A 95,629-nucleotide genomic window follows, 5' to 3' on the forward strand; every position below is an offset into this window, starting at 1 on the left:
AGATGAGCCAGCATCGCCCGTGTGTGCACCAGGTCGAATGAATTCCCGGGGAAATCCTCGACGGTCAGGTCCATGGCGGCCACTTCGAGGGGCGCGGCGCGTTCGGCGTCGATGTGGCGCGGGTCGATGTCGGCGGCCACGACCCGCCCGGACGGGCAGCGCTCGGCCAGCCAGTACGCGATCGACCCGGCCCCGGCGCCCATGTCGAGGCACTCCCAGTCCGGCGCGGGACACAGACTGTCGAGCGCCTCGTGGGCGACCGGGTCGAGCATGCGTTCCAGGGCCTGGAGGCGACCGAGTTCCGTGGGGATCTCCTTGCTCAGGATCCCGTTGCTGTAGGCGTCGGTCAAGGTCACGCTGTTACCCGTTCTCATGATTCGGGGGCCCGGTACGGTGATGGGCGCCGTGATGCACGACGGCGCACAACCGGGATATTACCTGCCCCTTGAGTGACCGCGCTTTTGGCGCGGGCGAACTGCCATACTCCTCAAGGCGAACCGGAAAAATCCCACGCGTTAGTCGGATTAAAATTTCAGGAGATCAGGAGAGCGGTGTGGTGAATCGGAGTTCCGCGCAGCGCGCACTGTCGGTCGGCGATCTTGACTTCGACGCCGCCTACCGTGGGAAACCGATGACGGCGGACTCCGAGCTCTCCCTCGGAGCGGTCCCGTGGGACATCGGTGGCCCCCAGCCGGTCCTGGTCGAGCTGGAGGAGTCCGGCGGCTTCGAGGGCCACGTCCTGGACGTCGGATGCGGCACCGGTGACAACGCGGTCTTCCTCGCCGAACGCGGCCACCGTGTCACGGGCGTCGACGGATCCCCGCACGCGATCGCGCAGGCCCGGCAGCGTGCCGGGGAGGCCGGCGCCGACGTGGAGTTCCTGGTCGGCGACGCCACCCGGCTCGACGACGTCCCGCACCCGTTCGACACCGTCCTCAGCAGCGCGCTCTACCACTGCCTGCCGGAGGACACCCGCGACGACCACGTCGCCGCCCTGCACCGGGTCTGCCGACCGGGCGCCCGGATGCACCTGTTCACCTTCGGCGTCGACCTCCCCGACAGCTACCCCATGCCCACCCACATCGACCAGCGTGAACTGCGCCTGCGGCTGGGCGAGTCGTGGACCATCGACCACATCGAGCCGGTCCGTTACGCGACCTCGTTCACCCCCGACGCCCTGCGCGAGGTGAGCACGCGGCTGCTCGACCTGGCCGGCGGCGACTCCGAGCGGGCCCGCCGTGTCGACCACCAGGTCGACGCGGCGGGCCGCATCGCGCTGCGCATGTGGTACGTCCGGGCCGTCCGCACATGAAGTGCCACGGTCCCGCCCCGGGCGGCCGACCGGGCGCCCACCCGAGCGGCGGCACGCCTCAACCGCCCCCGTTGAACGGTCAGTTATCAGTAGACAGTGCGGCCCCCTCCTCGAAAGAGGGAGGCCCCCACTCGGCCAGAGAGTGCCTTTGCGATGACCATTGACAGTCCGGTGTCAGCCTACGGCCGTGCCGCGGCCCGCCTGTTCGACCAGCTCGGCAAGGTCTACGAGGACACCTATGGGCAACTGCCCGAACAACTCGCGGCCATCCACTGGCTGTTGGACCGCCTGCCCCCGCAGGCCAAGGTGCTGGACATCGGTTCGGGCACCGGCCGCCCCACCGCCCAGCTGCTGGCCGACGCCGGGCACCGGGTGACCGGCTGCGACGTCTCGCACACCATGGTGACGCTGGCCAGAACAGGTGTTCCGCAGGCCCGCTTCGCCTGGGTCGACGTCCGGGACCTGCCGGAGGCGCCGGGCACCTGGGACGCCATCACCGCGTTCTTCCCCCTGCTCCAGATGTCCCGGGCCGAGATCGTCGACACACTCGGCCGGATCGGCCGCTGGCTGGTCCCCGGCGGCCTGTTCGTCATGTCCACCGTGCCGTTCGACGCCGAGCACGCGGAACTCACGTGGATGGGCCACACCAGCCGCGCGTCCAGCTTCGCCGCCGAGGTCTACCCGCGGCTGGTGCGCGACGCCGGGCTCAGCATCCTGCGCCAGCACGAGAGCGTCTTCCACCCCGACTACCCCGGCATGGGCGCGGAGCAGCACCTGTTCATCTTCGCGACCAAGCCGGGTGACCCCTCCCGCGCCGCACCCGCCGCCGTGCCCTCCCACCACCGCGGCCCCCTGGAGCCCAACGCGCGGCACTGGGCGGCGATGGAGGCACGCTTCGACCGGCAGGACGTGCCGCTGATCGTGGACAGCCTCTCCGTCAACACCCGCGTCCTCGCCCTCGGCGGACGTACCGTCGCCGTCGCCCGTGACCTCGCCGACCGCCTCGGCACCGCCGACGCCGGACCGGACGGCCTCCAGGAGGAGGACGACGGCCGCATGCTGGGCGCGCTCGGCGTGACCCTGCTGCCCGGCGCCGCCGACCGGCTGCCTCCGGTGGACCGTTCCTTCGACGCGGTGGTCGCCGCGTGGACGCTTCAGCGCACCGACGAACCCGACTTCGCGGTGGCCGAGATGGCCCGCGTCGTGGACCCCGGCCACCCGGAGGCCAAGGTCGTCCTGGTGCAGGACGCCCCCGACAACGAGATCATCGGCCTGTGGAACGGAGTCCGCGCCCCGCTGACCGGGGCGCCCGCGGACCCGCAGGGCCAACTGCTGCTCCGCGCCGCGCACGTGCTGTCCGCCCACGGCTTCGACGACATCGCCGTGACCCGCCTCCCCATCGACGTGGTGTTCCCCGAGGCGGGTCCTGAGGCCCGGGCCAGGGCGGCGGCCCGGGCGCTGACCGCGCTGTGGAACGTGGGCCACCCGCAGCCGGTCCAGCTGCACCACGCGCTGCTGTCCGCGCTGCGCGGCCACTTCTGCGCGGGCACCGATCGCATCACCAACGACGCGGTGATGCTGCTCGCCCGGCCCCGGAGGTGAACGGCGCGGCGGCGCGGGTCAGGCCTGCGGGCGGGTGCCGTCGATGGCGATGCGGCGGCCGTAGCGCGAGTGCGGGTAATAGTCCCAGATCGCGTGGTGCTGGACGCAGCGGTTGTCCCAGAACACCAGCGTCCCCGGCTGCCAGCGCACCCGGCAGTGCAGCAGCGGGGTGCGCTCGATGTGGTCGTACAGCATCGCCAGCACCGCGTCGCTCTCCGTGCGGGACAACTGTGCGATGTGCGACGTGTAGGGCTGGTTGACGAACAGCAGCTTGCGGCCGGTGTCGGGGTGGCGCACCACGACCGGGTGCTCGTTGCAGGGCACCTCGTAGTTCTCCGGCGGGGTCTGGCCGGCGTTCCGCCACGGCAGCGCGCCGTCGTGGACGGCGGTCAGGCCCTCCAGGAACGTCTTCATCGCCGGGGAGAGCATGTCGTAGGCCAGGTGCATGTTGGCGAACATGGTGTCGCCGCCGCTGCCCGCCTCCGGGACGCGTGTGATGTGGAGCATCGACCCCAACGACGGTTCGGTGTCCGCGGTTCCGTCGGCGTGCCATCCGTTGCCCGCGATCGCACGTGACTCTTTCCCCGCGCTGATCTCCAGGATGTACGGGTCGGAGCCGTCGACGGGGGCCGCGACGAGATGCAGCGGCCCGAAGAGTGCCGCGAAGCGCTTGTGGTCCTCGTCCGTCAGCGCCTGGTCACGGAAGACCAGCACGTGGTGGGCCAGGAACGCCTGCCGAACCTCGTCGACCTGATCAGGCGTCAGCTCCTTGGTGAGGTCCAGGCCCGACACCTCGGCGCCGATGACCGGGGTGAGCGGATCCACCCGGATGGCCGAGCAGTGCACCGGCGGCCGGGTGGTGACACGTTCGAGGGCGTCGAGTGCGAACTGTTCCACGGGGGTTTCTCCTTGGGGTGTGCGGGGTCGGTGTGTGGCGGGCGGGTGAAAGACGGTTCACCGGGCGTCGGTGCGTGGCGTGTGCCCGTTGATCGCCTCGGTCACGTACTTGATCTCCGGCGGCCGCACGATGTCGTAGTGGCCGGTGTCCAACTGCCGCAGGGTGAACTGCGCGGGGATCAATGCCCTCCAGACGGCGGCCTGTTCGTCCGCCGGAGCCGTCGTGGGCAGTCCCGGAGTCGGCCGGGTGGCGAGCCAGAGCGTGACCGGGGTACGGGCGAGGCCCGGCAGGCGGTGACCGACCATGCTGCGCAGGTTCGACCGGCAGCAGCGGGTCAGGCGGTCCGCGTACCGGCGTGCCTGGTCGCCGACCGCCTGATCACCGTCCTGGCGGGCGAGTTCGTGGGCGAACACCGCGCGGATCTGCTCCTCGCCGTAGTCCCGGAAGACCTCTCCCGCGCCGGGCGGCGGCGGGTCGACCAGGTACACGTGGGAGACGTCCCGCCCCTCCTCCTCCGCCACGGCGGCCATCGACAGCGCCACCCAGCCCCCGTACGACCACCCGGCCAGACGGCGCCGCCAAGTACCCGACGGGAACCGGGACTCCAACGCGGCGTCGTAGTGCGCCGCCCGCTCGGTGAGCGTCCACGACGACGCGGGCGCGTCGGGATCGCGCAGGGCGGGATCGGCGACCAGGCACACGGTGAGACGCGGATCGAGGTCCGCGACCAGCGGCCGGTACGCCTGCACGTCACCGCCCACCGGGTGGACCAGGCACAACACCTCACGGCCGGTGCCCTCCTGCCAGACCTCCAGACGCACATCGTCCGGTTCGCGAGCCGGTGCGTCGGCGGCCACGCCGAGGTGGCCGAGGATCTCGTCGAGGCTGACCCGGTGGCTGAACCGGGACAACTCCAGCTCGACGCCGTAGCGTTGGTGGACCTCGGTGATCAGCTCCAGGAACGTCAACGAGTCGGCGCCCAGGTCGTACAGCGACGCCGTGGGATCGAGCGAGTCCGTGCCGAGCGCGCGGCACAGGAAGTCGGCGAGCTCCCGGGCGGTCGGCAGGGCATCGGGCGTTCCCTCCGGCACGGTCTCCGCGCGGGCCTGCGGCGCGTGCTCGGTGGACGTGGTGCCGCCGGCCGCATCGGTGGGGTCGTCCGCCGCGATCGGGGCGGACGCCGCGCCGCTGTCCAGGGGCTCGTAGAACGACCGCGCCGCGTCGAGTGGCGTCGTGGAGACCATCAGATGCGGCAGTTGCAGCCGCAACGCGTCCGCGAACACCTGCCTGCCCTCGTCCGCGCCGATGCCGACCGCCAGATGGGAACGGTGACGGCTGTCGTGGTGCAGGGCGTGCGTCGCCATGCCGACGTCACGCCACACGTCCCAGTCGACGGCGATACGCAGCGTCGTGTCGTCCGCTCCGGCGTGGTGCGCGGCGAAGCCGTCCAGCAGCCCGTTGGCCGCCGCGTAGTCGAACTGGCCGACGCCGCCGAACCACGAGGCCATCGACGAGCAGTAGACGGCGACCGCCGGGCGGTGCTCCGCGACGAGCGCCTCGGTCAGGACCGCCCCGCGTAGCTTCACATCCGCCGCCCGTCGCATCGCGTCCGCGTCACGTCGTACGAGCAGGGCACCCGACGCGACGCCCGCCGCGTGCACGATGCCGTCGAGGCGCGCGCCGTCCGCCGCCAGTTGTTCCCGTAGGCGTTCGCGTACGCGGTCTGTCGGCTCCTCGGCCAGGTCGGCCGCGAACAACTCGACGCGGTCCGCCCAACGAGCCAATGTCCGCGGCACGTTGGGGTGGCGGGCGAGCAGGACGACACGGCAGTCGGTGGTGGCCAGCAGGTGCGCGGCGACACTCGCCCCGATCCCACCGGTGCCGCCGAGGACGAGCCAACGTGTGGGTTCCCCGCCGGTGTGCGGTGCGTCGCCGGTGTGTGGCGCCTGCCGCGCGAGTGTGGACGGGGCCGGGACCGGCTGGGGCGACGGTTGCCACCAGTAGCCCGAGCGCAGCGCGAGCCGCCCGGGCGACTCCGCCGCGTCGGCGCGCGTCAACACGGCAGCCAATGACGTGGACCACGACGCCGGGTCGGGACCGGGCAGGTCGAGCCAGCGCGTGGACAGGCCGGTCTCCTGACGCGGCACCTGCGACGCACCGGCCAGCAAACCGAGTTCGGGGCGCCGCACCGGGCCGTCGACCGGCTGGGCGCCGTGCGAGAGCCACCACACGCGCACCTTCCCCGCGATGACGCCCTCGTTCTCGGCCAGGGCACGCACCAGCGCGGCGGGCGTGTCGAGACAGGCCCAGCGGGCCCGCTCCACGGACGCCGCGCCGACCTCGCCGGTCACCGAAAGCGGCAGCGCGTGCAGCCAGTCCAGCCCTTCCCCCGTCTCCGGCGCCAGCGCGCGCAGCAGCAGACCGAGCGAGTCCGGGTCGGCGGGGTCGACGGTGTAACCGCCGTCGTCGCGCGGACCGAAGGCGTCACCGGCACTGACCAGGACCACCCGTCGGTACGCCGACGACACCGCCCGCCAGCCGTCCGCCCCGCCGGGCCCGGCCGTCAGGATCACCAGCACGCGCGGGCAGACGCCCCCCACCGTGGGAGGCAGGGCCCGGGTCAGCCGCGCCCATACCGGCTGGTGCAACCACAGTTCCCGGGGCAGCCGCGGGGTCTTCCGGGCCGTCGCCGGGGCATCCTGCCGGGTCGCCGGGATCGCTTTCTGGGCCGCTTCCCGGACACCTTCTGCTTCGAGGCCGCGTTCGGCCCGGGGGAAGTCGTGGACGGAGCGGTCGAAGGCGGGCGGTGGGAAGTCCCACGGTGCCTGGGCGGGACCGGGAGTCCACCGGACCGGCCGCCCGGCCGCCCACGCGCTCGCCAGCCGCTCCGGTGCCTCGTCGGCGCCGAGCGGCTCCGCCTCCACCGGCTCCACCCGTGCGCCGGACACCGTTCGCAGCCAGGCGATCGCCGTGCCGACGTCGCGGCAGGCCGTCGCCGCGCGCCACGGGTGGGCCGGGCGTCCCGCCTGGAGGTGGCGCACGACCCGGCCGTACATTTCGGGCCGGGCGGACAGGTAGTCCGCGATGTTGAGCGCGTCGGCGCGCAGTCCGGCGGCACTGCGACCGGACAGGACGAGGCAGTGGACAGGAGCGGGTTCGGACGGTGCGGGTTTCTCGTCGGCCTGTTCGAGGACGAGGTGGGCGTTGGTGCCGCCGATGCCGAAGCTGCTGACGGCCGCCACGCGGGGCCGCCCGGACGGCCAGGGAACGGCGTCGGCCGGCACGTGGAACGGGGCCGGGTCGTCCCCGATGTGCGGATTGAAGCGGCGGAAGCCGACGTTCGGAGGAATCAGGCCGTGGCTGACCGCGAGCGTGGCGCGGACCAGCCCGACCACACCGGCGGCGGCGCCGAGGTGTCCGATCTGGCTCTTGACGGACGACAACGCGCAACGTCCGGACTCGGCCAGTCCGAACGCCTGCCGCAGCGCGTCCACTTCGACCGGATCGCCGAGCCGGGTCGCGGTGCCGTGGGCCTCCACGTAGCCCAGGTCGGCGCTGTCGTGGCCGCTGCGGCGCAGGGCGGTCCGGATCACGTCGCGTTGTCCGGCGAGGGACGGCGCGCTGTAACTCAGCTTGTCCGAACCATCGTTGTTCACCGCCGAGCCGGTGATCACCGCGTACACCGTGTCGCCGTCGCCCCGGGCACGAGAGAGCGGCTTGAGGACCACGACGCCCACACCGCTGGCCCCGATGGTGCCGCCCGCGTCGTCGCTGAAGGGCCTGCACCGGCCGTCGGGGGAGAAGATGTGCTGCGGGCGGTAGGCGTAGCCGTCGGTGAGCTGGGTGTCGACCAGGACCCCGCCGACGAGCATCGCGTCGGCGTCGCCCTGCCGCAGCAGCCCGGCGGCGACGTGCACGCCGACCAGCGAACTGGCGCAGGCGGCCTGCACGGTGAGCGCGGGACCGGTCAGCCCCAGGTGGTAGGCGGCCTTGGTGGCGAGGAAGTCCTTGTCGTGGTGCAGGGCCATCTGGAAGGAGTCGGGCAGCGCGTCCGGATCGCCGTCACGCAGCATTGATGGGAAATAGGTGTTCTCCCCGCAACTGGCGACCAGGCCCACCCGGTGTGCCGCGGGGTCGGCGATGCCCGCGTGGGCGAGCGCCTCGACACAGCTCATCAACAGGTGTCGTTGCTGCGGGTCCATCAGCCTGGCCTCCTGGCGGCTGATGCCGAAGTGGCCGGGGTCGAAGGCGAGCAGCCCGTCCATCTGGCTGCGGGCGCCCACCCTGCCGTCCGCGGTCTCGAAGTGCTCGACGCCCTCCGTGCCCGTTTCGACCATGCGCCAGAACGCGGCAAGGTCCGGGGCGCCGGGCAGTCGCACCGCCATGCCGACGACGGCGATCGGCTCGTCGGGAAGGGAGCCAACGGGATTTTTGGGTGCGGGAGTTGCGCGTTGAGGAGCCGTTGCCGGGACGAGCGCGGACGCGCGGTCGTCGAGGAACCTGCTGAGCGCGCGGATCGTGACGTGCTCGAACAGATCGGGTACGCCGAAGTCGAGATCAGGTTCCGCCGCGCAGCGGAGCTGAAAGCGCATCAGGTCCAGACTCGTGGTCCCCGTGTCGAAGAACCGTTCCTCAGGCTCAGCCTGACACCCCGTCGCGGCCTCGAACAGGTCGGTCAGCCGCCGCTCGCGGTCCGACAGCACGCGGTCGTCGTCCCGGCCCCCGCCGCTGTCGTCCGTGCTCGACCGCCACACCGCCCGGCGGTCCAGCTTGCCACTGGGCGTACGCGGCAGTTCGCGCAGACGCCGGAAGCGCCGGACGCGCATGTGGGGCGGGAGCAGCGTGGCGAGATGGTCGCCGAGGTCCGCGGGTGGCCGGTCCCCGTCCCGCCACTGGAGACATCCCACCAACTGCCCGTCGTGGAGCAGGACGACGGCCCGCGTGATCCGCGGATGACGCAGCAACGCGGTCTCGATCTGGCCGAGTTCCACGCGGTGGCCGCTGACCTTGACCTGTTCGTCGTCGCGTCCGGCGTAGTGCAGCAGGCCGTCGGGGCCGAAGCGCGCCAGGTCACCGGTGCGGTAGAACGTGCCTGCTTCGGCGCGGGTGGTGAAGCGGTCCGTGTCGAGCTGCTCGTCGCCGAGGTAACAGGGCCCGGCCATCGGGCCGCCGATCAGCAGGTGCCCGGTGCGTCCCGGAGGCAGGGGCAGGCCGCTGTCGTCGACCACGAGCAGGTGGGCGGCGGCCACCGGCCTGCCGATGGCGGGGCGGTCCGGCCAGTGGGCGGGGTCGCCGTCCAGGCACAGGGCGCTGACCACGTGTGTCTCGGTCGGCCCGTAGTGGTTGAACAGCCGGGCGCCGGGCAACCCGGCGAACCAGCGCCGGATCGCGTCGGTGCACACCAACTGCTCGCCCGCGGTGACGACTTCGCGCAGACGCGACGGGTAGCGGTCCAGCAGGACGGCGTGTTCCGCGAGCAGGCTGAGTGCCACGTAGGGCATGAAGATCCGCTCGACGGCCGCGTTCTCCAGCTGCTCCAGCAACGCGGGCATGTCCTGGCGCCAACCGTGCCGGATCAGGTGCAGTGTGCCGCCGCCGCAGAGCGTGCCGAAGATCTCCTGGAACGAGACGTCGAACGACAGCATCGAGAACTGCTGGGTGACCGCCGGGTGCCCGAGACCGCCGTCCGCAGCCTGCCACGACAGCAGGTTGCACAACGTGGCGTCCGGAACCCGCACGCCCTTGGGCGTGCCCGTGGAGCCGGAGGTGAACAGCACGTACAGCGGTCGCGTGCCGTGATGGGGCCGCAGGGGTGCCGGTGCGGGCGGGGACTGGCGGAGGACGACCGGGTGCCGGGGCACGTCCGCGTCGGCGACCTCCTCCGGCGTGTCCTGCTCGCCGGGTGCCGTCAGGACGCACAGCGGCTCGACACGGGCGACGATCTGCCGTAGCAACGCGGGCGGGTAGGCCGGGTCGAGGGGGACCGCGGTGAGGTTCAGACGGGCCAGCGCGAGCAGCGCCACCACGTGCTCGATCGACGGGGGCAGGTGCAACGCGACACACGCGGGGGCGTCGGCATCGGGCAGGATGTGACGTTCCGTCAGTTCGATTGCCAACGCGGCTGCCTGGGCGTCGAGTTCACGGTAGCTGAGCGTACGGCCGTCGCAGGTCACCGCCGGGGCGTGCGGGGTGCGCCGCGCCTGGCGGTCGAATCCCTCGGCCACCGTGGTGAAGCCGGGCGCGGCCGGTGCGCCGAGGCCGGGGTCGGCAAGCGCACGCCGGTAGGGCACAACGAGGTCGGCCGGGCTCTCCGTGCCGCCCGCCGTCAGCAGGTCCACGCCCCGCGCGAACAGCATGGCCAGGGCCTCGATGTCGGCCGTGTCGAAGTGGTCCTCGTCGTACTCCCACAGGCAGTCGAGTCCGTCGCCCTGTTCCACGACGGACAGCGTCAGCGGGCACTTCGCCCGCGCGGGCTGGAGGAACATGGGGCGGCACTCGACGCCGCGTGGCGCCAGCGAACCGAAGTCCGTGTTCTCCAGCACGAACATGAAGTCGAAGGGCGCGGCGCCACCACGCGGCTGCCAGCTCCGCAGCACGTCGGCGAGCAGCACGTCCTGCCGGTCGAGAACGGCCTGCGCGGCCGAGGCGACAGACCGCAGCTGGTCGGCGAGCCGGGCGCTCGGGTCCAGGGCGACGGGCACGAGCACGGTGCCCGCGAACATGCCCACGCTGGACTCGAACTCGGGCAGCGGCCGACCGGTCACCGGCGCGGCCACGACCGGCGCGGTCTGCCCGGTGACGCCGTACACACCCCACGCGTACGCGCTCAGCAGGACCTGGAAGCGGGTCAGGCCGAGCTCGGCGCCGAGCCGGTCCACGGCGGTGCGGCGCACGAGGTCGAGCGAGGTGCGCACCAGCCGCGCCGGAGCGCGCCCTGACGTACCCCGTGCGGCCTCCAGCGGAGGGGAGACCGGCTCCAGGCCGCCGTAGTACGCGCCCAACTCCTCGTTCAGCGCCCGGTATTCGTCGTGTGCGCGCCACTTGTCCTGCCACACCGCGAGGTCGAGCGGCGTGGCGACGGACCGCGCGTCGTCGGCGGGCTCGCCGCCCGCACGCTCGGTGCCGTCCAGCGCCGCGTCGTACAGGCACGTGAGGTCGCGGAACAGGACGTTGAGGGACCAGCCGTCCACCGCGATGTGGTGCAGGAGCAGCAGGAGCGTGCCGCCGTCCGGAGCCGGCAGCCATCCGGCTCTCAGCATGCGGGGATCGGTGAGGTCGAACGGCAGCCGTGACAGCTGTCGCATCCCGGCCTGCGCGTCGAGCCGGTCCGCGTCCTCGATCGGATGCCACGGGTCGTACGGCGCCGCCACCCGCTGCCCGAGTCCGCCCGGTGTGGCCTCGAACGCGGTGCGCAGGGCGACGTGGCGTTCGACGAGCCGTCGCAGCGCGTGGCGCAGCGCCGCGAGGTCCACCGTGCCGCTCAGACGGAACGCGAGGGGCACGTCGTAGGCGTGGGATTCGGGGTCGCGTTGCTGGATGAGCCAGAGCCGTTGCTGCTCCGAGGTGGCCGGGGCACTGTCGCGGCCGGTCGGCGACACGGGCAAGGGAGGGCGGACTCGGTGCTCCGCGGCCCGGCCCGCCTCGACGGCCTCGGCCAGAACGGCGAGGTCGCCGCCGAGCACCACCGCCTGCGGCACGTCGCAGCCGTAGCGTCTTCGCACCTCGAAGCGGAGCCTGAGCGCCTTGAGGGAATCGCCGCCCAGGGGGATCCACCGGTCGCGCAACCGCGGACCGTCGGTGCCGAGGACGCCGGCCGCGAGGTCCAGGATCTCACCTTGCCACGGCGTCACGTGGGAGTCCGCCTCACCGCCCGGACGCCACGGCTCGACGGACCGCTCCAGCAGCGCGTCCCCGTCCACCTTCCCGTTGCCCGTCAACGGCAGGGCGTCCACCACGTGGAGATGGTGCGGCCGCATGTAGGCGGGCAGACCCGTGGCCAGGTGCCGGTCGACGTCGTCGTAGGACAGCTCGCCGCGCGGGACCAGGTAGGCCAGCAGTTCGTTGGCGCCGTCGGCGTCGCGACGGGTGCGCACGTAGGCCTGCCGGATCGCCGGGTGGGAGGTCAGGCAGCGTTCGACCTCGCCCGGCTCGATGCGGAAGCCGCGCACCTTGACCTGGCGGTCGGCCCGGCCCACGTAGGTGATCAGGCCATCGCTGTCCCGGCGCACCAGATCACCGGTGCGGTACCAGCGCGTGCGGCCGTCGTCATGCCACGGCAGGGTGACGAAGCGCCGCGCGGTCTCCTCCGGCAGATTGCGGTACCCGGCGGCCAGGCCCTCGCCGGACAGGTACAGCTCCGCGACCTCGCCCGGTCCGGCGGGACGCGTGCCGTCGGCGACGACGAGGGCTCCTGTGCCGGGCAGCGCTGTTCCCAGGGGCACGACGTCGGCGTCGAAGTCGCGCGGTATCGGATGGCAGAGCGCGAACGTCGTGGACTCCGTCGGCCCGTAGACGTTGAAGAGCCGGGTCGCGGAGGTGGCCGCGTTGTGCCGGTACCACCGGCCGATCAGCGCCGCGTTGAGCTGCTCACCCCCGACGAGCACCTGCCGCACCGGGGCGAAGCAGTCCGGCACCTTGTCCGTCACCGCGTTGAACAGCGCGACCGTGAGGAACATGGTGTCGACGGCTTCGCGCCGCAGCGCCGCCGCGAGCGCGTCCGGCGTCTGGACGTCCTGGTCGGAGAGGATCACACAGGTGCCGCCGGTCAGCAGCGGCACCCACACCTCGAAACTGAGGGCGTCGAAGGCCGGGTTGGACAGACACGCGTAGCGGGCACCCTCCGCCAGATCGACGTAGCCCTCGCGGGCCAGCCGCAGCACCCCCGTGTCCAGCACCTCAACGCCCTTGGGACGACCGGTACTTCCGGAGGTGTAGAAGAGGAAGGAGAGGGTGGGATCAGCGCCCGCGCGGTCCTGTTCCGCCACGGCACCCGTCGGCGTGTCCGCGCACGGCTCGGCCGCCCCTCTTCTCCCGGCGGCCGACCGCGGTCGGCCGGAATCGAGCAGCGCGGACGACGGGACGGCGACAACGCCATCGGGCAGCGCCTCCGGGAGGCCGCCGTCGTCGTGCACGACGACGGCGGCGCCCGCGTCGCGGAGGATGTGTTCGCGCCGCTCGGGCGGGCTCTGCGCGTCGAGGGGCACGACGACGGCACCCGCCCGCAGCACTCCGAGCATGACGCAGACCAGCCGCCAGGAACGCGGCAGGCACACGGCGACGGCCTGCCCGGGCCGCACACCCCGCCGCCGGAGGGAGTCCGCGACACACGCGCTCAGCCGCTCCAGTCCCGCACGATCGACGACGTGCCCACCGTCGACCACGGCGGCCGTGCGCGGGACGCGTCGCGCGTCGGCGAGCACGGCGCGGACCAGCGCCGACGCCGGGGGAGTGGAGGCGGCCGGGAACGCCGCCGTCGCACCCGGGGTCATCGCGCCTCCCCGGCCCGCGCCGCGGTCCGAGGTCGTACGGGCTGGGGGAGGGGTGGCGTCGCGCACTGGTCGAGTTCCCGTTCGATGGTGGCGGCCACCAGGGCCGCCTGGTCGTTCTCCAACATCTCCCAGTGGTCGCAGTCCACCGGTTCCACGCGGTAGGGGCCGCCCGCGCGCTCGCGCCAGAAGGCCCGCACGGCGTCGAGGGAGGCGTCGTCCGCCTCACCGCCGGTCGCCTGCATCAACACCAGCCGTGCTCCCGAGCGTTGGGGCATGTGGTCGCGCGCGGTGAGGCGGTTGTGGTTGTAGATCCGGTGGTATCGCTCGATCTGCTCGTCGTCGATGCCCGGGTACATGCCGTTGAAGCGGACGAGCTTGTCACGGAACTCGGCCATGTCGACCGGTGTGATGGCGGCCCGTTCGGCCTCGTCGTCGGTGGCCTGGGTGTCGAGCAGGACCACACTCACCTCGGTCCTGCCCGCGGCGGCCAGGCGGCGTCCCATCGCGTGCGCGACGAGCCCGCCGTAGGACAGCCCGGTCAGCACGAGCGGGCCGTCGCCCAGGGGACCCAGCAGCCGCAGGTACGCCTCCGCCATGGCTTCCACGCTGTCCAGAGGCGTCTCACCGGGATCGATTCCCGGTGACTGGACGCCGTACAGCCCGATGGTGTCGGGCAGGGCCTTGGCGAGGGTGAGGTAGCAGAAGGCGGTGCCGCCGGCGGGGTGCACGCACACCACGTTCCGGCCGTCGGCGCTCTCGTGGAACGCGATGAGGTTGTTCCCCGTACGGCCCGACGCGCCGCGCCTGATGAGGCCGCCGAGGTCCTCGATGGTCGGGTGGAGCATGACGTCGCGCACGGCGATCGTCTCGCCCATCGCCTCCCGCACCTCGTGCGCCATCTTGATCGCCGAGAGCGAGGTGCCGCCGAGGTCGAAGAAGCTGTCGCGGACGCCGATGTCGTCGGTCAGCAGGATGCCCCGCCATACCTGATAGAGCGTCAACTCCGTGCGGTCGCGTGGACTGGCCACGTTCACCTGGGAGTCGGCGGCCGAACGCGCCAGCTCCAGCAGCGCCGTACGGTCCAGCTTGCCGCTGCGGTTGAGCGGCAGGGCGGGCAGCTGGACGAAGCGCGAGGGAACCATGTAGTCGGGCAGTCTCGCCGCCAGCGCCGCACGCCACTCGTGCTGGGCGCGTACCGGCGCGTCACCGGTTCCCACCCCCGCCACGAGGCGCGGCTCGCCCCCGGTGGCGCGATCCGTGAGCACGGCCGCCTCCCGGACGCCGTCGAGGGCCAGCACGGCGGCCTCCACCTCGGCCGGCTCGATGCGGAATCCGCGCAGCTTGACCTGGTCGTCCGAACGCCCCAGGTACTCGGCGTTGCCGTCGGGCAGGCGACGCGCCAGGTCACCGGTGCGGTACAGACGTCCGCCCGGCACGAACGGATCGGCGACGAAGCGCTCGGCCGTCAGATCGGGGCGGTGCAGATAGCCGCGGGCGAGACTCCCGCCCCCGAGGTACACCTCCCCGGCCACACCGGGCGGCACCGGACGCATCCGGTCGTCCAGCACGTACAGGCGCGTGCCGGGCAGCGGGCGCCCGATGGGGCACTGCCGCTCCAACGGCTGGGGATCGTAGTAGGCCGTCGCGTACAACGTCGCCTCCGTCGGCCCGTATCCGTAGCACACACGCAACCCCGGCAGATGGCATGTCATGCGGTACAACGCCATCTCCGGCAGCGACTCCACCCCGGTCAGCAGCCGCCGCAGGGCCAGACCCTCCAGGCGGCGCGCCGGGTCCTCGTCGATCCACTTGACGTACGCCGGTGGCAGGAACGCCTGCGCGACGCGGCGCTCCCGCATCCACGTCATCAACGCCTCGGGGTCGCCCCGCAGTTCGTCAGGGACGAGGTGCAGCACACCGCCGGTGGTGAGCGGCATCAGCACCTCGTGCACCGTGGCGTCGAAACCGATGCCCGACCACGCCGCCGACGCCTCGCCCGGCTCGGCCCCCATCCTGGCCAGCCAGGTGTCGAAGAGGTTGAGCACACTGGCGTGCGTGACGGCGACCCCCTTGGGGCGGCCGGTCGAGCCGGAGGTGTAGATGACGTAGGCGAGCCGGGCGGGATCGCACGGCAGGCCGGGGGCGTCGTCCCGGGTCGCCTCGGCCTCGATCGCGCGCAGGGCATGCCACGGGGTGGTAGGTGTGTCCGCCGCGTGGGAACCGGGGGTGGTCGTGTTCGCGTCGGTCAGGACGAGCAGGGGCGCGGCGTCCTCCACCATCATCGCCAGCCGGGCCGTGGGCTGTCCGAGATCGAGCGGGAGCCAGGCGGCACCGGCCTTGAGGACGCCGAGCACGCCCACCACGAACTCCGCGGTCCGGCCCGCGTGCAGACCGATCACCGTGTCGGCGCCCGCACCCCGGGCGACGAGCGCGTGGGCGAGGCGGTTGGCGCGCCGGTCCAACTGCGCGTAGGTCAGCCGGACGGTGTCCCGCCCGTCACCGCAGACGAGGGCGGGCGCGTCGGGGCGCAGCCGTACCTGCGTCTCGAACCGCTGGACGAGACTCGCCGCGGCAGCGGCTTCCTCGTGCGCACGCGGCGTGTCACGCTCCGTTCCCGCACGCGCCGCGTCACGGTCCATTCCCGCACCCATCGCGTCACGGTCCGATACCGCACGCGTCGCGTCCCAGTCGGCCATCAGCAGCCGGGTCTCCTCCGCGTCCATCAGGGGGAGATCGGCGACACAGGTGTCGGGCTGCTCGGCCATCCCCCTCAGCACGTGCTCGAGGTGGCGCACGTACCGTTCGACCGTGCCGCGGTCGAACAACGCCCGCGCGTAGTCGATCTGGCCGACCACACAGCCGTCCGTCTCGGTCAGCGACAGCGCGAGGTCGAACTTGGCGGCGGCGTCGGGGATGTCCAGCGGTTCCACCTCGACGCCCGGCAGCGTGAGCATGCCCTCGCGCGACGGCACCCAGGCGCACATGGTCTGGAACACCGGGGTGTGGGCCGGGCTGCGGGGCGGGTTGACGAGTTCCACGACCCGCTCGAAGGGCAGGTCCTGGTGGTCGAGCGCCTCCCGCAGCGCTCCGCGCACGCGCTTCACCGCGCTCCCGGCGGTGGGTTCGCCGGACAGGTCGACGCGCAGGGCCAGGGAGTTGACGAAGAAGCCGATCAGCCCCTTCACCTCGCGCCGACGGCGGTTGGCGCTCGGCGTGCCCACCACGACGTCCTTCTGGCCGGTCAGCCGGGACAGCAGGACGGCCCAGCCGGTGACCATGGCGACGAAGAGCGTTCCCCCCGACGCGCGCGCCGCGGACTTGAGCGCCGAGGTCAGCTCCGCGTCGAGCCGGAACGCGACCCGTCCGCCGCGATGGTCCTGCTCGGGCGGGCGCGGCCGGTCGGTGGGCAGCGCGAGCAGGGCGGGCGCACCGGAAAGCCGTTCACGCCAGTAGGAGGCCGACGCGGTCGACTCCGCGTCCACGCAGGTCAGTTGACCCGCGTCCGCACGTGCTGGTCGACCCGCGAAGCCGGACCCGCCCCCCGGCGCGTCGTCGTCACCTCCCGGCCCCCCTTCGGCCCGCGTACGCTGCGCCCGGGCGTAGTCGGCGTACTGGAAGGCCAGCGGCGGCAGTGGGTCGGGTCGTGCTTCGGCCAACGAGGCGTAGAAGAAACCGAGTTCGCGCAGCAGCACGTCCATCGACCAGCCGTCGAAGACGGAGTGGTGGATCGTCAGGAGCAGGACGTGGTGTTCCTCGCCGATGACGACGAGGCGACCGCGCGCCAGGGGCCCGTGGCGAAGGTCGAAGGGCGTGGCCAGCTCCGCCCGCCGGAGCTCGGCCAGTCGCTCGTCGGCGTCCGGGCGGCCGGTCAGGTCCTCCTCGTCGAGGGCGTATCCGGTCATCGGCGGGTCGATGAGCTGGACCACCTCGCCCCCGGACTCCGCCAGCCGGGTGCGCAGCGTCTCGTGCCGCCGCACCAGGCCGTCGAGCGCCTGCCGGAGCAGGTGCCGCTCGAGCGGACCGCGCAGCCGGAAGACCATGGCTTCGTTGTAAGCCGCCACGGCGCCGGGCATCTGCGCCAGGAACCACATGCGTTGCTGCGGGAACGAGGACGGCGCCACGCGTTCCGCGACCGGGGAGGTGGAAAGGGGATCGGCGATGGGCTGGGACGGCAAGCTCGGTTCTTCCCCTCGACGGAGGGACGGGCGCCGGTGCGTGGCGTGCCGCACGGTGTGACGGCAGCATGGAGTGCCGAGGGCATGCCGACAACGGACAACGTTGCCAGCACGGTTCACCGGTGCGGGGACCGAAGGCCGCGCGGGGGCGCCAACCTCCTCATGGGCAGCAGGGCGTGACGGAACGGAAGCGCGCCTGACCTGTGAAGACGCTGGGGGTGCGGGCAGGGCGCACGGCGATAATTGATCAGGTCCCGGTATCTGTCAATGGCTGCCCGGAATGCGACAGGCGGCCACTGTTCCTTGCCTTTTTGTCTCTTGACGCGGCGGTCGGCGCGGTGGGTAGTCTGCTCTTTCCGTTTGCCTTGACTGCTGCTCCGGCAGCGGCTGTTCAGTGTCCTCGTGGGATATCGAAGGCGCGGCTCGACGGCCTCGCGGACTTCGGGAACGGCGTTCGGCGCGGGTCTCGCGCTCGGGGCCGAGCGAACCGGCCCGCCGCCCTGGTATGGTCGCTGAACAGCCGCAAATCCCCCGGGCGTTGGGGGCGTTGAAGAGGTGCGCGCGGTGCCGTGGATCGGCCTCCCGCTGCCAGTCGATTCCTGTCGAGCTGCCCGGGCGATTACCGATCACCGATTATCGCGTGGGCCTGCCGAACGACTCGGCCACACCGCTCGGTGAACCCGGATCGATCAACCGGTGACATTCCCGGTGTGCGATGGGAAATCCACTCGTGTGGCTCGTGCGGCTCGTACGATGGGAAATTCACGTGTGCGGCACGCGGATGGAAGTCGGCGGCACGGGCGGGTGATGGGGGCTGGGCGTTGCCCGACCCCCTGTCGTTCACGACGGCCGGCCGCCGAACTGCCAGTCGTGCACCTCGATATCGGCGTACCGCTCCGAGGTGAGGACGGCGCGCGCCGCCTCCGCGTCCGGCGCGCGCAACAGCGCCGCCGTCCCCAGCCACTTGGCGCCGTCGTCGGAGAGCAGCGGCCCGTACGCGATCACCTCGTCGATGTCCTTCGGCAGGCCGAGGTCGACAGCCGGGCCGGAACCGAGGCCGAGCACCAGATAGCGGTTGCCCCCGGTACGGCCGCCGGGGAAGTCCCACATGGTCCTGCCCAGCGCGTTACGCCACCGTCGCACCATGACGTCGCGATACACACCTGCCTGGTAGGTGGGCTCGTCGAACGCGAACGCCCGGGCGGCAGCAGGGCCGGGGAGGTCCACTATGTGCACGCTGCCGGTCGGCTCGTCATCGGCGGAGAGCGTCGGGCCGCGCGCGATCAACTCCGCCGCGTACCCGTCCATGTAGGACCAGTGCTCCTCCAGCATCTCGTCGCGCAACGCGAGTGAACCGGGCCGGTCCCTGTGGTAGCAGAAGAATTCCATGCCCACATCCTTCACGAACGGGCTCCGTACCGCTCTCCTGTTTCCGCTCGGCCTGCATGGCACTCGCCCGCCGTCGCACGTCCGACACGACTCGCCGTGGCGACTGGGCAGTTCTGCCCAATGCCGATGCCGCCCCGACGACAGACACGACCCACGCAACTACCCTTCGTTGCACGGCAGATGACGGCCCAACGGGCTCGTTCACGGGACCGATGAAGATCTCCTGGCGACGGACGACGAGGGAACGCGATGCACCACGAGACGACGGCCGACACGGTCACCGGCACCGCCACGCACGGCCGTCCCACGCCGACCGCGGGCACGTCGGCGGGCACGTCGGCGGGTCGGGCACTGTCGGGGCGTTGGCGGTCCACGGTCGTGCCGGCCGTGGCCCTCTGCGTGGCGGTGGGCGCTCTGGCCGGATGCGGGGGCGGCAAGGGGGCCTCAAGCCCGCGGACCGCGGACGTCGGGCAGGCGCTCACCGTGAACGCGCACAACCTGGACGGTGATTCCTCGGGCGACGTCCAGGTGAAGGTCACCGTGGCCAGTCTCGCGCCCGGCCCCGGAGGTACCACCGCACTCCTGCGACTGGTCAACACCAGCAAGCACACGACCACCCTCACGCAGAACTCGTTCGTCTCCGTGGACGACTCGGGCGACTGGCATCTGACCGAGGGCTACACCACCACGGACACCACTCACGCCCCGACGAACGGCTATCTGGAGCCCGGGCAGACGCTCACGCTGGACGCGCTGTTCCCCGGGGGCGTCACGAAGATCCTCTACAACGAGGGCGGTTTCGTCACCGGAGGCAACGGCGCACCCGCCAAGTACACCTCCGAGATCCAGGACACCTGGACGGCCCGGAACTGACCGGGCGGCAGAACGCCCGAGCAGCAGAACGGTAGAAGTCGCGCGGCCCGCCGCGCAAGCCCTCGGAACGCGCCAGATCGGGCAGTGCCGTTGCACACGGACGGCATGCGCCGACCCCCGTTCATCTCGCGACATCCGGTCAGGGCCTCTGACCTGGGCATAGTTGGTGCCTCCTTCATCGGCTCTCATTCTCCTCAACCTCCCGCGTTCCTCTGTGCCATTGCACAGCCCGATTCCCTGTGCCACGCTGCCCGGGTCGTCGGCTGTCCCTGGCTTCGAGGAGGCCCGAGTTGAGTGCGACATCTGAACGCCCCTGGCGTGGTGTGTACGTCGCGACGCCACTGCCACTGCGCGACGACCTGACCGTGGACGAGAACGCGTACGCCGAGCACGTGCGCTTCCTGGCCGATCGCGGGTGCTCCGGAGTGTGTCCCAACGGCTCGCTGGGGGAGTACCAGACGCTCACCGCCGACGAGCGGGCCCGTACGGTGCGCGTCGCCGTGGACGCGGCGCCCCCGGGCTTCGGCGTGATGCCCGGAGTGGCCGCCTACGGGGCACGGGAGAGCCGACGGTGGGCCGAGCAGGCCGCCGAGGCCGGAGCCGCTTCGGTGCTCCTGCTGCCGCCGAACGCCTACGCGGCCGACCGGGAAACCGTCGTGGCGCACTACCGCGAGGTGGCGAAGGCCGGCCTGCCGGTCGTCGCGTACAACAACCCCCACGACACCAAGGTCGACCTCACGCCACCGCTGCTGGCCGAGCTGTATGGCGAGGGGCTGATCGTCGCGGTGAAGGAGTTCAGCGGCGACGTGCGCCGGGCGTACGAACTACGCGAACTCGCCCCGGAACTGGACCTGTTGGCCGGGGCCGACGACGTGGTGCTGGAGCTGGCGATCGCGGGTGCGGTCGGCTGGATCTCGGGATACCCCAACGCGTTCCCGGAAAGCTGCCTGGAACTGTTCCGGCTCGCGACCTCGGGGGACGTCGAGGCCGCACTGCCGCTCTACCGGGATCTGCACCCGTTGCTGCGATGGGATTCCAAGGTCGAGTTCGTCCAGGCGATCAAACTCTCCATGGACCTCGTGGGACTCCGCGGAGGGCCGTGCCGACCGCCGCGCCTCCCCCTGCGTCCCGAGACCGCGGACCGCATCGCGCGGGCGACCGAGGCCGCCGTCGCCCAGGGGTACAAGTGAGGTCACGGCGTACCTTCCACACCGTCGAATCCCACACCGAGGGCATGCCGACCCGGGTCGTGGTCGGCGGAGTCGGGGTGCTGCCCGGAGCCACGATGGCCGAGCGCCGCACCTGGTTCATGGAGCACAGCGACCACCTGCGCACCCTCCTGATGCACGAGCCACGGGGCCACTCGGCCATGAGCGGCGCCGTACTCCAGCCGCCCACCACGCCGGACGCCGACTGGGGCGTGCTGTTCATCGAGGTCTCCGGCGTCCTGCCGATGTGCGGCCACGGCACGATCGGGGTGGCAACGGTGCTGGTCGAGACCGGCATGGTCGAGGTGCGCGAGCCGGTCACCGTCGTCCGGCTCGACACCCCCGCCGGACTCGTCGAGGCGCGGGTCGCCGTCGAGGACGGCGCGGCCCGCACGGTCACCTTGCGCAACGTGCCGTCCTTCGCGCACGCGCTGGACCGCACGGTGAAGGTGCCGGGCCTCGGCGAGGTGCGGTACGACCTGGCCTACGGCGGCAACTTCTACGCCATCGTGGACACGGCGGAACACGGCCTGCCGTTCGACCGCCGGTCGCAGGGGCGGCTGCTGTCGGCCGGGCTCGGCATCATGGAGGCGATCAACGACTCGGCCGAACCGGTGCACCCAAACCGCCCCGACATCCGCGGATGCCATCACGTCTACCTCGCCGCCCCCGGCTCCACCGCCCGCCACTCACGCCACGCGATGGCGATCCACCCCGGCTGGTTCGACCGCTCACCCTGCGGTACGGGGACCAGCGCACGCATGGCGCAACTGCACGCCCGCGGTGAACTGCCGCTGGAGACCGACTTCGTGAACGAGTCGTTCATCGGCACGCGCTTCGTCGGCCGACTGGTCGGCGAGACCACGGTGGCCGGGCGGCCCGCGGTGTCGCCCACCATCACCGGGCGCGCCTGGATCACCGGGACGGCGCAGTTCACCCTGGACCCCGACGACCCGTTCCCGGCGGGCTTCGTCCTCTAGCGACAGAAGACCCGCGCATAGCGACAGAAGATCCGCGCAGCGCGAAGCGAAGGAACGGAAGCCCCGCGCAGGCCGAAACGAAAGAACAGCACATCGCGAACAGGAGCCGCATGCAGCACGAAACAGCCGAGGCAGGGCGCCCCCGTGCCGAAGCGACCGGGCCACGCGTGCCGACCGCACGTAAGAAGGGCATTCTGCGCGACCGGGTGAGGAACGCGTTGCGGGCCGCCGTCGTCTCCGGCGAACTCGCCCCCGGCACCGTCTACTCGGCCCCGGCGCTGGCCGAGCGGTTCGGGGTGTCGGCGACGCCGGTGCGCGAGGCCATGATCGACCTGATCGCGGAAGGCCTGGCCGTCGTCCAGCCCAACAAGGGCTACCTGGTCACCGAGGTCTCGCCCAAGGCGCTGGACGAGGTCTCCGAGCTGAGGCTGCTGCTGGAGCCGCCCTCGGTGCGATCGGCCGTGCCACGGGTGCCGGAGGCGGACCTCCCCAGGTTGCGGCGGCTCGCCCAGGACATCGTGACCGCCGCCGAACTGGGTGACCTGGTCGGCTACATCGAGGCGGACCGTGTCTTCCACCTGACCCTGCTGGGCTACGCCGACAACGGCCGACTGCTGGACGTGGTCTCGGGGCTGCGGGCGCAGACGCGGCTGCTGGGCCTGGCGCCGCTGGTCGAGTCGGGCCGCCTGGTGGAGTCGGCCAACGAGCACCACCACCTGCTGGACTTCGTGGAGTCGAGGGACGCGGTGGCGGCGGAACTGCTGATGCATCGTCACATCGGTCACGTGCGCACGCTGTGGGCGGCGGGTTCGTGACGCGGTCCGGGTCAACGCCAGTGCTACGTACGGGCGTTACGGTGGACGTGGTGGTCATCGGCGCCGGTGCGGTCGGGGCGGCCGTCGCCTTCTTCGCCTCGCGGGAAGGGCTGCGGGTGGCGGTGGTGGACCGTGGTCCGATCGCCGGGGGCACGTCGAGCGCGGGAGAGGGCAACATCCTGGTCTCCGACAAGGAGCCGGGCCCGGAACTCGATCTCGCGCTGCTGGCCCAGCGGGTGTGGCGCGAGGACCTCGCCGAGCACGCCGCGCTCTGGGAGTTCGAGGCCAAGGGCGGCCTCGTCGTCGGCGCGACGCCACCGGCCGTGGCGGCGCTGGCCGGACTCACCCGGCGCCAGCGCGCCCACGGCGTCGAGGTCACCGACGTGACGGCAGGGGAGCTGCCCGCCCATGAGCCGTACCTGGCACTCGAGTTGGCGGGCGGCGCCCACTACCCGCAGGACGCCCAGGTACAGCCGATGCTCGTAGTCGCCCACCTGCTGCGGCTGAGCCGCAGCAGCGGTGCGACGGTGACGACCGGAGCCGAGGTCACGGGATTCCTGCGCCACGGGGACACCGTCACCGGTGTGCGGACGACCCGGGGCGACATCGGCGCGGCCATGGTGGTCAACGCGGCAGGCCCCTGGGCCGGCGCCGTCTCCGAACTCGCCGGAGCGCCCGTGCCCGTCCTGCCCCGCAGGGGTGTCGTGCTGGTCACGCAGCCGTTGCCACCGCTGGTGCGGCACAAGGTCTACGCGGCGGAGTACGTCGGTGACGTGGCCAGCTCCGACGCGGCGCTCCAGACCTCGCCGGTCGTCGAGTCCACCCCCGCCGGCACCGTGCTGATCGGCTCGTCCAGGGAACGCGTGGGATTCGACCGTACGATCCCGCCCGAGGTCCCTGCCACGCTGGCGCGCAAGGCCGTCGCGCTCTTCCCGCGTCTGGCCTCGGCGTTGGCCCTGCGCACCTACTTCGGCTTCCGCCCGTACTGCCCCGACCACCTCCCCGTGATCGGACCCGACCCGCGTGCCCCCGGTCTGTGGCACGCCTGCGGGCACGAAGGCGCGGGGATCGGGCTGTCGGTGGCCACCGGCAAGCTGCTCGCGCAGGGGATGACCGGCCGCGACACCGAACTCGACCTCACGCCTTTCGCCCCTGACCGCTTCGCCACCGCGCCACCCGTCCCATGACGCGCCCGATGCGATGGCGACCGGCCGGGAGAGCGACGCGCCGTAACGGCGAGCCGATGCCATGGCGACCCGCCGGGACAGCGACAGGACACGGCCGGGACAGCGACAGGACACGATCGAGGAGGAGCACCGTGCCCCACGAGCCGGACGACCGGACCGACGCCGAGGTGTGCCGCGTGCACTTCGGCGGCAGGACCCTCACCGCACAGCCGGGCCTCAGCGTCGCCGCCGCGCTGGTGCGCGAGGGCATCACGTCATGGCGCAGCACACGCAGGGCGGGCGGGCCTCGCGGGCTGTTCTGCGGGATCGGCGTCTGCTACGACTGCCTGATCACCGTCGACGGCCACCCGGACCAGCGCGCCTGCCTCGTGGCGGTGCGCGATGGCATGCGGCTGGAGGACGGCCGGTGTCCGGAGGACGACAGAGGGACGGGGCCGGATGATGGCGTTCGGCCGGACGCCGCCGTGGGCTCGCGGGAGACGGGTCACGGCGGAGGGAGCGGCGATGCGGTCAAGTGACGTTCTCACCGCGGACGTTGCCGTTGTCGGCGCCGGTCCCGCCGGGCTCGCCGCGGCGGGCGAGGCCGCCGCCGCGGGGCTCGACGTCGTGGTCGTGGATGCCGGGGCCCGCCCCGGCGGCCAGTACTGGCGTCACGGGCCCGGTGCCGAGGGACCCGCACCGGGAACGCACGGGCGGGGCACGTTCAGCACGTTGCGCGCGGGCCTCGGACGCCACGGCGTGCGGTTGGTGTGCGGCCACCAGGTGTGGCAGGCCGGTCGTCACGACGACGGGTTCGTCCTGCGGCTGCGCCCGGTGCATGACTTCCCACACGACGACGCCGTCGAGCGCGTCAGCGCGCGCCGCCTCATCGTGTGCACGGGCGGGTACGACCGCCAGTTGCCGGTGCCGGGATGGGATCTGCCGGGGGTGATGGCGGCGGGCGGTGCGCAGGCGCTGCTCAAGGAGTACGGTACGGTACCCGGACAACGCGTGGTGGTCGCGGGCACCGGGCCGTTCCTGGTCGCCGTCGCGGCAGGATTGGCCGAAGCGGGCGCGCGTGTGGTCGCCGTCTGCGAGGCGAACGCCCCCGTACGCGGATGGCTGCGACGGCCGCTCGCGGCACTGGGCGAACCCGCCAAGGCGGTCGAAGCCGTCCGATACGCGGCCGCGCTGGCCCGCCACCGCGTCCCGTACCGCACCAGGACGGCCGTCACCCGGGTGCACGGCGACGACAGCGTACGGGCCGTCGATCTCACCGCACTCGACCACGACGGCCGCCCCCGGGAAGCGACACGCACCACGGTGCCGGCCGACCTGGTCGCCCTCGGGTGGGGTTTCACGCCGTCGCTGGACCTCCTGCTGACGCTCGGTGCTGCCACGAGGCTGGACGGCGACGGCTCGCTGGTCGTCCGCGTGGACGACGGGCAACGCACCACCGTGCCGGGTCTGTACGCGGCGGGGGAGACCACCGGGATCGCGGGCGCGACGCAGGCGGTGCGCGAGGGACTGCTGAGCGGGCTCGCGGTGACCGCGGACCTGGGCCGTGCCGGGCGGACAGGTGACGGCGTCGACGCTGGGCCGTCGCGTTCCCGCCGGGCGGCGCGGCTGCGCTCCGGGGTGCGTCGCGGACGCCGCTTCGCCGAGGCCCTGCACGCCGCCTGCCCGGTCCCCGCCGGATGGACCGCCTGGCTGGCGGGGGACACCGTGGTGTGCCGGTGCGAGGAGGTGCCGTTCGCGGCCGTCTGCCACGCGGTGCGGGAACTCGGCGCCGAGGACCCGCGCACCGTCAAGATGCTGGCCCGGCCCGGGATGGGAATGTGCCAGGGGCGGGTGTGCGGATTCGCCACCGCGCTGATCACGCGGCACCTCACCGGACACCCCTCCACCGCCGAGGCGCTGTCGGCCTTCGGCAAGCGCCCGCTCGCCGCGCCGGTGACCCTCGCCGAACTCGCCGCGTCGGACGACCGCACCGCGCCGCGGACGGCCCCCTGGTCCTGACCGCCCGCCGATCCACTCGAACCGTTCCAGCCCGTGTCGGCTCCCCACGAGTCGGCGGTGGCGACGCGGAACGCCACGTGCCCGCGCGTTCGACGGGCGGCCGTCCGGCACCGAGAATGGTGGGACGGAGCGACGGCCGTCCCCCAGAGGCCCGTCCCCCAGAGGTGGTGACCGATGCCGACGTGGCGACTGCGCGAGTTCCACGACGACGACCTGGACCAGGCCATCCAGATGTGGGACCAGGACCGTCAGGCGGACGAGACGGTGCCCGTCTTCCCCGTCTCCGAGGTCATGGCCGCGGCCCGGAGCGGCGAACCCGCCGTAGTCGCCGTCGTGGGCGACGAGCTGGTCGGCATGGCGGTGGCCCAGAGCAAGGGTGAGCGGGGCTGGATCACGTTGGTGGCGCTCGCGGCGATGTGGCGCAACCGTGGCATCGGCAGCCAGCTGATCGCCGAGGTCGAACGGCGCCTGCGGGGCAACGGGGTCCGCCGCATCAGCGCGCTCCTCGCCCCCGGCGCGACCGGCGCCAAGGCCCTGGAGAACTCCGGCTACCGCGCACGCGACGGCCTGCTCTTCTACGAGAAGGCCGAACACCTCGGCGCCAGCGACGCCGGCCTGCTGGCGGAGATCGGCGGCAGGGTGCTCCCGCGCGGACTGTGGAGCGCGCTGGCCGGGATGGAACGCGAGAAGGACGCCATCGAACGCCGGATCGTCCTTCCGCTGGCGGAACCCGCGCTGGCCGACCGCTACGGGCTCACCCCGCCCAAGGCGGTGATCCTCTTCGGTCCGCCGGGTACCGGCAAGACCAGCTTCGCCAAGGCCGTCGCCTCTCGGCTCGGCTGGCCCTTCGTGGAGCTGTTCCCCTCCCGGCTGGCCGCGGACACCGGGGGCGGCCTCGCCGCGTCGCTGCGGGACGCGTTCACCGACCTGGCCAACCTGGAGTCGGTGCTGCTCTTCATCGACGAGGTCGAGGAGATCGCGGGCGTGCGCTCCGGGCAGGCCGTCGACCCCGGGCACGGTGTCACCAACGAACTGCTCAAGCTGATCCCCGGATTCCGCGACCACGACGACCGGCTGCTGATCTGTGCGACGAACTCCGTGCGGTCGCTGGATCCGGCGTTCCTGCGGCCCGGCAGGTTCGACTACGTGATCCCGGTCGGCCCGCCCGACCGGGTCGCGCGTGAGGCGATCTGGCGGCGCTACCTCGGCCCGGCCGCAGACGACGTGGAGGTGGCGCGCCTGGTCGCCGCGAGCGAGATGTTCACGCCTGCCGACATCGAGTTCGCGGCCCGCAAGGGCGCCCACACCGCGTTCGAACGCGAGGTGGTGGAGCGCCGGGGCACGCCGGCCTCCACCGACGACTACCTGGCCGCCATCGCCGACACCCGTCCCACCCTGACCGCCCAGGCGATCACGGAGTTCCGCGAGGACATCGACCAGTACGAACGCCTCTGACCGCGGCGGCCCGCCGGGCGACCCGGGTCCGGGCCGAGCCGTCGCGCCTGGACCGTCCCCGGATCAACCATCGGCGGCGAGGCGGTTCAGCCACTCCGTCAGCAGATGCCGCTCGGCGGCGCTGAGGCTTGTCTGCTCCGGCAGCGCGGCGCGCAGGGCGCGGGCGGCGCCGGCCGGACCCGAGTCCTCCACGGCCGGCCGCCGGTTGGTGACAGCGGCGACCATGGATTCGCGAAGGGTGGTCAACAGGGCCGGATCACGCCGCTCCCGGGGCAGGGACAGCCAGGTGAGCACCGCGCCGCGCGCCGTGGCGTTGATGATCTGGGCGGCGAGTTCCTCGTCGACGCGGAGCCATCCACCGGCGGCGAGGCGCCGGATGCGGCCCCTGAGGATCTCCATGCCGGCCTTGAAGGCGGCCGAGCCGGTCCGGGTGGGCTCGGTGTACATCAGCGTGAACAACGCGGGATTGGCCAGACCGAACTCGATCGCGACGTCCCAGCCCGCCCTGAGGTCCTCGATGGGGTCCTCGGGTTCGGGATCGACGTGCTTGGTGGCGAGGAACGCGGCGAAGCCGTGCTCGACCACGGCGTTGAGCAGGCCGTCTTTGTCGCCGAAGAGCCGGTAGATGGCCGGCGGTTGCAGGCCCGCCGCGTCGGCGACCGCGCGGGTGGTGACCGCGTCGCGACCACCGCGCGTCAGCAGACCGATGGCGGCCTCGACGACCCGCTGCCGGGTCTGCTCCCGGCCCGAAGACGCGGCGGCGGACGGAGAGGCGCTGGGCGCAGGGGCGCTGGGTGTGGAGGCGGTGGCGTCGTCCCCGCTGCGTGAACGTGCTGGCATGAATCAATGCTATCGCGTTCTTGATTCCGTCGTTAATATCAGTGGTACCGTGAAAATGTTTCCAACGGAACCACGTTATCGCGACAATGGAGCGCATCATGATCATCGTTACCGGAGCCACCGGACAGCTGGGGCGTCGGGTCGTCGAGCGGTTGCTCACCCGCGTGCCGGCGGACCGGGTCGGCGTCAGCGTCCGGGACCCGCAGAAGGCGCAGGGCCTGGCCGACCAGGGGGTGCGGGTGCGTCGAGGCAGCTTCACCGACCCCGCCGGCCTCGCACACGCCTTCGAGGGCGCCTCGCAGGTACTCGTCGTCTCCGTCGACGTCATGGGCGACGAGTGCGTGCGGCAGCACCGCACGGCGATCGACGCGGCCGTCGCGGCGGGTGCCCGCCGCATCCTCTACACCAGCCAGATGGGAGCCGGCGCGACGTCGCACTTCCAGGCCTGCCGTGACCACGCCGCCACAGAGGAGGCGCTGCGCGCCAGCGGTGTGCCGTTCACCGCGCTGCGCAACGGCTTCTACGCCACCAGCGCGGCGCACTTCCTCGGCCACGCGGTGGAGTCGGGCAGGCTCGCGCTGCCCGCCGACGGGCCGGTCGCCTGGACCGCGCACGCCGACCTCGCCGAGGCGACGGCCGCCATCCTGGCCGATGAGGGCCGTTTCGAGGGACCCACACCGCCGCTGACGGGAGGTGGGACGCTGGACTTCGAGGAGATCGCCGCGATCGCGGCGAAGCTGACGGGCCGGACCATCACGAGGGTCACGGTCCCTGACGACCAGTACCGGGAGCAGATGATCGGGCAGGGCGTTCCCGCCGAATTGTCGGATCAGCTGCTCGGCATCTTTTCCGCGAGCCGCGCCGGCGAGTTCGCCACCGTCGACCCGACCCTCGCCACCCTGCTCGGCCGTGAGCCCGTCAGTACGGAGGCGGTGCTGCGCGAGCACCTGTCCGCCGGCTGACCCACGAAGACCGGGCCGCCCCAGGGTGCGGGGCGGACCACCCGCCCGCTCCCTCGGGTCGGCGGCACGTCCAGGGGCGGGAGGCGGTCAGGGAAGGTACCGCTCCAGCGCGGCCGCGCCCTTCTCCTCGATCAGCCGTCGTGCCTGCTCGATCCGCTCGGGTGTGACGTCCCGACCGGACGCCATCACCAGGTCCTCCGGGTCGAAGGGCCGTTCCGCGCCCGTGCGGAAGCGGGCCGGCCCGCCCCTGGCTGTGGACGTCTCCTCGTCCGCTGAATCCGTCATGTCGATCACCTGAATTCGGCCGGGGCCATCACCGGGATGGCGGTGTCCCTCCACGCTAGTCCCGGACTCCGTGAGCCGCACAGGAAGGTTCGCGGGCGGTCACGACCCGGCGGGCGAGGTGCGGCCGACCAGCTCCAGCAACTTCCGCAGCACCTCGTCGGCGATGTCCGCCAGGGACCGTTCCTCGCCCTCGCCGATCCACAGGGTGAACGCCGTGCCGAACACGGTCATGCCCGTCTTCGCCGCCAGCGTCGCGGACAGCTCGTCGACGCCGCGCGCCCGCAGGGATCCCGCGATGGCGGCGGCGAGGCTGCCGAGTTTGTGCGACTCGCGCTCCTGGAGCGCGGGATTGCGGTCGATCACCGACTGCCGGGTGCGCGAGTGCGGACGGCGTTCGTCGGTGAAGAACGCCGAGGCGGACCGCAGGGCACAGGCCACGACGTCGATCGGGGAGGCGTCGGCCGGAGCGGACTCCACGCCGGTGAGAAACGCCTCCCGCAGGACGTGCTGGCCGTGGAAGAGGACCTCGCGCTTGTCGGTGAAGTGCCGGAAGAACGTGCGCTCGGTCAGTCCCACGGACCGCGCGATCTCCGTAGCGGTCGTCTGTTCGTAGCCACGGGTGGCGAACAGCTCGAGTGCCGCCCTTTGCAGCCGCTCCGGAGTCCCCGGTTCCCAACGCACCATGCCGACGAGTGTAGTGATGACAGGGACTGACGTGTAGGCGTAGGGTAGGCCTCAAGGTTGATGTCAGTGACAGACATCAGCCGTTAGTGATCGCTTCGAACGGGCGCCTGCGTGCGCGGCGCCGAAAAGAGGTCTTGTCATGCGTGTATTCGTCACCGGAGCCTCCGGCTGGATCGGCACCGCGGTCGTCGGCGAGCTGCTCGCCGCGGGACACGAGGTCACCGGGCTGGCCAGGTCGCAGGCGTCCGCGGACGCGCTCCAGGCCAGGGGGGTCCGGGTGCGCCGCGGCGACCTCGACGACCTGGACGGCATCCGGGCCGGCGCCGAGGAGGCGGAGGCCGTCGTCCACCTCGCCAACAAGCACGACTTCGCGAACCAGGCCGTGAGCAACGCGGCCGAACGCGCCGCCGTCCAGACCATCGGCGACGCCCTCGAGGGCTCCGGCCGCCCCTTCCTGCTCGCGTCCGGCGTCGCCGGGCTCGCCCAGGGCAGGCCCTGTACCGAGGCCGACCCGTCCCCGTTCCACGGCCCGCAGTCCCCGCGCGGCGGCAGCGAGAACCTCGCGCTGGAGTTCGCCGACCGGGGCGTGCGCCCGGTGAGCCTGCGGTTCGCGCCGACCGTGCACGGCACCGGTGACCACGGCTTCATCGCGGTCATCGCCGAGGCGGCCCGCCGCAGGGGCGTCTCCGGCTACCCCGGTGACGGGACCAACCGCTGGGCCGCCGTGCACCGGACCGACGCCGCCCGCATGGTCGCCCTCGGCCTGGAGAAGGCGCCCGCCGGGGCCCGGCTGCACGCCGTCGCGGAAGAGGGCGTCACCACCCGCGACATCGCCGAGGCGATCGGCCGCGCCTTCGACCTGCCGGTGACCTCGGTCGACCCCGCCGACGCCGAGGACCACTTCGGATGGATCAGCGCCTTCTTCACCATGGACCTCGCGGCGACCTCGATCGAGACGCAGCGGCTCCTCGGCTGGACCCCGACCGGCCCGGGCCTCATCGAGGACATCGCCGCGGGGGCGTACGCGGCGCGCTGACGGCGGGGCACGGGCGCGCCGTGGCAGGACGGCCCGGCGCGTCCGGCCTTCGGTGAAGGCCGCAGCGCCGGCGGCCGGTTGACACACCGCCGCCGCTCGCGGAGGCGTCGTGGGTATCGCGTGGAGAAGGGGTGAGAGATCCGTCCCCGCCGCGCGGTCGCTCCTGACCCCCGGAACGGCCGCGTCTGGGCGTTCCGCCCTCGTCGGAGGCGCGGCGCGGGTGCGGGATGCTGCTTGCCAGACCCGTGTGAAGAAGGGATGGTTGCTGGAAGACAACGATCCACGTCCTACGGAAGGCGGTTGACCGGTGCGGTGGAGGCCAGCGGCCAGTGCCCGGATCTGAGCGGACGCCGGCAGATCCGGGGCGTACCCGCCCACGTCGTTCCGCGACGTGGGCCGAGGCGCCCTACCCGGTCGTCGTCGCCGACAGGGCGGGCGCGGTCGTCGAGTCCAACGACGCCGCTCTCACGCTGCTGCCCCGCCTGCGCCCCGGCGCACCGCTGGACGACACGGTCCCCGGCTGGCTCGCCGCGAGTCACGCCCGCCTGACGACACCCACCGGCGACCGCGACGACGTGCCCGCCGCCCTCCCCGGCCCCCGCGCCGGGACCGGGGAGCCGGTGGAGGGCATGGTCGGTGACCGCAGCTTCGGCGCCCATGCCACCCGGCGCGGCGACGGCGACGTGGTGTGGTGGCTGGTGGAGACCACCGACGTCCGCCTCGCCGAGGCGACCCTGGCCGAAGAACGCCGACGCACCTCCCTGCTCGCCGAGGCGTCGAACACCCTGCTGGCCTCGCTGAACCTGGAGCGCTGCACCGAGGCGACCGCGCGCCTCGCCGTCCAGCACCTCGCCGACGCGGCGATCGTCGTCGGCCCGCCGGACGGCAGGAGCCTGACGGTCACCTCCTGCGCCACCGGGCACCCGGTGACCCGGCGGCTGGTGCGCGCCGAGCCCGACATCGTTCCCGGCCTGCGCGAAGCCCTGGAAGGCTTCCCGCCGGTGCCCTCGCGGTGGATCGATCCCGCCGCCCTGCCCGACTGGGCGTCCGCCGAGGGCTTCACCGGGCCGGTCGGATCGGTCGTGGTGACACCGCTGCCCGGTCACGGCGTGTCGGCGGGAGCGCTCGTCCTGCTGCGGCACGGCGACCACGCGAGGTTCTCCCAGAGCGAGGAGGTCTTCGCCCGGCTCTTCGCCGCCCGCGCCGGGGCCGCCCTGTCGGCAGCCCGCATGTACGGCGAGCAGGCGGCGATCACCGCCACGCTCACCCGCGAACTGCTGCCGCCCACGCTGACGCAGGTGAACGGCGTCGAGTTCGCCGGCGGCTACCGGGCCGCCGCCGCGCACGAACGCGTCGGCGGCGACTTCTTCGACGTCCACGCCGGGGGCGACGCGTCCGCCGAGACCCTCGCGGTGATCGGCGACGTGTGCGGCAAGGGCCTGGACGCGGCCGTGCTGACGGGCAAGATCCGCAACACCCTGCACGCGCTGCTGCCCCTCGCCGACGACCACGAACGCCTGCTGAACCTCCTCAACGGCGCGCTCCTGACCACCGAGCACGCCCGATTCGCGACCCTCGCGCTGGCCTCCGTACGCCGCGACGGCGGCCAGGTCCTGCTGCGGCTGACCAGCGCGGGGCACCCGCCGCCGCTGCTCGTACGGGCCGACGGGCGGGTGGAGACCGCCGCCACGCACGGCACCCTGGTCGGCGCGCTGCCCACCGTGCGGGCCTCCACCGCCGAGACGGTGCTGCAACCGGGCGAGACGTGCCTGATGTTCACCGACGGCATCACCGAGGCACGCGGCGGGCCCCTGGGGGAGGAGATGTTCGGCGAGGCCCGGCTGCGAAGGGCCCTGGGCGAGTGCGCGGGACTGCCCGCCGAGGCCGTCGTCGAACGCGTCCAGATGCTCGCGACCTCCTGGGTGGACTCCCACCGGCACGACGACATGGCCGTGGTCGCCATCACCGCGCCCCGCCACGCCCACCTGAGCGCGGTCGACGGCCACACGAGAGGCAGGTACACCGCATGACCGCGCCACCCACCACCGTCGACCTGCCCGCCGTCCGGCGGGCGATGTGGCGGGCCGTGCTGGACGGCGACGCACACGGTGCCTGCGACGTGGTGTTCCCCCTGCTGGACGGCGGACTCGACGCGGAAGTCGTGCTGCTCGACGTCATCGCCAAGGTCCAGGCGAAGGTGGGCGTCGAATGGGCCGCCAACCGCGTCAGCGTCGCCCAGGAGCACGCCGCCTCCGCCGTCAACGACCGCGTCATCACCGCCGTGCTGCACCACCCGGCGGCCCGCGTCGAGGACCCCGGACGGCGGGGCCGGGTGACGGTGGCCTGCGTGGACCAGGAATGGCACGCGTTGCCCGCCCGGCTGCTCGCCGAGGTGCTGCACCTGCGCGGCTGGCGCGTCGACTTCCTCGGCGCCCAGGTCCCCACCCCGCACCTGATACGCCACGTGCACCGCACCGGTCCCCTCGCCGTCGCGCTCTCCTCGTCGATCCCCACCCGGCTGCCGGTCGCGCACGCGGCGATCAGCGCCTGCCAGGCCACCGGCGTCCCCGTCCTGGTCGGCGGCGCCGCGTTCGGGCCCGACGGCCGCTACGCACGCCAGTTCGGCGCCGACGCCTGGGCCCCCGACGCCCGTGAGGCCGCCGGTATCCTCGAGCGGGGCCTGCCGCCCACCGGGATGGAGACCGCACGGCAGGCCATCGAGGACCTCCCGCACCTGGGCGACCAGGAGTTCACCATGGTCGTGGGCACCGCACGGCAACTGGTGAAGCAGACCATGGTGGACCTGGAGGACCGCATACCGGCCCTGCGCGCCTACACCGAGGAGCAACGCCACCACACCGCCGAGGACATCGCCCACCTCGTCGACTTCCTCGCGGCCTCCCTCTACACCGACGACCCGGAGTTGTTCACCCGGTTCATCACGTGGATGGCGTCGATCCTCACCGCGCGCGGCGTACCCGCCACCGTGCTGCGCCCCACACTGGACCTGCTGGGCGGTCAACTGCGCGACTTCCCCAGGGCCGGCCACCACGTCGAACGCGCCCGCCGGGCCCTCACCACCGCCGCCCCCGCCCCCGCCACCTCCGGATCGCAGGACGCCGTATGACCGAGCTCAGCCCCTTCAGCGTCACCGTCCGCCGGCCGCAGCCAGGAACGACGACGCTGCACGTCCACGGCGACCTGGACTACGAGACCTGCGACGAACTCCTCGACACCGCCACCCGCCACCTTCCCGGATGTCGCGAACTCCGACTGGACTGCGCCGAGTTGGCCTTCTGCGACTCGATGGGCCTGTCCTGCCTGCTGCTCCTGCACAGGCGGGCCGCGGCCGACGGGACCCGTCTGCACCTGGACAACAGATCCGACGCGTTCGACCGCCTGCTGCGGCTCACAGGCGTCCTGGGCCACCTCACCGCGGCCCGCGCCGACGCGACCGGCACCCGGGTCCCCCTCGACAACAGCTGAACGCCGCCGACGCGGCGTCACGCCCGGCGCCGACGTGCCGGGCGTGGAAGGATGGACCATCGTGAGTGGCGAAATGGATGTGGTGAGCGGGGGAATCGCCGACGGGCGGTTCGTGGTCCGTGTGGTGGGGGAGATCGACGCGGACTGCTGCGAGGCGTTCGGGACGGCGCTGGACCAGGCGCTCACCGCGGACGCCGACCGCACCGTGGTGGACGTCTCGCGCACGGAGTTCGCCGACTCCATGTTCCTGCACCTGCTGCTCGACGCCCAACGCCGTCACCGCCAGGCCGGGCGACGGCTGCTGATCGCCGGGCCGTTCACCCCGGTCGTGCAGCGGTTGCTCGAAGTCACCGGGACCGACTCCTTCTTCACCCTGGCCCCCTCGATCGGCGAGGCGTGAGCAAGGCCTCACTGATCCCAACACCTCGTGCGCCCTGATGAGTTGAGTGGGCGGTCGAGCCGCCGCGGGGCTTCCTGGCCGTCGGTCGCGTCACGAAACGCATTGAGGGGCCGCCACCGGGTAACCGTGCGTCATGAGACGCAGGACGAGGGAGACGGCGGCCCGGCTGGTCGCGGGGTGCGGGAGCTTGCCGGAGCGACTCGGGCGGCTGGACCGGCAGGCCTTCCGGGAAGTGGCGCGACGCCGCTGGCCCGGTGCGGAACAGGTGCTGCCACGGCTGAGCCGCAGCGCCAACCACGGTGTGCTGTGGCTCGGCACCGCCGTGGGTGTCGCCGCTCTGTCGGGCCGCACCGGACGCCGCGCCGCGCTGCGCGGCGCCGGATCCCTCGCCGTCGCCTCCACGGTCGTCAACACCATGGCCAAGTGGTCGGTGCGCCGCGCCCGGCCCGCGCTGACCGACGTGCCCGCCGTGCGCAGGCTGCGCCGCCAGCCCGCCACCACCTCCTTCCCCTCCGGCCACGCCGCGTCCGCCGCCGCGTTCGCGTTCGGCGTGGCCCTGGAGGAGCCGCGATGGGGGGTGCTGATCGCCCCGGTCGCCGCGTCCGTGGCGTTCTCCCGCGTCTACACCGGGGTGCACTACCCCAGCGACGTGCTCGCCGGGGCGGCCGTCGGCGTGGCCGCCGCGCTCGTCGTGCGGCGCGCCTTTCCCGTTCCGCGCAGGGTGGCGCCCCCGGCCGCCGACGCGCCCGCCCTGGCCGACGGCGACGGGCTCACCGTCGTCGTCAACCACGCCTCCGGCGTCCCGGCCGTCCTCACCTCGCCCGCCGACTGCCTGCGTTCCGCACTGCCGAAGGCCGAGGTGGTGGACGCCACCGAGGACGACGACTTCGGCACGCTCGTGGAGAAGGCGGCCCGGCAGGCGGCGGAACGCGGCGGTGCGCTCGGGGTGTGGGGCGGCGACGGCAGCGTGAACCGCGCCGCGGCCGCCGCCGCGCGCTGCGGCGTGCCGCTCGCGGTCTTCCCCGGCGGCACCTACAACCACCTCGCCGCCGACCTGGGCGTGCAGAGCCTGGCGCAGACAGTCGCCGCGGTGTGCGCGGGACAGGCGGCACACATCGACGTCGCGCGCTTCACCGGATCCGACGGCACGGCCGTCCCGTACCTCAACACCTTCAGCATCGGCGCCTACCCGGAGCTGGTGCGACTGCGGGAACGCTGGGCGCGCCGGGTGGGCAGCTGGCCCGCCGGTCTGCTCGCCGCCGCGCACGTCCTGCGCACCTCCCGGCCCGTTCCCCTGGTGATCGACGGCCGGCAGCGGGAGGTCTGGCTGCTCTTCGCGGGCAACTGCGCGTACCCGGGCGCGGGCCTGGCCCCCTCGCACCGCCGGGACCTGGCCGACGGACGGCTCGACGTGCGCGTCGTGGAAGGCGGCACGTTCGCCAGGACCAGGCTGCTGGCCGCCGCGCTCACCGGGGCGCTGCACCGCTCGCCGTTCTACCGGGCCCGCACCGCCACGTCCCTGCGCGTCAGCGGCATCCCGCGCGGCACGCACCTGGCCTACGACGGCGAGGTGACGACGGCGCCGGAGCACACGACGCTCACGAAGGCCCCGGAACCACTCGTCGTCTACCGTCCACCCGGGCCCCCGGCCGAACGGCGCGCGCGTACCACCGGAGGTGCGCGGTGAACGCCCTGGACGCCGTGACGCGGCACGGCGGCCGCCGCGTCCGGATGCCGTCCGCGCGGACCGGCCGCACCTGGTGGGCGGCGCTGCGCCGCACCCCCGTCACGGCGTGGAACGACAACGTGACCGACTGGGCGGCGTCCCTCACGTACTACGCGGTCCTCGCGCTCTTCCCGGTCATGCTGGTCGTCGTCTCCGTCATCGGGCTGTCCATGCCGCACGCGACGCCCGACGTGGTCCGGCAGGTCACCGGCCTTTTCCCGGCCCAGTCGCGCGGACTGGTGAGCGCGGTGCTGGACCAGCTCACGCAGCAACGCTCCACCGCCTGGGTGCTCGTGGGAGTGGGAGGTGTCAGCTCCCTGTGGTCCGGCTCCAGTTACCTCGCCGTCTTCCGCCGGGCGCTGCACGCGATCCACCACCAGAGCGCGGCCCGTCCCGTGCGGCAGACCGCGGTGCGCATCCTGCTGACCGCCTTCGCCCTGCTGGCCCTGCTGCTCGGCAGCGCCGTCGCCCTGCTGCTGACCGGCGGCCTGGCGCGGGTGCTGGGCCGCCTGCTGCACATCGGCCAGGCACCGATGGCGGCGTGGGCCGCGCTGCGCTGGCCGGCGATGCTGGGCATCGCGGTGGTGCTGGTGCTCGTCCTCTACCGCTCCGGTCCGCGCGACTCCCGCCCGGTGCGGCGGATGGCGCCGGGCGGCACACTCGCGGTGGCGCTGCTGCTGGTCGTCTCGTTCGGCTTCAGCCTCTATGCCGCCCACGTGACCACGTACCACCGGCTGTACGGTTCTCTGGCAGGATTCGTGCTCTTCCTGATCTGGCTGTGGCTGTCCAACCTCGCCCTGCTGCTCGGGGCGCTGTTCAACGCGGAACTGGCCAGGGCGGGCGCCGGGCGTGGCGCGGCATGGCGTTCCCTGGCGGGCTGACGGTCGGGGAGGGCCGGGGCCCGCTCTACCGGCGGGCGCCGCGGGCTTCGGGAAAGGGGCGCACACGGATCCCGGGAGGGCGTAAGGTGACCGCGAGTGACGCGAGGGGTGGTGTGAGGTGACAGCTGTCGGTCCGGAACGCAGCAGCCCGTCACCGTGGGTGTCCACCCTGGGGGACGAGTCGGCTCCGCCGCGCACGGCGGCCCAGGCCCGCGCACACGTACGCGCGCTGCTGACCGCCCACGAACGCGCCACCGGGGTCCTGGTGGCCGCCCGCGCCCACGCCGACGCCCTCCTGGTGATCTCCGAACTCGTGACCAACGCGCTGCGGCACGGCGGTGGCATGACGGCGTTCAGCGCCCGCGTCACCGACGACGCCCTGCTGGAGGTCGTCGTCACGGACGGCTCGCCGAACCGGCCCGCCATCTCGGCGCAGGCCGCCCTGCTCAGCGGTGGCGGCGGCCTGGGGTGGCCGCTGATCTGCCGGCTGGCGACCCGGGTGACGCTGACCGCGACCGCGCAGGGCGGCAAGGACATCCGCGTCCTGCTTCCGCTGGAGTGACCCCGGGGCCCGTTCCGTGAGACGCGAGGAGCGGGTCGCGGCTCAGGTGGCCTCATGTCCGGCGGGGGGCCCGGGCCGGTTGTCGTCCTGGTGCGTGGTGCGCTGGACGACGACCGCCGCCGCGTCGTCGCCGAGCCGCCCGTTGACGTACGCGAGCACGTCGTCGCGCAGGCGGTGCACGAAGGCCTTGGGGGAGTGCAGACCGTCCGGCGCCCAGGTGCCCAGTCGTTCGGTCAGCGGATAGAACGTGCCGGTGCCGTCCCTCGCCTCGGTGATGCCGTCGGTGTAGAGCACGAGATGGTCGCCCGGACCGAACGGGAACTCCAGGACGTCGACCGGCCCGCGCGAGGTCAGGCCGCACAGCCCCAGCGGAGGTGTGGCGGTCGCGACGAGCGGCACGGCCCGCCCGTCGTGCAGCAGGACCGGCGGCGGATGACCGCAGCTGACCAGCCGGGCCACCGGCGCGTCGTCCGGGACGTCGAGGAAGGCCGCGGTGATGAACACCTCGCCCCGGCGGTCGGCCTCGGCGGGATCGTTGAGGTTCCAGCAGACGCTGGACTCCAGATAGCCGACCAGCTCGTCCAGACTCGCCTCGCGGTGCGCCGCCGCCCGGAAGGCGCCCAGCAGCAGGGACGAGTCCCCTATGGCGGTCAGTCCCTTTCCCATCACGTCGCCGATGACGAGCCGGGTGCCGGTGCGGGTGCGCACCGCCGCGTACAGGTCGCCGCCGATCTGCGCCTGCCGGTGCGCCGCGAGGTAGAACGAGGCGAGGCGCAGCGGGCCCGCGCGGGGCGGCAGCGGACGCAGGACGGCCTCCTGCGCGGCCGCCGACACCGACCGGACCTCCGCCAGCTCCCGCCCGTGCCGCTCGCGCAGCACGCTGAAGACGACCAGCAGCGCGGAGATGACCACGAGCGCGGCGATCTGGGCCTGGACGTTGCGCGTGTCCAGCACGTCGCGGGCGACTCCTATGGCGACCTGGGCGGCGATGGAGGCCGCCCCCATCACCGCCACTGTCCTGGGCCCCGCGAACGAGGCGGTCACGGCCGGGGCCGTGATCAGCAGCGGGCCGAGGTGGATGTCCATCGGAGCCAGCACGTCGGCCGCCACGACGGCGGCGATGATCCCCAGGGGGATGAGCAGCAGGGCGTCACCTGCCCGCACTCCCCGGTTGCGCAGCCACCTCAACGGCATGTCCCATACGTACCCCATGCGTGCCCGCGGCGCATGTGTCCGCGGCCCACCGCGGCTCCCGGCGGCCGCAGGAGGCGCCGGGATCCGCGATGGGCCACCGCGGGAACGGGTCAGCCGGAGGTGGTGACGATCGCCGGGTCGCTGGTGCTGGGCGCGCCCGTCTCCACGTGCCCGGCGAAGCGGCGCACGTAGGTGGAATCGCTGCTCAGGGTCACGGACACGTCGTACCAGCGGTTGGCCGCGGCCACGCCCCACCCGGTGACGGTCTGCGACCCGCCCGCGGCCACGGTGTAGCGGTAGGACTTCGTCGGGGCGTACGCGTCGGTGGCGGTGAAGGTCACGGACGCGCTGCCCGGGTTGCTGAACGTGAGCGTGACGTGGCCGGTGGAGGCGTCGTGGCGGGCGGTCACCTCGGGGCCCAGCGCACCCACCTTTCCGGCGAGGTGACGCAGGAAGCCGTTGGGCCCGAGGACGGAGAAGTCGTAGGGGGAGGTGCTGCCCGAGGGCAGCGCCCAGGTGTCGGTGAGCGACTTGCCCGCCTCGACGGTGTACGGCCACGGCCCGTCGGAGCGCACCGCGGAGGTCACGTGGAACGCCGCCCCCGCCGCGCCGAGGCTCGCGAAGGTGAACTGCATCCGTCCGTTGACCGGCTTGGTGTCCACCGCCAGGTCGTACGGCAGCGCGCGGGCGTTGCGCTTGCCCGGCTCCTGCGCGGGCAGCGTGGGGTTCGCCGGCGGTGTGGGCACGTAGTCGCCGTGCCGGTCGTGGTCCGGCGGCACGTAGGCGCCGGTGCCGGGCAGTGAGGGCGCGGTGTCGTCGGACGTGGAGAAGTCCAGCGCGGCCGTCAGGTCCCCGCAGATCGCGCGCCGCCACGCGGAGACGTTGGGGTTGCGCACGCCGAAGCGCTTCTCGACGAACTGGACGATCGAGGTGTGGTCGAAGGTCTGCGAGCACACCCAGCCGCCGGTGCTCCACGGCGACAGCACCAGCATCGGCACCCGCGGCCCGAGCCCGTAAGGCCCCGCCGCGTAGCCGGAGTTCCCGGCGAAGATCTCACCGGCCACGCTCGCCGTCGACAGCCCCTGGGCCGCCGAGGCGGGCGGGAACGGCGACACCACGTGGTCGAAGAAGCCGTCGTTCTCGTCGTAGGTGAGGAACAGCACCGTGCGGCTCCACACGTCCGGGTCCGCGGTGAGCGCGTCGAGGACCTGGGAGACGTACCAGGCGCCGTAGTTGGCAGGCCAGTTGGGGTGCTCGCAGAACGCCTCGGGCGCCGCGATCCACGACACCTGGGGCAGCTTGCCGCCGAGCACGTCCGCCTTGAGCTGGTCGAAGTACCCGTCCCCGGCCGAGGCGTTGGTGCCGGTGCGGGCGTTGTCGTAGAGCGGGTTGCCCGCGGTGGCGTTGCGGTACTGGTCGAAGTAGAGCAGCGAGTTGTCGCCGTAGTTGCCGATGTAGGCGTCGTCGGTCCAGCCCCAGTCGCCCGAGGAGTCCAGGCCGGTGCCGATGTCCTGGTAGACCTTCCACGAGACGCCCGCCTTCGTGAGGACCTCCGGGAAGGTGGTCCAGGAGTAGCCGGCCTCCTCGTTGCCCAGCACCGGGCCGCCGCCGCTGCCGTCGTTGCCCGCGTAACCGGTGTACATGTAGTAGCGGTTGGGGTCGGTGGAGCTGAGCATCGAGCAGTGGTAGGCGTCGCAGATGGTGAACGCGTCGGCCAGGGCGTAGTGGTAAGGGATGTCCTGCCGGGTGAGGTAGGCCATCGTCGTGGTGCTCTTGGCCGGGATCCAGTTGTTCCACTTGCCCTGGTTCCAGGCGCTGTGCGTGCCGGCCCAGCTGTGGTCGAGGTCCTGGATGAACTTCAGGCCCAACGCGTCGGCGTCCGGGCGGAACGGCAGCGTGGTGTGGCCGCTGTCGTCCTCCTGGTACCACACCGGCTTGCCGCTGGGCAGGGTGAGCGGACGCGGATCGCCGAAGCCCCGGACGCCGTTCAGCGTGCCGAAGTAGTGGTCGAACGAACGGTTCTCCTGCATGAGGATCACGACGTGCTGGACATCGTCGATCGTGCCGCTGACGGTCGCGGGCCGGATGGCGGCGGCCTTCGCGATGCCGCCGGAGAGCACGGACGCGGCGGCGGTGCCACCGGCGAGTTGGAGGAACCTTCGACGGTTCACGTCTGCCACGGCTGGATCTCCTGACGGTCCGGTGGGGCGGCCCGAGGCGGGCATGACGAGCGGTGCGCACTGCTGCGCACAACTCGCGAATTCATGTCATGACCGCGCAAGATGACGCGCACATGATGGGGAGAGCGCCGACACGGTGTCAATCCCTCATGAATGCCCGGTGTCCGCCGAGGCGTCGGTCGGCGACCGGCGTGGAAACGGTCGGCGTGATCCTGTGGGACGGTCAATGTGCTCCTTCGGGACCGAAGCCGGACGGCCGGCGCGGGGCGATCCCGCGTCGGCCGTCCGGTGCGTCGCTCGGCGCCCCAGGAGCCGGGCTCAGAGGGTGGCGGTGCAGTCCAGCGCGCTGGAACAGTCGCTGAAGATGCTGATGTGGCTGGTCATGGTGGTGATCGCCATGCCCTCCTCCTCGCCGGTGACGGTCTCGGGGAGGTTCTGCAGAGCCAGGATGGCGTTCATCGGGCTTTCCTTTCCGTTGGAGATGCGGTGGACGTGGTGTTTCCGTGGTGCGTCCCGGCTGGGTGCCGGGTGCCGGTCACGTGCGCCTCGGGGGTCCGTGCGCGTGACCGGCGGTCCTGAGGGGCCGTCAGCGGCCCGGATCACACCGCCGCGACAGCCGCGACGGCGGCGCGGTGCGTGTCGGCGGACGGCGCCTGGGCCGTCGGCGGCGGGACGGTGAACAGGCTCGCCGTCGGCCCGTCCAGCACCCGGGCCAGAGCCAGCAGCACGCCCGCGCCGCCGGAGGCCAGGTCCGCCTGGTAGCGGGTCTGCAACGAGCCGAGGACGCGCAGCCCGGTGGGGTGCCGCACGGCGTACTTGGCCAGCCCGGTCGCCACCCGCAGCGCCGCGCGCCGGTCGGCGTCCCGCCCGGTCAGCTCGGCGTGCTCGGCCAGCGCGTACGCCCAGCCCGCCACGCCCGCGTAGAGCCCGGGCTCCATCGAGCAGGTCAGACGGCACACCCGCAGCACCCCGGGGAGCGCCAGCGCGCTGCGTTCGTCGCCGTCGGCGGCCAGTCGGCCCAGCGCGGTCGCGACACCGGCCGCGCCGGTCGCCAGGTGCGGCATGATGCGCGTGCCGTCACTGAACCGCAGCCCTTCCGGACCGTCCCCGTCACCCGTGGCCTTGTCCAACTCGGCGTGGACCAGCCGGACCGCGGCCCGCGTGTAGCGCTCCTCGCCGGTGACCGCGCCCAGGGAGTGCAGGAACAGCGCCGTACCCGACAGCCCCGCCGCGAGCCCCGGCACGCCCGCGCCCGCCAGCGCCGCGGCGCCGTCGTCGCGCAGGATCGCGTCACCGATGCGCGCGGCGGCCTCCAGCGCGCCGTCGTGGCCGTCGCGCAGCGCGAGGTGGGCCAGGCCGATGCCCGCCGCGCCGGTGGCCAGCTGGGCGGAGGCGTCGGCCAGCGGATGGGCCAGCGCCGCGCCCAGCAGGTGCCCCGCCTCCTCACGCAGGCCCGACTCGTCCAGCACCCACGCGATCCCGGCGCTGCCCGTCTGCAACCCCGGCGTCAGTTCACCGACGCGGGACAGCGCGTCGTTCCGCAACCGGTCCAGCACCGCGTCCGGTACGTCCGTGCCCGACCGGCGCAGCGCGTACACCACACCGGCGGTGCCGTGCTCCACGCAGAGGGTGTTGAAGGAGTAGGCGCGCGGTGAGGGCGGGAAGACCCAGTCGGGCCCGTCCGGTCTGGCCATCGCGAGCAGTCCCGCCGTCAGGCCCTCCCGCAGCCGGGTCAGCGCCTGTTCGGGCCGCTCGTCGAGGTCGGCGGCGGTCGGCAGTTCGTATGCGGACGGCCCGAGGTCGCCCTGGCCCCTGCCGTGGTGCCGCGTCGCCTGCCGCCACAGCGACTCGGGCACGGGCGTGTCGCGGGCGACGTCCCTGCGGTACAGCTCCAGGCGGCCACGCGGATCGCGTTCCAGCGGCTGGTGCAGCGGGAACAACGCGCACAGCGCGAGCCCCGCGAAGCCGTAGTCGTCCGGGTCTACGCCCGACTCGGCCACTTTCGGCGGCGGCGTGTATCCCGGCGTGCCGAGCGGCGAGGGCGGCTGGTCGCGCTCGGTGACGGTCTCGAAGTCGATGAGGCGGACCGTGAGGTCACCCTGCACCAGGACGTTGTTGTGGCTGACGTCGCCGAAGCGCAGGCCGATCTCGTGCAGCCGCCGCAGGTCCGCGCCGAGCAGCGACAGGACGCGTTCGACGTCCGCGAAGTACGCGGCGTGCCGCTCGGGCTCCATGTCCAGCCAGCCCACCGTGGTGTTCGCGGCGACCCACTTGAGGAACCCGGTGCCGGGCACGAACTCGGTCACCAGGAAGTCGTGGTCCCACACCGTGAAGTGGGCGACCGGCTCGGGGCACAGGCCCGGCGCCGCGGCGTGCACGCGCCGCAAGATCTGCCACTCGCGCCGCAGCCGGTCGCGGGACTCGGTGCCGTCGCCGATCAGCCCGTTGTGCGGCCGGGCCTCCTTGACGAAGACCTGCGCGCCGGTGCTGGTGTCGGTGGCCCGGTAGGTGCCGCCGCCGTTGCTGTGCCGGATGACCTCGGTCACCTGGAAGCGTCCGTCCAGCAGGACCGGCCCGGTGTGCGGCTGAGGCGGCGGCGCGAACGGGTCCTCGATCCCGGGCGGCAGAACGAACTCGGTCGACCGCACGTCCACCTGGTCCTCGCCGTGGCCGTCGCGCACCAGGTGCACCGACGTGCCGTCCGCCTGGACGCGCTTGCGCGACCGGTAGGCGCCGTAGCGGTAGTGGACGACCTCGCTGTCCCCGAAGCGGCGGTCGGTCAGGACGTACGGGCCGCTCTCGCCCTTCAACTCCCGCGCCAGCCGCTCCATCAGCCGCCGCGCGGTGGCGACGTCCGGCGGGTACAGGGCGCAGAACTTCCCGGCCTGGGCGCGGGAGGCGTGCTTGTGGTGGAACGCGCCGTAGAACAGCGGCGCCGCGAGGTGCTTGAAGACCACGCCCTCCGCGAAGCACGCCGCGGCCACCGTGTCCAGGGTGAAGGCGAGGCGTTCCCGGGTGGTGGAGACGTGCACCTTCCAGCCCTGATCGGGCAGGACCACGCCGTCGGGCCGCCAGTAGGCCCACACCCCCTCGCGGGTACCGGTCCAGCCGGCGGGCACGTCGTGCGGCGCGTAGCCCTCACCGGGATCGGGGGCCCGCTCCACCGGAACGTAGAACTCCCGGTCCGCCAAGGTCAGCCAGTACGCGAACACCCTGCGTGCCCTCCCCAACGACGCGGCCCCCGGGCCACCCGCACCGGGCGGCCCGCTTCGACACCGCAGACGCTACGGAGGGCAGGGCGGCCCAAGTAGCCACCCGTTCGGGGGGCTTGCCGGGGGTGCGGCGGCGCGGTTGGCTGACACGCGCCGCCGCTCACCGGCTCACGGCACGCCGAGACCGTCCTCGCGCACCCGGCACGCGAGGTCGATCTTGGTGTACGCGGGCCGCCCCGCCTGCCGGTACTTCGCCTTGACCCGGTCCAGGTAGTCCTTGGCGGTGTTGGGCGTGATGCCCGCGCGACGGGCGGCGGCCTTGAGCGTCAGTCCCGACGCGTAGTCCCGCAGGACCTGCAACTCGCGCGGCGACAGACGGGGCCGCTCCGGGCGGTCGTCGTGCGCGCAGGCGAACGCCATCTCCGGCGAGACCGCGGTGCCCCCGGCCGCGACCTCCTCGACGGCGGCGACCAGCGCCGGCAGGTCGTTGTCCTTGGTGACGTAGCCGTCCGCGCCCGCCGAGATCGCGGCCACGATCCGGGCGCGGTCCGGCACCGTGCTGATGACCAGCACCCGGCACCCGGCGTCCGCCAGCGCCCGGATGTTCGCCTCCGGGGCCGAACCGTCGCGCAACAACAGGTCGAGCAGCACGACGTCCGGTGGTTCGGCATGGCCGCCGAGCAACTCGGGCACGGTGGCGGTCGAGCCGGTCAGCCGCAGGCCCTCCCGCCCCGACAGCCAGGTGCGCATCCCGTCGCGCAGCATCCGGTCGTCGTCCACCACCGCCACCGTGATCACCGCGGCCACCTCAGTTCCACCCGCACGCCCTCGCCCGGCGCGCTCTCCAGCGTCGCGAGGCCGCCGACCTCCGCCAGCCGCCCGTGCACCGAGCGCCGCAACCCCAGCCCGGGGTCCACCCGGTCCGGCGCGAAGCCCGCGCCGCGGTCCACCACCGTGACGAGCACACCGTCCCCGTCCCCGGTGGCCGTCAGGTAGGCGCGGTTCGTCCCGGCGTGCCGGCGCACGTTGTTGAGCGCCTCGGTCACCGCGTCGGCGAGCGCGGCCGACACCTCGGGCGACAGTCGCGGGATCGCGTGGTACTGCGCCGTCACCCGGAGGTTCAGCGACTCGGCCGAGCGCACCGCGTCCTCCAGCGCGGCGCCCAGTGGCAGCGGACGCCCGTCCCGCTCCGACGTGCGCTGGATCAGCCGCCGCAGGTAGGCCGCCTCGCGGGCGCACCGCTCGCGCACCTGGGGCGTGCTCGCGTCGACCCCGCCCGCGATCGCCGTCAGCGTGGCGAGCACGGTGTCGTGCAGGGCCCGGTGGTGGTCGAGCCGCTCGGCGTACCGCGCGCGCCTCGCCTCGGCTTCGAGCGCCCGCGCGTTGGCGGCGTCCAGCAGCCTGCCCTGTCGGCTCAGGTACCACCAGAAGACCCAGGCCAGGACCGCCGACGACACCAGCGAGATGAGGTGGCCGCCGATGACCACCGAGGCGGCCGAGGCGTACCGGTAGGCAGTCAGGTGGGCCACCGCCAGCAGCCCCACCGCGCCGACCACCCACCAGCCCTCCAGCGAGACCGCGGCCACGGCGCTGGAGGAGGTGCCGAGCAGCACCGGCCAGTCCCCGGGCGTCGACAGCGCGCTGCCACCCCAGGCGTACGCAACGAACGGTGTCAGGCACCCGACGACCACCACGTCCAGCCACACCAACGGGACGCTGAACTCCCGTCTGCGCACCGCCGTCCCGTACACCGTCACGCTGGAGGCCAGGGCCGCCCCGAGCGCCAACCAGGCGGCGGGACGGTCCCGTTGGTGCTGGAGGACGGTGAACAGGCCCACCACGATGTGGCTCGACCGGTACATCACCGTCGCCAGGATCATGAAGGAACGCGCCCTGTCGACCCCCGACGCCGCCCTCACCACGTCACTCCCGTGCCCACACGTACCTCCCCGCAGGACGCGGCCGTGCCCCCGGCGCCTCCCCAGGGCGGAACACGGCCGCTCACGACGTGGCGCATGATAGTTCGCGGTGCTCGCGTTCCCCAGGCGAATCCCGAACGGTCCGACGTGTGGCGCGACAGCGGGATTCCGCGCTCGACGGAGGGTGGTTGACGGTACGTCAGTTCGGTGTCAGGGAGAGGTGACGGGACAGCAGCTGGGTGTGCTCCCTGGAGTCGTCGTGAGTGCGGAGTTCACACCCCGGATCGTGTGTCGAGCCACGGCAGTTCATGGGCCTGGTAACGGTAGGAGCGGAACACCGCGTTCGGCTCGGCCGGGAACAGGCCGCGCACCTCGCTCTCCTGGTACGCGCCGAAGTGCGGCACCACGTACTCCCAGCAGACCAGCCCGTCGCGGGTCACTTCGAAGAGGCGCCCCGATGGCGAGTCGGTGACGAGGGTGTTGCCGTTGGGGAGCCGCTGTGCGCTGCCCATGAACGGCGCGAAGAACGCCTCGCGGGCCGGGTCGTGGTACTCCCAGGTGATCTCGCCGCCGGCCCGGTCGATCTCGATCACACGGGAGAACGGCACGTCGCACCCCGGCCGGAACACCCCGTTGTCGAAGACCAGCAGCCTCCCGTCCGGCAGTTCGGTCGGGCAGTGCTGTTGGGAGACGCTCCCGGGCGCGCTGCGCCACAGGATCTCACCGGTCGCCCGGCTGATCACCACGACCGCGGAGACGCTGCGCAGACTGGCCAGGACGTTGCCGTCGGCGAGCGGCGAGACGCTGTTGACCAACGGCCAGTGCTCGCGCGAGTAGGCCGGGTGCAGCGCGAACTCGGCGCGATCGAGGTGTTCGGACGCCCGCCAGCTCCAGGTGGTCCGGCCCTCGGCGTCGACCTCCCTGATGGTGTCGGCCCACACCGTCCCGTCCGCTTCCGACCCGTGCACTCCGCCACGCACCGCTGCCGCCTCCGGCCCGCGCAGCGGCTCCAGCGCCGTGTAGAGGATGCGCCCGTCGCCGTGGTGATGGGCGTCGTGGTGCTGGAGCGGGTCGCGGTACTCGCTGAGGATCGTGCCGTCCGGCGCGACGGTGAGCATCACGCCACCGCGGTACTTGTGCCACATCGGGAAGAGCGCCTGCTGCCCGGGGAGCACGCCGTTGTACGCGAGGACGCCGCCCGGCAGGACGCGGGCGTGCCGTCCCGGCCGGTACGGCAGCTTCCACCGGTGGACCTCCCTGCCGCGCAGGTCGACGAGGTGGACGTCACCCGGCCCGGTGAGTGGCGCGAAGAGCGTCCAGCCGGGGGAGGCCAGGTCCTCGTCGAGGGCGATGAGCCCGGTACCCCGTCGACGACGGGTGTTCTGGTCGACCGCGGACATGCCGTTCTCCGATCCCCGCCGCACGGCGGCTCTGCCTGTCAAACTTTGTTTGATAGAGGTGAAGCAGGTTTGACAGTAGTCGTCGTGTGTGTCGGCACTGTGAACCGCGTGCGAAGCGGTGCGTAGGCTGGCCGGGCCCGTCGGGAGGCGCGCGGCGAAGGAGAGGGTGGACGGTGACGGACGACGCGATGACGCCACGGCTCGGCGACGGCATCCGGCGCAGGCGGCGGGCCCTGGACCTCACGCTGGCGCAAGTGGCGCGCCGCGCCGCCCTGTCCGTGCCGTTCCTGAGTCAGGTGGAGAACGGCCGCGCGCGCCCGAGCATGCGTTCCCTCCAGTCGATCGCCGACGCGCTCGGCACCACCGCGGTCCAGTTGATGGCCGCCGCCGAGGAAGCGCGGCGGGTGGACGTCGTGCGCGCCGACGACGACCCGGGGCTCGCGGGCACCGGCGAGGCCCGGGTGCGTCCGCTGGTGCGCGGCCACCACGCCCTGCACGCGCTGGAGTTCACCGGGCCGCACGACACGGACCGCGTCTTCGCGCACCGCAACGACGAGATCCTCTACGTGGCCGACGGCGCGGCGGAGGTGCGGGCGGAAGGCGTCACGCACCGGCTGGGCCGCGGCGACACCCTGTACGTGGCGGGTGGAGTGCCGCACACCTGGACCGCGTTGGAGGCCGGTACGCGCGTCCTGCTGGTCGCCGTCGGCGACCACGTGGAGGTCACCGCCGATCCACACCGCTGACCCGGCGCTCCTGAGGCATGGCGTGAGCGGGAGAGCCGCCCGAGGGCGGCCTCCCGCTCACGCCTGCGAAGCCGCCGGCTCCTGCGGCTCCGTGATCGCGTAGCCCGGCACGGACGGCCAGCGCACGGTCAGCACGACCGACTCCTCCTCCGCGACCCAGGAGTGGTCGACCCCGTGCCCCCAGACGACGTAGTCGCCCTGACGGGACAACAGGACGCTGCGGCCGGGCAGTTCGACGCGGAAGCGGCCGCTGATCAACACGAGGAGTGCGGTGCGGCGCTCGCCCCGTACCCACGCGGCCCTGGTGTCGCCGGGCGGGTGGACGCCCCACTTGATCTCCACCGCCTCGCTGTGCCGGGGGTCGCCCACTTCCTTGAAGTGCCCGAGCAGCCAGCCCCGGTCCAGCGGCGCGTCCACGCCCGCGTTCCCCACGTACACACTGTCGTCGTTCATGCGTGAGGACGCTAACAGCCGTCATGGGGAGAGGCCGTGGCAGCCCGGGCCGAACGGGCTAGTCCGAGATGTCCACGTGCATGGTGAACGTCCGGCCGGCGATCTCCACGAGCAGGTTCCCCTGGACGCCGCGAACCGCCAACGTGGCGCCCACGTTGCCCTTCCCCGCCTTCTTCTTGTCCTGCGGCGGGAAGCTGTGGAAATTGGTGAACACACCATCGCCGGTGGCGTACTGACCCGCCACGTCCCAGTCCTCGCGCAGCTGGGCGTACTTGGCGCTCGTCATCGCCTTCGACAGGCCGAGGTTGACCCGCCGGCCTCCCACATACGCGTCGGCGCACTGCTGGAGGATGGTCGGGACCAGCGTCTTCGACAGCTCCTCGGCCTGTTCCACCAGCGAGAGCAGGCCGTCCTCGTCGCCGTCCAGCGTGCTCTTGCGCTTGGTCCTGGCGGCCTCCGTGAGCAGTTCCACCTGGTCCGCGTCGATGGTGCGGTACGCCTCGTCGTAGCCGTACTTGCGGTCGCACGCGATGCGGACGGTGGTGGCCCACCGGTCGCCGCCTATCCACTCGCGGTCCAGTCCGCTCGCCTCGCAGTACGCGGCGAGGTCCTCCTCGGCCTCCGCCGCGTCCTTGGCGTACGTCCCCTTGGGCATGGCTCCCCCTCGTCCCGAAACCGCCGTACCGCGCCGTCGCGGACGGCGGGCTCCACCGTGCCACCCGGGGCTGAGCCGTGTCAGCCGTTTCCGTGTATTCCGTACGTGTGGGACAGATGAGGCGTCCGGCTCGAAACGGACGGCCCTTTCAGCGTCAAGAGATCGTCAAGGCGATGGCATCGCGCATAGAGGAACCGTCAAAAGGCGGCGGAGCGCACGGCGGGTGGGGTGGAATCGGGGACACGGAAGGGCCCGGGGCCGGGCATCAGGGCAGGGCGCCGGAAAGTGGGGTCCGGGCCCCGGGCCCTTCCACCGCGCGACGGCAGGACGGCCAGGGGCACGGCATCCGTCGCCGGCCGGGTCAGCCGGTGCTGGTGATGCTCTCGGCCTCGATCACGTAGACGACCCGCTCCTCGTCCCGTCCGCCGTACCACGGGTACGGCTTGCCCAGGTACTTCCGCGCGAGCGCCTCGATGTGGTCGACCGCGCCGTCGGTCGTGACGTCGAGCACCCGCCCGCGGATCTGCACGTACCGTGACGGGTTGTCAGGATCCGACACCGCGACGGCGATACGGGGGTCGCGTGTGACGTTCCGCGTCTTCACGTGCGTACGCACGCTGTTGACCAGCACGTGCTCGCCATCGGTGTCGACCCATGTCTGCGTGAGCTGGGGCGACCCGTCCGGCATCACGGTGGCGACATAGCAGGTGCTCGGCCGGCGCAGCAGGTCGAGCACGTGATCGGGGAGTTCCATGGCGTTCTCCGCATGCGGTCCCGGCGCCCGTCGCGGCACCGGCGATGCGGTGGTGGACGCCGAGGAGCCGGCGATCACACGCGCTCGCGCGTGAGCGTACCCCTGCCGTGCGCAGGCACCGCGCCCGCCTCCGCCGCCCCACACGACCGGCACGCCCGATGCCGTCGTACTCGAACGCCATCCGGGTGAACGTCTCCGGCCAGGCCCCCGCCGACCCTCCGTTGCTTGGATATTCGTGTGATCGCGCCTAACGTCCTGAAAGGTGATCATCTGGGACCGGTCCACTCGGCGCGAGGCGGGCTCCGGACGTGGACGGCCGGGGACGGGGTGGTTCTCCCTGTGGTCCCCGGTGGCCGTCATCGTGATCGGCACCGTGCTCGACGCGGTCACCCCGCCGCCGTACCAGTTCCAGCGCTTCCTGTCCGCCGCCCCCGCGCTCGCGGCGGTGGTGTGGCCGGTGTCGGGGACGCTGGCGATCGGCGGGTGCGCCGTCGTCGCGGAGATCGGCCTCGCGCTGGCGAAGGGGACACTCGGCACCGCGCCGCGGCTGTTCACCCTGGCGGTGACCGCCGTGGTCACGCTGGCCGCCGCGTACGGCTGCGCGGCACGGCTGCGGAACGAACGGCTGGTCGCCGAGTTGACCGCGGTGGCCGACGCGGCGCAGGGCGTGGTGCTGCGGCGCATCCCGGAACGCCTCGGGCGCGTCGAGGTCGCCACCCTCTACGTCGCCGCCGCCGCGCAGGCCCGGGTCGGCGGCGACTTCTACGAGGTCCTGCACACGCCGTACGGAGTCAGGGCGCTGATCGGCGACGTGCGGGGCAAGGGCCTGCGAGCCGTGGGCGCCGCCGCGACGCTGACGGCGTCGTTCCGCGAAGCCGCCTACGACGCGGCCGACCTCGTGGAGCTCGCGGGTCGGCTGGAGACCAGCGCCGTGCGGTACTCGGACCTGCAACCCGACCGCGACGACGCCGAGCGGTTCGCCACCGCCCTGCTGGTGGAGGTCCCCGACGACGAGCCGGTGGCCCGCCTGGTCAGCTGCGGCCATCCCGAGGCGTTGCTGCTGCGCGACGGGCGGGTGCGCGTGCTCGAACCCACGCTGCCGTCACCGCCCCTGCTCCTCGGCGCGGTCGCGGGCATCGGCTACCACGTCGACACCACTGAACTGCGCGCCGGTGACCAGCTGCTGCTCTACACCGACGGGGTGAGCGAGACACGGGACCGGTCCGGCGACTTCTACCCCCTGCCCGAACGCGTCCGGCCCTGGACGGCGGTCCCGCCACGACGCGTCCTGACCCGGCTCCACGAGGACCTGATCGCCTACAGCGCGTCCGGGCTGGACGACGACGTGGCGGCGGTGGCGATCCGCGCCTTCGACACGCGCACCGAAGCGTCCCCGGAAGAGCGCTCGCCGCGGGAGGCGGGCGTACCGGGCTGACGGCGTACTGCGCTGATGGGTGTATCGGGCCGACGGTCTGTCTGGCTGAGGGCGGACCCGGCAGTGCGGGGTGACGGCACGCCCCGCGGGGCACGCAGCGGTCGAGGGCCGTCACATCGTCGAAGGACCGCCACACATCGGCCGGTTCGGCACACCCCGGGGTTCACCGCGCGGAGCGATACTCCGGGCATGGACTGCTGCTCCCCCTCCCGCCGGCAGGCCCTGCTGTGGGCCGGTCTCGCCGCCGCGCCGCTCGCCTTCGCCGACGCCGCCCCCGCCGGGGCGGCCGCCCCGGCCGACCTGCTGGTCACCGACCTCGACGTGGTGACCGTCACCGACACCTCCGTGACCCTGACCTGGTACACCGGATCCCGGACCGCCGTGGACCGCTACGGCGCCCCCGCGCCCGTGGCCACCGACACCGAGGTGCTGCTCGGCGACCCCGGCAACCCGGCGACCATGAAGACGGTCTTCCACGACACGTCCGCGACCGCCTACCACTACGCGGAAGTGAGCGGTCTGGAACCGGGCCGCACCTACGCCTTCACGGCGCGCTCCGCGGGACAGACCGCCCAGCAGTCCACCCTCCAGTTCCCTGGAAGCGCGGGCTCGCTGGACGCGCCGGGCGTCTTCACGACGCTCACCCCGCCGCCCGGACGCCACCTGTTCACCCTCGCGCTCTCCAACGACCTGCACGTGGGCGAGCAGACCAGCGGCATCATCACCGGCGGCTGGCCGCCGTCCTTCCAGCAGGACCCGGGCCTGCCGCCGTACCCGGAGGTCATGCTCGACGCGATGCTCTCCGACCTGCGCGCCGCCGACCGCGGGGCCGACGTGCTGCTGGTCGCCGGGGACCTGACCTCGGAGGCCGAACCCCGGGACGTCAGCCGGGTACGCCAACTCCTCGACGGTTGGGGGAGGCTGGGGAGCGACTACTTCGTGGCGCGCGGCAACCACGACCGCCCCCACACCGGCGCCGACTACGCGGGCTGCACCCCGGTGGCCGGTGCCGCCGACCACCACGACTGCTGGGGCGACGTCTTCCCGTACCGCAGACAGACCCTGACGTCACATCAGGTCGGCGGGCTGCGCCTGGTCGGACTCGACACCACGACACTCGACGCGGCAGGCGGCACGCTGGAAGCCGGTCAACTCGCCGACCTGCGGCACCTGTTGCGCGACGATCCGGACCGCCCGACCTTGCTGTTCGGCCACCACCCGGTCACCTACGAGTCGGCGGTGACGACCGCGGCGGGGCCCTCCTTCGACCTCGACGCGCCCAGCGCCCGGGCCCTCGAAGCCCTCTACCGGCAGACCCCCGGCGTCTTCTTCCACCACAGCGGTCACACCCACCGCAACAAACGCACCACGATGGAGGGCAGTGACGCGGTGGAGTTCCTGGAGGTCGCCGCCACCAAGGAGTACCCCGGCGGCTACACCCTGCTGAAGGTGCACAGCGGCGGGTACCAAGTCACGTTCCACAAGACCCGCTCCGACCTGGCCCGCCGCTGGAGCCAGCGCACCCGCGCCGAGTACTTCGGCGTCTGGCCGCACTACACCCTGGGCACGATCGCCGACCGCAATCACACCGTCGTCCGCGACCTGTCCGGCCTCACCGCCCTGTGATCCCGGCGGTGAGTGTCATCAGGCGTTGGGCAGCACGTGGACCTTCGTGCCCGGACCCGTCCCCTTGCGTACCGCCTCGACGGCGTCGCTGAATCCCGCCAAGGGGAACTGGCTGCCCAGCAGCGCAGTGGTGTCGATCGCGCCGGACGCGATCAACTCCACAGCGTCTCCGTAGCTGTTGAGCACCGCCATCGACCCGACGACCTTGATCTCGTCGTTGTAGATGCGGAACGGAGACAGCGAGATGCGGGCCGCGGCGTCCGCGACACCGAAGACCAGCAACGTGCCACCGCGGCGCAGCGCGTCGAACGCGCCCTCGATGGCGGCCGGTACGCCGGTGGCGTCCACCGCCACGTCGAAGCGCGCGCCGAGTTCGGCGACGTCGGTGGCGGTCCGGGAGAAGCCCATGGCCTCCGCGAGCCGCAGCCGGGCGGTGCTGCGGTCGACCACGGCGACCTCGCCCGCCCCGGCGTGCCGCAGCAGCTGGCCGATGAGCAGCCCCATGGTGCCGGCGCCCACCACCAGCACCTTGCGGCCGAGCACGGAACCGAGCTGGTGGACGCCGTGCACCGCGCACGACAGCGGCTCGATCATCGCGGCCTGCCGCGGGTCCAACGCCTCCGGGATGCGGTACGCGTTGGCGGCGGGTACGGCGACGTACTGCGCGAAGGCGCCGTTGACGGTGTCGCCGGTGGCGTTCCAGTTCCCGCACAGGTTGCCGCGCCCGACGCGGCAGTACTCGCACCTGCCGCAGTACAGCGACGGGTCGACGGCGACCCGCGTCCCCTCGGCGAGGTCCCGCACACCGCCGCCCACCGCGACCACCGTTCCCGCGAACTCGTGGCCGGGGATGATCGGGTACGGGGTGGGCGGGAACTCGCCGTCCAGGATGTGCAGATCGGTGCCGCAGACGCCGCACGCGGCGACCTCGACGACGATCTCACCGGCCCCCGGCGTCGGGTCCGGAGCGGTGTCGACGCGGACGTGCCCGGGCTTGTCGATGATGACGGCTCGCATGGTGTTCCTTCGCTTCGTTCGGGGCGGGCTGGGCTTGGGTGGTAGGGCGGGCAACCACTGCGTAGTTCAGGTGAATTGACGCGGAGTCATATGGACGAGTCCACGAAGGTGCCCTCCCTCGTGGCCGTCGCCGCGCGCACCTCGGCTCGGGTCGGCGGGTCCGCTCCGGCGCGTTCGCAGGTCAGCGCCGCGACCAGGCCCGCTTCGTCGAGCAGGCCGGTCAGCAGATCCGGGCCCAGCGTGCCGAGGGCTCCGCTGTCACGCGCCCCCAGCAGCCCGGCCCGGTGCAGACCGGCGAGCAGTCCCGCGGTGAAGGCGTCGCCCGCGCCCACGGTGTCGGCCACCGTCGCACGCACGGCCGGGCGGCGGACCAACGCGTCGTCGGGGCCCACGGCGAGGCAGCCGGAGCCGCCGAGGGTGACGACCACCAGAGCCGGTCCGAGAGCGCGCCACCGCCTCGCGACGTCGGCGGGGTCCACGCCGGGAAGCAGCCAGGCGAGGTCCTCCTCCGAGACCTTCACGACGTCGGCCAGCCCGACCTGCTCCTCGACCCGCCGGAGCGCCGCCGCCGGCCCGGAGTCGAAGCCCGGCCGGATGTTGGGGTCGAGGCTGATGGTCGCCGTGCCCCAATCACGCACCGTGCCGAGCCAGTCGGTGAGCACGGAGGCACCGGGTTCGACGGTGAGCGCCAGCGAACCGGTGTGGACGGCGACGATGCCGGGCGGTGGTGTCCGCGACAGTTCACCGGCCCGCCACTGCCAGTCGGCGGTGCCCTCGTAGCGGAAGTCGTAGCTGGCCACGCCGTGCGGATCGGTGGACACCACGGCCAGAGTCGTGGGCTGTGTGGCGTCGACGGCACCGTGCAGGCCGACTCCGTTGTCCTCCAGATGGCCGCGCAGCAGCGCGCCGAATCCGTCGGCGGACAGCCGGGCGAGCAGTTCGGCGGGCACGTCGAGACGGGAGAGCCCGACCGCGACGTTGGCAGGACTGCCGCCGGGGAGCGCCCGGAACACCCCGGGCTCCCGCTCGACGAGGTCCACCAGCGCCTCCCCGCACACCGCGATGCCTCCCCGACCGGGGGTCGTCACGTCAGCCATGCGGCAGCACCACCGGCTTGACGACGGCCGGGTCGGTCCTGGCCGCGGTCAAGGCGTGCGCGGTGTCGTCCAGGGCGTACGTGCCGGTGACCAGCGCGTCCAGGTCGACGCGTCCCGCCGCGGCCAGGGCGACGGCGGCGGGGTAGGTGTTGGCGTAGCGGAAGGTGCCGGTGAGGGTGATCTCGCGGTTCTGGACGACCTGGGTGGGAATCGGCATGCGGCTGTCCGGGCCCATGCCGACGAGCACCGCCGTTCCGGCCGGACGCAGGCCGAGGATGCCCGCCTCGACCGCGGCCGGGGCGCCGGAGCACTCCAGCAGCACGTCGGCGGGCGGCTCGGACCGCGGCACGCCCTCCCTGGCGTCGAACGCCTCGTCGGCGCCGAGCCGCAGGGCCGTTGCGAGGCGTGAGGGGTTGACGTCGGTGACGACGACGCGGGCGGCTCCGGCGATCCGGGCGGCCTGGACGGCGAGCAGTCCCACCGGTCCCGCTCCGGTCACCAGGACCCGGTCGCCGGGACGTACGTCGCCGCGGCGTACCGCCCACAACGCCACGGACAGCGGCTCCAGCAGCGCGCCCGCCGTGTCGGTCACGTGATCGGGGAGAGCGTGGGCGAAGTCCTCGTGCACGGTGACGTAGTGGGCGAAGGCGCCGTCGACCGGGGGAGTGGCGAAGAACGCCACGTCGGCGCAGAGGTTGTAGCGGCCCGTACGGCACCGCGCGCACCGCCCGCACGGCACCCCCGGTTCGACGGCGACCCGCGTTCCCACCGCGTGCCGGTGCGCCGCGGCACCGAACGCCTCGACGGTGCCCATCGCCTCGTGGCCGAGCACCAAGGGCTGTTCCACCACGAAGTCGCCGATCCTGCCGTGCTCGTAGTAGTGCACGTCCGATCCGCACACCCCGACCGCCGCCACCCGCACCAGTACCTCGTGCGGTCCCGGCACCGGGACCGGCCGGTCCTCCACCCTCAGGTCACGCGGGCCGTAAAGCACCGCCGCGCGGTTGTCCACACTCTCTCCGTTCCGTTCTCGCCGGGCCTGAACGCCGTTACCGTGGGCCCGGGGTCACTTCACCGCGCCCATCGACAGCCCGCGCACCAGCTGCTTCTGCGCCAGCCATCCGGCCAGCAGCACCGGCAGGCAGGCGAGGGTGGCGGCCGCCGCGAGCTTGGCCCAGTACAGGCCTTCGCTCGACATGAATCCCACCAGGAAGATGGGCATCGTCCCGGCCCGCACCGAGGTGAGGTTCAGGGCGAGGAAGAACTCGTTCCAGGAGAAGATGACACAGATCAGCGCTGTGGCCGCGATGCCGGGCGCCACGATGGGCAGCAGGATCCGGGTGATCTCCTGACGCAACGTCACCCCGTCGACGCGGGCCGCCTCCAGCACCTCACCCGGCACCTCCAGGAAGAACGACCGCATCATCCACACCGCGATCGGCAGGTTCATCGCCGTGTACAGCACCATCAGCGTCCACACGCTGTCCAGCGCTCCGAGGTCGCGGACCGCGAGGTAGACCGGGATGATCGCGGCGACGCCCGGGAGCATCTTGGTGGAGATGAAGAAGAACAACACGTCCCGGGTCTTGCGCACCGGCCTGATGGACAGCGCGTACGCGGCCGGGATGCCGAGCACCAGCACCAGCAGCGTCGAAAGGAGCGTCGCCGTCGCGGAGTTGGCCAGGTACGGCCCTATACCCGCGTCGAACACCGCACGGAACTGGTCGAGCGTCGGCTTGAAGACCAGGTGGGGGGTCGTGGTGTAGGCGGCCGACTCCTGCTTGAAGGCGGTCAGCGCCATCCACAGCACCGGGAAGAAGAAGATCAGCGCGGCGATCCACGCCCCGGCGGTCCAGGAGACCTGGCCGAGCACGCGGCGGCGGGAGCCCGCCTTCCGGGCACGTGACTTGGAGCGGGCGGGGACCTCGGCCGGACGGGCCCCGGCGCCCGATGAGGCGGTCGGCGTGGCGGATGCCATCAGTCGTTCCCTTCGCTCGCGGAGAACACGGTGAACAGCGTGCGCAGGGCGACCGTGGCGACCAGGATGGTCCCGGCGACCGTCACCACGCCCAGCGCCGACGCCTGACCGACGTCGAAGCCGAGGAAGGCGCGCTGGTAGAGGTAGTACGGCAGGTTGGTGGTCGCGGTACCGGGGCCGCCCTGGGTGGTCATGTAGATGACGTCGAAGGTGTTGACCAGGTAGATCGCGCCCAGCAGCACACCGAGTTCGATGTAGGACCGCAGGTGCGGCAGGGTGATGGCGCGGAACGTGGTCCACGCGCCCGCGCCGTCCACCCGGGCCGCCTCCAGCACGTCGTACGACTGGCTCTGCAGCCCCGCCAGCACGAGGAGCATCATGAACGGCGTCCACTGCCACACCAGCACGGTCACCACCGACGACATGGGAAACCGACTCACGAAGTCGACCGGCGCGAAGCCCAGTTCACGCAGCAGGTAGTTCACGATGCCGTAGACCGGGTCGAGCATCGTGGTCTTCCACAGCAGACCGGCGACCGTCGGCATGATGAGGAACGGCGCGATCAGCAGGGTGCGCACGATGCCACGGCCGGGGAACTTGCGGTCCAGCAACACGGCCAGACCGATGCCCAGGACCATCGAGATCACCACGGCCAGCAGCGTCAGTTCGATCTCGGTGACCAGCGCGTCGCGGAACGCGCTGTCGGTGAAGACCCCCGCGTAGTTGGACAGCCCGACCCAGTGCCGGGAGCCGGGACGCACCAGGTTCCACGACTCGAAGGAGAAGGCGATGGTGAACAGGAACGGGATCTGGGTCACCAGGATCATCAGCAGCAGCGCGGGGGACAGCGGCAGCCTGCGCCGCCAGCCCTCCCTGCGGGCCGAGCTGTCCGTGGCGGGTCCGGGCCGCATCCGACCGGACCGGGGCGGGGCGAGTGTCGCCATGTCGCTTCCCATCGTGAGGTGATGCCGGACCGGTCAGTGCTTGCGGTAGGTGTCGCCGACGGTCTGGGCGTACTGCTGTGCCTGTGTCAAAGCCGCGTCGGCCGACTGCTGGCCGGCCACCGCCGCGGTGATCTGCTGGCTGACCCGCGTGCCGAGGTCCTCGAACTCCGGGATGTCGAGGAACTGCACACCGGTGTACGGCACCGCCCCCACCGTGGGGTGTCCGGGGTCGGCGCTGCTGATGGCCTCCAGCGTCGGCTTGGCGAACGCGGCGGCCGCCTTCTCGTACTGCGGCAGCTGGTAGGTGGAGGTACGGCTGCCGGGCGGGACGCGCGACCAGCCGAGCTTGCTGCCGACCAGCTTGATGTAGTCCTTGGAGGTGGCCCAGGACATGAACTGCCACGCGGCCTGCTGGTGCGCGCTGGTCTTCGGGATCCCCAGGGACCAGGAGTACAGCCAGCCGGACGAGGGGGTCTTCTCGACCGGCGCCTGCACGTAGCCGATCTTCCCCACGACCTTGCTGCTGGTGGGATCCTCCAGGGAGCCCGCCGCCGACGTGGCGTCGTACCACATGGCGGCGGTGCCCTGGGCCATGTCGGTGCCGCACTCGGTGAACCCGGCGGTGGCCGCGCCCGGTTCGCCGTCCCGGTGCAGCAGGTCCACGTAGAAGTTCACCGCCTTCTTCACCTGCGGCGAGTCGAGCTGGGCGTTCCACTGCGGGTCGTACCAGCGGCCACCGAAGGTGTTGATGACGGTGTCGAGCGGCGCCAGGTTCTCGCCCCAGCCCGGATCGCCGCGCAGGCAGATGCCGGCCAGGTTGTGCTTCGGGTCGTCGAGCTTGTCAGCGATGGCGGCGACCTGGGCCCAGGTGGGGTGCTCGGGCATCGTGAGATGGTGCGCGGCGAGCAGGTCCTTGCGGTACATCAGGAACGACGACTCGCCGTAGAACGGCACGGAGTACAGGTCACCCCGGTAGGACAGCGAGTCTTTAACGGGCTTGACGAAGTCACCGGGGTCGTAGCCGGGCGTGCCGTCGGCGTACGGCTGCAGATCGGTCAGCCAGCCGTTCTTCGCCCACATCGGCGTCTCGTAGTTGCTGATCATCACCACGTCGAACTCGTTGCTCCCGGTGGCCACCGACTCGGTGATCTTCTGCCGGGCCTCGTTCTCCGGCAGCGTCACGTACTTGACGTGGATGCCCGGATGGGTGCGGGTGAAGTACGAGGTGAGCGTCTCGACGTCCTGCATCTGTGGGTTGGCGACGATGGCCACCGTGATCGTGGTGCCGGAACCCGATCCGCTCGCCTCTCCCGCGCCGGCACAGCCGGAGGCCGTGAGCAGGGTCGCGGCGGCCAGCGCACAGGCGGCGAGCGCACGGCGCCGGCCTCGTCGGATACGCATCTGTGCTGTCCCCTCGCCGAGTTCGGGTGATGCCGCCCGCGCACGGCGTCCAACGGGCGTACCGAGAGCGGGACATGACGACGCGCAAACGGTTGCGCGGTGAAGTGGCAGTGACTGTAGGTGTGCGCAACCGGTTGCGCAAGGGGTTGCGCTAGGATTCGGCGCGGCCGAGAGTGACGACGGGACACCCCGGGTCATCCGGGCCCGCCGCGACGCGGACCTGCTCGCGGAACGCGGGACGTGCTCGGCGGGACCGGGGGGCGTGCGCGGCGGGCCCCGGAACGTGCTCGGCGGGGCCCGGAAGGGAAGGAGCCCGCGGGACCGAACGGGCAGCAGCCCATGGGCCGGAGGGGAACCGAAGGGGAGACATGGCGACCATGCACGAGGTGGCACGCCGGGCAGGGGTGTCGGTGACCACGGTCTCGCACGTGGTCAACAGCACCCGCCCGGTCAGCGACCAGGCCCGAGCGGCGGTCGAGGCGGCGATCCGGGAGACCGGCTACGTGCCGAACGCCGTCGCCCGCTCGCTGGCCACCGCCAGCACCCGTTCCATCGGCCTGGCGGTGTCCGCCCTCACCAATCCCTACCTCGGCGAACTCGCCTCCGCCATCGAGTCGACGGCCGCGGCCGCGGGCTACACCGTGCTGCTCGCGGACACCCACGACGACGCCGAGCAGGAGGAACGGGTCCTGCGGGCGCTGCGCAACCGGCGGGTCGACGGCATCCTGCTGGCCACCTCCATGGACGCCGCCCGCCTGCGTGCCTGCCTGGCCGGCACGCCGCAGCCCGCGCCCCCGGTGGTGTTCATCGACCGGCTGGCCTGCCCCGGCTTCGACCAGATCGGCGTGGAGAACGAACGGGCGACCGCCGGGCTCGTCGCCCACCTCGTCGAGCGCGGTCACCGCCGCATCGGCATGGTCGCCGGCCGCGAGGGCATCACCACCAGTACGGAACGCCTCGCCGGATACCGCCGAGGCCTGACGGAGCACGGCATCGCCCACGACACCGCGCTGGAGGTCTACGGCGCCTCGGACGCCGAACCCGCGCGCGCCGCGGTGCTGCGGCTGCTCGACCTGCCCTCGCCACCGACCGCGCTCATCAGCGGCAACAACCACATGACCGTCGGTGTGCTGCGCGGCCTGCGCGACCGGGGCGTGTCAGTGCCGGACGACATGGCGGTGGCCGCCTTCGACGACGTCGAATGGGGCGACCTGCTCCCCTCGCCGCTCACCGCCGTCGCCCAGCCCTGGCAACGCCTGGGCCGCGAGGCGACCCGGATGCTCCTGGACCGCCTGAACGGCGACACCACCCCTCCTCGCTCGGTCCGCCTCACCCCGACCCTGGTGCACCGCCGGTCCTGCGGCTGCGCCGAGACGTGATCGCGGAAACACGGGGGGTTGCCGGGAGAGAGGCGCCTGGCAGCCATACCCCGGCCGCCGGCGGGTAGTCGATGGACGAAGAGGGACGAAATCACTGTCGCAACCGGGAGAAGCCGTGGTCGACGACTCGTCGCTGAGGGCCGTGGGATGGTCGCGTTCGCTGCCGATGAGCTGCGGTGTGAAATCGGCCAGGGACTGGACGCGTAAACACCTGGAGACCCTCGGCTGGCCGCGCAGCGCGCCGGAGACGGTCGAGGCGGTCCTGCTCACCGTCTCGGAGCTGGTCACCAACGCACATGTGCACGCGCACAGCACCGCACAACTCGTGCTGACCTGGGACAGCGAGTGCCTGCACGTGACCGTGCACGACTCCAGCGCACGCCTGCCCCAGCCCAGGAACCCGGACAGTGACGCGCTCGGTGGGCGCGGCATGCTGCTGGTCGACGCGCTCGCCGACGACTGGCAGACCCATCCGTCCCGCAACGGCAAGGACGTCACCGCCTCCTTCCGGCCCCCGGCCGTATCGCCCCGCCCGCCGGACGACGCCGACTGACGGCCGGTCACCCGGCACGATCGTGTCCTCGCCCGTGTCCTGTCCGTGAACACCGTGTGCGTCTGCTTGGCTACGAGGCGGAAGAGGCGTCCGGTGCGGAGGGTGCGGCATGACGGCGGTGTCGGCGACAGCGGCCAGTGAACGGATCACCCGGCGTCCCGTGGCGCGCGCCCGCCAGCCCCACGCGTCGCCTCCTGCCACCGTCGGCGCCGCCCGTCCGGTCGACGTACACGCGGGCGACGTATGCGGGGACGCACTGACGTGACACACCGGCACTGGCTCTTCGGCGACCAACTCGGCCCCCACTTCCTCGCCTCCCACGACAACGGCCCCGGACGGGACGCCCCGGTGGTGATGATCGAGGCCCGGTCGGTGTTCCGCCGCCGTCGCTTCCACCGGGCCAAGGCGCACCTCGTGCTGTCCGCGATGCGTCACCGGGCCGCCGAACTCGGCGACCGCGTCCGCTACGTCCGCGCCGAGACCTACCGCGACGGCCTGCGCGAGGCGGTCGGCGACGCGTCCGTGACCGTCCATCACCCCACCTCCCGGGCCGCGTTGCGACTGGTGCGCTCCCTGGACACCGTGCGCGTGCTGCCCGCCCGCGGATTCCTGCTCCCGCACGACGCCTTCCGCGCCTGGGCCGATGGACACGACGCGAAGCGCCTCCGCCAGGAGGACTTCTACCGCTGGGTGCGCTGCGAACTCGACCTCCTCATGGACGGTGACGCCCCGGCCGGTGGACGCTGGAACCACGACCACGCCAACCGCGAGGCGCCGCCCAGGGGCGCGGACACCCTCGGCGCTCCTAAGCCCTACCGGCCCCGCGAGGACGCCATCGACGACGAGGTCCGCGCCGACCTCGACCGCTGGGAACGCGAGGACGGCATCGCCTTCGTCGGCCGCGACGGCCCCCGTCTCTTCCCCGCCTCCCGCCGCGAAGCCCTGTCCGCGCTGCGGCGCTTCACCGAGCACCGGCTCGCCGGGTTCGGACCCCACGAGGACGCCATGCTCGCCGCCGACCCGGTGATGAGCCACAGTCTCCTGTCGTCCTCGCTCAACCTCGGCCTGCTCGACCCCGCCGAAGTCGTCCGCGCGGCGCAGGACGCCTGGCGCGCGGGCCGGGTCCCCGTGCACAGCGCCGAGGGGTTCGTCCGGCAGGTCGCCGGGTGGCGCGAGTACGTGTGGCAGTTGTACTGGTACTTCGGCGAGGACTACCGCCACCGCAACGCCCTGCGCCACGAGGTGCCGTTGCCGGAGTGGTTCCTCGGACTCGACGCCGACGCCGTCACGGCCCGCTGCCTGTCCACCGTCCTCGCCCAGGTGCGCGACACCGGCTGGACGCACCACATCCCGCGGCTGATGATCCTCGGGAGCCACGCCCTGCAACGCGGCTGGGACCCGCGCGAGGTGACCGACTGGTTCCACCGCTGCTTCGTGGACGGCTACGACTGGGTCATGCTGCCCAACGTCGTCGGCATGTCCCAGTACGCCGACGGGGGCCGGATGACCACCAAGCCGTACACCTCCGCGGGCGCCTACATCCATCGCATGAGCGACCTGTGCGACGGCTGCGCCTACCGCCCGGCCGACCGCACCGGGGAGCGGGCCTGCCCGTACACCACCGGCTACTGGTCCTTCGTCCACCGCCACCGCACCCTGCTCGCCGGCAACCAGCGCACCGCGCGGACAGTCCGGCAGCTGGAGCGGCTCGCCGACGCGGACGCGGTGCTGCGCGCCGAACGGGAGCGGGGCGAGGGGCCGCCCTGACAGGGAGCGGCGGGAGGAGGACGAGGCCGCCCGGATACGCTCTCGCCTGACGTACTCGGCCCGTCCGCGCGGCCGGCACCCCGCACCCAAGGAGTCACATGTCCGTCTTCGACACCGAGATCGACGCCCTCACCGGTGGCCCCGCCGACCTCGGTCAGTACCGGGGCACCGCCGTCCTCGTCGTCAACGTCGCCTCCCGGTGCGGCCTGACCCCGCAGTACGCGGCGCTGGAGAAGCTGCAACAGCAGTACGCGCAGCGCGGGTTCACCGTCCTGGGCGTGCCGTGCAACCAGTTCATGGGCCAGGAGCCCGGCACCCCCGAGGAGATCGCGACCTTCTGCTCCGCGACCTACGGCACCACCTTCCCGATGACCGAGAAGACCGACGTGCTCGGCGACGACCGGCACCCGCTCTACACCGAACTCGCGGGTACCGCCGACGCCGAGGGCTACACCGGTGACGTCCGCTGGAACTTCGAGAAGTTCCTCGTCGCGCCCGACGGCACCGTCGCCGCCCGCTTCGCGCCCCAGACCGAGCCCGACGCCCCCGAGGTCACCGCGGCGATCGAAGCGGTCCTGCCGAACTGAGGCCCCTCGCGGGCGGCGCGGCGGGCGGCCGTCAGTGGCCGCCCGCGCGCAGGCCCGCGAGGAACGCGGCGCCGTTCGGCGTTCCGACACCCGTCATCGTGTCGTAGCCCTTGGCGGTCACCTGCCCGGTGTAGGCGCGTTCCTGCGAGTCGAACACGTCGAGGCCGACGAACCCGTCACCGGTGACGTAGGCACCGCGGTCCTGCTGGGGTGTCGACGCGGTGACCGGCAGGGCGTCGTGCAACGCGGAGGTCCCGGCCAGGCGGTAGAGCAGCGGGTCGATGAACCCGAAGGGCGTCGTGCGGCCCTGCTGCGCGTCGGCCACGAGACCGGCGATCAGCGGCGTCGCCAGACTGGTCCCCGCGTTCGGCATGGTCCGGTACGGGCCCGGCTTCCCGTGGCTCGTGGACTCGATGTAGCCGGTGAGCATCCCGGTGTCGGGGTCGCCGTCCGCGGCGATGTCGGGCACGGCGCGCCCGGTGACGGTCCGCTTGCCGACCTTCACCTGCGACATGGACACGGGGACGACACCCTTCTGGTAGGAGGGCTGCCCGTAGACGGTGCTGGTGCCTCCGCCTCCGCCGCTGACGCCCGCGTCGCTCCACTTGCCGCTGTCCAGCGCGCCGTAGTCGTCGGACCACCCGGTCTCGAACAAGCGGTTGCCCGACGCCCCGATGCCGAGGGTGGTGCCGCCGACCGCCACCACGTACGGGTCGGAGTCGGTCACCGTCAGACCGGGCGTGTCACCGGAGGCGAAGTACATGCCGACACCTTCGGCGGCGGCCCGCACGTCCATCGCGTGCACCGTCTTCGCCGGGACCTGGCCCAGCGGGATCTGCCACGAGTTGGTCACGATGGAGGCGCTGGGGTGGCCGCCGCTCCCGTCGAGCACGGAGAGGGCGGCGTTCAGCAGTGCCTGGTCCTCGTCGCAGCCCTGCCCCACCACCATCAACTGGTCGGCGTCGGGCGCCATCGCGTAGACCGCCTCCGAGTCCATCTCCGCCTCGTCGTCGACGGCCGGCGACTGCGCGGCCCGGGGCGAGACGGACGCCGCCGAGGAGGCGGACGCACGCGAGGCGGACGCGGCCGACGTCGAGGCACAGGCCTTGCCCGCCTGCACCTGCTTGAACTGCGAGGGCTTCGGGGCCGGGAGGTGATTGGCCTTCGCGAAGTCCGTCAGGGTCTGGAACATCGCGGTCGGGGCCTCGTCCTCGGTCAGGGCGACGGTCTGGCCCTTGCCGGTGTCCTTCGATGTCGCGCCGTAGGCGGCGCGCATCTGGTCGGCGGAGTAACCGCAGACCGGCAGGGACGCCTTGGTGAGCCCCTGGTAGGCCGGGTGGAACGTCTGGACGTGCTGCGCCCAGTACGCGGAACACGTCGGTGTCTTGGACGCCTTCGACGCCGACTCACGCGGGCCGGACGCGGTGGGGGCAGTGGCGTGGGGCACCGTGGGTGGCAGGTCGCTCAGTCCGGTCACGCCCAGCACGTCGGACGCGAGGGACGACGGCACGGACACCGCGCGGTCGTTGGACCGCGCCACGGTCGTCTCGCCGTTCGCCCCCTTGACCCGGTACCGGTCGATGCGGACCCGGAACGCCGACTGCACCTTCGCCACCGGTCCGGTCGCCGCGACGTAGTCCCGGCCGCTGTCGGTGCGCACCTGGGTGAGCCCGCTGGACTCCAGCCACCGGGTCACCGCGGCGGCGTGCGCGGCGGACGGACCGAACCTCGCGGTGTAGGCGGCCGGGCTGAGGTAGTGGTGGAACTCGGCGCTGCCGGGCGTGGCGACCGCGTCGGCGAACGCCTCGGCGCCCGCCAGGTCGGGCGCCAGCCACACCTGCACGGTCAGTCGCTGCGCGGCGGAGACGGCTCCGACGCGCGACGCGGCGTGCACCGCGGGGGAGACCGACTCCGCGAGGGTGGTGGCCGGCGCCGCCTGCGCGCTGCCGGGCACGCCCAGCACTGCCCCGGCCCCCAATGTGGCCACGCAGGCGACCCAGACGGCCGCGGCTGCGCGACCACGCCCCCAACTCCCGGCGACCTTCCGCGAACCGGTCTTCTGCGAAAACGTGCCTTCCACGCCCCAGCCCACCCCTCTCGTACGGCAGCGGCGACGGCACGCCGTGTCGGTCGCCGTCCCCCTCGCCCGTACGACGCAGGGCTCGCTGCTGCGGGTTCCCGTGACGCACGGCTTTCACCGGATCGGAGCCGTGGTCCCGTTCATCAGACCGCCGAGCCATGCCTCGACGTCGCCGGGCGAGCGCGGCAGCGCGGCCGAGAGCAGTTCGGCGCCGGAGGGTGTGATCACCAGGTCGTCCTCGAGCCTGATGCCGATGCCGCGCAGTTCCTCAGGGACGGTCAGGTCGTCCGGCTGGAAGTAGACACCCGGCTCCACGGTCAGCACGTGACCTGCTTCGAGGGGTGCGTCCAGGTACGCTCCGGCGCGCGCCTGGGCGCAGTCGTGCACGTCCATGCCGAGCATGTGGCCGCTGGCGCACAGCGTGTACCTGCGATACCTCCCGTCGCCCGCGTCCATCGCCTCGTCCAGGCCGGTCCGCACGATGCCCAGGTCGATCAGGCCGCCGACGATCACGCGCATCGCCGCCAGGTGGAAGTCGCGGAACCTGGCTCCCGGTTTCAGCGCGGCGATCCCGGCGTCCTGGGCGGCGAACTCGAGTGCGTACAGGTCGCGTTGGAGCGGTGTGAACGTGCCCGAGATCGGCAGGGTCCTGGTGATGTCGGCGGTGTAGAGCGTGTCGGTCTCGACGCCCGCGTCCAGCAGGAGGAGTTCGCCGGGCCTGAGAGGGCCGTCGTTGCGGGTCCAGTGCAGCGTGCACGCGTGCTCACCGGCCGCCGCGATGGTCCCGTAGCCGACGCCGTTGCCCTCCAGGCGGGCGCGGTGGCCGAAGACCCCCTCGACCCACCGTTCGCCGCGCCGGTGCCGTGTCGCCTCGGCCAGCGATCCGGCCACGTCCTCGAAGCCGCGCACGGTGATGTCCACGGCCTTGCGCAGCTCGTCCACCTCCCACGGACTCTTGCGCAGTCGCAACTCCGAAAGTGCGGCGAGCAGTTCGGCGTCCGGTGGCCCGGGCAGCAATTCGTCCACCCCGGCGTCCACGCCACGCAGCACGCGGGTGGGGACCCGTGCGCCACCCAACAGATCGGGCAGCAGGCGGAGTTCGGCGACCGGGATCCGCAGCATCCGTCCGGCCTCGCCGAGGGTGGGCCGCCGTCCGACCCAGAACTCGCCGTGGACGCGGTCCCGGAACGCCTCGCCCTCGCGCGCCGAACGCGGTCGCAGGCAGAGCGTCGCGGCTCCGTCCGGCTCCATCACGAGCACGCCGTCGGGCGTCCGGTCGCCGGTCAGGTAGGTGTAGGCGGTGTGCGGGCGGAAGGGGTACGGCATGTCGTTGGACCGGGTCTTCTCCCGCCCGGCCGGGATCACGATCCGCTCGCCGGGGAAGCGCTCGGCCAGCAGCGCGCGGCGGGCCGCCGTCCAGGCGGTCACCGCGGACGCGCCGGTGTCCGGGAGCGGGGTCGGCTCCCATCCGGTCCCCATGAACGCGGACAACGCCGGGGAGACCGGCAGGTCGTGGCTGCCGGTGGCGTACGCGGCCGTGTCGGGCACCTCGGCGGCGCTGTCGTGGGAAGGGTTCACGTGTGGCCTTTCTCCGTGGACGTCCGGCTTCGGGCACCGCGTTCCAGCTCCGCTTTCCGGCACCGCTTTCCGGCACCGCGGACCTGCGGACGGCCCGGGGCCGCGCGGCGGGTGACGGCGCGCCGCGCGGTCCCGGGTGCGGTCAGTACCGCGTCGTGACGGTCACGCCGCTGAACGCCGTCTCGCCGTAGAGGCTGATGTACCGGTATCCGGCGCTGGTGTTGGTGACGGTGAGGGAGTGGGAGGTCCCCGACCCGGTGGACGAGGCGGTGTGGGTGCGGTCGGTCGCCCAGGTGCTGGGGTCGTAGTAGAGGTACGCGGTCCCGGTGCCGCCGCTGGTGCTCACCGTCAGGGTCGTGGTGCCGGCGGGCAGGAGGATCCACAGGTAGTCCAGGCCGCCGGCCGGCTCCGACTGACCGGCGCGGGAGCAGTTCTGGCCCATGGCCTGCGGGTTGGAGTCGGTGCAGGCGCTCGCGCCCGTACCACCGCTGAGGGTGTCGAGCCAGCTGGTGAAGTCGGCGTCGTAGGACGTGCCGATGGTGTCGGTGTAGTAGTCGTACGCGCCGGTGTAGTCGCCCTGCCGGAAGTCGCCCAGGATCGTTCGCACGTCGTCGGGATGACGCTCGAACATGTAGCGCACCGCCAGGTAGCCCCACGGGTAGGTGCGGGTCTCGTCGCTGTTGGAGTAGGTGTTCTGCAGCAGGGTGCTGAGGGTGTACGTGTGCTGCGGGGCGTCCGTGAGCGCCTCGGTGTCCGGCACCCCGCGGTAGGTGTAGGAGGTGTACTCGGCGATGCCCTCGATCCACCACACGTCCGGGACGGCGGTCTCCGCGCCGAAGTCGCCCTTGGTGTCGTACACGGCGTCGAGGTAGTGCGTGAACTCGTGGTTGAGGTTCCAGATGTCCGCGGTGAAGTCGCTCGCGTAGGGGGCCTGGTACATCACGGAGTACGAGGAGTTGCCGGACTGGGTGGGATCGCCGGTGACCGTGATGCCACCGTTGTCGGTGCTGACCCCGTAGATCGCCTCAGCGTAGATCTGGTAGTCGAGCTGGCTGGAGAAGACGATCACGTTCTCGCCGGTGATGGTCTGCCCCGCGATCGGGGCGGAGGCGCCGACGAGGTGCTGGAACCAGGGGACCTGCGCGGTCAGGCTGGCGCAGACGGCCGCGAGCTGGTCGGCGTCGAGCGATTCCGCGGTGACGGTGATCGCCGTGTCGCAGGTGTGGCTGATCGGCAGCGCGGCCTTGGTGAGTTGGGTGACCAGGTCGCAGGTGCCGTAGTAGGAGCAGTCGGCGGCGTCGAAGGTCTGGCCCTGTTCGGCGACGGCGACCCACAGCGCGGCGGTCGGACCGCTGATCTTCGACGCCTGGAGCAGGGCCAGCATCAGGGGCCTGACGGTCGGTTGGAGGGCGGGGAACTGCACGTAGGCGGCGAGGTCCTGGCCGGCGTCCGCGTCCATGAAGGTGTTGGCGCCGCCGAGCAGGGCGGTGTGGTTCAGCGCGAAGTGGTCGAGTGTGTCGACGGTGGTCGGGTCGTCGGTGATGGCGGTGACGAACGCGGGGTTGTACTGGCCGCGCCACAGCGGGGTGTAGACGTCGTAGACGACGGCGTCCATGGCCGAGGAGGCGTCCCAGGCACTCGTGTAGTCGTCGAGGATCCACGCGTAGTCGGTCAGGTGGTCCTGCTGGACGCCTGCGCTGTCGGTGAGGATGACGACGTCGCTGAGCACCTGTCCGTTGGCGTCGGTCACGTCGTGGGAACGGGAGTTCGCGAAGAAGGCGTCGAGACCGCTCTCGACGGCCGAGGTGAGCGCGGTGTCGTACGTGCCGACGTCGCCGGAGTCGTTGTACTGCACGTAGTACCCGGCGCGAAGGTAGAGGACCAGCTGCCAGATGCCGGCCGAGTCGTCACCGGTGTACCGGCCCGCGAGGCTCTGGAAGGCCTGCGCGACCGCCGTCATCTGCGACTCCTGGAACACACCGTGGGCGTCGCTGCCGGTGAGCGAGAACAGTGTGTTGACGCAGTCGGTGGTCGACGCCTCGACGTAGGAGGCCAGGCCGGTTCCGGTGCGGCCGCTGAAGTCGGACGGGGTGCACGACTGGGCAGCGGTCGCCGTGGGTCGCGGTGGCGTGGCGGGGTGCTGGTGCTGTCGCGCCGGAGTGGGACGCGGCGGCGGAAGCTGGGCGACCGAACGGCGGCCGTGCTGGACGGCGTCCGTCACGGTACCGGCGGGCGAGACACCGGTGGGCGCGGGCACGGACGGGGCCGGGCCGTGCGCAGTGTGCGCGGTGGCGTGTGCCGGCGTGGCGAGCGCAGGGGTGGCGGCGGCGAACGAGGGACCGGCGGCGAGCCCGATCACCGTCGCGACGGTCACCAGGCCGAAGGCCACGTCTCTGAGATGTCGGACGGATCGCTTGCGTCTCATGGCGTCCTCCCCGGGACATGAACGTCACGCAGACGGTGGGGGTGGGATGCGTGACGCATCAGGAACGCTGTCACCGCCCGGGCACACCGACAATCTCCGCGGACACAGCACTTGGACCGCCGTGGCCACAACACCTCTGCGTGTACGAGCAGTTCGGGTGTGCGCCCTTCGCCGTGGTCGGGCCCGTTCAGCTCTGGTCGGAGGCCGAGGTGACGCCGCCGCCGCGCGTCGCCCAGGCCTGGTAGTGCGGCGATCGCGTGATCAGGTCGCGGTACGCCGCCGTGGCCGCCGCGTACAGCGCCTCGACGACGTCGGCGGACAGCGAGTCGCGGCGCCACGCCAGCAGGTAGCGGCACCACAGGGGCGTGCCGCTCAACGGCTTGACGAGGACACCGGGGATCGGCCGGATCGTCGCCTGCACCACCGAGACCCCGTGCCCGTCGGCCACCATGCGCTGCAACTGCATCTGGTCACCCAGGAATTCGTGCACCACGGCCGGTGTGAAGCCGTCCGCCGCACACGCCGCGTAGAACACCCCCGGCCAGCCCGCGCCGTCGTCCGGGGTGAGGAACCACTCGTCGTCGGCGAGCTCCGACAGCCGCACGTCGACCCGGCGGCGCAGCCGGTGCCCGGCGGACAGGGCGAGGAACGACGGCTCGGTGGCGACGACGCGGTGGGCCAGCGCGCCGGAGTGCCTGAGGTCCTGGCCCGGGTAGTCGACGCCGATCGCCGCGTCGAGCTCACCGTTCTCCAGCAACTCGACCATCTGGGAGGAGGCGTAGACGCTGCTCACGTTGAGCGCGCGCTGCGGCAGGCGAGCCCGCGCTCGGGCCAACATCCCGGGAAGGACGGGGGAGTTGGTGCAGGCGAGACGCAACGTCTCGCGGGCGACGGCGCCCTGCGTCGACGGCCGACGCGGGATCGCGTCGACGCCCGCCACGATCTCGCGGGCCCGTGCCACGACCTCCAACCCGTAGCGCGTGGGCTCGACGCCCGAAGGGCCGCGCTCGAACAACGGCTCCCCGAAGTACCCCTCGATGCGCCGGAGTTGCCCGCTCAACGCCTGCTGTGAGTAGCCGAGCGTCGCGGCGGCCCGGCCGACGCTTCCCGAGTCGGCGATCGCGCACAACGCGCGCAGGTGCCGTATTTCCAGCTCCATCCATGCGCCTCCGTAGCGGCGAAGGCCCACTGGCCGTGGACATGGTAGATCCACGCACACAAGCCGTCACCCTCCCGCCCGGCGGACCGCCCGCGTCCGCTCAGCGTGCCGAGTCGTCGATCTGCACCGGGTAGCCCGCCCGCAGCACGGTCACCGAGGCCGGAGGCGTGATGACCGTCGCCGTCCCGGCCCGGGGCAGCGCCCGGCGACCCGCGTAGCCCGAGAGCGACCACTGCGCCAGATGCCCGTCGACGACCAGGGCGGGGACGGTGTCGACGAGGACGAACGTGCCGTCCGGCAGCCCGGCCCACGGCATCTCGTGGTAGCGGCGCCGGTGGGTGCCGCGCACGATGCGCTCGCTGTGCAGGCGACGGTTCATCTCCCGTGCCGACGGCAACGCGCCGCCCGGCCCCACGGCCCACGCCTGCCGGTAGGACTGGTAGTCCCGGTGACGGCATTCGCCGCAGGGCCGATGACCGGCCGCGAACGACACGGCCTCGTCGTGGAAGTACAGATGCGTGTAGCGGTGGGGAAGCCACTGCTCGCGCCAGCGGCCACGGAACTCCAGGACGCAGGTGATCCACAGGTCGCTCGCGTGGAAGCGGACGATGTCGTGGCCCTCGTGCAGGACGCCACGGTTACCGGTCCAGGCGCCGCGTAACGCGGTCGCGACGATCTCCCCGGTCGGGGTGACCCTGTTGCGCTCCGGTCCCATCCGCTGTCCGCCCCTCGTCCCCATCGCGTCCGGATGTCCGCCGCCGCCGTCAGCTGTCATCGGTCTCCGCCTCGATCGCCAGACGCCGCAGTACGTCGTTGGCCGTCACGACCGGGTCCGCGGAGTCGTGTTCGAGGGCCAGTTCCGCGAAGGCGTCCATGAAGGCGCCGACGATCTGCGTGATGGCCCTCCCGAGATCCCGTGAGGCCTGGTTGACCGCCTGCTGGGTGCGCGCGTCACCCGGGATGTCCAGGGGCGGCAGGATTTCGCTGATCATCTCACTGACGACGGCGACCTCCGAGGGCATCCCGCCGCCGGCCCCCGGCCCTTCCGTCGCACCGCGCTGCACCCACTCGAGCCCCTGGGTGAGCACTCCGACGACGCGCTGTCGAACCTCTCGCTGCTTCACCCCCGTAAGGTAGCCGGGCGAAGCCCTCCAGCCGAGGCGATCGTCACGCGTGCTGCGGATACCAGCGCAGTTCCACGGTATTGCCGTCCGGGTCCCGCACGTAGAGCGAGACCGCGGTGCCCCGGGCGCCGAAGCGCTCACCGGGGCCGTCCACCACGGTGAAGACGCCGGAGTCGACGACCTCCTGCCAGTCGAGCGGCTCGACCACGAGACAGATGTGGTCGACGTTGGAGCCCTTCGCCTGATCGGGGGTGCGTACCAGGTCGATGATGGTCGTGGGACTCACCCGTACGGACGGGAAAGGGGCGTCACCGGCCCGCCACTCCCGCACGCGCACCGGCTCCAGGCCCAGTGGCCCCGTGTAGAACGCGAGCGAACGCTCGACGTCGGCGACGTTCAGGACGAGGTGGTCGAAGGCGATCACGCGCATGGTGTCTCCAGTGCGGTCGGGGCGGACAGCCCGGCGGTGGCGAGTGGGGCGACCGGCGGCTGCGGATGTCTTCGGTGATGGAACCACAGCGGGCCGCGGACCACCGCGCATCTCCATGGCCCGTTCGGCATCGCCGGGCGTCGCGATCCACGAGTCCGGACACGCACGCGACTTCTTCCGCGCTTCGTGGATAGCCCGCGACGTCGTGGCGAGGATGGACCCATGACTGACGTCTTCACCACACGGATCATCGACATCGCGACCGGTTCGGAGGAAACGGTCGTGGACCTCACCGGCGACTGCGAGGCCTTCCTGCGGGAGGTGTCCGGCGGCCGGGACGGCCTGCTCAACCTCTTCACCCCGCACGCCACCGCCGGCCTGGCGGTCATCGAGACCGGTGCCGGAAGCGACGAGGACCTGCTGTCCGCCCTGGGGCAACTCCTCCCGCCGGACGACCGGTAGCGGCACCGCCACGGTCACCCGGGTCACGGCCGGGACCACGTCCTGCCGGCCGTGGTCCCGCCCCACGCCACGCTCCCGGTGATCGGCGGGCGCCTGGAACTGGGCACCTGGCAGTCGGTGTGCCTGGTGGACACCAACGTCGACAACCCCGACCGCCACGTCCGCCTGAGCTTCCTGGCCTGAGGGAGGTGCCTGAGCGGAGGCGGGCATCCGCTCGCATGCCCGCGCCCATCTCAGCAACCGTGCCTCGCCCCGCCGTCGGCCGCTACTCGTCAAGCGCGTCCGTGGGCCGTGTGATCGCCATGGCGTGCAGGTCGTCCAGGAGACGGACATGGTGCGCCGTGCCGAACGACCACATGGTCCGGCCGTCCTCGTCGACGAGATCGATGTCCCCGTCGTCGCGGACGGCCAGGGCGTGCGCGCCGACCGCCGGGCCGGGGCCGCCGCGCTCGTTCTCGGGCCACCGTTTGCGGCGGCCCGCGAGATGGCCGAAGTCGGGGATCAGCGGCCACGTCCCGCCCGTGGCGGCGCGGTACCGCAGTTCGCCCTCAGGACCGAGTTCGATCCCGGTGCCGCTGCCCTGCCCCACCGGCATCCATATGCCTACGCCGTCTCGCGTCAGGCACATCAGGCCGTCGAAGCACGACAAGGCGTAACGGCCGTTCGGCGAGGTGATGCAGGCGTCCCGCAAGGTCTGGCCCCGGCGCAAGAGGTGCCCGTCGCACGGGACCCAGCCGTCCCAGGGTGTCGGCTCGGGCGCGTCCTCGGCCTGTGCGGTGGCCGATCCCCGGTAGAAGCCGTGGGGATCCGCCTGCGCCATGGCGGCGAACTCGGGGAAGTCCATGTTCGCGATGGCCAGATTGGCGCTCACGTCGACGAGTCCGGACGGCAGCACGCGGAACTCCCGCCCGCACTGCATCTGGTAGTCGTACTCCTCGTCGTCCTCGCAGTCCTCACGAGTCGTGGTGTTCACGGCCAGCAAGGGGTACGGGTCCCGCATGGTCGCCGCGTCCGCGACGTACACGACACCGTCCGACTTCGGTGCGGCGGTGAGGACTTCGTCCACGCTCGCACCGGCCCAGGCCGGATCGTCCACCACGTGGTACACCCATCCGTCATCGTCCTGCTGCGCGTCGAGCAGGGCTGCCACGGTGCGCCAGGCGACGTCGCTGGAGTAGTCGGTACGGACAACCAGGCCGGCGTCATCCACGTCCGCCGGATCAATGATCGGTCTCATGCGGCCGATTATCGGTCCGGGCACTGACACCGGTAGCGGGCTGTGCCGTGTCTGCCTGCGGATACCGGGGGGTTTGCCCTTTAGGGACAGCGGGCCCGATGAAATCGGTGGACGTGCTGGAACCGGCCGTGCGACCGTCACGGCATGCCCAGCCCGGTCAAGCCGTCAGAGCCCTTCGAGCCCACCGAGTCGTCCGATTCCCACGACCCCTACGTGTCGTTCCCGTCGCACGGATCCCATGAATCCCACGAATCCGATGTGTCGTTCGTATCCTTCGACGGGACCGCCATAGCGTGCCGGCAGGTCGGGTCGGGACCGCCGGTCGTCATGGTGCACGGCTCCGGAGGCGGCCTGCACTCCTGGCGGCCGGTGGCCGAGCGACTCGCCGACCGGTTCGGCCTGTGGACGCCCGCGCGGCGCGGCTACGCCCCGAGCGGGCCGGGCCGACGGCCGAAGCGCTTCGCGGACGAGGTCGCGGACCTCGGGGAACTGATCGAGAGGATCGGGCGACCCGTCCATCTGGTCGGCATGTCCTACGGGGCCACCGTCGCCCTGCACGCCGCCGCAGCCGGGCTGCCGATCCGCTCCCTCGTCCTGTGGGAGCCACCGCTCTACGCGGCAGGAGCCGAACTGGCGCCTGTTCTCGCCCGGTTCGAGGAACTGACCGCGCGTGGGGATCGGCGGCGGGCCGACCGGCTGCTGGCGGAAGAGGTGGCGCGCGTACCGGCCGCCGTGCTGGATCTCATGGCCGCGAGCGATCCGGCCGACGCGGACCCTTGCGACGAACAACCCGCCGAAACCTCCGACGCGCCGGGCTGGTGCCGTGACCTGGAATCCATGGCCGCCGATACACCGGACGTGCGACGCTGGAGCGGTGTCGCGGTGCCGACCCTGCTGATGCGGGGGGCCGACACCTGGCAGCCGATGCCGGAGACCCTCGACCGGCTCGCGGCCGCTCTGCCCCAGGTGACCCTCGTGACCTTCCCCGGCCAGTCCCACTTCGCGCCGTCCACGGCCCCCGACGCGGTGGCGGCGGAGATCGACCGCTTCCTGTCCCCGGACCGACCGCACTGACGGCTGCGCCGCGTCCCATGGCGGGGCGCCGGAGGAAATCGGCTGTCGCGGACGCCGGAAGAAGCGGAGACTCGTCCCATGGCCGACATGGGGGCATTCCAGGAGGCGGTCACCGCGTGGGTGGCCGGCGGTTCCGCCGTCCCGGCGCGTGAGTTGGCTGTGCTGCTGCCGGTCCGGACGGCCGTCCTGCTGGAAGGACCCAGCGACGTCGAGGCGGTCAACGCCCTGGCCGCGCGGCGTGGCCGTCACCTCGCGTCCGAGGGGATCTGCGTGCTGCCCATGGGCGGCGCGATGAGCGTCGGCCGCTTCGCCCGTGCGCTCGGCCCGACCGGCCTGGGACTGCGCCTGACGGGACTGTGCGACGAGGGGGAGCGCCGCTACTACGCCCGGGGCCTGGAACCGGCCGGTACGGGACGGCACGCGTTCTTCGTCTGCGCGGCGGACCTGGAGGACGAACTGATCCGCGCGCTGGGCGTGGCACGGGTCCGGGACCTCATCCAGGCGCAGGGCGATCTGCGGGCCCTGCGGACCTTCCTGCGCCAGCCCGCGCAGCAGGGCCGCGCTCCCCAGCAGCAGCTGCGCCGCTTCCTCGGGACGAAGAAGGGGCGCAAGATCCACTACGGCCGCGTCCTCACCGAGGCGCTCGACCTCGACCGCGTCCCCGCACCTCTCGACGGCCTGCTCACCGCTCTGTGAGTCCGACGCGCCGCCGCGCGGAATTTCCTCCGGCAGCCATGTCGAGAATCCGTGGCGTGCTCCGTCTCCCGGGTGAACGCGCCCACAATGGGTCGCACTGGTACCGAGGAGAAGCCCATGGCCAAGTATCTGCTGCTCAAGCACTACCGCGGCGGCCCGCCCGCGGCCTGCGACGTGCCGATGGACCGTTGGACACCGGAGGAGATCTCGGCCCACGTGAAGTACATGCAGGACTTCGCGGCCCGGCTCGAGGGGACCGGCGAGTTCGTCGACGCCCAGGCGCTCGCGCCCGAAGGCACCTTCGTCCGGTACGACGGCGAGGGCCGCCCGCCGGTCACCGACGGTCCGTTCGCCGAGACGAAGGACCTGATCGCCGGGTGGATGGTGATCGACGTCGACAGCTACGAGCGGGCGCTCGAACTGGCAGGAGAACTGTCGGCGGCCCCGGGGGCGGGCGGTGAGCCGATCCACGAGTGGCTCGAACTGCGCCCGTTCCTCACGGCGCCGCCCACCATCACGGAGTGACCCACGCGATGGACGAGGCCCTGCTGCGCAGCCTCACTCCCGGCGTCATCGCGATCCTCGTCCGCCGCGGAGCCGACTTCGCGGCGGCCGAGGACGCCGTTCAAGACGCGCTGGTGGAGGCGGTCCGGGTGGGGGCGGCCGACCCGTCACCGAGCCCTTCGGACGGGCGGACCCCGGTGCGGGATCTCAAGGCGTGGCTCGTCACCGTCGCCTGGCGGCGGTTCCTCGACGCGGAGCGCGCGGACGCCGCTCGCCGACGGCGCGAAGCGGCGGTGGACGAGGAACCGGCGCCCGGACCGGTGCCGGGGGCGGACGACACGCTCCGGCTCTACTTCCTGTGCGCCCACCCGTCGCTGACGCCCTCCTCCGCCGTCGCGCTCACGCTGCGCGCCGTCGGCGGCCTGACCACCCGCCAGATCGCCGAGGCCTGCCTCGTACCCGAGGCGACCATGGCGCAACGCATCAGCCGGGCCAAGCGCACGGTCTCCGGCGTGCGCTTCGACCAGCCCGGCGACGTCGCCACCGTGCTGCGCGTCCTCTACCTGGTCTTCAACGAGGGCTACTCCGGCGACGTCGACCTCGTCGCCGAGGCCATCAGGCTGACCCGGCAGCTCGCCGCTGCGATCGACCACCCCGAGGTGGCCGGACTGCTCGCCCTCATGCTGCTCCACCACGCCCGACGCGCCGCCAGGACCGCCCCCGACGGCAGCCTGGTGCCGCTCGCCGAACAGGACCGCGCCGCCTGGGACACCGCGGCCGTCGCCGAGGGGATCGGAATCCTCCAGGCGGCGCTCGCCCGGGACCGGCTGGGGGAGTTCCAGGCCCAGGCCGCGATCGCGGCACTCCACGCGGACGCGCGCACCGCCGAGGAAACCGACTGGGTGCAGGTCGTCGAGTGGTACGACGAACTCCTGCGCCTCACCGACAGCCCCGTCGTCCGGCTCAACCGGGCGGTGGCCGTCGGCGAGGCGGACGGAGCGCGCGCAGGCCTGGCGGCGCTGGCCGGGCTGGACCCCTCGCTGCCCCGCTACGCGGCCGTGGCGGCGTACCTGCACGAGCGCGACGGCGACCTGGACGCGGCGGCCCGGCTGTACGTGGAGGCGGCGCGCAAGGCGCCCGATCTCGCCGAGCGCGACCACCTCACCCGCCAGGCCGCCAGGCTCAACGCGCGGCGGTGAGAGGCCGCCGGGGCGCGCTCACCCGACCTGCGACGGCGGCCGGGCCGCGGAGTCGGCCGGGCAGCGGGGCCCGGGCCGGTGCCGGACGCCCAGGCAGACGGGGCACAGATCGGGGCGGGGCCGCTCGCGGCGCGGGTCCCAGGGCGTGCAGTGGGTGCGCTGCCGGCCGTCCGGTCCGGTGACGGTCACGGCCCAGGACATCGGGTGCCCGAGTGCGGCGCGCGCGGCGGGGCCGTAGAGCACGGCGTCGACGCGGTAGGGCACGCCTCGGGTGTCCTGGTAGACCGCGCCGGGGCGTCGGGGGCCGACGCGGCGGCGGTGCACGCGGGCGGCGTCAGCGGCGGTTAACGGCATGGAGCACTCCTTATGCGTGTTGCGGCAGCGACTGCCCAGGGAAATCGTCGCCTCACCCCGAACGCCCCGGCGCCACTCGCACGGTGGACGAGACCCTAGCGGTCGCCCGAGCCGTTCGTGGAACAGGGTGCGGTACGGAGTGCCCGCATCCTCGCACGTGAATCAGTCGTTATCGCCCAGCAGAGCGACTGTTTGCGAAGGATCTTGGTGCACACGCGATGGAATCGGTTTCGTCCATGCTGTCGTCGCGGCTTCGCCTCCGCACTCGCCCCTCGGGCGTCGAGAGCCCCGAGGGGTTCACCGCTCGCGGAAGCCGCCGAGGAAGCGCCGGAAGAGTCCGCCTTCCCGGGGCAGCGGGGCCGAGGGCGGCGGCGCGGTGGGCCGCTCACGGGCGACCGGCTGACTGTAGTCCGCCCGAGCGATGGCGTCGACGGTCTGATCGAGGTCGAAGTCCTCGGAGCCCTCCAGGCAGGGCACGAAGCCGACCAGCATCCCGTCCTGCATGACCTGTGCCTCCAGGCTCGCGGTGTCGTCGGTGTCCCAGACGGCCTCGCGGCCGTCGTGCAGCTCGACCCGCACGCCGGTCCGGTAGACGCCCTCGCGGGCGACGTGGGCGTCGACGCCGCGCTCCCGCAACGCGTCCACGACGCGAAGCGCTCGGTTCTCGTCCATGCGGCCACCGTAACGCCGACGTGCGGGAAGAGGCCTGGCCGGAAGGTTCAGGGCGTCAGCACGACCTTGCCGGTGACGGTCCCGGACTCCGCCAGGCGCAGTGCTTCGGCGGCCCGGGCGAGCGGCAGTTCCGCGGCGACGCGGGCGGTGATGTCGCCGCGGTGGAGCGCGGCGAACACCCGGGTGAGGTCGTCGCGCAGCCGGGCGCGGTACCGGTCCTTGCCGAAGGAGCGACCCGCCCAGATGTTGTAGAAACCGGCGCGGCGGCCGTTGGGCAGGGCGTTCCACAGCCAGGTGCGGGCGAGGATCTTCAGGACGGGCCACTGCTTGGAACCGGAGTCGTCACGGGTGGAGGCGCTGCCGTAGGCGACCAGGGTGCCGCCGGGGGCGAGCAGGTGCCAGGAGTCGACGACGCTGCGTCCGCCGACGTGGTCGAAGACGGCGTCCACGCCGCCCGGCGCGAGTTCCGCGACCCGGGCCGGCACGTCCTGCGTGCGGTAGTCGATCGGCACGACGCCCATCTCGCGCAGCGTGTCGTGATGCCGGGCGGAGGCGGTGCCGATGACCAAGGCTCCGGCCGCGCGGGCCAGTTGCGCCAGGACGGTGCCCACGCCGCCCCCGGCGCCGTGCACCAGGACGGTCTGCCCGGCGCGCACGCGGGCCCGGCGGTGCAGCATCTGCCAGGCCGTGATGCCGTTGACCACCACGGTCTCCGCCTGCGACGGGGTCAGGCCGTCCGGAACAGGCACGGCGTCGTCCGCGTCGAGCACCAGGTGGCTCGCCCAGCCGCCGACCTTCAGCAGCGCGGCCACCCGTCGGCCGGTCATCCCTGGATCGACACCGTCGCCGGTGGAGATCACCCGGCCCACCACGTCGTAGCCGGGCACGAACGGGAAGGGCGGCTGGTCGTAGTAGCGGCCGCGCCGCATCTGCTGCTCGGCGAACGAGACACCGCTCGCCTCCATGGCGATCACTATCCGACCGCGGCCGGGTGTCGGAACGTCGCCGTGCCGGACCTGAAGGCCCTCCGGGTCCACGACGCCCGGCAGAACGACCTCGACCAAGCGCTCGCTGTTCATGGCGCCCCCTGTCTGGAGAAGTTGTCGTGTTCGTTAGAAGTTATAACGCCATGACATCGCGACAGTCAAGAGGGTTCGTGACAGGGTCTAACGGAACGGTCGGTCCGGCGTCATGGCGCGGCACGGAACGGCGGCCGGCGCCCATCGGGTGATGAGCGCCGGCCGCCGGTGTCCGGGTCGAGCCGTACCGCGGTGAGGGTCAGAGGATGCCGAGGAGTCCCAGCCCGAGCAGGCCCGAGCGGGGCTGGATGCCGATCCCGCCCCGGTCGAGGTCGTCACGCCGGTCGCGGCAGCCGCACCGGTCGTCGTCGTGCCGTGATCCCTGGTCCTGGCGCCAGTCGTCGCGGCCGTGGTCGTCGTCGTGGCGCGGCGGGCACGGGTGGTGCCACTGGGGAGCGAGCGGCACCGCGGGCGCGGCCTGGGCGACGCCCGACAGCGGCGCCACGGCGCCCGCCGCCAGCACAGCGACGGCCACACCACGTGCCAGATTCCTCATCACCGTTGGATCTCCTCGAAGGGCGGGGGAGCAGGAGGTGCTCCGATCGAGCGCAGGGGTACCCACGCCCGCGTCGCCCCTCGGCTCGCTGCCGCCGAACAGGACCCCGACGGCTCTGCCGGTCCACTCCGGTGGCCGAGGCGGCCAGGTAGTCGTCCAGCGGGCGCTTGATCGGCGGCGGTCGCGTGATGCGGGAGGAAGCGGTCGTCCTCGCGGAGGAGGGTTGACGGAGGCAAGGCGGCGGTGTCCGGTGTGTACGGACACCGCCGCTGCACGGCGTGAGCTTTCCCGAGCGCAACGGTCATGGTCGACCGACCCGTGCGGGCGAACGTCTTTCCCGACCGCGACATCTCAGGCTCGCCCGAACGGGTGATCCCGCGCATCGGCGGAACGAACCGGGAGCCGCGGTCGTCCACCCAGTGGTCTCCCTAGCGCGCCCCCGCCTGCTCACGCGCGGCCGGGGCCGCGAGCTCGGTGCCGAGCGCGCGCAGGATCTCCTCCACGCTCTGCTTGGCGTCGCCGAAGAGCATGCTGCTGTTGTCGCGGAAGAAGAGCGGGTTCTGCACGCCCGCGTAGCCCGAGGCCATCGAGCGCTTGAACACGATGACCTGCTCCGCCTCCCAGACCCGCAGCACCGGCATCCCGGCGATCGGGCTGCCCGGGTCCTCGGCCGCGGCCGGGTTCACCGTGTCGTTCGCGCCGATGACGAGCACCACCGAGGTGCCGTCGAAGTCCTCGTTGATCTCGTCCATCTCCAGGACGATGTCGTACGGCACCTTCGCCTCGGCCAGCAGCACGTTCATGTGCCCGGGCAGACGCCCGGCGACGGGATGCACACCGAAACGGACCTCGACGCCGCGCTCGCGCAGCCGCCGCGTCAGCTCCGCGACCGGGTGCTGCGCCTGGGCCACGGCCATGCCGTAGCCGGGAGCGATGATCACCGAGCTTGCGCGGGTGAGCAGTTCGGCCGCCTCCTCGGCCCGCACCTCGCGGTGCTCGCCCTGCTCCTCCTGATCGCCGGACGGCGCCTCGATGCCGAAGCCGCCCGCGATGACCGAGATGAAGGAGCGGTTCATCGCCTTGCACATGATGTAGGACAGGTAGGCACCGGAGGAGCCGACCAGCGCGCCCGTCACGATGAGCAGGTTGTTGTCGAGCAGGAACCCGGCCGCGGCGGCCGCCCAGCCGGAGTAGCTGTTGAGCATGGAGACGACGACGGGCATGTCGCCGCCGCCGATCGAGGCGACCAGATGCCAGCCGAGCGCCAGCGCCAGCACGGTCACCGCGATCATCAGCGCCAGGCCGGGACTGATGGTGAACCACACCGTCAGCGCCACGAACAGGGCGAGCGCCCCCAGGTTCATGGCGTTCTTGCCCGGAAGCGTCAGAGGCCGGGAGTTGATGCGTGCCGACAGCTTCAGGAACGCGACGATCGAGCCGGTGAAGGTGACCGCGCCGATGAAGATACCGATGAACACCTCGGCGTGGTGGATGCCCAGCAGGTCGGAGGCGATCCGGGTCTGCGCCGTCCCGTGCGACTCCACCTCCAGGTAGCTGTCCCAGCCCACCAGCACCGCGGCGAGACCCACGAAGCTGTGCAGGACGGCGATGAGTTCCGGCATCTGCGTCATCTCGACACTGCGCGCCCGCCACAGGCCCGCCACCGCGCCGATCGCCATCGCGACCAGGATCAGGGCGATCGCCCCCGCGGTGAGGCTCTGCGCGGCCGCCACGATCGTGGCGACCAGTGCCAGGGCCATGCCCGCGATGCCGTAGACGACACCGACACGGGAGGTGCGGTGCTGGGAGAGGCCGGCCAGGCTGAGGATGAACAGCAGGGCGGCGACCAGGTCGGCCGCGTGGGAGGCCGTCGTGGAAGTCATCTCGGCTCAGCCTTTCGAGAACATCGACAGCATGCGGCGGGTGACGGCGAAACCTCCGAAGATGTTGACGCTCGTCAGCAGGATCGCCACGAAGGACAGCGTGGTCACGATCCAGCTCTCGTGCCCGATCTGGAGCAGGGCACCGATCACCACGATGCCGGAGATGGCATTGGTGACCGACATCAACGGCGTGTGCAACGCGTGGTGCACTTTGCCGATGACGTAATAGCCGATCACCACGGCCAGCGTGAACACCGTGAAGTTGTCGGCGAGTTGGGACGGCGCGAAGCCCACCAGCAGGAACATCGCGAGCATCCCGATCCCGATGAGACCGAGTCGGCCCGCGGGCGTCAGCCTCGCCCGCTTCGGCTCCGGCTCGGCGGACGCGGGCGCCGGTGCGGGCGGCGCGGCGGGCGCCGCCGAGACGGACACGGGCGGCGGTGGCCACGTGACCTCACCGGCCCGCACCACGGTGACGGCCCGCTGCACGACGTCGTCGAAGTCGAGCGTCAGCTGCCCGTCCTTGCCGGGCGTGAGCAACTTGACCAGGTTCACCAGGTTGGTGCCGAACAACTGCGAGGCCTGGGCGGGCAGCCGGGAGGCGAGGTCGGTGTAGCCGATGAGGCGCACACCGCCCTCGGTCACCACGACCTCGCCCGCGACCGTCCCCTCCACGTTGCCGCCCATCGCGGCCGCCATGTCGACCACGACACTGCCCGGCTTCATCGCCGCGACGTCCGCGGCCGTCAGCAGACGCGGCGCGGGACGGCCCGGGATCAACGCGGTGGTGATGACGATGTCCACGTCCTGCGCCTGCTCGTGGTAGAGCGCGGCGGCGGCACGGTCGTAGTCGGCGGACGTCGCCTTGGCGTAGCCGTCGGTGCTCGCCTCCTGCTCGACGTCGACCGGCAGGTACTCGCCGCCCAGCGACTTCACCTGGTCCGCGACCTCCGGCCGCGGGTCGGTGGCCCGCACGATCGCGCCGAGGCTCGACGCCGCGCCGATCGCCGCGAGACCGGCCACACCGGCACCGGCCACCAGAACCTTCGCCGGGGGCACCTTCCCGGCCGCCGTGACCTGACCGGTGAAGAACCGCCCGAAGACGTGCGCGGCCTCGATGACCGCCCGGTACCCTGCGATGTTCGCCATCGACGACAGTACGTCCATCGACTGCGCGCGCGAGATGCGGGGCACCGCGTCCAGCGCCAGCGCGGTCACCCCGGCGCCGGCGAGCGCCTGGACCAGTTCCGGCTTCTGCGCGGGGGACAGCAGACCGGCGAGCGTCGCGCCCTCCCGGAGCCGCCCGATCTCCGCATCCGAAGGAGCGTTGACCTTTAGGACGACGTCCGCCGCCCAGGCCTCGCCCACCGTCGCACCGGCGTCGACATACGCCTCGTCGGTGAAGCCGGAAGCCGCACCGGCCCCGGGCTCGACCACGACCTCGTAGCCGAGCCCCAGCAACTGGCGCACGGTCGTCGGGGTCGCCGCGACGCGGTTCTCCCCGGCGAGGGATTCGCGGACCACGCCCACGCGCTGCGGAGGGTGGTGTGCGGGTTCTTGAGCAGACATATCCTGCAACTCTCGTCAGAGGCGGTGTTGACGGGGGATCTGTGCTCGGGGGAGTCCTACGGAGTCCTTCCCCTTTGGTCGCAGGAACCTACACGTCGAACGGGTGGTGACCGACGTGAAGCGGCCGTGATGTGTTTCACCTTGCGGCACCGGCGGCTCACGGCCCGTCAGGGGTAGGAGCGGGTGTCGCCCTCTCCCGCACGCCCACGGACGTCGTGCTCCCGGTGCGGCACGCCCTTGATGCGTCAGCAGCGCGCTTCAGAAATGGGAGCGCTTCCGCTCCGAGGCGTAACGGATCAAGCCGCAGGCTGCGGCTTCCCGCGTTCAAGAAGCGAACGTCACGGAGGCTCTTGACGGGCCGTCAATAGCCTGGCTTCATGTGGGACGGCATCCTGAACGGCCACGAGGATCCGCCTGTTGAACGCGAGCGGGATCCCTGCTGATCGCCAACCGTCCTCACCTCTCCACTCGGAAGGGGCAGGTGCGACATCGAATGGAAGCGCTCCCAAAGATCGTGACTCGCCTCCGCTTGTCGAGGACGGTCACCTCCCGCACCCGCCTGCCGAGCGCGGGACGCGCCGCGCGCGGCGGCCGCGCCCCGCCCACGCATCGCGGTCCCCGACCTCCGGAGCACCTGAACCGCCGGTGACACCTCCCGGCACCGGCCCACCCCCACAACGCCCTGGCCGACGGCATCCGCTCCGGCGGGGCGCCACGCCCGGTCCCACCCGTGGACGACGGAAGGACTGACCGTGCACCACACCCTGGCACGACGACTGAGAACGGCCGCCGCTGCGGCGCTGCTCGGCGCCGCCGCACTCACACCCCTGGTGGGCACGCAGACCGCGCAGGCCGCGGTCGCCCACGTCGCCGACCCCTACGTCGGCGCGACCCCCTACCTCAACCCGGACTACGTCGCCGAGGTCAAGGCCCAGGCCGCCGCCGACGGCGGATCGCTCGGCGCGCAGGAGTCGCAGGTCGCCGACTACCAGACCGCGATCTGGATGGACCACATCGGTGCCATCACCGGCGACTCCACCCACCGCGGCCTGCGCGCCCAGCTGGAGGCGGCGGAGGCACAGGCGCGCAGCAGCTCCTCACCGGTCCTGGTGGAACTGGTCGTCTACGACCTGCCCGGCCGGGACTGCGCGGCCCTCGCCTCCAACGGAGAGATCCCGGCGACCTCCGCGGGCCTGGCCGAGTACGAGTCGCAGTACATCGATCCCATCGCGAGCATCCTGAGCGACAGCGCGTACGCCAACCTGCGCATCTCCACCGTCATCGAGCCCGACTCGCTGCCCAACGCCGTCACCAACCAGAGCAAGCCGGCCTGCGCGACGGCCACCCCGTTCTACGAGCAGGGCGTGGAGTACGCCCTCGACCACCTGCACGCGATCCCCAACGTCTACACCTACCTGGACATCGGCCACTCCGGATGGCTCGGCTGGTCCAGCAACATGACGCCCGCGGCGCAGGAGTACGCGAAGGTCGTCAGGGCCACCGCCGCCGGGTTCGACAGCGTCGACGGCTTCATCAGCGACACCGCCAACTACACGCCGGTGCAGGAGCCGTTCCTGACCGATCCCACGCTGACCGTGGGCGGCAACGAGCTGGAGTCGGCCGGCTTCTACCAGTGGAACCCGCAGTTCGACGAGTACGACTACGACAACGCCATGTACGCGGCGCTGGTCGGCGCCGGGTTCCCCAGCCGCGTCGGCTTCCTGATCGACACCTCGCGCGACGGCTGGGGCGGCCCTTCCCGGCCCACCGGGCTTGACTCCTCGCCGTCCGACGTCAACGCCTACGTCAACGCCAACAAGATCGACCAGCGGCCGTTCCGCGGCGACTGGTGCAACATCGACGGCGCCGGGATCGGTGCGCGGCCGCAGGCGGAGCCGTACGGTTCCGCGTCCCACATCATCGGGTTCGTGTGGATCAAGCCGCCCGGCGAGTCGGACGGCGACTACCCCAGCGGTTCGCACACCCACGGGGACCCGCACTGCGATCCCGCGGGCACCCAGACCGACGGCAACGGCGGCACGTACCCGACCGACGCCATCCCCGGCTACGACGTGCCCGCGGGGCAGTGGTTCGGCGCCGAGTTCCAGCAACTCGTGGCGAACGCCTATCCCGCCCTCGGCGGCGGCACCCCGGGCGGCGGCGACACCACCGCCCCGACCGCGCCCACCGGCCTGACCGTCACCGGCACCACCAGTGGCAGCGTCACGCTGTCATGGACCCCTTCGACGGACAACGTGGGCGTCGCCGGGTACGACGTCTACCGGGGTACGACGAAGGCCGGCACCACGACGTCCACCGGATACACCGACACCGGCCTGACCGCCTCGACCGCCTACGCCTACACCGTCAAGGCGTTCGACGCCGCGGGAAACGTCTCCCCGGCCTCCGCGGCGGTGACCGCGACGACCGCGCCCGGCAGCGGACCCGGTGGCGGCGGCTCCACGGGTTGCACGGGCGCGTACACCGTCACCGACGACTGGGGCAGCGGTTTCACCGCGAACGTCACGGTCACCAACAGCGGTACCACGCCGACCGGTTCATGGACCGTGAAGTGGACCTGGCCGGGCAGCCAGACACTCTCCAACGCGTGGAGCGCCACCGCCACGCAGAGCGGCGCCGACGTCACGGCGACCAACGAGACGTACAACGGCGCGATCGCCGCCGGAGGCGACACCACGTTCGGGCTCCAGGCCACCTACAGCGGCGCCGACACCGTACCGCCGACCCTGATCTGCACCGCCTCCTGAACCATCCGAGCACAGCCGGGCCCGGGGCATCGCAGGGCGTCCCGGGCCCGGTGGAAGGGACAGCAGTGACCACACACCCGCTCCGCAATCTTCGCGCCGCATGCGTCGCCGCGGCGCTCGCCACCTCGGTCGTCATCCCCGTGGCGAGCGCCCATGGCGCCACGCCCGCCGACGGCGGCTCGACCTGCGCACAGCAGGGCACCCTGCCGCTGGAGGGCGGCGCGTACACGCTCCAGGCCAACGAGTGGAACTCCTCCAGCCCGCAGTGCGTGACCGCCACCTCGGGCACCGCCTGGTCGGTGACCACCGCGGACTTCGACCTGCCGACGAACGGCGCCCCGGCCACCTACCCGTCCCTCTACCAAGGCTGCCACTGGGGCGCGTGCACCACCGGAAGCACCCTGCCCATCCAAGTGAACGACCTTGGCAGCGCCACGAGTTCGTGGAGCACGAACCAGCCGGAGTCCGGCGCCTACGACGTGGCGTACGACCTGTGGACCAACTCCACGCCCACCACCAGCGGCCAGCCGGACGGCACCGAGATCATGATCTGGCTCAACTCCCGTGGCGGAGTGGAGCCGTTCGGCGCCAAGACCGGAACGTCGACCGCGGCGGGTCACAACTGGGACGTGTGGACCGGGCAGCAGACCTCGTGGAAGATCATCTCCTACGTCCTGCAGGGCGGCGGTACGTCGTTCTCCGGATTGGACATCAAGGCGCTGCTGGACGACGCGGTCAGCCGCGGCTCGCTCGACCCCTCGACGTACCTGATAGACGCCGAGGCCGGTTTCGAGATATGGCAGGGCGGCCAAGGGCTGGGCACCAACAGCTTCTCCTTCTCCGCGACGGCCGCGAACGGCGGCGGCACGGGCGGCGGAACCGGAGGAACGGGCGGGACCGGCGGGGGAACGGGCGGCGGCGGAACCGGGAGCACCGGGTGCACCGCCACGTACGCGGTCACCAACGACTGGTCCACCGGCTTCACCGGCGATGTGACGGTGACCAACACCGGTTCGTCCCCCACGAAGGGCTGGACGGTGAAGTGGAACTGGCCCGGCGACCAGACCGTCACCAACTCATGGAACGCGGTCACCACCCAGTCCGGACAGACGGTGACCGCCGCGAACCAGAGCTACGACAACGCCGTCCCCGCCGGCGGTTCCACCACCTTCGGCTTCCAGGCGGGCTACTCGGGCACGAACGCGGCGCCGACCCTCACCTGCCAGGCCGACTGACCACGCCGCGACGACACCACACGGCGTGTGCCCCGGCCGCGTGATCCGCGGCCGGGGCACATGCTCCACCTCAACGAGTCAGTACATCAGCGGAGTTGGGGCAGGGCGTTGGCGCGGGCGACCGCTCCGTACCAGCGCGCGCTGTCCTTGAGCACCCGGCGCTGCGTGGCGAAGTCCACGTGCACGATGCCGAACCGCTTGGCATACCCTTCCGACCACTCGAAGTTGTCCAGCAACGACCACAGGAAGTAGCCGCGCACGTCCGCGCCGTCCGAGATGGCCCGGTGCACCGCCTCCAGGTGGGCGCGCAGGTACGCCACCCGGCGCGGATCGTGGACCGCTCCGTCGGCGTCGAGCGTGTCCTCGAACGCCGCCCCGTTCTCCGTGACCAGCAGCGGAAGTCCGGGGTGCTCACGGGCGACACGCACCAGCAACTCACGCAACGCGGACGGGTCGACGGCCCAGCCGCTCGCGGTGCGCTCCCCGGGCGGCTGCCGGAACGTCACCCGTTCGGAACCCGGCCACGGCGAGTGCGCGCTTCCCCCGTGCCCGTCGGCCCGACCGGGCTCCTGGCCCTCCGGCGTCGCGGAAACCACGGTCGGAGTGTAGAAGTTGACCCCGAGCAGGTCGATGGGCTGCCGGATCGCCTCCAGGTCGCCTTCGGCGACGAAATTCCAGTCGGTGAGGGCGGCGGTGTCCTCGATGAGGTCGGCGGGATAGCGGCCGTCCAGCATCGGGCCGGTGAAGACCCGCCCGCCCAGCGCGTCGATACGACGGGCCGCGTCCCGGTCGGCCGCCGACGTCGTGGCGGGACGCACCAGGTGCAGGTTGTGCGAGACCGCCACCTTGGCGCTGCCCGGCAGCACCGACCGCAGCGCGCTGACGGCCGTGCCGTGGGCCAGGTTGAGGTGGTGGGCAGCGCGCAGGGCGGCGAGCGGCTCGGTGCGCCCAGGCGCGTGCCTGCCGGATCCGTAACCGAGGAACGCGCTGCACCACGGCTCGTTGAGGGTGGTCCACAGTGGCACGCGGTCACCCAGCGCCTCGGCGACCAGGTGCGCGTACTCGGCGAAGCGGCCCACGGTGTCGCGGTTCGCCCAGCCGCCGCTGTCCTCCAGCTCCTGCGGCAGGTCCCAGTGATAGAGGGTGAGCGCGGGCCGGACGCCGCGCTCGCACAGGTCGTCGACGAGAGCGCGGTAGAAGTCCAGGCCGCGCTGGACCGCCGGGCCCCGGCCGGTCGGCTGCACGCGCGGCCAGGAGACGGAGAAGCGGTAGGCGTTGAGACCCAGGCCCGCCATCAACGCCACGTCCTCGGCACGGCGGTGGTAGTGGTCCGCGGCGACCTCGCCGGTGTGGCCCCCGTGCACCTTGCCGGGCGTGGCGCTGAAGGTGTCCCAGATGGACGGCGTGCGGCCGTCCTCGGCGACGGCGCCCTCGACCTGGTAGGCGGACGTCGCGGTGCCCCACAGGAACCCGGCGGGGAAGTGCCGCTCCGCGGACTCCCGCGGGTCGTGGCGTGTGACGGGGGAGTCAGTGGGGTGGGTGACGGTGGAGGGTTCGGAGACAGCGGACACGAAGTGCTCCCGGGTGGTCGTGAGCGGAGGAGTTCGATGACGGAGCGGCCTGCCATCCTGCGACAACCGCATGTTTGACGGGGCGTCAGCCCTTCACGGCGCCCTGCATGACGCCGCCGACGATCTGCTTCCCGAAGACCGCGAACGCGACCAGCAGCGGAACGGTGGCGACGACCGCACCGGCCATGATCACGGCCTCGTTGATGTCGTAGCCGCCGCCGATGCTGGCCAGGGCGACCTGCAAGGTGGGATTCCCGGACGGCGTGAGGGCGATCAGGGGCCACAGGAAGTCGTTCCACGCCTGGACGAAGGTGAGCATGCCGAGCACCGCCATCGCCGGGCGGGCCACGGGCACGACGACGTGCCACACGATCCGCCACGAGTTGGCGCCGTCCATCCGGGCGGCCTCCAGCAACTCGGTCGGCAGCGCCTGCGACAGGTACTGGCGCATGAAGAACACACCGAAGGCGGTGACCAGGCCCGGCAGGATGACCGCCTGCAACCGGTCGGTCCAGTGCAGCCCGGACATCAACTGGAACAGCGGCAGCACGCTCAGCTGCGGCGGCACCGCGATCGTCGCCACGACGAACACCAGCAGCGCGTTGCGCCCGGTGAAGCGCAGCTTGGCGAAGGCGAAGCCGGCGAGGGTGGCGAACAGCACGGTGGAGACCGTGACCGCGCTCGCCACGATGACCGAGTTGACCATCGCGAGGCCCAGGGTGTGCCCGCCGGGGCCGTTGTAGTCCCACACCGCCCGCAGGTTGCGCAGCAGGTTGCCGCCGGGGACCAGGGGCGGTGGCGTGCGGGCGATCCGGGTCTGTGAGGTGGAGGCGGCGACGACGGAGAAGTACAGCGGGAAGAGCGAGGCGATCGCCACCACCACGAGCACCAGGTGGGCGATCGGCCCGCCATGGTGCTGACGGCCCGCACCGCTCCCGCGCCATCGGCGGCGCGTCGGTCCCACGGTGCTCGTCGGTCCCGTGGCGACCACGGAGGAAAGGGTCATGGGAAGGGCTCCTCGGTCAGGCGCTTGCGCGCAGGCGGCGCACCAGCACCGCGTTGAGCGCGCCGACGACGACAGCGATGAAGAAGATGACCCACGCGACGGCCGCGGCCCGGCCCAGGTGCTCGGAGTTGAAGGCCAGCCGGTACACGTACAGCGCGAGGGTGGAGTACTGGTTGTCGGGGCCGCCGTTGATGCCCTGGCCGCTGCCGCCGAACAGGTAGGGCTCACCGAAGAGTTGCAGCGAGCCGATCGCGGAGACGATGACCGTGAACAGGATGGTCGGCCGCAGCGAGGGAATCGTCACGTGCCGGAACTGCTGCCACCTGCTGGTGCCGTCCAGCGCCGCGGCCTCGTACAGGTCGCCCGGCACCGCCTGCATGGCGGCCAGGTAGATGAGGGTGTTGTAGCCGGTCCAGCGCCACATCACGATCGTGGCGACCGCGAGTTGGGAACTCCAGGTCCCCGACTCCCAGGCCACCGGCCCGAGGCCGAACAGGTGCAGCGCCCAGTTGGCGAACCCGGCGTCGTTCTGCTGGAAGACGAACTGGAAGATGAGCGCCGCCGCGGCCACCGAGGTGGCGTACGGCGTCAGCAACGCCACCCGCAGGAACAACTGGCCGCGCAGGCGGTAGTTGAGCAGGTGCGCCAGGCCGAGCGCGGCCAGCAGTTGCGGAACCGCGGACAGCAGCCCGATGGTGACGGTGTTGCGCAGCGACTTCCAGAACACCTGGTCGTGGACGAGCATCGTGTAGTTCCCGACACCGTTCCACGTCATCTGATTGGGCGTCAGCGTGCTGACGGAGTGCAGCGAGACCCACCCGGTGTAGATCAGCGGGAAGAGGCCGAAAGCGGCGAAGAACAGGAAGAAGGGGGTGACGAGCAGATACGGCGTGCCCTTGACGTCGAGCCGGTGCAGCAGGCTTCGGCGGCGCTGCGCGGCGGTCGGCACGGGCGCCGGCGCCGGGGGAGGGACGCGGTGGTGCGGTGCGGTCGTGGACGTGGACACCGGAAGGCCCTTCGTGACGGTGGGGAACGGGAACCTGGTCCCGCACCGGAGCACCCGACCCCGCCCCACGCGCCGCCGGGGGGAAGCGGTGGACGCGAGCGGGAGGGCGCCCCGGTGCCTACGGGCTCCGGGTCAGCCGGTGGTGTCGGTGGTGATCTGGCTCATCGTCGCGTTCCACGCCGCCGTCGGACTCGTGTGCTTCTGCTCCATCAGCAGCACGCCGTTGCCCATGTCGTTGCGGATGACCCCGTCGTACTCGCCGATGGGCGCCGCGGGGATCCGTTGGGCCGCGGCGGAGAAGATCTGCCCGATCGGCGCGTCCGACAGGAACGCGTTGCGGGCGCCGGAGACCTTCGGGTCCGTGTATGCCCGCACGTTGGAGGGGAAGTTGCCGACGTCGGGCGTGGCGAACACCTTCGCCTCCTGCGCCGGCTCGGTCAGCCACTCGACCAGCGCCTGTGCCTGCTGGATGTGATGTCCCTGGACCGGGACGGTCAGGTACGAGCCGCCCCAGTCGGACGCCTGCGGCGCCGTCGCCACGTTCCACACACCGGAGTTCTTCGGGCCCGCGTCGTTGACGATGTTGGCCATCTGCCAGGCCGGGCAGATCGTGGTGGCGAAGGTGTTGTTCGCGAACCCGGCCGACCACTGGGTGGAGAACTGCGCCATGCCCGGCGTCTCGCCCGCGGCCACCGCCTGCCCGGCCAGCTGCCAGGCGGCCTTCACCGACGGGTTCGTACGGTAGACGGCCTTGCCGCTGCTGTCGTAGTACTGCAAGGCCCCGCTTCCCACCACACTGTTGAACAGCCCCTCGCCGCTGTCCAGGAAGTACGTTCCCTTCGGGGCGTGTTGCTGGTACTCCTTGCCCACCGTGTTGACGAACGCGTCCCAGCTGCCCGCCCACAGCTTCGCCACCGCGTCCGGTGCTGTGGGCAGGCCCGCGGCCTTGAACAGCTTGGCGTTGTAGCAGACCGCCTCCGGTCCGAGGTCGGTGCCGAGCCCGACCACCGTGCCGCTCTTCGCCTTGCCCTGGGCCCACTTGACCGGCGCCCAGTTGGCCGCGGACACTCCCGGGACCTTCGACAGGTCGGTGAACCGGGAGGCGAGCGTGGTGGTGACCTGGCCCATGCGGGAGATGTCGAACGCCTGGACGTCGTCGGCGCCCGATCCGGCCGCGAGGTGCGCCTGCGTGGCGTTCCAGTAGTTCTGCTCGTTGGCGTTGTTGTCCTCGACGATCCTGATGTTCGGGTGCAGCTTCATGTACTCGGCGAACAGGTCGGCGCCCTTGGCGTTGTAGCCGAAGGTCCCGAAGTCCCCCACCTTGAGGGTGATCGTGCCACCGGCGGCGGAGTCCGACCCTCCGCCGCTGCCGCTGCTGCACCCCGAGACCGCCCCCGCGATCAGGCAGGCGGCGCCGACCGCCGCCAGCAGGCGCACACGGTGGCTCGATCTGGGTCTGACGACCGAATGAGGCATGGACAACTCCCTTGGACGAGGGCTCACTTCAGGCGTGGGGTGGCGAAGGTTCGAGGTCCCGGGCACACACGGATTCCGTCGGGAGGCGCTACGATGGGAACGCTCCCACTCGAGACGTGACGAGCGTTGCGGCTCGGCAGCACGATGTCAAGAAGTCGGACGAGAGCAACCGCACGGCCTGCCGGGCCGCGCCGGGCACCTGCCGTCCCGCCCTCCCGTCCGAACAGGGCATGATGGCGGCGACACGACCTGGAGGCGACATGCGCGACAACGGACGCCGCACCGGGCGGCCCACGCTGGAACAGGTGGCCGCCCGCGCCGGCGTGGGCCGCGGCACCGTCTCCCGGGTCATCAACGGCTCCCCGCTGGTCAGCCCCGAGACCAAGGCCGTCGTCGAACGGGCGATCTCCGACCTGGGATACGTGCCCAACCGCGCCGCCCGCGCCCTGGCCGGCAACCGCAACGACGCGATCGCGCTGGTCATCCCGGAGGCCGACAGCAGACTGTTCGCGGAGCCGTACTTCTCCGACATCATCCGCGGCGTCGACGCGGCACTCGCGGACACCGACACGCAACTACTGCTCACCCTCAGCCGCACCCCCAGGGAGCGCAAGCGGCTCACCCAGTTCTTCGGCGCCCACCGCGTCGACGGCGTGCTCATGGTCTCCGTCCACGAGGACGACCCGCTGCCCGACCTGCTGGAACACCTCCAGATGCCCGCGGTGCTGGCCGGACGACGCTCCGGTCGCGAAGCGGTGAGCTACGTCGACTCCGACAACACCGGCGGCGCCCGCGACGCCACCGCCCACCTGCTGGGCCAGGGCCGCCGCGCGGTGGCCACGATCACCGGACCGCTCGACATGTACGTGGCCCGCTGCCGGCTCGACGGCTACCGGACCGCGTTGCGCGAGACGCTCGGCGCCGGGGCGGAGAAAACGGCCGAACGGCTCTCCGTGGCGGGCGACTTCACCGAGGAGGGCGGCCTGCGCGCCACCCGCGAGATCCTGCGCCGGTGCCCCGAGGTGGACGCGATCTTCGCCGCGTCCGACGTGATGGCGGCCGGAGCGCTACGAGCCCTGCGGCAGGCGGGCCGCCGGGTGCCCGACGACGTGGCGCTGGTGGGATTCGACGACTCGGTCATCGCCCGCCACACCGACCCGCTGCTGACCAGCGTCCGCCAGCCGGTCCAGGAGATGGGCCGCACGATGGCCCGCGTCCTGCTGGAACAGATCACCGACCCGTCCGCGACCCGCCGCCACGTCATCCTCAACACGGAACTCGTACGCCGCGAGTCGGCCTGAGGGACGCGGACGGCACGTGCCGCTCTTATGGCACAAGGCCGAATCCCACGGCTCGCCGCGCCGCTTGTCTTTAGAAATCGTTTCAGAATGATCGCGCGAGCCGCCGCAGGCAGATGCTCGAGCAGGCAAGTTCGAGCAGCCCCTGGTGAAGGTCCGCCCGGCGCTCGTAGCGGATGCGCAGGCGCTTGAACTGGTGCAGCCAGGCAAACGCACGCTCCACGACCCAGCGCACCTTGCCCAGTCCAGAGCCGTGAGCGATGCCGCGGCGGGCGATCATGGGCTTGATGCCACGCTTCCACAATTGACGTCGGTACTTGTCGAAGTCGTAGCCCCGGTCGGCGTACAGGCGCCGGGGTTTGCGGCGGGGGTGCCCCCGAAGGCCTCGGATCGGTGGGACCGCGTCGAGCAGCGGTAGAAGCTGGGTGACGTCGTGTCGGTTGCCGCCGGTGAGCGTGACGGCGAGCGGCGTGCCGTGGCGGTCGACGATCAGGTGGTGCTTGGAGCCGGGACGGGCGCGGTCAACGGGCGAGGGGCCCACGTGATCCCCCCTTTGAGGGCCCGGATGTGCGAGCCGTCCACGGCGCAGTCGTCCAGGTCCAGCAGATCGGCTCGGCGCAGTTCGGTCAGTAGTGCGGCATGCAGGCAGGGCCGGACGCCCGCCTCGGTCCAGTCTCGCAGCCTGCGCCAGGCCGTCACCCCGGAGCAC

Annotated in this window: 75 protein-coding genes and 2 pseudogenes (1 of these 77 only partly in view); 34 read left to right on the forward strand and 43 right to left on the reverse strand. The window is 72.2% G+C overall.

Translation table 11 applies throughout. The features are described from left to right. Positions 1–356 carry the beginning of a class I SAM-dependent methyltransferase gene (locus tag K7472_RS10970; RefSeq protein WP_222976656.1) on the reverse strand. The gene continues 448 nt to the left of window position 1, outside the view, so the window shows 356 of its 804 coding nt (coding positions 1–356); its start codon is at positions 354–356; the stop codon falls past the left edge of the window. Positions 357–553: 197 nt separating this feature from the next. Here K7472_RS10970 and K7472_RS10975 point away from each other — a divergent pair, with 197 nt between their 5' ends. After that, positions 554–1,312 (forward strand): class I SAM-dependent methyltransferase, encoded by a 759-nt coding sequence (locus K7472_RS10975; RefSeq protein ID WP_222976658.1) that lies wholly within the window; start codon positions 554–556, stop codon positions 1,310–1,312. A gap of 153 nt (positions 1,313–1,465) precedes the next feature. After that, the gene (locus K7472_RS33415; protein ID WP_222976660.1) at positions 1,466–2,914 is read left to right on the forward strand and encodes a methyltransferase domain-containing protein; all 1,449 of its coding nucleotides are present in this window, start codon (positions 1,466–1,468) and stop codon (positions 2,912–2,914) included. 18 nt (positions 2,915–2,932) lie between these two features. Here K7472_RS33415 and K7472_RS10985 read toward each other — a convergent pair whose 3' ends face one another. The 4 genes from K7472_RS10985 to K7472_RS11000 form a co-directional block, all read right to left on the reverse strand. Further along, the gene (locus tag K7472_RS10985) at positions 2,933–3,811 is read right to left on the reverse strand and encodes a TauD/TfdA dioxygenase family protein (protein ID WP_222976662.1); all 879 of its coding nucleotides are present in this window, start codon (positions 3,809–3,811) and stop codon (positions 2,933–2,935) included. 57 nt (positions 3,812–3,868) lie between these two features. After that, complete coding sequence (locus K7472_RS10990) at positions 3,869–13,300, reverse strand: non-ribosomal peptide synthetase (RefSeq protein ID WP_222976664.1); 9,432 nt, start codon at positions 13,298–13,300, stop codon at positions 3,869–3,871. Beyond that, the gene (locus K7472_RS10995) at positions 13,297–17,475 is read right to left on the reverse strand and encodes a non-ribosomal peptide synthetase (RefSeq protein WP_289678970.1); all 4,179 of its coding nucleotides are present in this window, start codon (positions 17,473–17,475) and stop codon (positions 13,297–13,299) included. The genes K7472_RS10990 and K7472_RS10995 overlap by 4 nt, the downstream gene beginning before the upstream one ends. Positions 17,476–18,315: 840 nt before the next feature. Further along, complete coding sequence (locus tag K7472_RS11000; RefSeq protein WP_222976666.1) at positions 18,316–18,864, reverse strand: YciI family protein; 549 nt, start codon at positions 18,862–18,864, stop codon at positions 18,316–18,318. Between the two features lie 249 nt (positions 18,865–19,113). Here K7472_RS11000 and K7472_RS11005 point away from each other — a divergent pair, with 249 nt between their 5' ends. The 8 genes from K7472_RS11005 to K7472_RS11040 all read left to right on the forward strand — a co-directional run bounded on the left by K7472_RS11005 (position 19,114) and on the right by K7472_RS11040 (position 27,380). Further along, positions 19,114–19,737 carry a hypothetical protein gene (locus K7472_RS11005; protein ID WP_222976668.1) on the forward strand — a complete coding sequence of 208 codons (624 nt, stop codon included), beginning with the start codon at positions 19,114–19,116 and terminating at the stop codon, positions 19,735–19,737. Positions 19,738–20,027: 290 nt separating this feature from the next. Next, positions 20,028–20,927: a dihydrodipicolinate synthase family protein gene (locus tag K7472_RS11010; RefSeq protein WP_222976670.1), complete on the forward strand. Its 900-nt coding sequence runs from the start codon at positions 20,028–20,030 to the stop codon at positions 20,925–20,927. Next, on the forward strand, positions 20,924–21,925 hold the full coding sequence (locus K7472_RS11015; RefSeq protein ID WP_222976672.1) for a proline racemase family protein: 1,002 nt from the start codon (positions 20,924–20,926) through the stop codon (positions 21,923–21,925). The genes K7472_RS11010 and K7472_RS11015 overlap by 4 nt, the downstream gene beginning before the upstream one ends. Before the next feature lie 167 nt (positions 21,926–22,092). Then, the gene (locus K7472_RS11020) at positions 22,093–22,740 is read left to right on the forward strand and encodes a GntR family transcriptional regulator (protein ID WP_308013852.1); all 648 of its coding nucleotides are present in this window, start codon (positions 22,093–22,095) and stop codon (positions 22,738–22,740) included. Between the two features lie 41 nt (positions 22,741–22,781). Continuing rightward, on the forward strand, positions 22,782–23,927 hold the full coding sequence (locus K7472_RS11025) for an NAD(P)/FAD-dependent oxidoreductase (RefSeq protein ID WP_308013853.1): 1,146 nt from the start codon (positions 22,782–22,784) through the stop codon (positions 23,925–23,927). A gap of 131 nt (positions 23,928–24,058) precedes the next feature. After that, entirely contained in the window at positions 24,059–24,445 is a 387-nt protein-coding gene (locus K7472_RS11030) for a (2Fe-2S)-binding protein (protein WP_308013854.1), read from the forward strand. Further along, positions 24,432–25,925 (forward strand): NAD(P)/FAD-dependent oxidoreductase, encoded by a 1,494-nt coding sequence (locus K7472_RS11035; RefSeq protein WP_222976680.1) that lies wholly within the window; start codon positions 24,432–24,434, stop codon positions 25,923–25,925. Before K7472_RS11030 ends, K7472_RS11035 begins: the two co-directional genes overlap by 14 nt. 174 nt (positions 25,926–26,099) lie before the next feature. Next, positions 26,100–27,380 carry an ATP-binding protein gene (locus K7472_RS11040; RefSeq protein WP_222976682.1) on the forward strand — a complete coding sequence of 427 codons (1,281 nt, stop codon included), beginning with the start codon at positions 26,100–26,102 and terminating at the stop codon, positions 27,378–27,380. 63 nt (positions 27,381–27,443) lie between these two features. Here the strand turns inward: K7472_RS11040 and K7472_RS11045 are convergent, their stop codons facing one another. Beyond that, the gene (locus K7472_RS11045; RefSeq protein WP_222976684.1) at positions 27,444–28,220 is read right to left on the reverse strand and encodes a TetR/AcrR family transcriptional regulator; all 777 of its coding nucleotides are present in this window, start codon (positions 28,218–28,220) and stop codon (positions 27,444–27,446) included. A gap of 98 nt (positions 28,221–28,318) precedes the next feature. On the opposite strand from K7472_RS11045, the gene K7472_RS11050 reads away from it, so the two are divergent. Beyond that, entirely contained in the window at positions 28,319–29,182 is an 864-nt protein-coding gene (locus tag K7472_RS11050; protein ID WP_222976697.1) for an SDR family oxidoreductase, read from the forward strand. A gap of 87 nt (positions 29,183–29,269) precedes the next feature. Here K7472_RS11050 and K7472_RS11055 read toward each other — a convergent pair whose 3' ends face one another. Both K7472_RS11055 and K7472_RS11060 read right to left on the reverse strand, forming a co-directional pair. Further along, a complete protein-coding gene (locus tag K7472_RS11055) occupies positions 29,270–29,467 on the reverse strand; it encodes a hypothetical protein (protein WP_222976699.1) in 198 nt (65 codons plus the stop codon). 99 nt (positions 29,468–29,566) lie between these two features. Then, the gene (locus K7472_RS11060) at positions 29,567–30,151 is read right to left on the reverse strand and encodes a TetR/AcrR family transcriptional regulator (RefSeq protein WP_222976701.1); all 585 of its coding nucleotides are present in this window, start codon (positions 30,149–30,151) and stop codon (positions 29,567–29,569) included. A gap of 139 nt (positions 30,152–30,290) precedes the next feature. Between K7472_RS11060 and K7472_RS11065 the strand changes: the two genes are divergently transcribed. The 8 genes from K7472_RS11065 to K7472_RS11100 all read left to right on the forward strand — a co-directional run bounded on the left by K7472_RS11065 (position 30,291) and on the right by K7472_RS11100 (position 38,242). Then, complete coding sequence (locus K7472_RS11065; protein ID WP_222976703.1) at positions 30,291–31,187, forward strand: SDR family oxidoreductase; 897 nt, start codon at positions 30,291–30,293, stop codon at positions 31,185–31,187. Positions 31,188–31,516: 329 nt separating this feature from the next. Next, on the forward strand, positions 31,517–33,217 hold the full coding sequence (locus K7472_RS11070; protein WP_222976705.1) for a PP2C family protein-serine/threonine phosphatase: 1,701 nt from the start codon (positions 31,517–31,519) through the stop codon (positions 33,215–33,217). After that, complete coding sequence (locus K7472_RS11075; RefSeq protein ID WP_222976707.1) at positions 33,214–34,314, forward strand: cobalamin B12-binding domain-containing protein; 1,101 nt, start codon at positions 33,214–33,216, stop codon at positions 34,312–34,314. The genes K7472_RS11070 and K7472_RS11075 overlap by 4 nt, the downstream gene beginning before the upstream one ends. Next, a complete protein-coding gene (locus K7472_RS11080; protein ID WP_222976709.1) occupies positions 34,311–34,673 on the forward strand; it encodes an STAS domain-containing protein in 363 nt (120 codons plus the stop codon). Before K7472_RS11075 ends, K7472_RS11080 begins: the two co-directional genes overlap by 4 nt. 61 nt (positions 34,674–34,734) lie before the next feature. Continuing rightward, positions 34,735–35,073, forward strand: coding sequence for an STAS domain-containing protein (locus tag K7472_RS11085; protein WP_308013855.1), 339 nt, complete (start codon positions 34,735–34,737; stop codon positions 35,071–35,073). 133 nt (positions 35,074–35,206) lie between these two features. Then, positions 35,207–36,760, forward strand: coding sequence for a bifunctional phosphatase PAP2/diacylglycerol kinase family protein (locus K7472_RS11090; protein WP_252395385.1), 1,554 nt, complete (start codon positions 35,207–35,209; stop codon positions 36,758–36,760). Beyond that, the gene (locus K7472_RS11095; RefSeq protein WP_308013856.1) at positions 36,757–37,680 is read left to right on the forward strand and encodes a YihY/virulence factor BrkB family protein; all 924 of its coding nucleotides are present in this window, start codon (positions 36,757–36,759) and stop codon (positions 37,678–37,680) included. Before K7472_RS11090 ends, K7472_RS11095 begins: the two co-directional genes overlap by 4 nt. A gap of 118 nt (positions 37,681–37,798) precedes the next feature. After that, positions 37,799–38,242 (forward strand): ATP-binding protein, encoded by a 444-nt coding sequence (locus K7472_RS11100; protein WP_308013857.1) that lies wholly within the window; start codon positions 37,799–37,801, stop codon positions 38,240–38,242. A 42-nt stretch (positions 38,243–38,284) separates the two neighbouring features. Here the strand turns inward: K7472_RS11100 and K7472_RS11105 are convergent, their stop codons facing one another. From K7472_RS11105 to K7472_RS11135, 7 genes are all read right to left on the reverse strand, one after another. Further along, on the reverse strand, positions 38,285–39,436 hold the full coding sequence (locus tag K7472_RS11105; protein ID WP_222976711.1) for a PP2C family protein-serine/threonine phosphatase: 1,152 nt from the start codon (positions 39,434–39,436) through the stop codon (positions 38,285–38,287). Between the two features lie 110 nt (positions 39,437–39,546). After that, entirely contained in the window at positions 39,547–41,616 is a 2,070-nt protein-coding gene (locus K7472_RS11110; protein WP_222976713.1) for a phosphocholine-specific phospholipase C, read from the reverse strand. A gap of 318 nt (positions 41,617–41,934) precedes the next feature. Beyond that, positions 41,935–42,075: a class III lanthipeptide gene (locus K7472_RS11115; RefSeq protein WP_222976715.1), complete on the reverse strand. Its 141-nt coding sequence runs from the start codon at positions 42,073–42,075 to the stop codon at positions 41,935–41,937. A gap of 140 nt (positions 42,076–42,215) precedes the next feature. After that, positions 42,216–44,828, reverse strand: coding sequence for a class III lanthionine synthetase LanKC (lanKC, locus tag K7472_RS11120; RefSeq protein WP_222976717.1), 2,613 nt, complete (start codon positions 44,826–44,828; stop codon positions 42,216–42,218). A 168-nt stretch (positions 44,829–44,996) separates the two neighbouring features. Next, positions 44,997–45,635, reverse strand: coding sequence for a response regulator (locus K7472_RS33420; RefSeq protein WP_222976719.1), 639 nt, complete (start codon positions 45,633–45,635; stop codon positions 44,997–44,999). Continuing rightward, positions 45,623–46,708, reverse strand: a complete 1,086-nt coding sequence (locus tag K7472_RS11130; RefSeq protein ID WP_222976721.1) for a sensor histidine kinase — start codon at positions 46,706–46,708, stop codon at positions 45,623–45,625. The genes K7472_RS33420 and K7472_RS11130 overlap by 13 nt, the downstream gene beginning before the upstream one ends. A 311-nt stretch (positions 46,709–47,019) precedes the next feature. After that, the gene (locus K7472_RS11135; protein ID WP_222976723.1) at positions 47,020–48,147 is read right to left on the reverse strand and encodes an aryl-sulfate sulfotransferase; all 1,128 of its coding nucleotides are present in this window, start codon (positions 48,145–48,147) and stop codon (positions 47,020–47,022) included. Between the two features lie 188 nt (positions 48,148–48,335). Here K7472_RS11135 and K7472_RS11140 point away from each other — a divergent pair, with 188 nt between their 5' ends. Further along, the gene (locus K7472_RS11140; RefSeq protein ID WP_222976861.1) at positions 48,336–48,893 is read left to right on the forward strand and encodes a helix-turn-helix domain-containing protein; all 558 of its coding nucleotides are present in this window, start codon (positions 48,336–48,338) and stop codon (positions 48,891–48,893) included. A gap of 57 nt (positions 48,894–48,950) precedes the next feature. On the opposite strand, the gene K7472_RS11145 is transcribed toward K7472_RS11140, so the two are convergent. The 3 genes from K7472_RS11145 to K7472_RS11155 form a co-directional block, all read right to left on the reverse strand. After that, entirely contained in the window at positions 48,951–49,346 is a 396-nt protein-coding gene (locus K7472_RS11145) for a cupin domain-containing protein (protein ID WP_222976725.1), read from the reverse strand. 58 nt (positions 49,347–49,404) lie between these two features. Further along, the gene (locus K7472_RS11150; RefSeq protein WP_222976727.1) at positions 49,405–50,001 is read right to left on the reverse strand and encodes a hypothetical protein; all 597 of its coding nucleotides are present in this window, start codon (positions 49,999–50,001) and stop codon (positions 49,405–49,407) included. 361 nt (positions 50,002–50,362) lie between these two features. Then, on the reverse strand, positions 50,363–50,755 hold the full coding sequence (locus K7472_RS11155) for a PPOX class F420-dependent oxidoreductase (protein WP_222976729.1): 393 nt from the start codon (positions 50,753–50,755) through the stop codon (positions 50,363–50,365). A 262-nt stretch (positions 50,756–51,017) separates the two neighbouring features. Here K7472_RS11155 and K7472_RS11160 point away from each other — a divergent pair, with 262 nt between their 5' ends. Both K7472_RS11160 and K7472_RS11165 read left to right on the forward strand, forming a co-directional pair. After that, on the forward strand, positions 51,018–52,190 hold the full coding sequence (locus K7472_RS11160) for a PP2C family protein-serine/threonine phosphatase (protein ID WP_308013858.1): 1,173 nt from the start codon (positions 51,018–51,020) through the stop codon (positions 52,188–52,190). Between the two features lie 189 nt (positions 52,191–52,379). Further along, positions 52,380–53,816, forward strand: coding sequence for a metallophosphoesterase family protein (locus K7472_RS11165; protein WP_222976731.1), 1,437 nt, complete (start codon positions 52,380–52,382; stop codon positions 53,814–53,816). A gap of 18 nt (positions 53,817–53,834) precedes the next feature. Here the strand turns inward: K7472_RS11165 and K7472_RS11170 are convergent, their stop codons facing one another. From K7472_RS11170 to K7472_RS11195, 6 genes are all read right to left on the reverse strand, one after another. Continuing rightward, positions 53,835–54,833: a zinc-dependent alcohol dehydrogenase family protein gene (locus K7472_RS11170; RefSeq protein ID WP_222976733.1), complete on the reverse strand. Its 999-nt coding sequence runs from the start codon at positions 54,831–54,833 to the stop codon at positions 53,835–53,837. An 86-nt stretch (positions 54,834–54,919) separates the two neighbouring features. Next, the gene (locus tag K7472_RS11175; protein WP_222976735.1) at positions 54,920–55,930 is read right to left on the reverse strand and encodes a carbohydrate kinase family protein; all 1,011 of its coding nucleotides are present in this window, start codon (positions 55,928–55,930) and stop codon (positions 54,920–54,922) included. Next, complete coding sequence (locus tag K7472_RS11180) at positions 55,923–56,942, reverse strand: NAD(P)-dependent alcohol dehydrogenase (protein ID WP_222976737.1); 1,020 nt, start codon at positions 56,940–56,942, stop codon at positions 55,923–55,925. Before K7472_RS11180 ends, K7472_RS11175 begins: the two co-directional genes overlap by 8 nt. Positions 56,943–56,996: 54 nt before the next feature. Next, positions 56,997–57,908, reverse strand: a complete 912-nt coding sequence (locus K7472_RS11185) for a carbohydrate ABC transporter permease (protein WP_222976739.1) — start codon at positions 57,906–57,908, stop codon at positions 56,997–56,999. Further along, positions 57,908–58,852 (reverse strand): carbohydrate ABC transporter permease, encoded by a 945-nt coding sequence (locus K7472_RS11190; protein ID WP_252395386.1) that lies wholly within the window; start codon positions 58,850–58,852, stop codon positions 57,908–57,910. Before K7472_RS11190 ends, K7472_RS11185 begins: the two co-directional genes overlap by 1 nt. A gap of 33 nt (positions 58,853–58,885) precedes the next feature. Beyond that, a complete protein-coding gene (locus tag K7472_RS11195; RefSeq protein WP_222976743.1) occupies positions 58,886–60,253 on the reverse strand; it encodes an ABC transporter substrate-binding protein in 1,368 nt (455 codons plus the stop codon). A 368-nt stretch (positions 60,254–60,621) separates the two neighbouring features. Here K7472_RS11195 and K7472_RS11200 point away from each other — a divergent pair, with 368 nt between their 5' ends. The 4 genes from K7472_RS11200 (at position 60,622) to K7472_RS11215 (ending at position 64,539) form a co-directional block, all read left to right on the forward strand. Next, positions 60,622–61,632, forward strand: a complete 1,011-nt coding sequence (locus tag K7472_RS11200; protein ID WP_222976745.1) for a LacI family DNA-binding transcriptional regulator — start codon at positions 60,622–60,624, stop codon at positions 61,630–61,632. 115 nt (positions 61,633–61,747) lie between these two features. Then, complete coding sequence (locus tag K7472_RS11205; protein ID WP_308013859.1) at positions 61,748–62,185, forward strand: ATP-binding protein; 438 nt, start codon at positions 61,748–61,750, stop codon at positions 62,183–62,185. A 243-nt stretch (positions 62,186–62,428) separates the two neighbouring features. After that, the gene (locus K7472_RS11210; RefSeq protein ID WP_222976747.1) at positions 62,429–63,952 is read left to right on the forward strand and encodes a cryptochrome/photolyase family protein; all 1,524 of its coding nucleotides are present in this window, start codon (positions 62,429–62,431) and stop codon (positions 63,950–63,952) included. A 98-nt stretch (positions 63,953–64,050) separates the two neighbouring features. Next, a complete protein-coding gene (locus K7472_RS11215; RefSeq protein WP_222976749.1) occupies positions 64,051–64,539 on the forward strand; it encodes a glutathione peroxidase in 489 nt (162 codons plus the stop codon). A gap of 31 nt (positions 64,540–64,570) precedes the next feature. Here K7472_RS11215 and K7472_RS11220 read toward each other — a convergent pair whose 3' ends face one another. The 7 genes from K7472_RS11220 to K7472_RS11250 form a co-directional block, all read right to left on the reverse strand. Then, complete coding sequence (locus K7472_RS11220; protein ID WP_222976751.1) at positions 64,571–66,526, reverse strand: S53 family peptidase; 1,956 nt, start codon at positions 66,524–66,526, stop codon at positions 64,571–64,573. A 207-nt stretch (positions 66,527–66,733) separates the two neighbouring features. Continuing rightward, on the reverse strand, positions 66,734–68,197 hold the full coding sequence (locus K7472_RS11225) for an aminopeptidase P family protein (RefSeq protein ID WP_308013860.1): 1,464 nt from the start codon (positions 68,195–68,197) through the stop codon (positions 66,734–66,736). 142 nt (positions 68,198–68,339) lie between these two features. Continuing rightward, entirely contained in the window at positions 68,340–70,622 is a 2,283-nt protein-coding gene (locus K7472_RS11230; protein ID WP_222976753.1) for a collagenase, read from the reverse strand. 187 nt (positions 70,623–70,809) lie between these two features. Beyond that, positions 70,810–71,781, reverse strand: coding sequence for a LysR family transcriptional regulator (locus K7472_RS11235; RefSeq protein ID WP_222976755.1), 972 nt, complete (start codon positions 71,779–71,781; stop codon positions 70,810–70,812). 100 nt (positions 71,782–71,881) lie between these two features. Further along, entirely contained in the window at positions 71,882–72,556 is a 675-nt protein-coding gene (locus K7472_RS11240; protein WP_222976757.1) for a hypothetical protein, read from the reverse strand. Next, entirely contained in the window at positions 72,546–72,905 is a 360-nt protein-coding gene (locus tag K7472_RS11245) for a hypothetical protein (RefSeq protein ID WP_222976759.1), read from the reverse strand. The genes K7472_RS11240 and K7472_RS11245 overlap by 11 nt, the downstream gene beginning before the upstream one ends. Before the next feature lie 43 nt (positions 72,906–72,948). Further along, entirely contained in the window at positions 72,949–73,335 is a 387-nt protein-coding gene (locus K7472_RS11250; protein WP_222976761.1) for a VOC family protein, read from the reverse strand. A 222-nt stretch (positions 73,336–73,557) separates the two neighbouring features. Here K7472_RS11250 and K7472_RS11255 point away from each other — a divergent pair. Then, a pseudogene (locus K7472_RS11255) lies at positions 73,558–73,980 on the forward strand (YjbQ family protein). 82 nt (positions 73,981–74,062) lie between these two features. On the opposite strand, the gene K7472_RS11260 reads toward K7472_RS11255, so the two are convergent. Next, positions 74,063–75,034 carry a DUF6924 domain-containing protein gene (locus tag K7472_RS11260; RefSeq protein ID WP_222976763.1) on the reverse strand — a complete coding sequence of 324 codons (972 nt, stop codon included), beginning with the start codon at positions 75,032–75,034 and terminating at the stop codon, positions 74,063–74,065. Positions 75,035–75,292: 258 nt separating this feature from the next. Between K7472_RS11260 and K7472_RS11265 the strand changes: the two genes are divergently transcribed. The 4 genes from K7472_RS11265 (at position 75,293) to K7472_RS11280 (ending at position 78,507) form a co-directional block, all read left to right on the forward strand. Then, complete coding sequence (locus K7472_RS11265) at positions 75,293–76,108, forward strand: alpha/beta fold hydrolase (protein WP_222976765.1); 816 nt, start codon at positions 75,293–75,295, stop codon at positions 76,106–76,108. A gap of 78 nt (positions 76,109–76,186) precedes the next feature. Beyond that, a complete protein-coding gene (locus K7472_RS11270) occupies positions 76,187–76,804 on the forward strand; it encodes a TOPRIM nucleotidyl transferase/hydrolase domain-containing protein (RefSeq protein ID WP_222976767.1) in 618 nt (205 codons plus the stop codon). Between the two features lie 117 nt (positions 76,805–76,921). Continuing rightward, entirely contained in the window at positions 76,922–77,329 is a 408-nt protein-coding gene (locus tag K7472_RS11275; protein ID WP_222976769.1) for a YciI family protein, read from the forward strand. Positions 77,330–77,337: 8 nt separating this feature from the next. Continuing rightward, the gene (locus K7472_RS11280; protein WP_222976865.1) at positions 77,338–78,507 is read left to right on the forward strand and encodes an RNA polymerase sigma factor; all 1,170 of its coding nucleotides are present in this window, start codon (positions 77,338–77,340) and stop codon (positions 78,505–78,507) included. Positions 78,508–78,525: 18 nt separating this feature from the next. Here K7472_RS11280 and K7472_RS11285 read toward each other — a convergent pair whose 3' ends face one another. From K7472_RS11285 to K7472_RS11310, 6 genes are all read right to left on the reverse strand, one after another. Next, the gene (locus tag K7472_RS11285; RefSeq protein WP_222976771.1) at positions 78,526–78,861 is read right to left on the reverse strand and encodes a hypothetical protein; all 336 of its coding nucleotides are present in this window, start codon (positions 78,859–78,861) and stop codon (positions 78,526–78,528) included. A 297-nt stretch (positions 78,862–79,158) separates the two neighbouring features. After that, positions 79,159–79,533 carry a hypothetical protein gene (locus K7472_RS11290; protein ID WP_222976773.1) on the reverse strand — a complete coding sequence of 125 codons (375 nt, stop codon included), beginning with the start codon at positions 79,531–79,533 and terminating at the stop codon, positions 79,159–79,161. A 47-nt stretch (positions 79,534–79,580) separates the two neighbouring features. Further along, positions 79,581–80,612 carry a medium chain dehydrogenase/reductase family protein gene (locus K7472_RS11295; RefSeq protein ID WP_222976775.1) on the reverse strand — a complete coding sequence of 344 codons (1,032 nt, stop codon included), beginning with the start codon at positions 80,610–80,612 and terminating at the stop codon, positions 79,581–79,583. A gap of 199 nt (positions 80,613–80,811) precedes the next feature. Continuing rightward, positions 80,812–81,108 (reverse strand): hypothetical protein, encoded by a 297-nt coding sequence (locus K7472_RS11300; protein WP_222976777.1) that lies wholly within the window; start codon positions 81,106–81,108, stop codon positions 80,812–80,814. Positions 81,109–81,536: 428 nt separating this feature from the next. Then, the gene (gene pntB, locus K7472_RS11305; protein WP_222976779.1) at positions 81,537–82,991 is read right to left on the reverse strand and encodes a Re/Si-specific NAD(P)(+) transhydrogenase subunit beta; all 1,455 of its coding nucleotides are present in this window, start codon (positions 82,989–82,991) and stop codon (positions 81,537–81,539) included. A gap of 6 nt (positions 82,992–82,997) precedes the next feature. After that, positions 82,998–84,560 (reverse strand): Re/Si-specific NAD(P)(+) transhydrogenase subunit alpha, encoded by a 1,563-nt coding sequence (locus tag K7472_RS11310; RefSeq protein WP_222976781.1) that lies wholly within the window; start codon positions 84,558–84,560, stop codon positions 82,998–83,000. A gap of 752 nt (positions 84,561–85,312) precedes the next feature. Here K7472_RS11310 and K7472_RS11315 point away from each other — a divergent pair. Together K7472_RS11315 and K7472_RS11320 are read left to right on the forward strand one after the other, a co-directional pair. Then, positions 85,313–87,328 (forward strand): glycoside hydrolase family 6 protein, encoded by a 2,016-nt coding sequence (locus tag K7472_RS11315; protein ID WP_222976782.1) that lies wholly within the window; start codon positions 85,313–85,315, stop codon positions 87,326–87,328. A 65-nt stretch (positions 87,329–87,393) separates the two neighbouring features. Further along, positions 87,394–88,563 carry a GH12 family glycosyl hydrolase domain-containing protein gene (locus K7472_RS11320; protein ID WP_222976783.1) on the forward strand — a complete coding sequence of 390 codons (1,170 nt, stop codon included), beginning with the start codon at positions 87,394–87,396 and terminating at the stop codon, positions 88,561–88,563. Positions 88,564–88,649: 86 nt separating this feature from the next. Here the strand turns inward: K7472_RS11320 and K7472_RS11325 are convergent, their stop codons facing one another. From K7472_RS11325 to K7472_RS11340, 4 genes are all read right to left on the reverse strand, one after another. After that, complete coding sequence (locus K7472_RS11325; RefSeq protein ID WP_308013861.1) at positions 88,650–90,134, reverse strand: GH1 family beta-glucosidase; 1,485 nt, start codon at positions 90,132–90,134, stop codon at positions 88,650–88,652. An 85-nt stretch (positions 90,135–90,219) separates the two neighbouring features. Continuing rightward, positions 90,220–91,140, reverse strand: a complete 921-nt coding sequence (locus tag K7472_RS11330) for a carbohydrate ABC transporter permease (protein WP_222976787.1) — start codon at positions 91,138–91,140, stop codon at positions 90,220–90,222. 16 nt (positions 91,141–91,156) lie between these two features. Further along, the gene (locus K7472_RS11335) at positions 91,157–92,146 is read right to left on the reverse strand and encodes a carbohydrate ABC transporter permease (RefSeq protein ID WP_222976789.1); all 990 of its coding nucleotides are present in this window, start codon (positions 92,144–92,146) and stop codon (positions 91,157–91,159) included. Between the two features lie 132 nt (positions 92,147–92,278). Beyond that, entirely contained in the window at positions 92,279–93,622 is a 1,344-nt protein-coding gene (locus K7472_RS11340) for an ABC transporter substrate-binding protein (protein ID WP_222976791.1), read from the reverse strand. Positions 93,623–93,882: 260 nt separating this feature from the next. Here K7472_RS11340 and K7472_RS11345 point away from each other — a divergent pair, with 260 nt between their 5' ends. Further along, positions 93,883–94,923, forward strand: a complete 1,041-nt coding sequence (locus tag K7472_RS11345; RefSeq protein ID WP_222976793.1) for a LacI family DNA-binding transcriptional regulator — start codon at positions 93,883–93,885, stop codon at positions 94,921–94,923. A gap of 82 nt (positions 94,924–95,005) precedes the next feature. Here K7472_RS11345 and K7472_RS11350 read toward each other — a convergent pair. After that, a pseudogene (locus K7472_RS11350) lies at positions 95,006–95,629 on the reverse strand (IS5 family transposase); the annotation flags it as partial.

The organism is Streptantibioticus parmotrematis (assembly GCF_019890615.1).
Taxonomy (GTDB): Bacteria; Actinomycetota; Actinomycetes; order Streptomycetales; family Streptomycetaceae; genus Streptantibioticus_D; species Streptantibioticus_D parmotrematis.

Bases quoted from the DNA above. Each gene is read 5' to 3' on its own strand.
- K7472_RS11000 (WP_222976666.1), bottom strand. From the start codon at position 18,864: ATGGAATTCTTCTGCTACCACAGGGACCGGCCCGGTTCACTCGCGTTG.
- K7472_RS11240 (WP_222976757.1), bottom strand. From the start codon at position 72,556: ATGACAGCTGACGGCGGCGGCGGACATCCGGACGCGATGGGGACGAGG.
- K7472_RS11210 (WP_222976747.1), top strand. From the start codon at position 62,429: ATGCGGGGACGCACTGACGTGACACACCGGCACTGGCTCTTCGGCGAC.
- K7472_RS11155 (WP_222976729.1), bottom strand. From the start codon at position 50,755: ATGGAACTCCCCGATCACGTGCTCGACCTGCTGCGCCGGCCGAGCACC.
- K7472_RS11165 (WP_222976731.1), top strand. From the start codon at position 52,380: ATGGACTGCTGCTCCCCCTCCCGCCGGCAGGCCCTGCTGTGGGCCGGT.
- K7472_RS11135 (WP_222976723.1), bottom strand. From the start codon at position 48,147: ATGTCCGCGGTCGACCAGAACACCCGTCGTCGACGGGGTACCGGGCTC.
- K7472_RS11190 (WP_252395386.1), bottom strand. From the start codon at position 58,852: ATGGCGACACTCGCCCCGCCCCGGTCCGGTCGGATGCGGCCCGGACCC.
- K7472_RS11200 (WP_222976745.1), top strand. From the start codon at position 60,622: ATGGCGACCATGCACGAGGTGGCACGCCGGGCAGGGGTGTCGGTGACC.
- K7472_RS11145 (WP_222976725.1), bottom strand. From the start codon at position 49,346: ATGAACGACGACAGTGTGTACGTGGGGAACGCGGGCGTGGACGCGCCG.
- K7472_RS11285 (WP_222976771.1), bottom strand. From the start codon at position 78,861: ATGCCGTTAACCGCCGCTGACGCCGCCCGCGTGCACCGCCGCCGCGTC.
- K7472_RS11075 (WP_222976707.1), top strand. From the start codon at position 33,214: ATGACCGCGCCACCCACCACCGTCGACCTGCCCGCCGTCCGGCGGGCG.
- K7472_RS11270 (WP_222976767.1), top strand. From the start codon at position 76,187: ATGGCCGACATGGGGGCATTCCAGGAGGCGGTCACCGCGTGGGTGGCC.
- K7472_RS11195 (WP_222976743.1), bottom strand. From the start codon at position 60,253: ATGCGTATCCGACGAGGCCGGCGCCGTGCGCTCGCCGCCTGTGCGCTG.
- K7472_RS11250 (WP_222976761.1), bottom strand. From the start codon at position 73,335: ATGCGCGTGATCGCCTTCGACCACCTCGTCCTGAACGTCGCCGACGTC.
- K7472_RS11040 (WP_222976682.1), top strand. From the start codon at position 26,100: ATGCCGACGTGGCGACTGCGCGAGTTCCACGACGACGACCTGGACCAG.
- K7472_RS11170 (WP_222976733.1), bottom strand. From the start codon at position 54,833: ATGCGAGCCGTCATCATCGACAAGCCCGGGCACGTCCGCGTCGACACC.
- K7472_RS11260 (WP_222976763.1), bottom strand. From the start codon at position 75,034: ATGAGACCGATCATTGATCCGGCGGACGTGGATGACGCCGGCCTGGTT.
- K7472_RS11140 (WP_222976861.1), top strand. From the start codon at position 48,336: ATGACGCCACGGCTCGGCGACGGCATCCGGCGCAGGCGGCGGGCCCTG.
- K7472_RS11055 (WP_222976699.1), bottom strand. From the start codon at position 29,467: ATGACGGATTCAGCGGACGAGGAGACGTCCACAGCCAGGGGCGGGCCG.
- K7472_RS11060 (WP_222976701.1), bottom strand. From the start codon at position 30,151: ATGGTGCGTTGGGAACCGGGGACTCCGGAGCGGCTGCAAAGGGCGGCA.
- K7472_RS11005 (WP_222976668.1), top strand. From the start codon at position 19,114: ATGCACCACGAGACGACGGCCGACACGGTCACCGGCACCGCCACGCAC.
- K7472_RS11185 (WP_222976739.1), bottom strand. From the start codon at position 57,908: ATGGCATCCGCCACGCCGACCGCCTCATCGGGCGCCGGGGCCCGTCCG.
- K7472_RS11175 (WP_222976735.1), bottom strand. From the start codon at position 55,930: ATGGCTGACGTGACGACCCCCGGTCGGGGAGGCATCGCGGTGTGCGGG.
- K7472_RS11230 (WP_222976753.1), bottom strand. From the start codon at position 70,622: ATGAGACGCAAGCGATCCGTCCGACATCTCAGAGACGTGGCCTTCGGC.
- K7472_RS11105 (WP_222976711.1), bottom strand. From the start codon at position 39,436: ATGCCGTTGAGGTGGCTGCGCAACCGGGGAGTGCGGGCAGGTGACGCC.
- K7472_RS11300 (WP_222976777.1), bottom strand. From the start codon at position 81,108: ATGAGGAATCTGGCACGTGGTGTGGCCGTCGCTGTGCTGGCGGCGGGC.
- K7472_RS11065 (WP_222976703.1), top strand. From the start codon at position 30,291: ATGCGTGTATTCGTCACCGGAGCCTCCGGCTGGATCGGCACCGCGGTC.
- K7472_RS11340 (WP_222976791.1), bottom strand. From the start codon at position 93,622: ATGCCTCATTCGGTCGTCAGACCCAGATCGAGCCACCGTGTGCGCCTG.
- K7472_RS11295 (WP_222976775.1), bottom strand. From the start codon at position 80,612: ATGAACAGCGAGCGCTTGGTCGAGGTCGTTCTGCCGGGCGTCGTGGAC.
- K7472_RS11275 (WP_222976769.1), top strand. From the start codon at position 76,922: ATGGCCAAGTATCTGCTGCTCAAGCACTACCGCGGCGGCCCGCCCGCG.
- K7472_RS11115 (WP_222976715.1), bottom strand. From the start codon at position 42,075: ATGAACGCCATCCTGGCTCTGCAGAACCTCCCCGAGACCGTCACCGGC.
- pntB (WP_222976779.1), bottom strand. From the start codon at position 82,991: ATGACTTCCACGACGGCCTCCCACGCGGCCGACCTGGTCGCCGCCCTG.
- K7472_RS11330 (WP_222976787.1), bottom strand. From the start codon at position 91,140: ATGACCCTTTCCTCCGTGGTCGCCACGGGACCGACGAGCACCGTGGGA.
- K7472_RS11310 (WP_222976781.1), bottom strand. From the start codon at position 84,560: ATGTCTGCTCAAGAACCCGCACACCACCCTCCGCAGCGCGTGGGCGTG.
- K7472_RS11050 (WP_222976697.1), top strand. From the start codon at position 28,319: ATGATCATCGTTACCGGAGCCACCGGACAGCTGGGGCGTCGGGTCGTC.
- K7472_RS33415 (WP_222976660.1), top strand. From the start codon at position 1,466: ATGACCATTGACAGTCCGGTGTCAGCCTACGGCCGTGCCGCGGCCCGC.
- K7472_RS11280 (WP_222976865.1), top strand. From the start codon at position 77,338: ATGGACGAGGCCCTGCTGCGCAGCCTCACTCCCGGCGTCATCGCGATC.
- K7472_RS11290 (WP_222976773.1), bottom strand. From the start codon at position 79,533: ATGGACGAGAACCGAGCGCTTCGCGTCGTGGACGCGTTGCGGGAGCGC.
- K7472_RS10990 (WP_222976664.1), bottom strand. From the start codon at position 13,300: ATGACCCCGGGTGCGACGGCGGCGTTCCCGGCCGCCTCCACTCCCCCG.
- K7472_RS11035 (WP_222976680.1), top strand. From the start codon at position 24,432: ATGCGGTCAAGTGACGTTCTCACCGCGGACGTTGCCGTTGTCGGCGCC.
- K7472_RS11150 (WP_222976727.1), bottom strand. From the start codon at position 50,001: ATGCCCAAGGGGACGTACGCCAAGGACGCGGCGGAGGCCGAGGAGGAC.
- K7472_RS11080 (WP_222976709.1), top strand. From the start codon at position 34,311: ATGACCGAGCTCAGCCCCTTCAGCGTCACCGTCCGCCGGCCGCAGCCA.
- K7472_RS11215 (WP_222976749.1), top strand. From the start codon at position 64,051: ATGTCCGTCTTCGACACCGAGATCGACGCCCTCACCGGTGGCCCCGCC.
- K7472_RS11235 (WP_222976755.1), bottom strand. From the start codon at position 71,781: ATGGAGCTGGAAATACGGCACCTGCGCGCGTTGTGCGCGATCGCCGAC.
- K7472_RS11130 (WP_222976721.1), bottom strand. From the start codon at position 46,708: ATGATCCTGGCGACGGTGATGTACCGGTCGAGCCACATCGTGGTGGGC.
- K7472_RS11090 (WP_252395385.1), top strand. From the start codon at position 35,207: ATGAGACGCAGGACGAGGGAGACGGCGGCCCGGCTGGTCGCGGGGTGC.
- K7472_RS11045 (WP_222976684.1), bottom strand. From the start codon at position 28,220: ATGCCAGCACGTTCACGCAGCGGGGACGACGCCACCGCCTCCACACCC.
- K7472_RS11345 (WP_222976793.1), top strand. From the start codon at position 93,883: ATGCGCGACAACGGACGCCGCACCGGGCGGCCCACGCTGGAACAGGTG.